This window comes from Duganella sp. GW821-FHT07F09 (assembly GCF_059418705.1).
Genome location: NZ_JBWKQJ010000008.1, coordinates 312746 through 405982, shown reverse-complemented (window position 1 = coordinate 405982; position 93237 = coordinate 312746). Strand labels below are relative to the sequence as shown.

Here is a 93237-nt window from a genome sequence, read left to right as displayed (position 1 = left end):
ATCCACAACGGCAAGCCCTTCGACTCCAATTACTTGGTGAAAGGGCTTGCTATTCAAGACGGTATCTGACCCCCGAGGGTTTGATACGCAGCATTTCCTCGATTTGCTCGAAGCTGACCGGCTTGACCAGGTGGGCGTCGAAGCCGGCTTCCCTTGCCAAGTCCCTGTCCTTTTGCTGGCCCCAGCCGGTGACCGCCACCAGCGCCGTATGCCGCAGCGCGGGCACGGCGCGCAGCGCGCGGGCGAGGTCGTAGCCGTTGAGGGACGGCAGGCCGATGTCGAGGAAGGCGAACTCCGGCTCGAACGCGGCCGCGTTGTCGAGCGCGCTCTGGCCGTCGTAGGCGACCGAGACCACATGGCCGCGCGATTCCAGCAACGCCCCCATGCTGTTGACGAAGTCGATGTTGTCGTCGGCCAGCAGGATGCGCCGGCCGCCGGACGCGGTCCGTTCGCCGGCGCCGGCCCGTCCGCCGGCCGGCCCCGGCGGCGCCTCGATGTGCTTGGGCAAGGGCAGCGCCAGCACGAACTCGCTACCGTAGCCCAGGCCCATGCTGTGCACGCTGAGCTCGCCGCCGTGCAGCTCGGCGAGCCGCCGCGCCAGCGACAGGCCCACGCCGAGGCCGGCCGTGGTGCGCTCGAGCGTGGCGTCGGCCTGCACGAACATCTGGAACACGGCGTCGCGCATCTCCGGCGCGATGCCGATGCCGTTGTCGCGCACGTGGATGCGCACGCGCCGCTGCTCCAGTTCGACATCGACCGCGATGCGCCCGCCGCGCCCGGTGTACTTGGCGGCGTTGTTGAGCAGGTTCGACAGGATCTGCGTCAGCCGCGTGGCGTCGCCCTCGATCACCACCGCGCGCGCCAGCGGCGCCGACGTCAGCACATGCCCTTGCTGCTCGACCAGCGGCCGCACGATCTCGAAGGCGTCGTGGATGACTTGCCGCAGGTCGACCAGGTCGCGCTGGATGGCCAGCTTGCCGGTGTTGATGCGCGACACGTCCAGCAGGTCGTCGACCAGCCGCACCATCTGGCGCAGCTGGCGCTCCATGATGCCGCGCGCGCGCTGCCCGGCGCCGAGGTCGGTCGGGTTGATGCGCATGATGTCGAGCCCGGTCCTGATCGGCGCCAGCGGGTTGCGCAGCTCGTGCGCCAGGGTGGCGAGGAATTCGTCCTTGCGGCGGTCGGCCAGCAGCAGCGCGCGCTCGGCCTCCTGGCGCACCGCCATCTCGCGCTCCAGCGTGCGGTTGGTGGCGAGCAGCCCGCTGGCGCTTTTCTCCACCTCGGCCAGCATGGCGTTGAAGGCGTCGACCAGGGTGCCGATCTCGCCCGGCGCCGAGCCCGGCACGCGCAGGCCGAAGTCGCGCCGCTCGATGACCGCGCGCGCCGCCGACGTGACCCCTTCCAGCGGCGCGGTGATGCTGCGTTGCAGGCGCGAGGCGACCAGCGCCGCCAGCAGCAGGCTGCACAGCATGACCACGGCCAGGATCGAGCCGTACGAGGCCACCCGCTCGCCGATGCGGTAGCGCGCCTCCAGGTAGACCGTGCCGATGCGCTCGCCATGTTCGATAACCGGGTGGAACAGGGTCAGGCTGCCGTTGACGATCTGGTGCCCCAGCGGTCCCGGCTTTTCCAGGAACACCGGCGTCTTCAGCGCGGCCTGGGTGTAGGAGGCGAACATCGCGCCGCCGCTGGTATAGATGGCGCCGGCCTGGATCTCCGGCCGCATGCGCAGCATGCCGAGGTTCTTGCGCGCGGCCGGCGCGTCGTTGAAGTTGATCGCCGGGGCGCTGGCCAGCGCGATCAACTCGGCCTGGGTGCGCATATCGTCGATCCATGAACGCTGGAACGTGCCCAGCTCGTAGAACAGCATCGCGCAGGTGCACAGCAGCAGGGCGGCGGCGGTGGTCGCCAGGGCCATCGCGATCAGCCTGGCGCGCACCGTGGCCAGGCGCAAACCCAACCACCCCATCAGCCGCCGCCTTTCTGCACCGCGTACGCCACCGACAACAGGCGCGAGCTCAGTTTGAGCCGGCCCCGGTCGGCCGCCGCCAGCGACACCTCGAAGCGCACGCGCTCGTCGACCAGGCGGAAATTGATGACGCTGCCCGATTCGATGCCGGTGGCCGATTCGGTCACCGTCAGCACGCCGGCCGGCTGCGCGGCCTTGACCAGCGCCGCCTCGTCGGCGCCTTCGGCCGCGCCGATGAACAGCAGGTGCAGGCCGCCGGACGGGTCGACGCCCTGCATTTTGCGCACCACGACGGCGTGGTTGTTGACCAGGCGCCCGGCGGTCAGCCGGGTCAGTTCGGCGGCGATGTCCTCGGCGCCGACCACGCCCACGACGTACGGCGCGCCGGGGTCGAGCGGGCCGGCCGGGAAGTCGACGTAGCCGAGGAATTTATACAGGAAGCCGGCTTTCACGCTGGTCGCCGACGCGCTGTCCGGCTCGTCGTGGACGGCGGCGGTGGCCGCGGCGGCGGCATCGGCCATTTCGGCTAGCTCCGCGCCGTCGACCGTGCGGGGCTGCGCGGCGGCGGACGTTGCCAACGCCAGGGTCAGCGTAAGGGCGGCTGCGCGCGTCGGCATCCAGCTCCCGCCTTTCACTTTGCCAAGCATTTTGTTTCCTTTTAGATCACTTTGGAAAATTATACTGGTGCAAGATGAGCTATGGGTGTTTGTGTTGAATAACAACATCGACGCCGCATGCAGCCACGCCGCCGGGACGGATGGAGTGGCTCCGTGCTTGCAAGTGACTTCTTGTCCTGGACGGACGATTGACAGCCTGCTCAGCAAGGTTTCCCGGCGGCTCATTTAGAATTCGGGGTGAGATTACACGACCGTTTCGTGTCACGAGGATGCCTCATGCAGCAAGAAAAACCGTTGACCACCCAGGCGGTCGAAGCCGAGCGCTTTCGCCATTTCATCGTCAGCGTCACCGATTACGCGATCTACACGCTCTCGCCCGAGGGCGTGGTGATCACCTGGAACGCCGGCGCCGAGCGCTTCAAGGGCTATCGCGAGGACGAGATCGTAGGCCGCCATTTTTCCGTGTTCTACACGGCCGAGGAACAGGCGCGCGGCCGGCCGGCCCATGTGCTGGAACAGGCCAGGACCACCGGCAAGTTCGAGGACGAGGGCTGGCGCGTGCGCAAGGACGGCAGCCGCTTCCTGGCCAGCGTGGTGCTCGATCCGATCTGGGACGAGGCCGGCGAGTTGCTCGGCTTTACCAAGATCACGCGCGACATCACGGCGCAGCGCGCCGCGCAGGACGAACTGCACGCCAGCGAGGAGCGCTTCCGGCTGCTGGTGCAGGGCGTGACCGATTACGCGATCTATATGTTGTCGCCCGAGGGCGTGGTGACCAACTGGAACGAGGGCGCGCGGCGCATCAAGGGCTACGAGGCCGACGAGGTGGTCGGCAAGAGTTTCGCGATGTTCTACACCCCCGAGGACCGGGCCGCCGGGGCGCCGGCCGTGGCGCTGAGCACGGCGCTGACGGAGGGCCGGTTCGAGCGCGAGGGCTGGCGCGTGCGCAAGGACGGCACCAGCTTCTGGGCCAACGTGGTGATCGATCCGATCCGCGACGCCGGCGGCAAGCTGCTCGGCTTTGCCAAGGTGACGCGCGACATCACCGAGCGCCGCCTGGCCGCCGAGCAGCTCGAACGCACGCGCGAATCGCTGCTGCAGGCGCAGAAGCTGGAGGCGATCGGCAAGCTCACCGGCGGCATCGCGCATGACTTCAACAATTTGCTCAATGTCGTCATGAACGGGCTCGACATCCTGCGCACCGTGGCCGACCGCACCACGCAAGGCCGCGCCATGGACGCGATGGAGCGGGCCGCGCAGCGCGGCGCGGCGTTGACCCAGCAGTTGCTGGCGTTCGCGCGGCAACAGCCGCTGCGGCGCGAGGCGCACGACATCGGCCGCGTGATCCGCTCGTTCGACGCCGTGTTGCACCGCGCCGTGCCGAGCCGCACGCGGCTGCGCATGCAGGTGGCGAAGGACCTGCCCAGCGTGCTGATCGATCCGACCCAGTTCGAGGCGGCGCTGCTCAATCTGGTGGTCAACGCGCGCGACGCCATGCCCGACCATGGCGAGGTGACGGTCGCCGTCGACACGGTGCGACTGGCCGACGGCGACGTCGGACGGTTGGCGGCCGGTAGCTACGTCAGGGTGGCCGTCACCGATTCGGGCACCGGCATGCCGCCCGAGACGCTGGCGCGCGCCGTCGAACCGTTCTTCACGACCAAGGCCGTGGGCAAGGGCACCGGGCTGGGGTTGAGCCAGGTTTACGGGCTGGCGCAGCAATGCCAGGGCGATCTGGCGATCACGTCGGTGATGGGCGAGGGCACCACCGTGGCGCTGTATTTCCCGGCCATCGCCGATGCCGGTGGCGCCCACGCCGATAACGGACACAGCAAATCGGAAAAGGTGCTGCTGGTCGACGACCAGCCGGACGTGCTGGAAACGGCGGTGGCGCTGTTCAGCCACCTCGGCTACGAAGTCCTGACGGCCAACAACGGCGTCGAGGCGCTGCGGACGCTGCGCGCCAGCGGCGACATCGCGATCCTGTTCACCGATGTGGTGATGCCGGGGATGGGCGGCATCGAACTGGCCAAGATCACGCGCCGCGAGTTTCCAAATGTCAAGGTGATCCTGGCGTCGGGCTACACCAGGTCCAGCCTGCAAGACCAGAGTCCCGAGCTGGATAGCTTCGACCTGATTCCCAAACCTTACCGGCTCAGCGACCTGATCAAGATCCTGCAGACCGTCCACGCCGGCAAGGCGGGCGGCCCCGGTCAAGCCGTGTAGCAGTGCTGGCTGTGGCGCGGGCGGACCGCGCCGGCCTCGACGGAAACGCGCTCCGGATGTCGCGGCGCTGCCGGGATGTACGAGCGCAGGCCGTCGGCGATCACGACGGACCCGAGCTCGCCGGCCATCAGCGCGGCCGCCGCCGCCAGCGCGTTGGCCAGGCCGTGTCGCGCCCGCCCGTCCAGCGCGGCCGCGACGGCCGTCGCCTCCAGCAGGCGCCGGCGCGCCGCGCCGTCGGCCAGCATCAGGGAGCCATGCTCGAGCCAGGCGGCCCGCCCGCCGCGCGCCAGATGCGCGACCAGCACCGGGTTGGCCGCCTCGCAGCTGAAATAAATCACTTCGACCTCGGGGTCGAGGCTGGCGCCGACGGCCACGCAGCGCTGGTCCTCGGCGTTGAGCACAGCCGCGCACGAGGCCGCCTGCGCCACCACCGCCGGTACCCGCCTCAGGTCGTCGATGGTGTCGCTGCCGTCCGGATCAAGGTGGTGGTCGCCGATGTTGAGCAGCACGGCGACTTCGCAGCGGTCGAACGCCAGGCCGCGCTGGAGGACCCCGCCCGGCGCCGTCTCCAGCACCGCGAACTCGACCTCGGGCGCGGCCAGCACCGAGCGCGCCGACCAGTAGCCGCCGTCGCCGCCCCGGGTGATGGCTTCGCCGTTGATGAACACGCCCTCGCCGTGGGCGCAGCCGGTGCCGATGCCGGCGCGGCGCAGCGTGTGCTCGATCATCAGGGTGGTGGCGGTCTTGCCGTGGGTGCCGGTGACGGCGATCACCGGGATGCGGCCGTCGCCGGCGCCGAACATCGATTCGACGATGGCCGCGCCGGCGTCGCGCGGCGTGCCGGCGCTCGGGTATTCGTGCATGCGCAGGCCGGGCGCGGCGTTGATCTCGATCACCGCGCCGTTCCTGCCGTCGAGCGGCACGCCGATGTCCTCGCACACCAGGTCGATGCCGGCGACGTCCAGCCCGATCTTGCGCACCGCCCGCACGCACATGGCCAGCGTTTGCGGCGGCAACCGGTCCGTCACGTCCTCGGCCGTGCCGCCGCTCGACAGGTTGGCGTTGCCGCGCAACAGTACGCGCCGACCTGCCGCCGCCACGCTGTCGAACGCCAGCCCCTGTTCGGCCAACGTGGTCTCGGCGTGGCCGTCGAGCGGGATGCGGGTCAGGATGTTGCTGTGGCCGGCGCCGCGCGCCGGATTGGCGTTTTCCCGTTCGACCAGCGCGCGCACGGTCGAGATGCCGTCGCCGGTGACGGCGGCCGGGCGCCGCAGCGCGGCCGCCACCACGCGCCCGCCGGCGACCAGCACGCGGTAGTCGTCGCCCCGGATATACCGTTCGACGATGATGGTGCGCCCGTGCTCGCGCGCGCGCTCGAACGCCAGCGCCACTTGCTCCGGCGTGGCGCAGCGTGTGGTGACGCCGCGCCCGTGGTTGCCGTCGAGTGGTTTGATGGTCACCGGTCCGCCCAGCTCCAGCGCCGCGCGCCGGGCCTGCTCGAGCGCGCGCACCGTCGTGCCCTCGGGCACCGGCACGCCGGCTTCGCGCAGTAGCGCCTTGGTCAATTCCTTGTCCGAGGCGATGCCAACGGCGATGCGGCCGCTGTCGCCGGTGATGCTCGCCTGCAGGCGCTTTTGCCGCGCGCCCCAGCCGAGCACGAACAGGTTGGCCTCCGGCGTCAGCCGCGACGACGGGATGCCCTGCCGGGCGGCCGCCCCCAGGATGGCGCCGGTGCTGGTGCCGATCGCCTGCCGCTGCGCCATTTCGCGCAGCGCCGCCAGGCCGGCGGCCAGTTGCGCCTCGGCCGTCCCGCCTTCGGACCGCGCCGCCCCGGCACCGGCGCCACCGCCGGCCAGCGTGCCCACCAGCGCGATGGCCAGTGCAACCGCGCCGACGCCGACCTGTTCGAGCTGGTAGGCGCACACCACCCGGTAGTGCCCCGGCGCGCCGGCCGCATCGGTGCGTCCAAGGTCGACCGGCGTGCCGGCCAGGCATTGCAGCGCGAGCGCGACCTGTTCGACCACGTGCGCGAGATGGGCGCCCTGGTGCGGGGCCAGCACAAAGCCGCCGTGCCGGCCGGGCGCTTGCAGCGACGGCAGCAGGTCAAGCAGGCGCCGATGGAAGCCGGGCATCTCGCTGGTGTGCGCCGGGCCGTCCGGCTCCAGCGCCAGCAGCGTCAGGATGCAGGTCTGGGAGGAATATAAATTGGGACCGCGTAATATGCGTTGCTCGACGATGTTCATGATTCGGAGGTCCGGTCTGTGAGGAAATGCAACAGGTCGGCCAGCGCCCGCGGTGCTGGCGTGGCGGCGTCGGGCAAGCGGCTGTCCACCACCGCGAGCCCCGGTTCGGCGGCGGCGGCAAACGAGGTGCCGGACGGCAGCACATGCAGGCCGACGCCGACCAGCGTCGGCACCGCGCCGGCGCGCAGGTCGGCGATGTTGGTCTGGGCGGCGCGGCAGTCCAGCACCGTGACCGTGCCTTCCCCCATGACTTCGAAGCCGGCGCTGCCGTGGACGATCAGCGCGGTGTCCTCGTCGATGCCGGCGCCCAGCAGGAACGGACTTTGGGCGACCACGCTGAGCAGCCGGTGCAGCCGCTGGCGCTGCGAAAAGTGCTGGTCGATCACCACGCGGTGCACGAAGCCCAGCCCGGCGCCCAGGCGCACCGCGCCTTTTTCGGGCGCCAGCTCGGCCTTGCCCTCGGCCAGCATATGCGTGCACATGGCCGACGCGCCGGCGCTGGTGCCGGCGATGCAGGCGCCGCGCGTGGCTTGCGCCTCGCGCATCGCGCGCTCGACGGCGGTGCCGCCGATGGCGGCCACCAGCCGCTTCTGGTCGCCGCCGGTCATGAAGATGCCGCTGGCCCCGGCCACGAGCGCGGCCGTGGCGGCGTCGTCGGCGTCGGCGCGGCCGTCGATGCGCACGTGGACGACGTCGTGCGCCCCGAGGTCCCGCAGCGCGCCACGGTAGGTTTCCCAGACGTCCCCGGGCACCCTGCTGGCGGCCGTCAACACCACCAGCGTGCGCCCGGGGCCGCCGGCCAAAGCGATGAAACGGGCCAGTATGTCTTTGTTGTCGGTGCGGTCCTCGCCGCCGCCGATGATCATCAGGGCCCCGCTGGGACTGCCCGGAGTATGGAGGGTTTGTGTCATGGTTTTTGTTGTCGGCTGTGAAGTTGGTGGGTCGCGCTCGGTGCTAAGGCAGTGTCGCAGGGAGCCGGTCGCGGCGGTAGGGCGGTTCCGCCCGTGATGCTGTAAGCCGGCGCTTACTTCGGCCCGACCTGCGCGGCCCGACCTGTTTTCTTTTCGGGTTGGCATCACTGTAAAAAGTGGATTACTATCGGTATTCGTCGTGACGGGAGTGCTTTGCCGGTGCGCGCAAGGTCGCGCTGCTGCTGGGCAAAAACCCACCGGCCGGATAAACAGGCGGCGCCGCGTGCGCCGAAAGCGACATGATGAACGCTGTGGTGGTGATCGGCGCTTCCGCCGGAGGCCTGGGGGCGTTGACGACGATATTGGCGGGGATACCGGCAGGCTTTCCGGCGCCGATATTAATCGTGATGCATGTGGGCGACCACCCCAGCGTATTGCCCGCCTTGCTGGCGCCGCGCTGCGCGTTGCCGGTGCGGCACGCCCGCGACGGCGAGGCGCTGATTCCCGGCGTGGTGTTGATCGCGCCGCCGGGCCGGCATATGCTGGTCGAACGCGACGCCGGCGCGCTGCGCGCCGTCCTGAAGCGCGGGCCCAAGGAAAACTATACGCGCCCGGCCATCGACACCTTGTTCCGTTCGGCGGCGATCGCCTGCGCCGAGGCCGTCGTCGGCGTGATCCTGACCGGCTATCTGGACGATGGCGCGGCCGGCCTGGAGGCGATCAAAGCCTGCGGCGGGGCCGCCTTCGTGCAGGACCCGGCAGACGCCAGCGTGCCCGACATGCCCCGTCACGCCATCGCACAGGTGGAGGTCGACCTTTGCATGCCGGCGACCGGCATTGCCGGCGCGCTGGTCGAGTGGGCGGACGCCCGGCCGGGACGCGGAATGGCCGACGGCGGCGAGGCGCCTGAATGGCTGCGGGTGGAGAACCGGTTCGCCTCCGGCATCGGCGAGATGAAGCAGCTTAAACGGATCGCCACGCCGTCGCCATACAGCTGTCCCGAATGCGGTGGCAATCTGTTTTCAGTGAATAACACGCGCTTGTGCCGCTTCCGCTGCCACACCGGCCACAGCTACACCTTGTTGACATTGCTCGGACAGCAGGAAGCGGCGATCGAGGCCGCGCTGTCGTCCGCTTTGCGGGCGGTGCAGGAGAAGGAAAGCCTGGCCGAGCAATTGGCGGCCGAATTCGCCGCGCGCAGTTTGGCGCCGGAACCCGGTTATGCGACGCTGGCGCAACGGGCGCGCGCGCAAGCCGAAACGCTGCGCGCGCTGCTGGCCGACAGCGACCAGCCGCTCGATCAATCGCTCGACTAATCGCTCGACTAGTTGCTGGACTAATCGATCAACTGGCGGAACAGGCGCGTCGCCATCAAGCCGACGGCGCTGTGGTGACGCGCCGGCGTCATCAGCGATTGCAGCAGCCGCATCGCCGCCTGCTTGTTGCCCATGGACGCCACTTGTAATTCCAGTTGGCGCAGTTCGCCGACAGCTTCGTCGTCGTTGGCGCCGGCGTCGGCCACATGGTGGCGGATGATGCCGCGCGCGGCGCCGCTGCGCGGGCTGTGATGCAGGCCCAGCGTGTCGAGCGCGCGCTGGCGGGCGCGGAAGCTCGGCGTGCGGGCGGCCGGCGCGGCCGCTGCGCCGGGCGCCGTGGCGATCCAGTCGCTCAAAATCTGTTGCTCGTAGGCGTTGAACACGCCGAACATCTCGGCGCGCTCGCTTTGAATCAGGCGCCAGAAGCGGCTGTTGTCGGCCGGTTGGCCGCGCTGGATCCAGCCGGCTTTTTCCAGCTCGCCCAGCATGGCGGGAATCTGTCGCGGATCGGACAGCCAGTCGTTGATGCCACGACCGCCGACGCGGCAGTAATCGGAGTGCATGTTCTTGCCGACGACGCTTTTCGCCGCCATGATGTGCACCAGTTCCGCCTCCAGATCGAACTCGGCGATGACCGAGTTGGTGCTGGCGCCCAAATCGTTGAGGCGATAGCCGTCCTGCACGCGGCGCAGGAACGCGGCCGTGTCGCCGCAGCGGGGCAGCAATTGTTGCAGCGCCTGCACGGCCTTGAAGGCGTGGCCGGTGCCGCCGTTGTCGACGGTGATGTGCAAGGTGAAATAGTAGGGATCGATGCCGAGCTCGTTCAACTCGTAGGCGGTGATCAGCAGGTGCAGCGGCAGCTGCTCGTAGCCGAGGTTGTAGCCGATGATCTCCGGCAGGAAGTGTTCGGCGTCGTAGGCCAGCGCGAGCTGGATCGCGCCCTGCACGAAATGGGTTTCCTCGACGTCCTGCCACTGGTCGCAGCCGTGGCTGGCCAGCAGTTTTTTGTACAGCACGACATGGTTCTTGTCCGGCACGCCGTCGCCCAGTTCTTCCAGATAGGTTTGGATCAGCGGGCGGAAGTCGGGGTCGTCCCAGCGCTCGAGCACGCCGTACAGCCAAGCGCCGTCGACCAGCTTGGTCGGGGCGACGTGCTTGAGGAAGAACAGCGCGTGGGCCTTGGTGGTGAAGTAGCGGCGCGGGGCGCCGTCGCGGCGTTGCTTGAGGTAGGCGTTGTATTCGGCGCCGATCGCCTCGGAGCGCTCGCCGATCCAGGATTCCATGTCCGCCGGGTCGCCGGGCAGGTCGGAGCTCAGCAAGCGTGCCTGCTGTAGCTGCTGTTCCAGGAAGGCGCGGGCCATCGCGCGGTCGTTGCCGGCGGGAGCGCCGGGCGACAGGGCGCGGTAGACGGCGCTGGGGGCGGCGCTGTGGATAGGATGGGCGCTGTTGTTGCTGGGGGCTATGCTGTGTGGCAATGCCTGGGCGAATAAGGACATGGTGTTCTTCCGAAAAAGTGAGACGGCATCAAGCTCGTCTGTATTGTCGGTGAATTATCCCAGCAGCAGGGGAGGCGCCCAAGGGGCGTTCCCCTGTGTTTGTGTAAGACAGAGCTTACATGGCTCGCTATCCGGCGGTCTTGGCGCTTTCTCCCCGGTTGGCCTCGACCCGCTCCGCTGCTTTCTTGCCGGCCAGGAAGGCGTGGTCCGAGTTGTAATATTCCCACTCGCTGTAACGTCCGGCCAGCACGATATCGTGCTGTTCCATCCACGCGCGCACCGTCGCCACATTGTCCGCGCGGGCGTGGTCGTACACCACATACGCATACGGCATGTCGACCTGGTTGGCCGTGATCACCCGGTCGTCCTCGCGCATCATGCCGACCTTGATGCAGTCTTCGATGCAGCGCTCGATCAAGGCCTCGCCGTCCAGCGGCAACGGTTTCCACGGCGAATACGAGATTTCGCAGGTGAACCCGAAACCACCGGGCGCATTGCATTCCGGGCTGGCGTTACCCTGCACGAAGATGCGGTGGAAGATGCTGTCCTCCGGATAGTAGATCCAGTGCTTGTCGGTGACGTCGGTGCGGGCGATGCCGATGTTGACGCAGCGAATCGAGATATGCTTCAGTCCCTCCGCCGCCCGCCGGACCTCCGGCGGCGCCGCGTCGCCGATCAGCCGCACCAGTTCCGGCAGCGGCATGGTGCTGATCAACTGCTCGTATTGCAGGCGGCGGCCGTCGGCCAGCACCACCGTGTGCTCGTCCGGCAGGATGCACACCGCGTCCGCGTTGAGCTCGATCTTGCCGCGTATGTGCGGCAGGAAGCCCGACACCAGCGCCTGGAAGCCGCCGCGCTTGGGATAGCCGAAGCGGGCGTTCGGCCCCATCGGCTTGGCGACCGGCTCCAGCGCGCCTTCGATGATCTGGTTCAGGTCCGGCAGCGGCACCCGTCCGCCCAGCCACGACGTTTCCATTTCGTTCAGCGGCACCGTCCACAACTTCTTGTTGTAGGGGATGGCGAAGTGGCGCGCGATGCCGGCGCCCCACACGCGGTAGATGAAGTGCTCGAAGTCCTCGCCCTTGGCGGCGGTCGACAGCGCGCCGGCGCTGCTGTTGGCGACATCGGCGGTGCCGTCGGCGCAGCAATCCTCGACATCGGCCCCGGCGGCGGGGCAGCTCTGCGCCTTGTCGGCCAGGCCGTAACGCGATTCGATGGCGCCGACGATGCATTCCTTGATGACTTCCGGCGGCAGACCGTACAGCGCGCCCTGGAACGGATAGCGGGTGAACACCTGCTTGCTGTAGACCCAGGCTTCGCGCATCTGCCAGTGCTGGTTGTCACCCAGCAGGACGTCGTACAGTTTGAGCACGTACGGGTCGTTGGAAAACATGATGTGGCCGGCGTAGTCGAAGGTGAAGCCCTGGTCCTGGATCGAGCGGCACCAGCCGCCGACCGTGGCGTTACGCTCCAGCAGCACGGTGTCGGCGCCGAGGTGGTAGGCGGCCGACAGGCCGGTCGGCCCGGCGCCGACGATCAGGCAGCCGGTGCGCTGCGTGGCCGACGCGTGACGCATGGGGTTGACGACGGCGCCGCCGCCGGCCACCTCGGCGGTGGCCGCGCGCGTGCCGTCCTGCTGGCCGAGCTTGGCGCCTTTGCCCGACGGCGGCGTGTCGGCCAGCAGCGCGCGCATGGCGTCGGCGGTCGCTTCCCACGAGGTCTTGTCGACGACGGCGCGCATCTTGTCGGCCAGCGCCGCGCGCAACACGGGCGTCATCGCCAGCGCCGCCTCGCAGGACGCGATGAATTCCTCGTGGCTGTGCGCCACCCAGACGATGTCGCCATAGGGATCCTCGACATCCTTGATGGCGGTGCTGACGGCCGGCAGTTCGGCCGCCATGTATTCCAGTACCTTGGTCGGGCTGATGTAACGGGTCGCCTCGTTGAGCGCGAACGGCAGCAGGCACACGTCCCAGCCGGCCAGGAAGTGCGGCAGGGCGTCGTACGACTGCTGGCCGAGGTAGTGGATGTTTTGGCGCTGCGGCAGCGTGGCCGGATCGATCTTGACGACCGGCCCGACCATCACCAATTGCCATTCCGGATGGGCGTCGGCCAGCGCGGCGAGCAGCGGGGCGTCGAAGCGCTCGTCGATGACGCCGTAGTAGCCCAGGCGTGGAGCCGGGATGCCGGCGTGCAGCGGATGGGCATGGCCGCGGTCGAGCGCCTGCTGGAAGTGCGCCGCGTCGACGCTGCTGGGGAAGCAATGGGCGTTGTCATGGCGCCCGCGCTTGGCCTCGTACAGGCTGGGGCCGCCCGTGAAGACCAGGTCGGCGGTCTTGAGCAGCGCCGTCTCGCGCTGCAGCAGCTGCTTGGGCGGGTTCTTGAACGCGGAGAGTTCATCCATGCAATCGTAGACCACCAGGCCGGCGTGCAGCGGCGGCAGCAGCGGCAGCGCCATCGGCGTATAGAACCAGACGATGGGCGCCTCATCGCCACGGATAAGTTCGGCAAGCAGTGGTTGCAACAGCGGAATCTGGTCGTCATGGAAGCCGGGCGCGTGCACCGGCGTGTGCGGGCGGTAGACGGTGACATTGGGCGCGGGCGACGAGCTGTGCAGGAAGCTCTCGCCATCGTGGAAAACCGGCTCCTCGATAAAGGCGATCTTGTAATGTTGTGCCAGGCGCGACAGGAGTTGTTGCGGACGCTGATAGACGAAGTCCCAGCGCAGATGACAAAAGACGATGATGGTTTTCATGAAGTTCTCCCTGTGCCCTTGCGGGTCGTTAGTAGTTAGCTGCGTTACACGCCTGGCACGAAAAAATGAAGCGCGGCCGCGCGGTTCTTATTGTTGGACTCGCTCATGCGGCGTCCCCCATCGGGCCGGAAAGCCTGATTTGACGGGCGTTTTGCTTAGGCATGGCTGACATGGTGGTATCCAAGAGACGTCGGTTTCTGCGCGCACGCTGGGCCAGCGCGGCGGAAAAGATGTCAGCCAATCCTAGCAACGATCGGCTATTTTTTCTTTTCAATTCCGCTAGGAAAAGCAGTTGTAAATCAGCCGCACTTCGCCGTTTTTTTTGCGCCGATTTGCTTGGTTCGGTTGAAATTGAAATGCATTGCGCAGCTAAGATTGCTAGCATTCTTTTTTCGCCGCGCAATCGGCGCGGCCTCGACGAAAAGGATGCGCATGAGCCAGTTTGAATATCCGAGACCGCAACTGGTCCGCGACGCGTGGCAGTCCCTGAACGGCGAATGGGAGTTCGCCTTCGACCACGAGCAGCGCTTCAGCCACCCGGGCGATCCGATCGACTGGAGCGCGCGCATCAACGTTCCCTTCGCGCCGGAATCGAAGGCCAGCGGCATCGGCGACGAATCGTTCCATATGGCGTGCTGGTACCGGCGCACCTTTGACCTCGACCAGCGCGGCGCCCACACGATGCTGCATTTCGGCGCGGTCGACTATCACGCGCGCGTGTGGGTCAACGGCGTGCTGGTGGCCGAGCACGAAGGCGGGCACACGCCGTTCCACGCCGACATCACCGACGCGCTGGCGCAGGGCCCGACCCAGACTGTCACCGTGCATGTCGAGGACGATCCGGGCGACCTGGCCAAGCCGCGCGGCAAGCAGGACTGGCAGCCCGAGCCGCACTCGATCTGGTATCCGCGCACCACCGGCATCTGGCAGACGGTGTGGCTCGAGTCGCTGCCGGCGACCTACATCGGTTCGCTGCGCTGGACGCCGGTGTTCGACGGCTTCGAGATGGGCTGCGAGGTGCTGGCCGGCGGTGATATCCGCAACAACCTGGCGGTGTCGGTGCGGCTACTGCACAACGGCGTGCTGCTGGCGGCCGACCGCTACCTGCTGGTGGGCCGGGCGGCGAACCGCAAGATCGTCCTGTCGGACCCGGGCATCGACGATTCGCGCAACGACCTGCTGTGGAGCCCGGAGCGGCCGACCTTGCTTGACGCGGAGCTGACCCTGTACTGCGGCGACGAGGTGCTCGACACCGTGCGCTCGTACACGGCGCTGCGTTCGGTGGCGATCAACCGCGACCGCTTCATGCTCAACGGCCGGCCGTATCCGCTGCGGCTGGTGCTCGACCAGGGCTACTGGCCCGACACCCTGATGACGGCGCCGTCCGACGACGCGCTGCGCCGCGACGTCGAGCTGGCCAAGGAGATGGGTTTCAACGGCGTGCGCAAGCACCAGAAGATCGAGGACCCGCGCTACCTGCACTGGGCCGACCGGCTGGGGCTGCTGGTGTGGGAGGAGATGCCGTCGGCCTACGCCTTCAGCCCGCGCGCGATGACGCGGCTGATCAAGGAGTGGACCGAGGCGATCGAACGCGATTACAGCCATCCGTGCGTGATCGTGTGGGTGCCGTTCAACGAATCGTGGGGCGTGCCCAACCTGACGTCGACGCAGGCGCACCGCAACGCCGTCGAGGCGCTGTACCACATGACGCGCATGCTCGACGCCACGCGGCCGGTGATCGGCAACGACGGCTGGGAGGCGTCGGCCACCGACATCCTGGGCATCCACGACTACGACGCCGATCCGGAGAAGCTGCGGCAGCGCTACGCCGTCACCGATCCGGTGCGCACCTTGTTCGACCAGCGCCGTCCGGGCGGACGCATCCTGACCCTGGACGGCTTCCCGCACCGGGGCCAGCCGATCGTGCTGACCGAGTTCGGCGGCATCGCCTTCGATCCGAACGCGCCGGCGCACCACACCTGGGGCTATTCGCGCGTGGGCGACGCCGAGACGTATCTGAACCGCTACCGCACCCTGCTCAAGGTGGTCAACGAGACGGTGATGTTCTCCGGTTTTTGCTACACCCAGTTCGCCGACACCTTCCAGGAAACCAACGGCTTGCTGAACGCCGACCGCAGTCCCAAGGTGCCGCTGGCGCAGATTAGCGCCGCCACGCGCAACAGCGACGAGTGACTCCCCGCCCAGCATGCGCTCCAGTCCTACGTCATCAGCAGTCGTGTGCTGACAAGGTGCGGCTGAGCTGGTTGTAGAATTCACTGGTCGCGATAGTTCGACCGCGCGGCGTGGGGTTTAACTACATAGTCTCAGGGAGAAGAAAATGAACTTTTTAGGATGGATTATTGTAGGCGGTCTGCTGGGTTGGATTGCGAGCAAAGTAATGAACACGGATGCCCAACAGGGTATCTTCTTGAATGTCATCGTCGGCATCGTCGGTGCATTCCTTGGCGGCCTGGTGATCGCGCCGTTGCTGGGCACGGGGACCATCAACGATGGCGACTTCAGCCTCGGTTCGCTGGGCGTCTCGTTCCTCGGCGCGGTGGTGCTGCTGGCGATCGCCAACCTGGTGTTCCGCGGACGAGCGCGCTAACGGCGCGGCGCTACCGGCGCATCCTTCAACACCGCCTTCGCAGGCGGTGTTTTTGTTTGTGCGCGCCCCGCGTGGCCGCCTTGCTTTCGGATCGCCAGGCGGATCCGGAGCAGAACATTGATTTTCCTCAATCTGGTGTATCGTGGTTCCGACGCACAAGCCAGCCGAGGTTTATATGAAACTAGCCGCATTTATCACCGCGCACATGGACGAGATTGTGGCGGAATTCATCGCTTTCGCCCGGACCCTCCAGCCCGCTTCGCTGGAACATTCCGTGGTCGAGTTGAAAGATCACGCGCGCGAAATCTTGTTGACGATCGCGGCCGGACTGGACGCCGCCGAAACGCCGAAGCAGAAACGTGACAAGTCGGTCGGGCAGGTTCCGGTGACCACGGGTCCGGAGACGGCGGCGGCCGCGCATGGCGGGGCGCGGCAATCGGGCGGTTTCACGCTGCCGCAACTGACGGCGGCGTATCGGGCGCTGCGCGCGAGCGTGCTGCGGCTTTGGATGCCAACGGTCAGGTCGGTCACCAAGGCCACAGCGGAAGACCTGTCGGCATTCCATGAAGGCATAGACCAGGCCTTGCAGGAATCCGCGGTCCAGTACGCCCAAAAAACCGATCGCGCGCGCGACACCTTTCTGGCCATCCTGGGACACGACCTGCGTACGCCGCTGGCGACGATGTCGATGGCGGGCGTCTTTCTCACGCGGCCAGGCGAGGGCACCGAGCGCACGGCCCAGATCGGCGTGCGGGTCAGGCGCAGCGCGGTGGCGATGACGACGATGGTCAATGATTTGCTTGAATACGCCCGAACCGAGCTCGGCGGCAAGATGCCTGTTTCGCCCAGCCTGGCGGACCTGCAGGACATCTGCCAATTCGCCGTCGAGGAGGCGGGCACGGCCCATCCCGACTGCGAATTCCTGTTGCGGTGCGACGGTGACATGATAGGTGATTTCGACGCGCCCCGACTGTCCCAGGTGTTCTCCAACTTGCTCAACAACGCGGCACAATATCGGAGCGGCAAAAAGCCGGTGACCCTGGCGGCACATGGCGGAAAAAACGAGGTCACCGTGACGGTGACAAACTTCGGGCGCGAAATCGCCAAGGAGTCGTTGCGGGCGATTTTCGATCCATTGGTTCAGCTGTCCGTGTCCAGCGAACAAAAAGGGCCCATGAACGCCAGTCTCGGCCTGGGCCTGTTCATCGCCCGCGAGATCACGACCGCGCATGGCGGCTCGATCAGCGTCGAGTCGGGTCCCTCGTGCGGCACGGTTTTCACGGTGCGCTTGCCCAGGACGCTCGACCTGCGCGGTTCGCGGTCGCGCGCGCGCTAACCGCGCAACATGGCGATGACCTTGTCGATGCTGTAGGGTTTGGTGATGAACGACACCGAATCCCGGCGGGCGGCCAGCAGTGCCGGGTGGGTGTAACCCGAGGTCAGCACGATCTTGATGTGCGGGTAGTTGCTTTCCACGATGCCGGCCAGTTGCAGCCCGGTCATGCCGGGCATGGCGATATCGGAGAAGACGGCGTCGATGGTCGGGTCGGCGCGCAGGATGGCCAACGCCTCCTCGGCCGAATACGCCACCCTGACCTCCATCCCGTGGGCGTTCAACAGCATTTCGGCCATATCGGCCAGGTCGTGCTGGTCGTCCACGACCAGCACCGTGCGTGGGCCGGGCAGCGCCGCGCCGGATGCGCGCGGGCCGGCCGTCCCGGGCGGGAAGGCGCGGCCGGCGGGGCGTTGGCGGGAAAGGTGGTGGTCGCTTGCGGTGTGCATGATGGTTTGTCTCTGTCGCGGTAATTCTGGTGGTGCGGGCGATCGCCTCAGCGGGGAATCGTCACGGTGAAGCGGGTGCCGGCCACCGCGTCGGAGGCGACCGTCACGTCGCCGTGGTGCGCGCGGGCGATCTCCCTTGCGATGAACAGTCCGATACCGAGGCTGGTGCTTTCCGTCGCGTCGCCGTCGGCGCCGATGCGCACCAGGGGATCGAAGATGCTGTTGAAGCGGGCGGCGGGGATGGCCGGGCCTTGATTGGTCACGGAAATGGTCACTTCGCGGTCGTCGCCGTGCAATTCGACGACGATCGGACTGTCGGGCATGCCATGCTGGATGGCGTTGCCGACAAGGTTGGACAACATCTGGCCGATGCGCCCCGCATCGCGCGGGCAGTCCAGCCGGGGCGGGGCGTTGAGCACGATCTGGCGCTCGGAATGATAGGTGGGCAGTTCGCCGATGACCTGGTTGCAAATCCCGACGAGGTCGCCGTTTTTGGCATCGATGGGGATGCCCGGGCCGAGGCGGGTGCGTGTGAAATCGATCAGATCGCTGATCAGGCCGGCCATGCGCTTGGCGCCGTTGAACATGCGGGTCGCCGCCAGAACATACTTCGGCGGTATGTCGGACGCTTGCATGATGAAACTGGAACCGCTGGTCAATACGGAAAGGGGATTGCGCAAATCGTGGCCGAGGATCGCCAGGAACATGTCGCGCGACTGCTTGACCAGGTGTTCGTACCTGGCGACCGATTCGGCCAGCGCCTGGTCGACGGCTTCGTTAAACCGGGTCATGTCGTCCATCATCGCGGACGTGTCGCCGACCGTTTCCTTGCTCCACAACGCCAAGACGCTCGAGCGCAGCGCGCGGTACTCGGAGACCAGTTGGACCACCGTGTACCCCGACAGCAGGCGGGCCTCGGCGTGCGTTTCGGCGGCCGTGTCGCCGGCGCCGCGGTCGCCCCGGCCCTCGGACTTTTCCACGCGCTCGTGCTCGGATTGCATGGTTTCCAGGTCGTGTGCGAAGGCGATCAGCATCTGGTGCGCGTGGTCGCGCAGTTCGACGTCATCCATCGTCAGGGCGGGCGGCTCCACCGTGCGGGCGAAATCCTCCCACGCTTGCAGCAGGGGCTCGATATTGTCGCGGATAAACGACGAGAGAGTGTTTGCGGTCATTTGGTTCGTGCCTCAGGTTGCCCGAGTCCGCGCCAGCCGCATCGAAAGGGAATTTCGATTGTAGCATCGGCGCCAGCGCGGTTGGGTGCGGTAGCTAACCAACGGCGGGCGGGCAGGCCATCCCGACCGCTTGATGCGGTTGAGCGTAAAATGGCGGCCTTGTCGCCGCCGGGCGTGTTTGGAACATTGGATATGCAGGAGATGAAGGCCGTCGCGCCGTTTCGCACCGACCTGGTACGCTGGCGCCAGCTGGTCACGCCCGGTTGGCTGGCGGCGCTGGCCGCCGGCGGGGAGGTGGAGGCGCCGCCCGCACCGGGCTGGCGTCTGTTCGAGGTCGGCTGCGGTTGCGCGGCGCTGTACGAGCACGCGCACATTCCCGGGGCCGCGTACATCGACACCCGCGCGTTCGAAGCGGAACCGTTGTGGAACAAGCGCGCCGACGACGTGGTGCTGGCCCTTTTGCTGTCGCGCGGGATACGCCACGACACCACCGTCATCCTCTATGGGCGTAACAACCTGGCGGCCGCGCGGCTGGCGCATCTGCTGTTGTACGCGGGCGTCGCGGATGTGCGTCTGCTCGACGGCGGTTTCGCGGCGTGGGAGGCCGGCGGCCACGCCTGCGCGCAGGGACCGGTCCGTTTGGGCGCCGGCGACGCGGCCGCGGATTTCGGCGTCCCTTTCCCCGCCCATCCGGAATATCTTATCGGTACGCCCCGGGCGCGGGCGTTGCTGTCGGCGGCCGATGGCGCGCTGGTCAGCATCCGCAGCGAGGCGGAGTTTCTTGGCAAAGTGTCCGGCTACAGTTATATCGCGGCGCGCGGGGATATTCCCGGCGCGCGCTGGGGCCGGGCCGGGGCCGATGGCGACGTCAACAGTATGAGCGCCTACCACCTTGCCGATGGACGCATGAAGCCGGCCGCCGAGATTGTCCTGCAATGGCGGGAGCACGGCATCGTCGAGGGTTTGCGGATCGGGTTTTATTGCGGCACGGGTTGGCGCGCCTCGATGGCGTTTTTTTATGCCTGGTTGATGGGCTGGCCGCGTATCAGCGTGTACGACGGGGGCTGGCTGGAGTGGAGCACGGCGGGCGGGCCGGATATTTGCCCGATTGATCCGGATCAAACTTTGGGCCGGTAGCGAATGCTAACGTGGGGTCTTCCTCCCCAAGTCCTATCATGCATGTTCTCGACATCACCATGTACTACGCCGAAGAAGGCGGCGGCATCAGCAGCTATCTCAACGCCAAGTCCAGCTGGCTTGCGCGCGACGGCCACGCGCGCCATACGATACTCAGCCCGAGCGTACGGCGTTGCGGCCTGGCGCCGTCGGTCATCGCCTTGCCCGGCATCGCGATTCCTGGCATAAACGGTTACCGCCTGCCGCGCTCGTTGCGCACGCCGGCGCGCATCGCCCAGCGCTGCCGGCCCGATCTGCTGGAGGTCGGCGACGCCGGACCGTGCGCGCTGGCCGCGCTGCGGGTGCGGCGCCGGCTGCGCGTGCCGCTGATCGGCTTTTATCATTCCGATTTGCACGCGCTGGTGGGCGAGCGTTTCGGTCCGCGCGCGGCCGCCATCGCCGCCAGGTATCTGCGGCATGTCTATCAGCAGTTCGACCTGGTGCTCGCGCCGAGCCGGCTGATGGTGCATCGGCTGGACCAACTGGGTGTGACGGACGCCGTGCACCAGCCGCTGGGTGTGGACACCGACATATTCAGTCCGGCGCGGCGCGATGCGGGATTGCGCGACCGTCTCGGCCTGTCCGCCGGAGCCCGGCTGCTGGTCTACGCGGGCCGCTTCACACCCCAGAAAAAACTGGGCGTGCTGATCGAGGCGGTGCGGCGACTCGGCCGTCCGTATCACTTGCTGCTGATCGGCGGCGGCGGCGCGTTGCCGGCTTCACCCAACAGCACCATACTGCCGTTCGAGCGCGACCCCGGCCGGCTGGCGCGGCTGTTGGCCGGCTGCGATCTGCTGACCCATCCCGCCGACGGCGAAACCTTCGGCCTGATCGCGCTGGAGGCGATGGCCTGCGGCCTGCCGGTGCTGGGCACGGGCGGCGGCGTGGCCGAGCTGATCGACCCCGGCACGGGCCTGGTGGTGCGGCCCGACTGCGCGAACAGTCTGAGCGACGGCATCGCGGCGCTGTTCGGCTCGGACATGGCGCGGCTGGGCGCCAACGCCCGCCACAAGGCGTGCGCGCATTTCGACTGGAACCGCGTCATGCCGCAACTGATGGAGCGCTACACCGGTTTGCTGGCGTCGCGGCGGCGGGCCGTACCCGATGCGGAGGGCTGTCTTGCCGACTGAGCGCAAGGCGCTGTGCGTCTCGATCCACGACGTGGCGCCGGCCACCTGGCCGGCCTGCCAGCGCTTGCTCGCGGCGATAGGGGAGGTGGCCGATATTCCGCTGACCTTGCTGGTGGTGCCGTGCTATCACGGCCACGACCGCGCGGACCCCGGTTACGAGGCGATGCTGACGGCGTTGCTGGCGCGCGGCCACGAACTGGCGCTGCGCAAGGCGCCGTTTTCCTACACCACCACCTGGACCCATTTCCACCTGCTGTCGCCGCGGCGGCGCATCTGGTCGCCCAGCCTGGTCTACGCGGCGCGCAACCGCAGCGGACGCCAGCTGTCGCCGCGTCTGGCCGTGGCGCAGGCGGCGTGCATGGGGGCGGCCGGGCTGGTGCGCCTGGGCTTGCATCCGGCCGACGCCGCGCATCCGGCGCTGCTGCGCCACGCCCAGCATCTGCTGGGCGCTTTGCTGGAGTCGCGCGCGCCGATGACGAAGTCGGCGTTCGCGCGGCGGAGCCGATCAGTTTGATGATTTTTCCGTTCGGTGCCGTAAGAACGCTCCGGTGCCCTCTACAATGGGAGCGATGAAAACACCACTCAGCGCGCTTCTGTTCCTTTCGTTCGCCGCCGCGCCGGCGTTCGCTACCAACTATTACGTCGCCCCCGGTGGCAGCGACAACGCCGCCGGCACGCAAGCGGCGCCATGGGCCTCGATCGCGCGTGCGCAGACCCAGGCCCAGGCCGGCGACACCGTCTACTTCCGTGGAGGTAAGTATGCGTATACGGCCGGCGTCGAGGTCTGCGCCAGCAGGACGGCGATCGTCAACGCCATTACGCTCAACAAGAGCGGAAACGCCGGCCAGCCGATCCGCTACTGGGCGTATCCGGGCGAGACGCCGGTGTTCGATTTTTCCGCGATGAAGGATGATTGCCGCGTCAAAGGTTTCAATGTCACGGCCAGCTGGGTCCACCTGAAGGGGCTGGAAGTGACCGGCGCGCCGCAGCAACCGGGCAACCGCTTGAACCACGAGTCGTGGGGCGTGTGGAACAGCGGCAGCAACAACGTTTTCGAGCTGCTCAACCTGCACCACAACATGGGGCCGGGCTTGTTCATCCAAAACGGTTCCAACAACCTGGTGCTGAACAGCGATTCGCATCACAACTACGATCCGTACACGTCCAACGGGGCCGGGCAGAGCGCCGACGGCTTCGGCGCGCACGTCAAGGCCAACCAGCCGGGCAATGTGTTCCGGGGTTGCCGCGCGTGGATGAACACCGATGACGGGTTCGACCTGATCAACGCGTTCTCGCCGGTGACGATAGAAAATTCGTGGGCGTGGCAGCATGGTTATTTGCCGGGGACGACCACGCCGCTGGCGGCGGGCAATGGCAACGGCATCAAGGCCGGTGGTTATGGTGGCGCGTATGTCGCCAACGGCGTCAAGCACACGGTGCGGTTTTCGGTGGCGTTCGCCAACAAGGCGGCGGGCTTTTATGCCAACCACCATCCGTTGGCCATTGATTTCTTTAACAATACGTCGTTCGGCAACGGGGTGAACTACAACATGCTGGGGATCGCGCCGGATGGTTCGGCGGTGAACTTCGGCAACCTGCGCAACAACCTGGCGTACAAGGGCACGGCGACGTCGAATACGGCGGGTTTGGATATGACGAATAATTCGTGGACGTTGCCGGTGCAGATCAGCGACGGCGATTTCGAGGATGTGTCGGCCAGCGGCTGGGACGCGCCGCGCCAAGCGGATGGCAGCTTGCCGGTGTTGCGCAGTTATCGTTTGCGCCCGACCAGCGATTTGATCGGCAAGGGCGTCAATGTCGGCTTGCCGTTCAATGGGGCGGCGCCGGATCTGGGGGCGTTCGAGTCGGCGCAGTGATGGCCTTCCTCGGAGACACGTAGGGCGGATTAGCGAAGCGTAATCGGCCCTACGTGTCTCCGGGGTGTTTCTACTTCATTGGGCCGCCGATGACGCCGGGCGGCCCCTCCAACATTAATCGACCAGCTTTGCAGCCAGCTGCTGCACCTTGGCCGGATCGGCTTTCACCGCCACGGCGATCGCGCGGCCGTAGTTGGCGTCGGCCTTCTGGAAGTACGACAGCATCGCGTACTTGACGCCATCATCCTTCACCTGACCCAGATCGCCCGCCAGGTTGCTGACCAGATTGGCCTGCTGCTGCGCGTTCAGCGAACGGTAGAAATCCCCCGCCTGCGCGAAGTTGAGCGTCTTCGTGATACGGGCCTGCTGCGTCGTGCCGCTCAGCGGCAGTTGGCTGGACTTGTATTCGGCGTTGTCGGCCAGCGGCGCGTGCGCGCTGGGCTGGTAGTTGACTTCGCCTTTGCGGGCGCCGCTGTTGGCCGCGCCGTCCTGGTTGTAGTTGGCGGCGGGCGTGCGCGGACGGTTGATCGGCAGTTGCAGGCCGTTGGCGCCGAGGCGGTGCAGCTGCGTGTCGGCGTACGAGAACAAACGGCCCTGCAGCATGCGGTCTTCCGACGCTTCGATGCCCGGCACCAGGTTCGACGGCGCCATCGCCGATTGCTCGGTCTCCAGGAAGACGTTGTCCGGATTGCGGTTCAGGGTCATCGTGCCGATTTTGGTCTCCGGCACGCTGGTCGGCCAGATCTTGGTGGCGTCAAGGCCGTTGAAGTCCAACTTGGCCAGTTGTTCCGGCGTCATCACTTGCACGTACAAATCCCATTTCGGGAAGCGGCCTTCCTTGATGGCGGCGATCAGGTCGCCCGTCATGTGGTTGAAGTCGCGGCCCTGGATCTCCGACGCCTCTTTGGCGGTCAGCGTTTTTTCACCCTGCAGCGATTTCCAGTGGAACTTGACGTAGTTGACCTTGCCCTTGGCGTTGACGAATTTATACGCGTGGACGCTGTTGCCGTCCATTTCGCGGTAGCTGGCGGGGGTGCCCTGGTCCGAGTACACGCGGGTCAGCATGTGGGTCGCTTCCGGCTGGTGCGAGAAGAAGTCGAAGAAGCGGTTCGGGTCCTGCACGTTGGTGTCCGGCGACGGCTTGAGCGAGTGCACCATGTCCGGGAACTTGATGGCGTCGCGGATGAAGAAGATCGGCAGGTTGTTGCCGACCAGGTCCCAGTTGCCTTCCTTGCTGTAGAACTTGGTGGCGAAGCCGCGCGGGTCGCGCAAGGTTTCCGGCGAGTGGTTGCCGTGGATGACGCTGGAGAAGCGCACGAACACCGGCGTTTCCTCGCCCGGCTTGAAGACGGCCGCGCGCGTGATGTCGGAGATGTCCTTGCTGGCGACGAAGACGCCGTGGGCGCCGGTGCCGCGCGCGTGCACCACGCGCTCGGGCTGGCGCTCGCGGTCGAAGCGCTGCAGTTTCTGGATCAACTGGACATCCTGCAGCAGGACCGGGCCGTTGGGGCCGGCCGTCTGGGAGTTCTGGTTGTCGCCGATGGGCGCGCCGTTGTCGCGCGTCATGACGGTGGCGGGGGCGGATGTGGCTTGGGCGGCGGCGTTGCCGATGCCGGCCGCTGCCGTCAAGGCCAGGGCGGCCAGACGACAGGCGAGCTGTGTCGATTTCATGGGTATCTCCCTTTGATGTGTGAAAGCAAACCTTAACGGTTGCGACACAATTATCAAAATCAATTATTTGTATGAAATCGATAGATTTTTCTTATATGAAACCTTTCGGTTACAAAACAGTCTCTGTAGGAAATGTCTCAACGCTTGCGGCCGCTGCTGGCGAATTGTTCGATCTTGCGCGTGGCGCCCGAAACGATCAGCAGGTCGTCCGGCAGCACATGGGTTTCGGGCAGGCCGTGCTGGAAGTCCTCGCCGGGGCGCTTGACGCCGACCACGGTGACGCCGAATTTCTCGCGCACGTGCGACTGCGCCAAGGTCATATTGTGCGTCAGGTTCGGCGCGCGGATCTTGGCGATGGCGAAGCCGTCGTCGAACTCGATGTAGTCCATCATGCGGCCGGTGATCAGGTGCGCCACGCGCGCGCCCATGTCGGCCTCCGGATAGACGATGTGGTGGGCACCCACCCGCCTGGCGATCTGGCCGTGCTCCGGCGTCAGCGCCTTGACCCAGATATCCTTGATACCCAGCTCCGTCAGCACCATCAGCGACATCAGGCTGGCCGCGAGGTCGGTGCCGATGCCGACGATCGCGTGCGAGAACTCGGCCACGCCCAGTTGGCGCATCACGTCCTCGTTGGTGGAATCGGCCTGCACCGCGTGGGTCAGCTTATCGGCCCACAGCTGCACCAGCTCCGTGTCGCGGTCGATGCCCATGACGTCGTGGCCCATGCGCATCAGCGCCTCGGCGACGGCGCCGCCGAAGCGGCCAAGGCCGACGACGACGATGTTGTCGCTGTTCGGGAATGAGATCTGTTCCGTGAAAATTTTACCCAACAATTGGATGCTCCTCGGGATAACGATAGGGCAGGCGGCGCTCGCCCAGTACCAGCGACGCCGCCAGGGTGACGGTGCCGACCCGGCCCAGGAACATCAGCAGGGCCAGGGTCAGTTGGCCGGCCGGCGGCAGGCCGGGGGTGATGCCGGTCGATAGTCCGGCCGTGCCGAACGCCGCCACCACCTCGAAAATAATCCGGTCGGTCGGGAAGTCGGAGACGTGCAGCAGCACCAGGGTGCCCAGGGCCACCATGCCGCAACCCAGCACGACGACCGTGATGGCCTGGCGCTGCGCCGACGCGCCCAGGCGCCGGCCGAAGGCTTCGGTGTCGCGGAAGCCGCGCACCTCGGCGATCACCAGCAGCGCGAGGATGACGATGGTGCCGACCTTGACGCCGCCGGCGGTACTGGCGCTGCCGCCGCCGACGAACATCAGGAAGTAGTGCAGCGCCCACGATTCCGGCGTCAGCGCGGCGATATCGACGGCGTTGAAGCCGGCCGTGCGCGCCGCCACCGACATGAAGGAGGCCGACAGCAGCTTGTCGCCCAGGCCCATGGCGCCGAGCGTGCGCTGATTGTGCCATTCGAACAGCAGCACGCCGAGGAAGCCCAGGGCCAGCAGCACGCCGGTGCCGAGCAAGGTGAGCTTGGTGTGCATCGACCAGTGGCGCGGGTCGCGCAGCTTGAGGCGCAGGTCGTGCAGCACCGGGAAGCCGATGCCGCCGGCGACGATGGCGATCATCAGCGGCGCCAGGATCAGGGCGTCGCCGGCGTAGCGCGTCACGCTGTCGGCATGGATCGAGAAGCCGGCGTTGCTGAACGCCGACACGGCGTGGAAGGCGCCGCTCCACACGGCCTGCGGCCAGGCCAGGTCGTAGGCGAAATGCATGCGCAGGGTGAGCAGGGTGGCGATCAGCAGCTCGGAGGCGAAGGTGACCACCAGCACCAGGCGCGCCACGCTGGTGACGTCGCCCAGGCCCAGCGTGCGGGTCTCCATCTGGCTGATCAACTTGGTGCGCAGTCGCGGCGAGTCGTTGACCAGCAGTCCAAGCAGGGTGGCGGCGGTCATCATGCCGAAGCCGCCGAACTGGAACAGCGCCATGATGACGCCCTGGCCGAAGCCGGACCAGTAGGTGCCGGTGTCGACCACCGTCAGGCCGGTCACGCAGACGGCGGAGACCGACGTGAAGAAGGCCACCAGCCAGGGCGCGCCTTGGCCGCCGGTTTGGGAGAACGGCAGCATCAATAACGCCGTGCCGAAGGCGATCACCATCAGAAAGGCCAGCGCCACGGCGCGCGCGGGATGAAGCACGGATCGCATCGGTGTTTAAGTCGCAGTGTCAGGTTGTTCCGGGTGGGGAAGGCGATGCAAGTCGCATCGGCGTCGGCGCGGCTCGATTATACGTGACGCCGGGCGTGGCCGATCCCATGCTGGACGGATGTGCGCGGCAGTGGCATGCTTGGAGGTCTTCCAGATCGATACGGGGTGGTGATGCGGTATTTCAGCGGCGCGGCTTTTTTTTCAGGGTGGTTGAAGGCGCGCGCGTGGCTGGTTGTTTTTCTGGCATGGTTGGCTTTCGAGGCGCTGTGCGTGCCTGCCGCCGCCGAGCAAATGTCGTTGCGCCATTACGGCCAGGCCGACGGCTTGGCCAACCAGGCCGTCACCGCCATCGCCCAGGACGGCGCCGGTTACCTTTGGGTGGGCACGGAGAACGGCTTGTTCCGCTTCGACGGCGCGCGCTTTTTCCGCTATGGCAAGCGTGACGGCTTGCCGGCGGCGTTCATCACCGCGCTGACCACCGATGCCGCCGGCCGCCTGTGGATCGGTACCGACTCCGGCCTGTGCGAGTGGCGGAGCGACGGCTGCGTCGCGGTCGCGGGCCCGGACGGGGCGCCCATCGTGCTGTGGGCCGGACAGCGCTTCGCCCGTCAGGGCGACGACACGCTGCTGGTGGTGGGCAAGCGCGAGCTGTTGGAGGTGCGGCCGGCCGGCGCCGGAAAATGGCAATCCCGATATTATTTCAGCGAGGCGCAGCGCCGCGCCAACCCGGAGCTGGCGCAGATCTTCAGCATCGCGGCCGGCCGGGATGGCGCCCTATGGATGGGGTGCGGCAAGCAGATATGCCGTTACGCGGCGGACGGCCTGACCCGCTACGGTCCGCAACAGGGCGTGCCGCCGGCGAAGTGGGGCGCGATCTTCGCCGGCAGGGACGGCGAGATGTGGTTGCGCAGCCAGGATCATATGCTGTCGCTGGCGCCGGGGGCCAGGCGCGCGGTGGCGCATGCGCCGCCCGGCGTGGCGCAGGCCACCGTCAGGCAGTATTTTCCGATGGCCCAGGACAGCGACGGCACGCTGGTGTCGAACAACGATTACGGCCTGCTGCGCGGGGTGCCGGGCGAGTGGCGGGAGTACGGCGCCAGGGAGGGGCTCAAGGCCGACGGCGGCATCTCCGCCATCTTCGCCGACAGCGACGGCGAACTGTGGCTCGGCCTCGCGGGGCGGGGCCTGGCCCACTGGCAGGGTTATCGCAGCGTCGCCAGCTGGACCACCGCGCAAGGGCTGCCCAGCGACGACATCTGGTCGTTCCACCGCTCGGACGACGGCGCGCTCTATCTCGGAACGGGGCGCGGCACGGCGGTCCAGCGGCCCGGCGAGGCGCGCTTCAGCCAGCCGGCGGGCGGCTACGAGGGCGCCGACCATCAAATCGGCACGATCGCTACCGACCGCGCGGGCAATGTGTGGAGCGGCACGTTCTCCGGCGCGCTGGTGCGCCGGGACCGGCTTACGGGACGCGGCGTCCACGTGGCGAAGCTGCCGCTGATCTACCGCCTGTTCGTCGATGCCGCCGGCCGGATCTGGATCGCCACCAACAACGGCCTGTACGTGATCCGGGACCCCGAACATTCGTCGACGCCGCAGCCGGTCGAGGGGCTGCGTTCCTTGCTGGGCGAGCAGAAGGAGGATATCGGGGTGACCGCCATTTGCCAGACCGGCGACGGCACCTTGTGGTTCCTCGCCAGCGACAGGGTGTTGCGGCTGGCGGGCACGCGGTGGAGCGCGCCGAAACTGCCGGGGGTCGTCAACATGCTCAGTTGCGATGCCGGCAACCTGTGGCTGGCCGGTCCGCGCGAGGAGATCATCTGGTACGGGCCGGCAGACGACACGGCCGAGGCGCTGGCGTTGCAGCCGTTGCCGCTGACGGCCACCCCGATGGCGGGCCGCTCGGTGATGTCGATGCATGTCGACCGCCGCCACTGGCTGTGGATCGGCAGCGACGACGGCGTGGCCGTCTGGAACGGCAAGTCCTGGCGCATGCTCAATCAGCAGAGCGGCCTGATTTGGAACGACAGCAACCAGTACGCGGTCTTCGAGGATACCGACGGTTCGATGTGGATCGGCACCAGCAGCGGCGCTTCGCATATCGTTCATCCCCAGGACCTGTTCGCGGCCAGGAAGCTGGCGCTGAGGATCGAGTCGGTCGACTACGACGGCAACCCGCTGGGCGTCGCCAAGGCGCAGATGATCGCCTGGAGCGGCGGTGCGCTGCAGGTCAGGCTGGCGGTGCTGTCGTTCCGCAACCACGAGGCGCTGCGCTACCGCTACCGGCTCAAGGGGCTGGAAAACGGCTGGACCGTCACAGACGGCACGGTCCTTCGCTATCCGGCGCTGGCGCCGGGCAGCTATGTGCTGCAGGTGAGCGCCGAGAACACCATGCTGCAGGCGGCGGCCGGGCCGATCGAGCTGCCGCTGACGATCATGCCGCCATGGTGGCAAAGCGGCTGGTTCTACGCCGGCTGCGCGCTGCTGGCGCTGACCCTGGCCTGGCTGCTGTACCGCTGGCGCCTGCGCGGCATCCTGCGCCGCAGCGCCGAGATGGAGCAGCTGGTGCGCGAACGGACCCTCGAGCTGGAGGCCTCGCGCGAGGAGCACCGCATGCGCTCCCTCAAGGACGGCTTGACCAAGGCCTGGAACCGGGTCGCGATCATGGAGATGATCGGCCAGCAAATCGCCGCCACCGCGCGCAGCGGCGGCAGTTTCATGGTGGTGCTGCTGGACCTGGACCACTTCAAGCGCATCAACGACACCTACGGCCACCTGGCCGGCGACGCGGTGCTCAAGGAATTCGTGCGGCGCCTGTCGGACCGCCTGCGCGGTTCCGACACCGTCGGCCGCTATGGAGGCGAGGAGTTCATCGTGCTGCTGCCAGGGCTGTACGCCGGCGGCGGCGAGCAGCGCATCCGCGACCTGCACCGGGAAATCTGCGCCGATCCGGTTCTGGTGGAGGAGGGCGTCGCCATCGACGTCGCCTGCAGCTTCGGCGTGGTGGCCGGACCGCTGGCCGGCTGCACGCCCGAATCGCTGATCAAACTGGCCGACAAGGCGCTGTACCGCGCCAAGGAAAACGGCAGGAACCGCATCGAATACGCCGAGCGCGAATCCTGAAACGGCGCCGTTGTCCAACTTTCCATACAGGCGGCCCGCGACGGGGCCAGCTTTTCGTCCCACTATCACGTTGCAATCATCATTTCCATAAAGAATTATCATTGAAATCAATGGCTTGAGTGGCTGTTTTTCGGTTTGGCGCACTGGCACAGCCATTGCTATCTACCCGTACCTCGCGGCGCCGCCGGGGGATCAATACGGAGATGATAAAAGTGAAAAAAAAGCGCCCACTAACGCTGTACATCCTGATCGCCATGGTGTTGGGCGTAGCCGTCGGCTACGCGTGCCACCAGGCTTTCCCCGATAAAAAGGCCGCCGCCGACATCGCCGGCCATATCTCGATCGTGACGGACGTGTTCCTGCGTCTGATCAAAATGATCATTTCGCTGCTGGTGTTTTCGACCCTGGCGGTCGGCATCGCGCATCTGGGCGACGGCAAGGCCGCCGGCCGCATCGGCATGAAGGCCATGGGCTGGTTCGTGATCGCCTCGCTGGTGTCGCTGACCCTGGGCATGGTGCTGTCGAACCTGATGCAGCTCGGTACCCATCTGGGCCTGCCGCTGCCACCGATCGACGCCGCCACCGGCCTGAAAACCTCGGCCTTCACGCTCAAGGAATTCGTCAGCCACATGGTGCCGAAGTCGCCGATCGAGGCGATGGCCAACAACGAGATCCTGCAAGTGCTGGTGTTCGCGATCTTCTTCGGCAGCGCCCTGGGCGCGCTGGGACAGTCGGCGGCCAAGCTGACCGCCGGCGTCGATCAACTGGCGCAGGTCATGTTGCGCATCACCGGCAGCATAATGAAGATGGCGCCGCTGGCCGTCTTCGCCGCGATGGCGTCGGTGGTCACCACCAACGGCCTGGGCATCCTGGCGACCTTCGCCAAGTTCATGGGCGGCTTCTATCTGGGCCTGGTGTGCCTGTGGGCGCTGTTGATCCTGGGTGGCTTCGCCTTCATCGGCAAGCGCGTATTCCGCCTGCTGGTGCTGATCCGCGAACCGTTCCTGCTGGCGTTTTCGACCGCCAGTTCGGAGGCCGCCTATCCAAAACTGCTGGTGGCGCTGGACCAGTTCGGCGTGCAGCGCAAGATCTCCAGCTTCGTCATGCCGATGGGGTATTCGTTCAACCTGGACGGCTCGATGATGTACTGCACCTTCGCCGTGCTGTTCATCACCCAGGCCTACGGCATCGACCTGTCGATGGGCACCCAGATCACCATGCTGCTGCTGTTGATGGTGACCTCCAAGGGCATCGCCGGCGTGCCGCGCGCGTCGCTGGTGGTCATCGCCGCCACGCTCAATCAGTTCAACATCCCGGAAGCGGGCCTGCTGCTGTTGATGGGCATCGACCAGTTCCTGGACATGGGCCGTTCCGCCACCAACGCCGTCGGCAACGCCGTGGCCACCGCCGTCGTCGCCAAGTGGGAGGGCGCGCTCGATGAGGAGCAGGCGCCGGTCACGGAGCACGGCAAGGACAGTGTCGCCAATATCCGCGCCGCGTGAATCACCTGAAAAAGCAGGACCACGGAAGTAAGACCACAAAAGTAAGACCACAAAAGTAAGACTAAAAAAGTAATCTCAGGAGATGTAACGATGCAGAAAAATATCATCGGCGCCCTGGCGCTGGGTTTATTGTCGTCCGCCGCGCTGGCGCAATCGTCGGTCACCGTCTACGGTGTCGCCGATGCCGGCCTGCTGGTCGAACGGGGCGCCGCCGCCGGCAATACCACCAAGGTCGGTAGCGGCATCGGCTCGGGCTCGCGCCTGGGCATCAAGGGCAAGGAAGATCTGGGCGGCGGCATGTCGCTAGCCTTCGGCCTGGAGAACGGCAACAACCTCGATACCGGCATCCCCGCCCAGGGTGGGCTGCTGTTCGGCCGCCAGGCCTACCTGTGCCTGACCACCCCGGTGGGCGCGTTCAGCATCGGCCGCCAGTACTCGCCGTTCTACAAAACGCTGAACAACATCGCCGACCCGTTCCAGACCGGCTGGGCGGGCAATTCGCAAAACATCTTCGCCAATAACTCGCGGGTCGACAACTCGGTGGAATACATCACGCCGAAGGTGGCCGGCTTCTCGGCCGATGTCCTGTACGGCTATGGCGAAGTGGCCGGCGACACCAGCAAGAACCGCAGCATCGCCGGCAGCGGCACCTACGAGAACGGCCCCCTGACCCTGGTGCTGGCGCACCAGCAGCGCGACAACGCGCTGGCCACCGCCCGCAGCCGCAACACCATGCTGACGGCGCGCTACCAGTTCGCCAAGCTCACGGTCCACGTGGCGCACGCGCGTAACAAGGACTTGCTTGAAAATGAAAGCAAGGATACGCTGCTGGGCTTCACCGTGGCGCTGCCGGTTGGTACGCTGCTGATGTCGTACATCGATCATAATGACGATTCGCCGCTGCGGCAGGATGCGAAGCAGGGCGCGATCGGCTATCTGTATCCGCTGTCGCGCCGCACGGACCTGTACACCGCCTATGGTCATATCAACAACCGCAACGGCGCCGGTTTCAAGGTCGGCACGGCCACCGATACCGGCACCGGCACGACTGGATTCAACCTCGGTGTGCGGCATGTGTTTTAATAGCCGGGGTTCGAGCGCGGCTTGAGGTAATTTACGAGGGGATTATGGCGGCAGTACCATCGCAGACGGTTCCACCATCGCGGCCGGGCCGGCGGCTTTGGAGGCGACTCACGCTGTGGGTGCTGCTGCTGGCCGCCTGTCTGGCGCTGGCGATTTTTTGCTGGCGCTGGGCCGAGAACGCGGCCATCGAACGGCTGCGCCTGTCCGGGGCGCAGCGGCTCGACGGCTATGCCCTCAGCCTGGAGAACCTGCTGGCCAAGTACGACTTCCTGCCCGGCACCCTGGAGCTGAACAAGGACGTCATCGCCTTGTTGCAGCAACCCGGCGACGACGCGCTGCGCGGGGAAGTCAACGAATACCTGGAGAAGGTCAACCGCCTCTCCAAATCCACCACCATCTACATCGTCAATCTGCAGGGCGTGACGCAGGCGTCGAGCAACTGGCGCGAGCGCGATAGCTTCGTCGGCGACGACGTCTCGTTCCGGCCCTACGTGCGCGACGCGCTGCGCCGCGAGCCGGGAGGTTTCTATGGCGTCGGCACCACGCGCGGCGAGCCGGGTTACTTCTTCGCGCACGGGATTTACCACAACGGCCGCATGCTGGGCGTGGCCACGGTCAAGGTCAATATCGAGAAACTGGAAAAGGGCTGGGTGCAGGGCGCCGACAAGGTGTTGCTGGCGGACGCGCACGGCGTGGTCTTCCTGACCTCCGTCCCCGAATGGAAATACCGCACCCTGGCGCCGCTGGCGCCGGCGGTGCGGCAGGAACTGGAGGCGTCGCGCCAGTATTTTTCGCACGCGCTGACGCCACTGGGCATGCGCGAGGTGCGCCGCATCGATGGTGGCGCCAGCATCATCGCGGTGCCCGACGCGGCCTCCGACGCCGGGCCGCGTTCGAACATGGTGAGCCAGGCCCGCTCGCTGGCGCCGCGCAAATGGCAGTTTGTGTACCTGTCCGATCTCGCGCCGGCCCGGGCCAGCGCGCGCAATGTGTTCTTGTTCGCCTTGCTGGTGCAGGCCTTGCTGGTGATGCTGGTGCTGTACGCGCGCCAGCGCCGCCGCCTGGGCCTGCAGCGGTTGCGCGCGCGCGAGGACCTGCAGCGCGCCTACGACAACCTGGAGACGATGGTGGCCGAGCGCACCTCCAGCCTGCAGCAGATGACGCACAACCTGAGCGAGGAGAATATCGTGCGCCGCAAGGCCGAACAAAAGCTGCGCCAGGCCCAGAGCGAACTGGTTCAGGCGGCGAAGATGGCGGTGCTGGGGCAGATGTCGGCCGGGATCACGCATGAACTGAACCAGCCGCTGACGGCCCTGCGCACGATGGCCGACAACGCCAAGGTGCTGATCGAGCGTGACCGGCTGGAGGAGGCCAAGACCAATCTGGCGACGATCTCGCAGCTGGTCGGGCGCATGGGACTGATCACCGGCCAGTTGCGCCAGTTCGCGCGCAAGGCCGACGCCAGCCTGCGGCCGGTGCCGGTGGCGGCCGCCATCACCGCCGCGCTGTTCCTGGTGGAGCGGCGGGTGGAGCGCGAGCGCGTCAACTTCCGCATGTCGATGCGCAGCCAGGATGTGCACGCGCTGTGCGACAGCAACCGCCTGGAGCAAGTGCTGGTCAATCTGTTTAACAACGCGCTCGACGCGATGGCGGACAGCGAGGCGCGCGAGCTGACCGTCAGCGTCGAGCGCACCGACGAACGCGTGATGATCGGCGTGGCCGACACCGGCCCTGGCATTCCGGAAGACATCCGCGCCCATTTATTCGAACCATTTTTCACCACCAAGCCGCAGGGGCAGGGCCTTGGACTTGGGTTGGCCATCTCCGAGCAGATCGTGCGCGAGTTCGGCGGCATGCTGAGGGTCGAGGCCGGAGGTGGCGGCGGGGCCAGCGCCGGTGCAAAATTTATCATTGAATTACCGCTTGCGGAGCAGGAGACTATAGATGTATGAAGCGATGAAAGTACTGTTGGTCGAGGACGACGCCACCGTGCGCGCGGGCAGCGCGCAGGCGCTGGACCTGGCCGGGTTCCAGGTCGAGGCCTTTTATGCGGCCGAACAGGCGCTGGCGAAGGTCACCCCTGGCTTCGCCGGCGTGGTCGTCACCGATGTGCGCCTGCCCGGCATGAGCGGGCTCGATCTGATGGCGGCGGTGAAGGCCATCGACGCCCAGTTGCCGGTGGTGCTGGTGACCGGCCATGGCGATATCACGATGGCGGTCAACGCCATGCGCGACGGCGCCTATGACTTCATCGCCAAGCCGTATTCGTCGGAGCAGCTGTCCGAGGTGGTGCAGCGCGCGCTGGAGACGCGCCGCCTGACGCTGGAGGTGGCCGCGCTGCGCCACCGCATCGAGCATGGCGTCGGCATCGAGGCCACCTTGCTGGGCGACTCGGCGCCGATGCGCGATCTGCGCCGCCTGATCCTGGACCTGGCCGACGAACCGGCCGATGTGCTGATCTACGGCGAGACCGGCACCGGCAAGGAAATGGTGGCGCGATGCCTGCACCAGTACAGCCGCCGCCACAAGCGCAATTTCGTCGCGCTCAATTGCGGCGCCATTCCCGAGAATATCTTCGAGAGCGAGGTATTCGGCCACGAACCGGGCGCCTTCACCGGCGCCGGCAAGCGCCAGGTCGGCAAGATCGAACACGCCGATGGCGGCTCGCTGTTCCTCGACGAGATCGAGAGTTTGCCGATGTCGTTGCAGGTGAAGATGCTGCGCGTGCTGCAGGAGCGCTACGTCGAGCGGCTCGGCTCCAACAGCCAGGTGCCGGTGGACGTGCGCGTGATCGCCGCCGCCAAGGACGATTTGAAGGAACTGTCGGATCAGCAGAAATTCCGCAGCGATTTATACTACCGCCTGAATCTGATCGTGCTCAATCTGCCGCCGCTGCGCGAGCGGCGCGAGGATATTCCGCTGTTGTTCGAGCACTTCCTGCTCGGCGCGGCGGCGCGCTACAAGCGCCCCGCGCCGCCGGTTCCGGGGCCGTTGATGCAATCGCTGATGGCGCACGACTGGCCGGGCAATGTGCGCGAACTGCGCAACATCGCCGAACGTTTTGTGCTGGGATTGTCGAGCGGCGCCGACGGCCTGCTGTCGGCGCGCAGCCTGGCGCCGTTGCCGCTGGCCGAGCAGGTGGGCTGCTTCGAGCGCGCCGTCATCGAGCAGGAGCTGCGCAAGGCCGGCGGTAGCGTCAGCGAGGTCAGCGTGGCGCTGGCGGTGCCGAAGCAGACGCTGTACTACAAGATGCAAAAGTACGGTTTGACCTCGGACGTGTATAAATAAACGCCGGGGACGTCTGCATGATTGTGCGGATTTCGTCATTCTTTGTGATTTGCCGGCGCAAGACGCAGGGCGCCGAGCGGCGTATATTATTGGATAACATCGTCTATTCAGGATAACCATGCGCGCCTCGTCACCGTTCCGTCACCGTCGATTGATCCTGCAGGGTGCCGCCAGTCTCGGGTTGATATCCGGGTGGAGCGCCAAGGCCAATGCCGCCGGCGCGGCGGCACCGGCCACCGGTGCTGGCGCAACCACCGCGCCTTCCACCCCGTCGTCCGCCACCGCGGTGCCCATGTCGGACGTGCGCCTGCTGCCGTCCTTCTACGCCGACGCGCTGCAGGCCAACCAGTCCTACCTGCTACGGCTCAGCGCCGACCGCTTCCTGCACAACTACCACCTGTTCGCCGGACTGCCGGTCAAGGGCAAGATCTATGGCGGCTGGGAGTCGGACACCATCGCCGGCGAGGGCCTGGGCCACTACCTGTCGGCGCTGTCGCTGATGCACGCGCAGAGCGGACTGCCGGCGCTCAAACCGCGCATCGACTACATCGTCGCCGAACTGGCGCGGGTGCAGAAGGCGCAGGGCGACGGCTACGTCGGTGGCTTCATGCGCAAGCGCAAAGACGGCAAGGTGGTCGACGGCAAGGAGATATTCCCCGAGATCATGCGTGGCGAGATACGCTCGGCCGGATTCGACCTGAATGGCTGCTGGGTGCCGTTGTATAACTGGCACAAGGTGTTCGCCGGCCTGTTCGACGCCCAGACCTACGCCGGCAACGCGCAGGCGCTGCAAGTGGCGACGGGACTGGCCGGCTACATGGCCAAGGTCTTCGACGCCTTGAACGACGAACAGCTGCAGCAGGTGCTGGCGTGCGAACATGGCGGCATCAACGAGAGCTTCGCCGAACTGTACGCGCGCACCGACGACGAGCGCTGGCTGAAGGTCGCGCGGCGACTGTACCACCACAAGGCGCTGGCGCCGCTGGCCGAAGGCCGCGACGAACTGGCCAACCTGCACTCGAACACGCAGATTCCCAAGCTGATCGGCCTGGCGCGCCTGTATGAACTCAAGGGCCAACAGAGCGACGCCGACACCGTCAAGTTTTTCTGGAAGACGGTGACGGATCACCACAGCTATGTCATCGGCGGCAACGGCGACCGCGAATATTTTTCCGGTCCCGACACCATCGCCACCCACATCACCGAGCAGACCTGCGAAGCCTGCTGTAGCTACAACATGCTGAAGATGACGCGTCATCTGTACAGCTGGTCGCCGGACGCCGCCTATTTCGACTACTACGAGCGCACGCACCTGAACCACATCATGGCGCACCAGAATCCGCGCACGGGCATGTTCACCTATATGACGCCGCTGATGTCGGGCGTGGCGCGCGAGTATTCCAGTGAGGAGAACGACTTCTGGTGTTGCGTGTTGTCCGGCATCGAGAGCCACTCCAAGCATGGCGACTCGGTGTATTGGGAGAACCGCGATACGCTGTTCGTCAACCTGTACATTCCGTCGCTGGTGAAGTGGCGGCACGCGGCGGCCACGCTGGAGATGACGACGCGCTATCCCTTCGAGGGCGAGATCGACATCAAGGTCAAGCGCCTGGCCGGCCAGCGCTATTACACGCTGGCCCTGCGCATCCCGGCCTGGGCTTCCGGACATACCCTGCTGGTCAACGGCAAGCCGCATGCCGCCACCAAGGACAAGGGCTACTTGTTCGTGCGGCGCCGCTGGCGCGCCGGCGACAGCGTGCGATTGACCTTGCCGCTGGAGCTGCGCCTGGAATCGGCAGCCGGCAACGACAAGGTGGTGGCGCTGTTGCGCGGACCGATGGTGCTGGCCGCCGATTTGGGCGCGGCCGACAAACCCTTCGACGGCCTGGCGCCGGCGCTGGTCGGCGCCAATATCCTGGCCTCGTTCAAGGAGGCCGACAAGGTGAAGGCCGTGTACCGCACGGTCGGCAGCGGGCGGCCCGGCGATATGAAATTCACCCCGTTCTTCGCCCAGTACGACCGTCGCGCGGCGGTGTACTTCAACGCTTACAACGAGCAGGAATGGGCGGCCTCGGAGGCGGCGTTCCGAAAGGAGGAGGCGCGCCTCAAGGATCTGGCCGACCGTTCGATCGACGTCATGCACCTGGGCGAGATGCAGCCGGAGCGCGACCACGACCTGCAATCGGATATCTCGTATCCGGTGTCCTATCGCGGCCGCATGGGCCGCGACGCCCGCACCGGCGGCTATTTCAGCTTCCGTATGAAGTGCGGACCGGGGCAGCTGGTGCTGCAGGCCAGTTACTGGGGCGAGGAGCGCAACCGCGATTTCCACATCAGCATCGACGGCGAGCGGGTGGCGCGCGTCAAGCTCGATGGCAGCCATCCCGGTGAGTTCATCGACCGCGATTACGTGCTGCCGGAGCGTCTGACCAGCGGCAAGAGCAGCATCGTGGTCCGCTTCGATCCGGAGCCGGGCCACACGGCGGGACCGGTGTTCGGCGCGCGCTTGTACGTGCGGCGCTGACCGATTCCATTTAATCCTGCACGATGTGGAAGGGGCAAAAACCTATCCGGAGTATAGGTTTCAAGCCGCGCGATCCCCCCTATAATTGGAGGGATTGCCTATTTCATAATCTACAAGGACAGCATGTTTCGGGTACCGCGCACTCCCTGGTTGTCCGGGCTGTTGATATGCCTGACGTTGTTGATCTTCGCGGTGGATACCTTCACGCCGCTGGACATGGCGGTGGCCGTGATGTACGTGGTGGTGGTGCTGTTGTCGGCCAGCGTGTGGCAGCGGCGTGGCGTGCTGCTGGTCACCGCCATCTGCCTGACATTGACGGTAGCCTCCTACCTGCTGACGCATACGGTGGTGTTTTCCGGCGCCGCCTCCGGCCGCATGATGGTCGGCCTGCTCGCCATCGGCATCACGTCCTTCCTGGCGCTGCGCGGGCAGGGCGCCACCAACGCGCTGCTGGCGCGCGAGGACGCGCTGCGCCGCAGCGAGGCTTTTTTGGCCGGCACCCAGCGCATCAGCAAGACCGGCAGCTTCAGTTTCAAGGCGGGCGGCGGCGAGATGTACTGGTCGGATGAGGCGGCGCGCATTTTCGGCTACCCGCTGGACGCGACGCCGACGATGGAGCGGGTGCTGGAGCGCAGCGCGCCGGACGATCGCCCGCAGGTTCGCGCCGCGCTGGAGCGGGCGCCCGACGCGGAGGGCGTGGTCGATCTGCGTCACCGCCTGCTGCTGCCGGACGGCCGGCTGAAGTATGTGCACGTGCTGGCCGAGCCGCGCTACGACAAGCAAGGCGCCTGCGAGTACCTCGGAGCGGTGACCGACGTCACGGCGGCGGTGCTGGCCGAACAGGCGCTGCACAGCGCCCAGGTGCAGTTGGCGCACGCCACCCGCGTGACGATGCTGGGCGAACTGGCGGCCTCCATCGCGCACGAGGTCAATCAGCCGCTGGCGGCGATTTCCACCAACGGCGAGGCCTGTTTGCGCTGGATGAACCGCCCGCAGCCCGACCTGGCCGAGGCGCGCGCCACGGTCGCCAGCATACTGGAGGCGAGCGGCCGCGCCACCGGCGTGATCAAACGCATACGCGCGCTGGCGCGCCGCAGCGATCCGCAGTACGCGGTGCTGGACCTGAACGCCGTCGCCGAGGAGAGCGTGGACCTGGTGCGGCGCGAACTCGATACCCACCGCGTGGCGCTGACGCTGGACCTGGCGCCACAACTGCCGCCGGTGTGCGGCGACCGGGTGCAGCTGCAGCAAGTGATCATCAATCTGCTGATGAACGCCAGCCAGGCCATGGCCGCCTGCGCGCCGGGACAGGCGGTGCTGATGCTGCAAACCGGCCTGGCCGCCGACGGCGCGCCGCTACTGAGCGTGAGCGACTCCGGCCCCGGCATCGCCGCCGACGCCGCGCCGCGACTGTTCGAGGCGTTCTACAGCACCAAGGAGGACGGCATGGGCATGGGATTGCCGATTTGCCGCTCCATCATCGAGACCCACGGCGGCCGCATCTGGGTGGGCCAGCCCGCGCCGGCCAGCCCTTTGGTTGGCGCCACCATCACCTTTTCCATGCCGGCGTATGAACCAGATTGACCCGCTTGACCCGAACGCCCCGATCGACCATGCCGAAACGCTGGTCTACATCGTCGACGACGAGGCGCCGCTGCGCGAGGCCGTTTCCAGCCTTTTGCGGTCGGTCGGCATGCGGGTCGCCGCCTTCGCGTCGGTGGCCGAATTCCTGGCCGAACCGCGCGCCGACGTCACCAGTTGCCTGCTGCTCGACGTGCGCTTGCAAGGTGTCAGCGGTCTCGATTTCCAGGCCGACCTGCGGCGCGACGGCGTGGCGCTGCCGATCATCTTCATGACCGGCCATGGCGACATACCGATGTCGGTGCGGGCGATGAAGGCCGGCGCGATCGACTTCCTGGCGAAGCCGTTCCGCGACCAGGAGCTGTTCGACGCGATCGACGCCGCGCTGCGGGCCGACCACGCGCGGCGCCGGCGCGACGGTGCGCTGCAGGGACTGACCGCGCGCTACGAGAGCCTGACGCCGCGCGAGCGCGAAATCATGGCGCTGGCCGCGCGCGGCCTGATGAACAAGCAGATCGCGGGCGAAGTGGGGACCAGCGAGATCACCGTCAAAATCCATCGCGGCAACGCGATGCGCAAGATGCAGGCCAAGACCTTCGCCGACCTGGTGCGCATGGCCGAGGCGCTCGGCCTGGCCTAAACCCCGGGGTCAGGTCCGACATTCGGACAAAACGGAAAATTGGGGAACTTTTTAGTGCGCAAAAAGTTCTAAAATGTCCGAATGTCGGACCTGACCCCCGGGGTTTGCTGGGAGGGAAGCATGGCGCTGACTGGTCCCGCCGCATCGACCTATACCCTCGTATGATTTTCCCGCCGTCAGCGAGCCTGTATCGTTCCACCATGCGCAGGACGGCCGCGAGACGCCGTTCGAACATGGGAGTACCCAGTGTCTGATCCGGAACCACAGTTTTGTCATATCGCGATCGTCGACGACGACGACGCCGTGCGCGTCGGCTTGAGCAGCCTGCTGCGCTCCTACGGCTATGCGGCGCAGGCCTTCGATTCGGCGCAGGCGCTGCTGGGCGCGGGCGGCGCCGCGTTCGAGCAGTTTCATTGCGTGATCACCGATCTGCAGATGCCCGGCATGAGCGGCATCGAGTTGCTGGAGGAATTGCGTCGCCGGGGCAATACCTTGCCGCTGATCCTGATGACCGCCTTTCCCGAGGCGGCGCTGCGCAAACGCGCGCTGCAGGGCGGCGCCTGCTGCTTCTTGAGCAAACCGTTCGACGCCAACCAGCTGCTCGCCTGCCTCAGGAACGCCGCAGCTTCCTTGCCGCCATCGGATTGATGTTGTCGGCGCAGTCGCCGCAAAAACCGTACAGCGACAGCGAGTGCTCGTGCAGCACGAAGTTGCGCTCCTTGGCCACCGCCTCCTGCCGCGCTTCGATCTCGGCGTCGAGGAATTCCTCCATCTTGCCGCAGTTGGTGCAGATCAGGTGGTCGTGGTGGCCGCCTTCGTTGAGCTCGAACACCGAGGCCACCGATTCGAAGTGCCGGCGGATCAGGATGCCGGCGTCGGCGAACTGCATCAACACCCGGTACACGGTGGCCAGCCCCATGTCGATGTTTTCGTCGTGCAGCAGCCGGTAGACGTCGTCCGCGTTCAAATGCTTGCTTTTCGATTCCTGGAACAATTGCAGGATGCGCAGACGGGGGAGGGTGGCCTTGAGGCCAAGCTTGCGCAACTCTTGGGGGATATCCATGCGTCTCTCTAATGATAATGATTCTTATTCGCACTATATCCGTATTTTATTTCTTTGGCAATGCAGTATCGATCGCGTGCGCGGCCTTTTTTGTTCAGGACAACCTATAATCTCCGGACAACATTTATTTTCCGGACACTGTGACCCATCCCTTCCTCAATGGCGGCGGCCAAGTCGCGCAGATCATCGCTTCCCACGACTGGAGCAACACCGCGCTTGGCCCCATCGACGCCTGGCCGCAGTCGCTCAAGACGACCGTGGCGCTGATATTGCGCTCGACCGTGCCGATCGTGCTGCTGATGCGCGAGCAGGGGGTGATGATCTATAACGACGGCTATTCGGTGTTCGCCGGCGGCCGCCATCCGATGTCGCTGGGCGCCAACGTGCGCGAGGCTTGGCCGGAGGTGGCCGATTTCAACGACCACGTGATCAAGGTCGGCCTGGCCGGCCGCACGCTGGTCTACACCGACCAAGAATTGACGCTGCACCGCAACGGCGCGCCGGAACAAGTGTGGATGAACCTGGACTACTCGCCGGTGCTCGACGAGGACGGCACGCCGGTCGGCGTGATGGTGCTGGTGATCGAGACCACCGACAAGGTCAAGGCCGAGCGCCGCGTGCGCAACGAGGCCGAGCGCATGCGCATCATGTTCGAGCAGGCCCCCGGCTTCATGGCGATGCTGTCCGGTCCCGAGCATGTCTTCATGTCGGCCAATCCGGCCTACATGGCGCTGGTCGGCCAGCGCGAGGTGATCGGCCTGCCGGTGCGCGCGGCGCTGCCGGAGGCCAACAGCCAGGGCTTCGTCGGCCTGCTCGATAAACTGTACGCGTCCGGCGAGACCTGGTCCGGCACCGCCGTGCCGTTCTTCCTGGCCGCCACCGGCGACCGGCCGGCGCGCGAGCGCTTCCTCGATTTCGTCTACCAGCCGCTGCGCGACGCCGCCGGCGCCGTGTGGGGCATCTTCGTGCAGGGCGCCGACGTGACCGACCGCGTGATGGCCGAGAACCTGCTGCGCGCCAGCGAGAACACCTTCCGCACCTTGTCGCAGACGATACCGAGCCAGGTCTGGCAGGCCGACGCCGACGGGCGGCTGGACTGGTTCAACGACCAGGTCTACCGCTACTCCGGCACCCAGCCCGGCGAGTTGAACGACAGCCGCTGGGCGGAAATCGTCCATCCGCAGGACCTGCCGGCGGCCAGCCAGGCGTGGATCGTCGCGGTGGCCACCGGCCAGACCTTCGAGACCGAGTACCGCATCCGCCGCGCCGACGGCATCTACCGCTGGCACATCGTGCGCGCCCTTCCGATCGTCGACGACCACGGCGTGGTGCAGCGCTGGGTCGGCACCAGCACCGATATCGAGGACCAGAAGTCGACCGCCTACAAGCTGCAGCAGCAGGTGACCGAGCGCACCGCGGAGCGCGACCGCATGTGGCGCTATTCGACCGACGTGATGCTGGTGGTGACGCTGGACGGCTGGGTGGTGGCCGTCAACCCGGCCTTCACCCGCCTGCTGGGATGGGAGGAAGCGGAGGTGATCGGCACCTCGCTCTACAAACTGGTGCATCCCGACGACATGGCCGCATCGCAGGCGGAGATGGCCTCGCTGGCCGAGGGCCGGCATACCTTCAAGTTCGAGAACCGCACCTTGCGCAAGGCAGGCGGCCACGCGATCCTGTCGTGGACGGCGGTGCCGGACGAGCGCTACGTGCACGCGGTGGGCCGCGACATGACGGCCGAGCGGGCGGCGGCCGACGAGATGCGCCGCACGGCGGCGGCGCTGCAGCAGTCGCAGAAGATGGAGGCGATCGGCAAGCTGACCGGCGGCGTGGCGCACGATTTCAACAATCTGCTGCAGGTCATCTCCGGCAACCTGCAACTGCTAGGCGGCGACGTCAAGGGCAACGCCCGCGCCGAGAAGCGCCTCGAGCACGCGCTGGCCGGCGTCACGCGCGGCGCCAAGCTGGCCAGCTATCTGCTGGCGTTCGGCCGGCGCCAGGCGCTCGATCCGCGGGTGGTCAAGATCGGCCGCTTCATCGCCGGCATGGAGGACATGCTGCGCCGCACGCTGGGCGAGGAGATCGAGGTCGAGACGGTGATCTCGGGCGGCTTGTGGAACACCCTGGTCGACACCGCGCAGGTGGAGAACGCGGTGCTCAATCTGTGCATCAACGCGCGCGACGCCATGAACGGCGTGGGCAGGCTGACCATCGAGGTCGGCAACGCCATGCTCGACGACCAGTACGCGGCCACCCATCCCGAGCTGGCGGCGGGCCAGTACGTGATGATCGCCATCAGCGACACCGGCAGCGGCATGAGCCCCGAGGTGCTGGCGCAGGCGTTCGATCCGTTCTTCTCGACCAAGCCGGAAGGCAAGGGCAGCGGCCTGGGATTGTCGATGGTGTACGGCTTCGCGCGCCAGTCGGGCGGCCACGTGAAGATCTACAGCGAGCCCGGAAGCGGCACCACCGTCAAGCTGTACCTGCCCCGTTCGACCGATGTCGAGGACGCGCCGGCGCCGCCGGAAATGCGCGCGGTGGTCGGCGGCCAGGAAACCATCCTGGTGGCCGAGGACGACGACGGCGTGCGCGCCACCGTGGTCGAAATGCTCAGCGAGCTCGGTTACCGCGTGGTCAAGGCGAACGACGCGGCCAGCGCGCTGAGCATCATCGACAGCGGCCTGCCGATAGACCTGCTGTTCACCGACGTGGTGATGCCGGGCGCGCTGCGCAGCCCCGAGCTGGCGCGCAAGGCGCGCGAGCGGCTGCCGGGCATCGCGGTGCTGTTCACGTCCGGGTACACGGAAAACGCCATCGTGCACGGCGGCCGGCTCGATGCCGGCGTCGATTTGCTGGGCAAGCCCTACACCCGCGAGGCGCTTGCGCGCAAGGTGCGCCACGTGCTGGCCAACCGCCAGCATCAGGCGCAGCTTGCCGCGCAGCCGCCGGCGCCAGCGGCCTCCAGCGACGCGGCCGGGGCGCAGGAAGGGAGCGCACCGGCGGCCGGCTTGCGCATCGTGCTGGTGGAGGACGAGCGCGAACTGCGCGAGACCACCACCGAGCTGCTGGAACTGCTGGGCCATACGGTGTTGCCGGCCGGCGACGCGGCCGCCGCGCTGGGCTTGCTCGACGGCGAGGCGGTGGACGTGATGATCACCGATATCTCGCTGCCGGATCTCTCCGGCGAGGTGCTGGCGGCGCGCGCCCGCGCGTTGCGGCCCGATCTGCGGATCATCTTCGCCAGCGGCCAGCATCCACGCTTCCCGCTCGAGGGCGCGCAATTGCTGCTCAAACCGTTCAGTGTCGATAAGCTAATGCAGATGCTGGCGTCCGTGGTGTAAAGCATATTATTGATGTAATTCTATTAAAATTAAAGTGGTTTTTGGATAGAATTTTTGGTATATTGCTTTACTTCATCTAAAGTTGCTTTGAGGCAGTTTGCCATTTGCGGCCCCGGCCGCGAAGCGGCGTTGCCACCTTTCCCATTCTGAAGAACAGACGCCCGTCTGCGGTCCCTGGCGCGTTACGCCCGAACCCTGTGTACTGGCGACCGCGCCGTATATGTACCACCGGGAACACAGACAGGAATTCCGCATGACCGATTTATTCTTGCCCTTGCCCGCGATGCGTTTGTTGACCAGACGTTTACTCACGATATTTTTATTGACGGTGCCGGCCGCGTTGCCGGCGTTCGCCGTCGAGGCCGGCCCGCACGATCCGGTGATCGTGGTGTCGCCCAGGAATCCGCTGTCCGCGCTGCGCTATGAGCAAGTGGCGGCCATCTTCATGGCGCAAACCGACCGCTTTCCCGGCGGCGCCGAGGCGGTGGCGCTCGACCTGCCGCCCGGCAGCGCGCTGCGCGACGCGTTCTACCGGCGCGTCGCGGACCGCTCGCCGGCGCTGATGAAGGCTTACTGGAGCAAGATGGTGTTCACCGGACGGGGCCAGCCCCCGCGCGAGCTGCACAACAGCGCCGCCGTGCGCCGCATGGTGGCCGACAACCCGGCCATGATCGGCTACATCGACCGCGCCGCGCTCGACGCCAGCGTCAAGGTGCTGGAGCTGCGGCCATGACGGCGTCCAAGGCCGGCGACAGCCTGCGCGCGCGCTGGTTGCGGCGCGGGCTCGACACGCATATCTCGCTGCCGCTGTTCGCGCTGCTGCTGCTGGTGGCGATCTGGCTGCTGTCGCTGCACGAGATCGACGTCGAACGGGTGCGGGCACGCGAGGCGGCCGCCGATTCGCTGCGCGAGGTGCTGGGCACCTACGAGGCGCAGGTGGCGCGCGGGCTGGATGGCATCGATCAAACGCTGCGCGTGCTCAAGTACGCGGTCGAGCGGCGCGGCACGCTGGGCGCGCTGCCGGAACTGGCCCGCGAGGGTTTGCTGCCGTCGGGCCTGGTGTTTTCCGTCAGCATCGTCGACCGCGACGGCATGACGGTCGCCAGCAGTCCGCAGGCGACGCCGATCTCGGTCGCCGACCAGCGCTACTTCAACTTCCACCAGGAGCGCGACAGCGGCGCGATCTTTGTCGGCGAGCCCATGCGCGATGCCGCCAAGACCGAGTGGCATCTGCATTTCACGCGCCGGCTCGACGACGCGAAGGGCAACTTCGCCGGCGTCGTCATGGTCGAAACCGATCCCGCGTATTTCACCAGCGGCTATGAGCGCAGCCGCATGGGCGAGCGCGGCATGCTGGGGCTGATCGGCACGGACGGCGTGGTGCGCGCCCTGCGCATCGGCGACAAGGTGTCGTTCGGGCAGCGCCTGGCGGCGCCAGCGACGCCGCCCCATCTGCAGTCGGTCGCCCGTCCGCATCCGCAGGACGGGGTGAGCCGCTCCAGCGGCGTCAGCGAACTGCACGGCGTGGCGCTGAAGGTCGTCGCCGGCCTCGACGAGCAGGAGCAGATGGCTGCGTTCGAGCGCAAGCGGCGCGAGATCCTGTGGCGGGCCGGCGCGGCCAGCCTGGCGCTGGCGATCGCCACCGGCCTGCTGTGGCTGTGGTCGTGGCAGGGCGCGCGCCACCGCGCCGGCGTGCGGCGCGCGCAGGAGACCTACGCGGCGGCGTCGGCGGCCAGCCTGGACGCCTTCTTCGTCATGCGCGAGGTGCGCGACGGCGCCGGCGCGATCGTCGATTTCAACATCGTCGACGCCAATTCCCGCGCCGAACAGTTCACCGGCGTGAGCCGCGAGCGCCTGTGCCGCACCACGTTGCTGCGGCTGGTGCCGACGGCGCGCGAGAGCGGCATGTTCGCCGACCTGGTGCGCGTGACGCAGGCCGGCGGCGTGCACGAGCAGGAATGGGAGAACACGATACCCGAGTTGAGCGCGCGCTGGCTGCACCAGCAGGTGGTGCCGGTCGAAGGCGGCGTGGTGGCCATCGTGCGCGATATCACCGAGCGCAAGCTGGCCGAGGAGCGCATGCAGCACCTGGCCCACCACGACACCCTGACCGGCCTGCCGAACCGCATCCTGATCACCGAGCGGCTGGAGCTGACGGTGGCCGAGGCGCGCCGCGATGGTGGCGACGGCGACGCCACCTTGCTGGTGGCGTTCATCGATCTCGATGGTTTCAAACTGGTCAACGACGGCCTCGGTCACAACGCCGGCGACGCGCTGCTCAAGGTGGTGGCCGGGCGCATGGCCGCCTGCCTGCGCCCGGGCGACAGCGTGGGCCGCTTCGGCGGCGACGAATTCGTGCTGATGCTGCGGGAGGCGGCCGCCGTGGACGGCGGGGACACCGGGGCGGCGGCGGTGCTGGAACGGGTGCGCGAGGCGGTGCTGCAGCCGATCAGCGTGGGCGGGCAGCAGGTGCAGGTCAGCTGCAGCATCGGCGTGGCGGTCCATCCCAACGATGGCGCCGACGCCGAAACGCTGCTGATGCACGCCGACGCGGCGATGTACCGCGCCAAGGAGCTGGGCAAGAACAACTGCCAGTTCTACGCGCACGAAATGAACGCCGAGATCGAACAAAAGCTGGTGCTGCTCGAGGGCATGCGCCAGGCGCTGGAGCATCGCCAGTTCCGCCTGGTGTACCAGCCCAAGGTGGATCTGCGCACCGGCCGCATTTTCGGCGCCGAGGCGCTGGTGCGCTGGGAGCATCCGGAGCACGGCGTGATCGGGCCGGACCGTTTCATTCCGCTGGCCGAGGAGAGCGGCATGATCGTGGCGCTGGGCGAGTGGGTGCTGCGCGAGGCGTGCCACCAGAACCGCGCCTGGCAGGACGCCGGCCTGCCGCCGCTGTGCATCTCGGTCAATGTGTCGCCGCGCCAGTTCGAGGAGGGGCGGCTGGTCGAGCGGGTGGCGCTGGCGCTGGCCGACAGCGACATGGCGCCGCGCTGGCTGGAGCTGGAGGTGACCGAGGGCGTGATCATGCGCGACCTGACGCGCGCGCTCGGCAAGATGGAGCAGCTGCGGACGATGGGCGTGGCGCTGTCGATCGACGACTTCGGTACCGGTTATTCGAGCCTGTCGGCGCTCAAGTCGTTCCCGATCAGCACCCTCAAGATCGACAAGTCCTTCGTGCGCGACCTGGCGCACAGCGCCGGCGACCAGGCCATCGCCAGTTCCATCATCGGCCTGGCGCACCGCCTCAAGCTGCGCGTGATCGCCGAGGGCGTGGAAACGGAGCAGCAGCGTGGCTTCCTGCGCGCCAACGGCTGCGACGAGATGCAGGGTTATCTGTTCAGCGAGCCGCTGCCGCCGGAGCAACTGGCGGCGCTGCTGAAGCGCGCGACCGGCGCCGCGCCGCCGCTTGCGCGGCGCAGCGAGGTCGTCGCATAGGCCCCGTTACCAGGTCCACGTCAACGTGGCGCTGCCGTTGCGCGGCGCGCCGTACAGGCTTTGCGTCCAATACAGGCTGGTCAGGTATTTCTTGTCGGTCAGGTTGTTGAGGTTGACCGACAGGCTCAGATGTTTGTCGATGTCGTAGCGGGCCATCAGCCCCAGCAGCGCATAGCTGGCCTGCGTGGTCTTGATGCCGCCGCCCTGGTCGGTGTCGATGGCGCTTTGCCACGCCACGGTGCCGCCGACCTTGAGCGCCGGCAGCGCCGGCACGCGGTAGGTGGTGTGGAGCTTGACCGTGGTGCGCGGGATGTAGGTCTTGACGATTTGCCCCTCATCGCCGTGGATCGACAGCCGCGTGACGCCGGCGCTGGCCTGCCAGCCCTTGGCCAGCTCGCCGGCCAGATCGAACTCGACGCCCTGCGATTCGGCGTTCAGGCCGCGATACACGGTCTTGCCGCCGACAAAGTCCGCCTGCTCGGCGGTGTTGTCCTGTTTGGTCTTGAAGACCGCCCCCGACAGATTCAGCTTGCCGTTGTAGAACGCGCTTTTCAGGCCGGCCTCGGTGGTCTTGCCTTCGACCGGCGCCAGCGTGTTGCCGCTGGCGTCGGTTTCGCTTTGCGGGTTGAAAATCTCCGTGTGGCTGGCGTAGGCCGACCAGTTGCGGTTTATGTCGTAGACCAGGCCGACGTAAGGCGTGCTCTTGCTGGCCGAGCGGGCCTTGCTGGTGCCGTAGGACACGCCGCTGCTCCTGGCGCGCGTGCTGTTGATGCCGGTCAGCAGTTTCCAGTCGTCGGCCAGGTTGAAGCGGGCGGCGGCGTAGACGGTGTTGCGGCGGTCTTCGTAGCTGCTGCCGTCGTAGGCGGCGTCGAACAGCGGCTGCGGCAGGCTGCCGTCGAAGGCGCTGTTGCCGGGCAGCGGGTCGCCGATGCCGCGCCCGTACAGCGATTCGTCGCGTAAGGTCGACTTGGACCAGCTGTAGCCGAAGCTCAGGTCGTGCTGGCGTCCGCCGAGGCCGAATTTGCCGTCGACCGAGACGTCCAGCAAGGTCTGGCGCTGGCGGGCGCCGTAGCGCGACGGATAGGCGAACAGGCCGTCGCCGGTGAGCTTGTCAGGCGTGCCGTAGACATATTCCAGCGCCGAATCGGAGCGGTAGGTGATGTGGTTGAGCGTCGATTGCACGCGCCAGCCGCCGCCCAGATCGTGGCCCAGTTCGGCGAAGCTGCTGTTGGTGACGGTGTCCCAGCGCGACCAGTCGGCCGAGGTGCTGGCCGAGACCGGATAGTCGGTCGGGCTGCCGTCGCTGTAGAACAGCGGCAGGGCGCCCCACATGACGCCCTTGCCGCGGTTGGTTTCGTAGGTGTGGCCGATGGTCAGCAAGGTGCTGTCGCCCAGGTGGGCGTCGATGACCGCGTAGCCGACGGTCTTGCGCGGCTCGTAGCGGTCCAGGTAGGAGTCGCTTTCCTGGCGGATCACGACGGCGCGGCCGGTGACGCTGCCGCTTTCGTTGAGCTTGGTGCTGACGTCGCCCTCGACGCGGCGCTGGTTCCATGAGCCCAGGGTGACGCTGGCGCTGGCCGCCGTCTGCGCCGTCGGCCGCTTGCGGATGAAGTTGACGGTGGCCGACGGGTTGCCCGTCGAACTCATCAAACCGTTGGCGCCGCGCACGATGTCGATGCGCTCGTACAGGCCGGTGTCGAGGTTGCCCGCGATGTTGCCGAACACCAGCGGCGTGCCGACCCCGTCGTACTGGAAGTTGATGATGTCGAAGCCGCGCGCCGTGTAATAGGTGCGGCTGGTCTCCACGCGCTCGACGGTGACGCCGGTGGTCGTGGCCAGCACGTCGTTGATGTTGTTGAGCTTGAAGTCGTCCATCAGCGCGCGCGTGACCACCGACACCGATTGCGGCGTCTCGCGCAGCGACAGGTCGAGCTTGCCAGCCGAGCGGGTGCGGGAGGCCGTGTAGCCGTCGTCCCCGGCGGCGCCGGTCACCGTGACCACCGCCATCGTCGGCTCGGCGGCGGACGAGTCGGCGACGCCCGCATCGGTGGCGGCCGCCACGGTGGCCGCGCTGGCGGCGACATCGCGCTCGGCGGCCAGGGCGGTGGCGGAATGGGCCAGCGACAGCGCCAGCAACAGCGGGCGCAGGGGAAGGTGACGGGGCATGCGGAACTCCTTGGGTGAGATCGTGTCACTGGCTGGGGAATCGCGTTGCCTGGCTGGGACGGTGAATTGGGGGAAATGAGCGCGCGGAGCGATCAAATCTTAATAAGAATCATTACCAATTATAGTTGATTGATGACATGTATGCAAAGGTGGCGCGCTCATCGTGGCGATTTGCGCGCAGGCGCCCGTTTGATGTGAAACAAGGCTGCCTTGCGGGACGCGATCTACTCTGGTCGAGCTATCGGAGGCCGCCATGCACACCGCCACACCATCCACCACCGTCACAACGATCAGGTCCCGCCTGGCGCCCTTGCTGTCCGGCCTGGCGCTGCTGGGCGGCTGCGCCACCGGCATGCACAGCGCGCCGGCGCCGGACGACGCCGAGGTCATTCCCATCACCGAGCAATGGCTGGACGCCGAGCAGCGCAGTAACGCCGGCGCGCCGGCCGCCGGCCAGGACCTGGGCAGCCTGGCGGCCGCCGAGCCCGGCGCGTATACCTATATCCTGGGTGTCGGCGACGTGCTGGCGATCACCTTGTGGGACCATCCGGAACTGACCGGCGCGGTCGCGCGCGACCAGGGCGTTGACGGCGCCGGGCTGGGGCCGCCGGCGGCCAGCTTTGTCATCGACCAGCAGGGCAAGCTGCACTTCCCGTTCGCCGGCACGATGGACTTCGCCGGGCTGACGCGCGAGCAGGCCGGCGCCTTGCTGACCAAGCGGCTGGCGCGCTACTTCCGCGACCCGCGCGTCACGCTCAGCGTGCAGGCCTACCGCAGCCAGCGGGTCTACATCGACGGCGAGGTGCGCACGCCGGGCCTGCAGACCGTCAACGATATTCCGATGACCTTGCTCGAGGCGATCAACCGCGCCGGCGGCCTGACGCCCAACGCCGACCAGAGCCGCATCAGCGTCGAGCGCGCGGGCCGGCGCCACAAGATCGACCTGGTCCGCGCGCTGCGCGACGGCCGCCACGCCGCCGCCGTGATGCTGGTCAACGGCGACATCGTGCGGGTGCCGCCGCGCGACGAGAGCAAGGTGTTCGTCGCCGGCGAGGTGCTGCAACCGCGCTCGCTGACCATGCACGACGGCCGGCTGACCTTGAACGAGGCGCTCGGCGAGGTCGGCGGCATCAATCCGCAAAGCGGCGACGCCGGCCAGGTGTACGTGGTGCGGCAGACGGCGCAGGGGCCGCGCGTGTACCGGCTCGACGCCCGGCCGTCGCGGGCGCTGGCGCTGGCCGAGCGCTTCGAGCTGCGCGCCAAGGACGTCGTGTACGTGGCCGCCTCGCCGCTGGCCAACTGGCACCGCGCGATCAGCCAGCTGTTCCCGGGCGAGCTGTCGTCCGCCGTCGGCGCCACCACCAGACCATAGGCCCCCCATGAACGACGCTTACGACAACCCGCCGCAACTGCGCTCGCTGCGCGGCATCGCCGCGCCGACCCAACTGATCGAGCGGGTCGAACCGCTGCCCGGGCCGGATCCCGGCGCGCTGGCGTGGCGCTCTTACTTCCAGACGCTGTTCGCGCGGCGCTGGCTGATCCTCGGCGTGGCCGCGCTGTGCACCCTGGCGGCGCTGGCCTACGCGCTGGCCGCGCGCCCGGTGTACGAGGCCAACATGCTGCTGCACGTGGAGGAGGACACGCCGAACACGTCGAAGAACATCCTCAACGACGTGTCGTCGCTGTTCGAAACCAAGAAGGCGGCGATCGCCGAGATGGAGCTGCTGCACTCGCGGCTGGTGGTGGCGCGCGCGGTCGACACGCTGCGCCTGTACATCGACGCGCGGCCGCGCTATTTCCCGCTGGGCGGCGAGTGGATCGCGGCGCGCCGCGGCAGCGAGCTGTCCGAGCCCGGCCTGTTCGGCCGTGGCGGCTATGTGTGGGGCGGCGAGAAAATCGAGGTCGCCAGCTTCGACGTGCCCGACGCCATGTACAACCATGACTTCACCATCACCGCGCTCGGCGGCGGGCGCTACCGGCTCGGCGACGGCAAAGGGCGCCCGGTGCTGGAGGGCGAGACGGGACTGGCGGCGCACGCCGCCGGCGCCGACGGCGCCATCGACCTGGTGGTGACGCGGCTGCGCGCCAACCCCGGCGCCCGCTTCACCTTGCGCCGCAGCTCGCGCCTGGCCGCGCTCGAGCAGGTGCAGCGCTCGCTGCAGATCGCCGAGCAGGGCAAGCAGTCTGGGGTGATCGCGGTCAAGCTGCACGGCGCCAACCCGCAGCAGGTGTATGCCACGCTGACCGAGATCGGCAGCGAATACATGCGGCAAAACCTGGCGCGGCGCACCGAGGAGGCGCAAAAGACGCTGGCCTTCCTCGACCGCCAGTTGCCGGTGCTGCGCCACCAGCTCGAAAGCGCCGAGGCCAGCTACAACGGCTACCGCAGCAGCCACGCCACCGTCAACCTGGAGCAGGAAGTGCGCATCGCGCTCGACACCCTGGCGGCGGCGCAGGCGCGCCGCAGCACGCTGACGCAAAAGCGCGCCGAGCTGCTGGGGCGCTATACCGACGAGCATCCGCTGCTGCAGGCGCTGAACCAGCAGAGCCGCGAGACGGTGCGCGAGATCGACGAGCTCGAGGCGCGCATCAAGCGCCTGCCGCTGGTCGAGCAGCAACAGGCGCGCCTGGCGCGCGACGTCAAGGTCAGCACCGACCTGTACACCGAGCTGCTGAACACGGCGCAGCAGTTGCGCCTGGTGGCGGTGGGGCGGGTCGGCAACGTGCGCATGGTCGACATGCCGGTGGCGCCGGAGCGCCCGCTCAAGCCGAACCGCTCGCTGATCGTGGTGCTGGGCATGGTCACCGGCCTGTTCCTGGGCGCCTTGCTGGCCTTCGCCAGCAAGGCCGTGGGCGGCGGCATCGACGACCCCGAGCGGATCGAGGCGATGCTGGGCGCGCGCACGGTGCACGCGACCATCCCGCACAGCCGCAGCCAGGACCGCCTGCGGCGGCAGGCGCGCAAGCGGGCGCCGCTGCTGCTGGCGCAGGCGGCGCCGGACGACGCGGCCGCCGAGAGCCTGCGGGCGTTCCGCGCCGCGCTGGAATTCGTGTTGCCGCACAGCCGCAACAACGTGGTCAGCTGCCTGGGGCCGACGCGGCGGGTGGGCGCCTCGTTCGTGTCGGTCAACCTGGCGCTGCTGATGGCCTCGGGCGGCAAGCGCACCTTGCTGATCGACGCCGACCTGCGCGACGGCCGGCTGCACGAGTATTTCGGCATCGAGCGTTGCGGCGGGCTGGCCGAGTGCCTGGCCGGCGCGCTGCAGCCGCACATGGCGGTGCGCCACGGGGTTGCCGACCATCTTGATTTCATTCCTTGCGGCAGCGTGCTGCCGCAGCAGACCGAGCTGCTGCAGCACCGCCATCTGGCCAGCCTGCTCGAGTCGCTCAGCGCCCGCTACGACGTGGTGCTGATGACGGCGCCGCCGGTGATGGAGGCGGCCGACGCGTTGGTCGTCGGCGCCCACGCCGGCGCCGTCTTCCTCGTCACCCGCGCCGGCGTGACCACCGAGGGCCAGCTCAACGCGGCCGTCAAACGGCTCAACCAGGCCGGCATCGCGCCGCACGGCGTGGTGTTCAACGACGCCTGAGCAAGCATGCCCCGTTGAACACCACGGCGCGCGGGCGCGGTTTTTTGCGCTGTTTCTTGCACTTATTCGGGCCTGTTTTTTTGTTGTAATAATGTCTTGTCAGAATTTTTTTCTAAAAGCATTGAACTATAGAATTTGATTCAGATCAAACCTTCCTCATTCACTTCATGAACGAGGAAAGTCTGATGAACAATTCTGTCAACTACCTGTCCCAGGGGAGCGCCACGACCATCGGTCTGGGCGCCTGCGCAATGCTGCTGGCCGCTTGCGGCGGCGGCAGCGGCGGCGATGAAGGAAAGCAAGCCGCCGCGGCGCAAGCGCCCGTGCTGGCCGCCAGCGTCACGTACAACGGCGCGGCGGCGGCCAGCGAGCTCTATGTTTCAACCACAGGTTCAGACAGTAACCCCGGCACCCAGGCGGCGCCGTTCTTGACGATACGCAGGGCATCGCAAGCGGCCACGCCGGGCACCATCGTGCACGTGGCGCCCGGCGCCTACGCCGGCGGCTTCGTCACCAACAGCAGCGGCACGGCCACCGCGCGGATCAAGTATGTGTCGGACCGGAAGTGGGGGGCGAAGATCGTGCCGCCGGCCACGTCCACCACGTCGGCGGCGTGGGACAACCGCGGCAACTACGTCGACATCGTCGGCTTCGAGGTCGACGGCAGCGCGGCGCGCGCCGGCACGGCGTGGACCACCGGCATCTACACCGGCGGCTCGTTCGGCGGCGTGACCGGCAACAGGGTGCACCACATCGGACGCGCCGCCTGCGCGTCGGGCGGCGGCATCGGCGCCGACAGCTATTTCAAGGGCAGCGCGCATGACGTCCGCGACAATATGGTGCACGACATCGGCGCCAACGGTTGCCGCACCATGTACGGTGTCTATGTCAACAGCGTGGGCACGGATGTCAAGAATAATATCATTTACGGTGTCTCGAACGCGGCGGTGCGCTTGTGGCACGACGCCTCCGGCGTCGACGTCGTCAACAACACCATCTTCGCGTCCCACACCGGCGTGGTGGTGGGCAGCGGCGATTACTATCACGCGACGACGGCCGGCGACAATTCGCGCGTGACGAACAACATCGTGTACGACACCGTCTACGGCGTGGTCGAACAGGGCAACATCGGCTCACACAACACCTATGCGAACAACCTGATGTTCCAGCAGTCATCCCAAGGCTATCTGCTCCTGAAGGGCGTGGCGGTGGCGACCATCGCGGCCGCGCCGCAGTTCGTCAACTACGTGCGCACCGGCGGCGGCGACTATCATCTGCGCTCGACTTCGCCGGCGATCGACAAGGGCCTGGCCGTCGACGCGCCGCCGCGCGACTTCGATGGCAGGGAGCGCCCGGTCGGCGCCGCCGACGATCTCGGCGCCTACGAGTACGCCGGCACCACGCCGACGCCGACGCCCACACCCACGCCGACCCCGACCCCCACGCCGACCCCGACACCGACCCCGACCCCCACCCCAACCCCGACGCCAACCACCGCCAACCACCTGTACGTGTCGACCGGCGGCTCGGACAGCAATTCCGGCGCCCAGGGTTCGCCGTTGAAGACGATCGCGCGCGCCGCCGCGCTGGCCGCGCCGAACACCACCGTGCACGTGGCGCCGGGCAACTACGCGGGCGGCTTCAGGACCAACGCCAGCGGCACCGCGAACGGCCGCATCTACTATGTCTCGACCACCAAGTGGGGCGCGAAGATCGTCCCGGCGGCAAACTCCAGCAGCAGCGTGGCCTGGGACAACCGCGGCAACTATGTCGAGATCAACGGCTTCGAGATCGACGGCAGCGCCTACCAGAGCGGCACCAAGTGGCGCAACGGTTTCTACAACGGCGGCTCCTACGATGTCATCCGCAACAACCGCGTGCACCACATCGCCCAGAACATCGCTTGCGACGGCACCGGCGGCGCGGCCATCGGCGTCGACTCCTACTACAACGGCGTCCAGGGCGATGTCGTGAATAACTTCGTCTACGATATCGGTCCCGCCGGGTGCAGCCATGTGCACGGCATCTACGTGAGCACGACGGGCAGCGTGGTCGGCAACGTCGTCTACCGCGTCGCGCAGGGGGCGATCCATTTGTGGCACGACGCCACCAACGTCATCATCGCCAACAACACGGTGGCCAACTCGGGCATGGGCATCATCGTCGGCGGCGGCGACTTCTACCACAGCAGCGCCGGCGCCGACTACACCCACGTGGTCAACAACATCGTCTACGACAACCGCTACGGCATCTCTGAACAGGGCAAGACTGGTACGCACAACACCTACCGCAACAACCTGGTGTACCAGAACACCAACTACAACCTCAGTTTGCGTAACGGCCTGGTGGCCACCGGCACGGTCAGCGCCGATCCGCAGTTCGTCTCGTACACCCGTACGGCAACGCCCGACCTGCACCTGCGCAGCACCTCGCCGGCCAAGGGCGCCGGCACCACCACCTACGCGCCGGCATACGATATCGAGGGCACGCCGATGCAGCCGGTCAGCATCGGCGCGTACAAGTAAGGCGGGGCGGGCGGCGAACGGCGGCAAACAGCGCCGCCGCCGGCGGGGCCGGCCACTAGCCGGCTTCGCCCGCCGCCGGCGCACCCAGTTTCCTGCCGGCCCGGCCCGGCAGGAATTGCTTGATGAACCGCCGCAGCCTGGCCGTCTGCGCCTCGAACGGCAGATGGATCAGGTAGGAGAGCGAGACGACGATGGCCAGCATGGCGGCATACACCGCCATGCTGGCCGGATCGTCGGTCGACAGCGGTTCGCCGCCACGGTAGGCCCACAGCACCCGCAGCAGCGGCACATGCAGCACATACAGCGTAAACGAGAAACCCGCCAGGAAGGCGCCGAGCGCCACCAGCGGCCGCATCGCCGCCGGATCGCGCCGTCCCGCGCCGCACAGGCACAACAGGAAGAACGCGCTGTACAGCACGTCGCGCCCCAGCGAATGGGCGTCCATGTCGCCGTCCTGCCCCTGCAGGCGCATGCCCACGGCCAGCGCGCCGAACAGCAGCCAGCCCGCGTAGCGCTGGACCCGGCCGACATCGAGCCGCACGCGCGAGGCCGCCGCCCCCATCAACCACACCAGGAAGTACAGCACGATGCCGGAACTGAGGCAGAACGCCAGCGCCACCGCGGCGACGGCGGCGGCCAGCCGCCACTGCGTGTCGCCGGGCCGGATGGCAAGCATCAGCAGCGGGAACAGCGCGTAGTACCACGTCTCGTAGGCCAGGCTCCACAAGGGGAAGTTGCCGCCGAAGGCGGGCACCGCCATCGTTTGCACGCCGGCCAGGTTGCCCAGCAAGGTCGTCAGCGACCATGGGCTGATATCGGCCAGCCTGGGTTGCCCGGCGTCCAGCTCACCGGTGCCGAGCCCCAGCAACAGCATCAAGACGAAGGCCGGCAGCAGCACGATCCACAGGCGCGTCAGACGGTCGATCGCGTAGTCGCGGATGGCGTGCGGCTTGCCGATGCGGTCGAGCAGGCTGCCGCCGACCAGCCAGCCGCTGAGCACGAAGAACACCACCACCGCCTGGTGGGCGAAGCCGGAGAAGAACGACAGGCCGACATACCACAGCGACGGGTCCTGCAAGGTGCTCAGGCCGGGGAAGACCTGCGCCCGCAGATGCGCGGCCGCCACCTGCAACGCCGCCAGGCCGCGCAGCAGCGAGATCAGCGGCGACTGCCAGTCGTGCGGCCCCAGCCGGCTCTCCTTGAGCAGTCGCAGCCGTGGCCGGCCGGGCGCCCGCGCAACGGCCGGCGCGCCCGCCGGCATGCCGGCGTGGATGCCGGCCTGGACGCCGGCCATGGGCGGGGCGCCGTGCAAGCCCGCCGGGGCGGGCCGCCCCGACAGCAGCGCGCCGACCGTGTGCAACAGGATGCGCAGGTCGGTGAGCAGGCTGCGTTGCTGGACATAGCGCACGTAATACTCCAGCTTGACGGGCAGCACCTGCAGCACGTACGTCCGCTCCGGGTCGGCCGCGCGGCGCAGGATCTCGCCCTCGTCGCGGAAATGGATGGCTGCCCAGTCGGTGATGCCGGGCCGCACCGACAGCACGAGGTCGCGCACCGTCGGCGGATAGTGCTCGACATAGCGCGGCACCTCGGGACGCGGCCCCACCAGGCTCATCTCGCCGCGCAGCACATTGAGCAGTTGCGGCAGCTCGTCGAGCTTGTGCCGGCGCAGCAGCCGGCCGGCGCGGGTGGCGCGGGCGTCGTCGGCCAGCGACAGCTGGCCGATCTCCTCCGCCGACGCGTGCATCGTGCGGAACTTGACGATGCGGAACGGCACGCCGTTGCGCCCGACCCGGCGCTGGCGGTACAGCGCCGGCCCGGCCGAGTCGAGCTTGATCCACGCCGCCAGCACCAGCATCAGCGGCGCCAGCAGCAACAGGCCGGCCAGCGCGGCCACGATATCGAAGCAGCGTTTGCTTAACATAGCAGCTCCGTCAGGCTGGCGATGACGCGCGCCTGGTCGGCGTCGCTCATGCGGGTGTACAGGGGCAGCGTCAGCAGGGCTTGATAGCTGGCTTCGGCGCGCGGGAAGCGCTCGGGCGGCAAGGCGTAGCGGTCGCGCCAGTAGGGCTGGCGGTGCAGGGGGATGTAGTGCACGCTGGTGCCGATGCCGCGCTCGGCGAGCAGTTCGATCAGCCGGTCGCGCGCCAGCGGCGCGTCCGCCGTCAGCCGCACCGGGTACAGGTGCCAGGCGTGCCGGCCGCCCGCCCGGGCATCTGCGTCCTGCGGCAGGCGCAGCGGCAACCCGCGCAGGCCCTCGGCGTAGCGCGCCGCCAGGGCCTGGCGCCGGGCCAGGAAGCGCTCGACCTTGCGCAGCTGCTGGCAGCCGATGGCCGCCGCGATGTCGGTCATATTGTATTTGTAGCCGGGCGCGACGACCTGGTAGAACCACGCCGGGCGGCGCGAGGTGTAGCGGTCGAAGGCGTCCTCGCTGATGCCGTGCAGGCGCATGACGCGCACGCGCCGCAGCAGCGCCGGGTCGCGGCACACCACCATGCCGCCCTCGCCGGTGGTGATGGTCTTGTTGGCGTAGAAGCTGAACACGGTGGCGTCGCTGTCGAGCGTGCCGACGGCGCGGCCCCGGTGCAGCGTGGGGAAGGCGTGCGCGGCGTCCTCGACCACGCGCAGGCCGTGGCGCCGGGCCAGCGTCACGATGGCGTCCATGTCGCAGGACAGGCCGGCGTAGTGGACCGGCACGATGGCGCGCGTGCGCGCGGTGATGGCGGCGGCGATGGCGTCCGGGCAGATGCACAGGGTGGCGTCGTCGACGTCGACCAGCACCGGATCGGCGCCGAGATAGCGCACCACCTCGGCGGTGGCGGTGAAGGTCATCGTCGGCACGATCACCTCGTCGCCGGGGCCGATGCCCAGCGCCTCGAGCGCCAGGTGCAGGCCGGCGGTGGCCGAATTGACGGCCACGCCGGTGACGCCGCCGCCGAGGAAGTCGGCGAACTCCCGTTCGAAGCGGCGGCTGACGGCGCCGGTGGTGATCCAGCCCGAGCGCAGGCACTCGAGCACGGCGGCGGCCTCCTCGTCGCCCAGGTCGGGCAGGGCGAAGGGCAGGAATTCGGTGGCGGGCCCGGGTGCGGGCGCCGCTACGATCGCCGATGGCGGCACGGCCATCGGACGGGGCGCCGCGTCCAGCGGCAGGCGTGATGAGGGCATGATGTCTCCTTGGTGGGGTGTCAGTGCGGCGGCGCCGCGCAGGCGGCCAGGAAGCGCTCGGCCAGCAGCGCGTAGTTGAGGTGGGCGCGGGCGTAGCCGGCGCCGCGCCGGCCCAGTTCGTGGCGGCGCGCCGCCGGCATGGCGGCCAGGCGCGCGATGGCGGCGGCCAGCGCGGCCGGGTCGTCCGGCGCCAGGCTCAGGCCGCAACCGGCCTCGGCCACCGGGTCGTTGGCCGCCTCGACCGCGTGGATGATGGGCCGCGCCGCCATCATGTAGTCACCCAGCTTGTTGGGGGAGATGCCGTAGCGGTACAGCGGCTGGCGCCGCCAGCCGAGGTAGGCGATGTCGAAGCCGCGCAGCAGCGCCGGCATGTGGCGCTTGGCCAGCGGGTCGAGGAAGTGGACGTCGCGCAGGCCGGCGTCGGCGGCCTTGCGCCGCAGCGTCGGCTTGTCGGGGCCGGCGCCGGCCAGCACGAACGCCAGCGGCCGCCCCCGCAGCAGCGCGGCGGCGTCGATCAGGGTGTCGAGCGCGTTGGCCAGGCCGTGGCTGCCGGCGTAGCCGACCACGGTGCGGCCCTGCCGGCGCACATCGGCCAGCAGCGCCGCCGCCGGCGCCGGCAGCGGCAGCGGCGGCAGGTCCCACTCGTCGAGGTCGACGCCGTTGGGCACCACGTGCAGCTTGTGCGGCGCCATGCCGCGCGCGGCCATGTGGGCGCCGGCCTTGGGCAGGATGGAGATGACGGTGTCGGCGTGGCGGTAGGCGTAGTCCTCGGCCGCCTGCATCAGCACGATGAACGGATGCCAGGCCGGCATGCCGCCCAGCGCCATCGGCGACAGCGGCCACAGGTCGTGCACCTCGAACGCCAGGCGCGCGCCGGCCAGCGCGGCGATGCGGCGCGCCGGCCAGATGTCGGCCGGATAGGTGCTCGAGGCGATCACCAGGTCGGGCTGGAAGTTGCGCGCCAGGCGGTGCGCGCCCCGGTATAGCGCGGCGACGAAGGCGGCCATGTTGGCGGCCCGGCCCAGGCCGTTGCCTCGGTAGGCCGGCGTCGCGTGCCAGCGGTAGTCGATGCCGTCGATGGTCTCGTCGAACACGCGGCGCCCGTTCAGTTCGGGCGGACGGGCGCGCAGGTGCGAGCTGGACGCGGCCACGATGCGCACCCGGTGGCCGGCGCGCACCCATTCGCGCGCCAGGTAGTACGGCCGGTACTCCATGCCGTGCAGCACCGAGCCGGCGTAGTGGTTAATCAGCAGTATGTTCATCGGTGTCGCCCTCGTGTTTTGCCTGGTTGCGCGATGGATGGTGCGTGCCGCGGCCTTCACCAGCGCCAGGCCTCGACCACGCGCCGCAGGTTGTGGGCGCTGCTGTCGACCCAGTTGGTGCGCCACTGGGCCGGATGGGTCAGCAGGCAGATGCGGCGGTAGGCCCCCAGCGCCTGCTGCGGCGGCATCGGGTGGAAATACTGCGGATGCGGGCGGTCGCTGATGTACAGGTCAAAGCTCGACAGCAGTTCGCGGTCGTAGCTTTCGCAGGCGATGCCGCAGCGCGCGCGCAGCGCGGCGTCGTCGAGCAGCTCGTGGTTGATCATGCCCAGGCGCCGGTTGGCGAAGTCGCCGTGGCTGGCGACCGTGTGCAGCTTGCTGCCCAGCTGTTCCTCGATGCGGCGGAAGTTGCGTTCGAACTGGGCGCGGATGTCGTCCATGCGCGCGCGCACCCGCACCGGGTCCTTCAGGTGCGCTTGCTTGGCGTAGGTGGCGATCTCCTCGTAGTGGTAGCTGGCCTCGCTGCCATAGCGTTCGATGTCGCGCATCAGGCCGAAGTCCAGGGTCGAGAGGCGGAAATAGTAGCTGGCGCGCACGCCGTGCTTTTGTTCCAGCGCGAACATGCGGCGCGCGGTCGGCAGGTCGGTGTCGATGTCGTGGCGGTGCACCAGCACCCGGGCGTCGCCGGCGCGGCCGCCGCGCAACGACGCCAGCCAGGCGCGCACCGACGTCTGTCGGTAGCCTTGCTGGCGCGCCTGTTGCAGCAGCGCGTCGTAGTGGCGCAGGCGCGACGGCATCAGGTAGTCGCTGTAGAGGCGATTGAGGACGGTACCCATGATGTTCATCGCAGGCTGTACCGGACGCGGTAGGGGGTAAAGCCGAGCATGGTCTTGAACTGCCGCAGGCCGGGCTGGGCGCCGAAGAAGGTGTCGTACATCAGGAACTCCGGGCCGTCGCCGGCCTGCAGCTCCATCAGCAGCAGGCTGACGATGTCGGTCACCAGCAGGTGCATGACGCCGTCGTTGTTGCGGTAGCCGAGCAGCTGCGAAAACGCGGCGAAGTTGCCGTAGCGCCCGACGTTGCAGTAGGCCATCAGCTTGCCCTGTTTGCTGAACACGCCGAAGTAGCGGTAGTGGCTTTGCGTTTCGTAATGGGACTTCTTTTCCCGGTAGCTGGCGTCCATCGGCCGGCCTTGCCGGCTGGCCATGCTGGTGTTGATCTCGTGGATGGCGTCGACGTGGTCGTTGCGGTCGATCTGCGCCAGCGCGTAGCCGCGCCGGCGCGCCTTGCTGACGTAGGTGGCGGCGCCGCTTTGGCCGGTGACGCTGTCGAGGCAGGCGACCGGTCCGGCCAGGCGGCGCAGGTCGATCAGGGCCACGCCCAGCTGCTTGTAGCCGAACACCTTGTATTTCGGATGGGGGCTGGTGAAACGGCGGTGCGTTTCCCTGACATCGTCCGGGTTGAAACGGGTGTCGAAGCACAGCTTGGCGACGGGCAGCCTGACCACATCGAGCACCAGTTTGCATTGATTGGCGAGCTTGTTGATCATGTGAACCTCAGCAGATGGAGTAACGAATACGGTAGGGTTGGAAGCCCAGCTTTTTCTTGAAGTTGCGCAAGCCCGGCAAGGCGCCCAGATAGGTGTCGTACATGAAGTAGTTCAGGCGGCCGTCGTCGATCAGGCGGCAGGCGATGTCGGCCAGCAGCAGGTACATGACGCCGTCGCCGTTCTTGTAGCCCAGCAGGCGGTCGGTGGCGGCGAAGTCGCCATAGATGCCGACGTCGCCGTAGGCGACTAGCCGGCCATCCTTGTCGAGCACACCGTAGTGGCGCAGGCCGTCGACCGGGTCGTAGCGCTCGGTCCTGGTGGCGTAGGCGGGGTCCATCGGCCGGCCCTGGCGCTCGCCGGCCGAGGTGTTGATGCTGTGGATCTCGTCGATGTAATCGTTGCGGTCGATCTCGACGACCGTGTAGCCGCGTTCGCGGGCGCGCCGGCTGTGGTAGCCGGCGTAGTCGCGCCGCCGCAGCGACCGCAGATAGGCGCCGCCGCTGTCGTAGGCGCGCAGGTCGATCAGCGCGATGCCGAGCGACTTGTTGCGCACCAGCCGGCAGCGCGGATGCGGCTGCGTGAAGAGGCGGTAGGTGCGCCGCACCAGCTCGGGGTTGAGGGCGGTGTGGAAGCGCAGCCGCGCCCGCGGCAGGCGGACGATGTCGCCGATCAGCCGCAGTATTTTCCGCAGGCGCGCGATGTGGTTAGAGATGTTCATAGAAGTGGATCAGTTTGGCCGCTTCGCGCGGCCAGTTGTAGCGCGCGCACACCGCCTTGCGGCCGTTCTCGCCCATGCGGCGGGCGATGTCGGGGTGGCTGGCGAGGTAGTCGATGGCGGCGGCGATGGCCGGCGGATCGCGCGGGTCGACGCACAGGCCGCAGGCGTGCGCCTCGACGACGGCGCGCCACAGCGGAAAGTCGGAGGTGATCACCGGGATGCCGGCCGCCATGTACTCGAACATCGTCGCCGGCGGCGCGTCCAGGTGGCCCGGCGTGGCGTGCGGGGTGATCAGGCCGGCGCGCGAGGAGGCCCGCAGGTCGCCGATGCCGGGCCGGCCCAGCCGGCCGAGCGCGTCGATGCGGCGCCAGCCCGGCCGCGCCAGCATGCGCGTGGCCAGCGCGGCCTCGGAAAAATCGCCTGCCAGGCTCAGGCGCACCGGCGATTGCAGCAGTTCGCAGGCGCGCACCAGCTCGACGATGCCGCGGATGGCGCTCAGCGCGCCCTCGTGGCAGACCCGCAGCGGCTTGTCGGCCCAGGCCGGTCCGGCGCCGACGTCGTCCGGCACGGGAAAGTCGCCGACGTCGATCGTCGCGCTGTTGACGGCCAGGAATTTGTCGCGGACCAGCGGCGTGGCGGCGATGACGCCGTCGAGGCGGCGGCAGGCCCGCCGTTCGAGGCGGCGCCAGAGCGCCGCCGGCGCGCAACGCGACCAGGCCTCGGCGGCCACGGACGCCGAGCCGGAGTCGCGCGCGCCGCGCGGCGGCACGGGCAGCTCATGGCCGGCGTCGAACACGACCTTGCAGCCATGCCTGCGTAGTGGTGGCCCGAGCGGCAGCAGCGCGGCGTGGTGCAGCTGGACGATGTCCGGACGCAAGGCCAGCGCGCGCAGGTACATGCGACGGGCGGCCGCCACCAGACCGTTCAGGCCATCCGCGCGCGCGCCGGCGTCGACGATGGCGACGCCGGCGCGGCTGGTGTCGCCCAGGCCGTCGGCGACGACCAGCGTGACGCGGTGGCCGCGCGCGGCCAGGGCGCGGCACTGCTTGTCGAAAATGCGGGCGTCGTCGCGCGCATGGACCGCGCTCAGGTGGACGATCTCAAGCATCACGGCCTCCGGAACGGTAGCGGGCGTAGGCGCCGAGCGCGGCGCCGATCATCATGTCGCTGAAATAGTGCGACATGCACAGCAACAGCAAGGTCACCGCGAGCAGGGACCACGCCAGCACGAAGCGCTGGCCGCGGCTGGCTCGACCGCCCAGCAGGTAACCGTGCACGGCCATCTGGACCAGCGGGTATGTCAACAACGTCAGCAGCCCGAGAAAGCCGAACAGGCCCAGGTCGACCCAGGCCGACAGGATGTTGTGCGCGTAGTTGCCCGGCGGGTAGCTGGCGTAGTCGCCCAGGATGGGATGCAGGTCGATGGTGTGCAGCGCCTGCTCGGTCAGATGGTTGCGCGCGCTCACCGACGACGAATGCGACAGGTCGAGCAGCTCCAGGGTGCGGTTGCTGGGCACGGCGGCGATGATCGCGTCCAGATTGAACTTGAGCAGCAGGAACAACAGCAGCAAGGCCGCCACCATGGCCATGCGGTGGCGCGAGGCGTGGAATTCGATCAGCGGGATCAGGAACAGCAGCGCGCCGAACTCGCTGCGGGCGGTGTTGATGTACAGGGTCGGCAGCCCGAGCGCGTAGAGCGCCCAGCGCATCCCCCGCTGGCCGGTGCAGGCCAGCATGACCACCAGCGGCACCAGGTAGGAGCGCGAGAAGCCCTGGTAGGTGGCGACGCTGTCGGGGTCGCGCGCGGCGCCCAGCGCGGCCAGGTAGAACGCGCCGTCGACGGAAAAGATGAACACCACGGCCGACATCGCGGCCAGGCTGGTCAATTGTGTCAGCCGGAAGCGCCGGCCCTGGAAGTCCAGCGTCTTGAAGATGATGAACAGGCTGAGCATATACACCATGCCCAGCGCGTGGTAGCCGATGATGCCGGGGTTGGCGCTGCCCGCGTTGCAGGCGATCACCGCCGCGAAATAGGCCAGGAAGCCGAGGAAGGCGGCGTCGACGCCGTGCAGGCGGTAAGCCTGGGCGTGCAGGCGGCGCAGATAGGACAGCAACAGCATCGGAAACATCAGCAACGCGACGATGGCGAAGTAGCCGCCCAGGTAGGCGCGGATCACGCCCAGCCCCAGCAAGGTCTGATAGGCGAAAAAGCCGGGGAACAGCAGGAAGAAGGCCAGCTCCGCGCAGGCCGGGCCGAGCAGGCCGGTGGGCGCCGCGTCGGCGCGCGCCGCCGCCCCGGTCGCTCCGCGCGGCAGCGTGATGCGCGGCGGCGCCGGCACCGTCGGCGCGCCGGCGGACGCCGCCCCGGGCATGGCGCCGGCCGTCTCGCCGTCGAGGCGGTCAACGGGCGGCATGCAGGCCCCCGGTCGGGTTGCGGTTGACGCTGTAGCGGTAGGACATGCGCAGATACAGCAGGTACAGCAGCGAGTAGCCGATGGTGTAGGCCAGCACGTTTTGCTTGAGCGTGAGCGGGGCGGCGAACACGCCGACGGTCATGATGAACAGGGCGATTTGCCAGACCAGTTCGATCTTCTGCCGCCCGGCGACGAAGAACACATAGCTCAGCGGGCTGGCCAGGAAGTTGAGGAAGTACAGCGGCGCCAGGATCTGGGCCAGCTCGCCGGCGCCGCGCCAGGCCTCGCCGAAGGCGAAGGCGAACAGCGCCGGCGAGGCCACCAGCAGGATCAGCGACGGCGCGCAGCCCAGCAGCAGCAACACGCGCAGCGCGTGCATATAGGCGGGACGGCAATTGCCGGTGTCCTGGAACTGGCGCACCGATTCGCGCTTGAACACCTCGTGCACCGACGCGGCCAGCAGCGAGATCGGCGCGGCCAGCACGCGCTGCGTCAGCGCGAACAGCCCGGCGGCCATCACGCCGTGGCGGGCGCCGATGATCAGCAGCGGCAACTGGCCCACGCCGGTGTTGAGCAGATTGGCCGGCAGGGTGAAGTTCCACAGCGCGCGGTGGGTGCGCAGGAAGGCGCGCTGCGTTTTGGACGGCAACAGCGCCGACAGGCCGTGGCGCGACAGCCGGTGCGACAGCGCCAGCGCCTTGGCGCGCAGGCCATCGCGCCAGGCCCGCCAGTCCGGGCGCCGGCGCCACGACGGCGAGCCGCCTTGCCGGCGTCCCAGCGGCGGCTTGAGCAGGATGCGCGCGGCCACCAGGCCCAGCGCCAGGCCGATCAGATGGCCGGCCATCAGCGCGCCGGAGCCGACGCCCAGGCTGAGGATGCCCAGCTGCGCCAGCGCGATGCCGCCCGCGGCGACGATCCTGGCCTTGGCGGCCGGGGCGAAGGCGTTGTGCGAGGCGGCGTAGGCGAGCGTGGTCTGCATCGTCGCCGTCAGCCAGGCCGCCATGCCCAGGGTCAGCGCGCCCGGCCAGGACATGCCGCCCAGGCAGCACATCTTGATCAGGGCGGCGGCCACCGTCAGCAACAGCGCCAGCCAGGTGGCCGACCAGGCCACGACGCCGAAGCACAGGTGCTGGCGCTGGCGGCGCTGGTCGAAGATCATCGCGTTTTCCATGCGCAGGGTGGCGATCACCGCCGCGATGGCGACCACGCCGAACCAGACGCTGAAAGCCCCCATCTCCGCCGGCGTGCACAGGCGCGTGATCAGCGGCGCGGCCAGGATGGGCAGCGCCTGCGCGGCCACCGAGCCGCTCATCACGGTGAGCAGGTGTTTCCAGAATGTGGGCAGCTTGGGCAGCGTAGGCATACACATGGCGGGGTCCTAGCGTCCGGCGGCGGCCAGCACCACGCCGGCCACTTTTTCGGCGTCGGCGCTGGCCAGGTAGGGGCCCATCGGCAGGCTCAGCACCTGCTCGGCCAGCAGTTCGGCCACCGGACAGGCGGCGTCGTCGAAGCGCGCGTAGGCCGGCTGCAGGTGGATCGGCAGCGGATAGTGGACGGCGCTGGGGATGCCGGCCTGCTCCAGCGCGCCGTGCACGGCGGCGCGCCGCGGCAGGACCACCGTGTACTGGGCGTAGGCGCTGTCGCGGTCCGGCGCCGGCGCGGCCGTCTCGACGCGGCCGGCGAACAGCCGGTCGTAGACGGCGGCCACGCGCCGGCGGCGTTCCAGCTCATCGTCGAACACGCCCAGCTTGGCCAGCACGATGGCGCACTGCAAGGTGTCCATGCGGCCGCCGACGCCGATGCGGGTGTGGCGGTAGCGCTGCGACTGGCCGTGGACGCGGATTTCCCGCATCGCCCGCGCCAGCTCGTCGTCGCTGGTGAAGATGGCGCCGCCGTCGCCGTAGCATCCCAGCGGCTTGCTGGGGAAGAAGCTGGTGCAGCCGATGGCCGACAGGTTGCAGCTGCGCAGGCCGCGGTAGGTGGCGCCGAAGCTTTGCGCCGCGTCCTCGATGACGGCCAGGCCGTGTTCGCGCGCGATGTCGTTGATGGCGTCCATGTCGGCCGGCTGGCCGTACAGCGACACCGGCATGATGGCGCGCGTGCGCGGGCCGATGCGCGCGGCGATCAGCGCCGGATCGAGGTTGCCGCTGGCGCGCTCGACGTCGACGAACACGGGCCGCGCGCCCAGCAGCACGATGGCCTCGGCGGTGGCGATGAAGGAGAACGGCGTGGTGATGACCTCGTCGCCGGGCTGGATGCCCAGCGCCATCAGCGAGATCACCAGCGCCTCCGTGCCCGAGGACACCGTGACGCAGTGGCGCGCGCCGCTGAACGCGGCCAGCTTCTGTTCCAGCCGCGCCACCTCCGGCCCCATGATGTACTGGCCGTGGTCGAGCACGCGCTGGATGCCGCCGTTGATGTCTTCGCGCAGCAGTTGATACTGGGTTTTCAGATCGATGAATTCCATTTGGGGGGCTCCGTGGCCAGGTTGTGGCAAAAGGTGGGTTCAGGCGGCCGGTATCAGCGCGCAGACGCCGTCCTGGAGCACATAGAGGTCGTCGCTGTGCGGGCAGGCGGTGCTGCCGCCGCCAACCAGCGGCAGGTCGAGCCGTTCGCCGTGGCGGCTGATCCAGCCGATCTGGCGCGCCGGCACGCCCGCCATCAGCGCGAAATCGGGCACGTCGCGGTTGGCGACGGCGCCGGCGGCGAGGAAGGCGTGCGCGCCTATCGTCACGCCGCACACCACGGTGGCGTTGGCGCCGATGGTGGCGCCACGGCGCACCAGGGTGGCGCGGTACTCGCCCTTGCGGGCGACGGCCGAGCGCGGGTTGTAGACGTTGGTGAACACCATGCTGGGGCCGCAGAAGACGTCGTCCTCGATGGTGACGGCGTCGTAGACGGAGACGTTGTTCTGGATCTTGACGTTGTCGCCGATTACCACGTCGTTGCCGATGTAGACGTTCTGGCCCAGCGAGCAGCGGGCGCCGATGCGGGCGCCGCCGCACACGTGGCTGAAGTGCCAGACGCGGGTGCCGGCGCCGATGACGGCGCCTTCATCGACGATGGCGCTGGGGTGTACCGTCAAATCCATGTCGTTCTCCCTCGGTGTGTCCATATCCGTGTCCATGTCCATATCAATAATCCAGCGGCAGCGCCACGCGGCGGCCGTCGCGCGCCGAGCGGTAGGCGGCGATCAGCACCTCGAGCGACTTCAAGCCTTCGCGGCCGTCGGTCTCCGGCTCGGCCTCGCCGCGCAGCACCTTGATGACGTTGTCGTAGTACAGCGGGTGGCCGAAGCCGTAAACCGATGTGGTGGCGTAGCTCGCTTCGCGCACGCGCGCGTCGTCCTCGTCCGGCTCGGCGAAGTCCCACTGCTGCACCTCGTTGACGGCGACGCCGCCGATGCGCGCCGTGCCTTTCTCGCCGAGGATGGTGATGCTGCCCTCGAGGTTGTGCGGATAGGCCAGCATCGTCACGTTCATCGAGCCGAGCGCGCCGTTGCGCCAGCGCAGGCTGATGACGCCGGTGTCCTCGACCTCGATGTCGCGCGCCAGGGTGGCGGTGTAGGCCTGCAGGCTTTCGACCGGGCCGACGATCCAGTCGATCAGGTCGACGTAGTGGCTGGCCTGGTTCATGAACGCGCCGCCGTCGAACTCCCAGGTGCCGCGCCAGCCGGCGCTGTTGTAGTAGCTTTGCGGGCGGGTCCAGAACACGTTCAGGTTGACCATGTAGATGCGGCCGAAGCGCTTCTTGTCGACCGCGCTTTTCAGCAGCTGCAGGGTGGCGTTGCGGCGGTTCTGCTTGACGACGAACATGCGCACGCCGGCCGCGTCGCAGGCGCACACCATGCGCTTGGCGTCCTCCCAGCGCGTGGCCATCGGCTTTTCGGTGATCACGTGGCGCCCGGCGGCGGCGATTTGCACCGCCTGCTCGGGGTGCAGGCCGGACGGCGTGGTGATGATGACGGCGTCGACCTCGCTCTTGGCCAGCATCTGGTCGAGCCGCGAGAACGGCGTCGCGCCCGTCTGCGCGGCGGCGCGCGACAGCGCGGCCGGATCGACGTCGCACACGGCGACCAGCTGGCAGCGGTCGGCGTGCCGGGCCAGCGCGGCGAAGTGGTTTTGTGCGATGCGGCCGCAGCCGACCAGCGCGAAGCGCATTTTGCGGCCGGTGACGGCGGGGGCGAATTGGCGCATATGAGGTGCTCCTTGCAAGGGATGGGAGGGACGCGGCCCGGCATGGCGCCGTCAGGACGCCTGGGCCTGGGCCGGCGCCGGCGGCGCCATGCTTAGCTGCGCGATCGCGCGCAGCGCGGCCTCGCCGTCGCCGTCGCCGGTGCGGGCGCCGGTCTGCGGCGTGAACTCGTTCATGATGGTCTTGAGCATGGCCTCGATCAGCCAGCGGTCGTTGGTGTCGCAGGTGATCAACAGCAGCTCGATGTACTGGTCCAGCACCGCCGGCGGCAGCGCCTGCTCCTTCATGCGCAGGATGCGCGGGTGGCGGCTCGGCTCCGCGCCGTCGGCGGTCAGCAGTTCCTCCTGCAGTTTTTCGCCGGGGAACAGGCCGACGTAGCTGATCTCGATATCGCCCTGCGGATGCTCGGCCGTCTTCTCGGTCAGCCCGGCCAGCGCGATCATGCTGCGCGCCAGGTCGACGATGCGGATCGGCTGGCCCATGTCGAGCACGAACACCTCGCCGCCCTCGGCCATCGCGCCGGCCTGGATCACCAGCTGCGCCGCCTCCGGGATCAGCATGAAGTAGCGTTCCATGGCGGCGTCGGTGATGGTCAGCGGGCCGCCTTGCTGCAGCTGGCGGCGGAACAGCGGCACCACCGAGCCGGACGAACCCAGCACGTTGCCGAAGCGGACCATGCTGAAGGTGGTGCGGCTGTCGGCGCGCGCGGCGGACGCCTGCGCGGCGGCCTGGAACACCAGCTCGGACAAGCGCTTGCTGGCGCCCATGATGGTGCTGGGCCGCACCGCCTTGTCGCTCGACACCAGCACGCAGGTCTCGATCAGGTACTTGGCGGCGATGTTGGCGACGGCGCGCGCGCCGACGACGTTGTTGCGCAAGCCTTCGACCAGGTTGGTTTCGACCATCGTCACGTGCTTGTAGGCGGCCGCGTGGTAAATGGTGTCGATGCTGTCCTCCTGCATGATGCGTTCGAGCAGCTGTTCGTTGCACACCGAGCCCAGATGGGCGCGCACCGACACCTGCGGCCAGGTGGCCTGCAATTCCTGGCGTATCGTATACAGCGCGTATTCGGAATGGTCGAGCAGGTGCAGGCGGCGCGGCGCCAGGCCGGCGACCTGGCGGCACAATTCGCTGCCGATGGAGCCGCCGGCGCCCGTCACCAGCACGCTCTTGCCGCGCACGCAGCGGTTGAACAGCGCGCTGTCGGGCTGCACCGGCGCGCGGCCCAGCAACTGCTCGAGCGGAATGTCGGGTAGATGAGCGGGTAAATGAGCGGGGACGTGACCGCCATTGGGGCCGGACAGCGGGCCGCGCGGCAGGCCTTGCCGGCGCAGCGCGTGGTCGGCCAGGTCGAGCAGGCCGTGCAGGAACTTGATGCTGACGCCGGAGGTGCGCAGCATGCGCAGCACGGCGCCGAGCCGCTCGCCGGAGGTGGCCGGCAGCGCGACGACGATCAGCCGGATCGACGAGGCGGCGACGATCTCGCCCAGCCGCTCGGGCGGGAACACGCGCAGGCCGCCGACGGTGCGCTGCTCGCCGCCGCACTTCTCGTCGATGAAACACACCGGGCAGTAGCGGCTGTCGCCGCGCATGGCCTGCGCCAGCCGCGCGCCGGTCTCGCCGGCGCCGTAGATGGCCACCGGTTCGCGCGCCTGCGCCGGCGCGCGGGTATGGCGCCGCAGGAAGGCGCGCACGGCGACGCGCGAGGCCACCAGATAAGACATGGCGATCAGCCAGTAGTTCACCAGCGCGCCGGACGGCATCGGCTGGTCGTCGCGGTCCATGGTCAATGCGGACACCGCCAGCACCGCGCCGCCCAGGCCGAGGCCGGCGATGGCCAGCATGCGCTGGTCCAGATAGCGCACCACCGCCGAATACAGGTCGCTCATGGCCAGCGCGGCGATCGACATGGCCGTCAGCAACAGCATGAGCGCCGGCGGCGCACTGATATAGGCGCCGGCACTGGCCAGCAGCGCCAACTGCAGGCACAGCGGCAGCGCCAGGCAGTCGGCGCCGAACATCAACAGGCTCTTGCCGGCGCGGCTGATGGCGATCAATTTCTCGCTGAGGAGGCGGGCAAGCGGGGCGGGGCTGCAGGTGAAATAGAGCATGGTGCACCTTCAACGAAGCAATCGGTGTGGTTGCCAGCGCGATGGGTGCGTGGCATGCAGTGATTGTCTTCTGACCAGCGTATTGCGGCTTGACTGCGATCAAACGGCCGAGCGTACCCCGGCCGTCGTGCTTGACTTCTAAATTTCCTATTCCACTTAATTTTCTTTGGAAATGATTTAGGCCTTATGGCATAAGGATTTCTTCGAAAGGTGACATCTTAAAATGAATTCCGAAACACGTAGGGCGGATTAGCGCAGCGTAATCCGCCAGTGCATGCGCCGTTGGCGGCTCATAGATGGCGGATTACGGCGTTCCGCCTAATCCGCCCTACGTGGTTTAGATTTTTTTGGGGCCGACGACGGTCTCTTTCGCGTCGGGACGGTCCGTCCCGGTCGTGGCGGACAATGTTCCGCGTCAAATCGGCTTGATCACATACACGCAGCGGCGCGCGCCGTTGAGCATGTGTTCGACCCGGCCGACCGAGCAATCGGGACCGAGCACGCGCTGGAACAGGTCCAGCTCCGAGCGGCAGAACTGCTGGCATTGGCGCGCGGCCGCGCAGATCGGACAGTGGTTTTCGACCAGCAGCAGGCTGCCGTCGTCGCGCGTTTCGACTTCGGCCATATAGCCCTCGCTGCTGCGCGCCTGCACCAGCGCGGCGACCCGCTCGGGCAGGGCGTTGGCGTTTTGCAGATGCTGCCGGTACTGCTGTTCGCTGACGGCCTCGCGCGCGGCGATCAGTTTGTCGAGGCCGGCGTCGCCGAACAGGCCGCGCACCTGGTCGATCAGTTGCACCGTCAGGTCGGCGTGACGGTCGGGAAAACGCGCGTGGCCGGCCTCGGTCAATAACCAGCGGCGCGAAGGGCGGCCGCGCTTGTCGGCCACCTCCTCGTACGTCAGCATGCCTTTTTCCTGCCAGGCTTCGAGCTGCCGGCGCGCGCCCATCGACGTCAGGTCCAGCAACGCCGCCAGCTGCTGCGCCGTTTGCGGGCCGCGCGTCTTGATCAGGAAGAGCGTCTGTTCGGCGGTGTTCATGGCAGCGCTCCCTTGAGGCCATCGTGGTCGTTGTCCTGGTTTTTATCCTTACTGCGCATGCTGGCGTGCCAGCCGCCCATGCGCCACGCCGACCACGTGGTCAGCGCCGCGCCCAGCAGCAGGATCAGGCGCGTGTCGATCAGGGTCAGCACCGCGCCGATCAGCGCCATCAGGATGTTCGCCAGGCAGAACGTGGTCGAGATCAATCCCATCACCGCGCCCTGGCCGTGGACGCCGAAGCGTTCCGCGCACCAGGTGGGCACGATGCCGTTGTAGAACGAGTGCGGGATGCCGAACAGCACGATCGCGGCGATGCCGATGTTGGCGTTGCTGGCCGCGAGCAGGGCGATCAAACCGGCCGTGACGAAGGCGAAGCGGCGTGCCCGCAGCAGCGGTTCGCCTTTGAACGGGCGGCCGGCGAAGATGGTGGTGGCGGTCATGACGGCGCACATCGCGGCCGTGGTCCAGGCGATGCCTTGCGAGCCGTAGCCGGGCACTTCCACCAGCCACAGCGGATAGAACTCGTAGAAGGCCGTGACGCCGCTGGTGTAGGCCAGGGTGACGATGAACAGATTGCGCAGGTCCGGTTCGCGCAACAGGTTGAGCGCGTGGCGGTCGCGCGCCACCTGCCACCACGAGGTGGTGGCGTCCGACGGGGCTTCGGACGGCAGCGCGATGGCCACCAGCACGGCCGTCATCAGCAGCAGCGCGACGGCGATCCAGAACGGCACCGTGATGCCCCATACCAAGGTGAAACCGGCCAGCAGCGGGCCGGCCAGCCAGCCCATATAGAAGGCGCCGTTGAGCCACGACAGCGCCTTGCGGCGCAGGTCGCCCTCGAGGCGGTCGGCCAGCATGGCGCGCGCGACCGAGCCGTTGCCTTCCAGCAGACCGGTGAAGAAGCGCGCGGCGATGAACAGCGGATACGATTCGAACAGCAGCGCCAGGGCGGTGATGGCGTGGCCGAGGGCGGCGCCGTACAGGGTGACCAGCAGCACCGGGCGGCGGCCGTAGCGGTCGGACATCGGGCCGAGCAGGGCGGAGCCGATCAGCAGGCCGAGCGGGTTGATCATCAGCGCCAGGCCGAACAGCAGCTTGGGCGGCAAACCGAGGAAACTGTTTAGATCGTTTGTGACGCCGGCGGCGAACAGCGGCGGCAGGATCGGGTAGGGCAGCGCGGCGCCGATGGTGGAGAGCAGGGCCAGCAGGCAGGCGGCGCTGATGAGCAACGATGTTTTCATGGGGAGGCGGTCGGTTTGCATGAACGATACTGTAAGCGGTCCCGGCAATTAAGTAAACAAAAACGTTTATTAAATCGGTGGTCGGCCCGCCGCGCATGATCCATGGACGCGGAGACACGTAGGGCGGATTAGCGCAGCGTAATCCGCCATTGCATGCGCCTCGTTGACGCGGGCATGGCGGATTACGGCGTTCCGCCTAATCCGCCCTACGTGATCCCTGATTGATTCGCACCCCTCTGGCCGCCGGCTCGTTTCGCACCGACCCATGTATCATGGCGCTCATCGCAACCATCACGACGCATCATGATTAAGTGGTACCAGGACCGCCGAGGCGGCTATTTTTTTCTGCTGCTCGGGATCGGCTTGATGCTGGTCTACGGCGCGCTGGAGTGGCGCTTCCCCACGGCCGAACGCCTTGAATCCGTGACCGGCCGCGTGACCTGGAGCTATACCAGCAGGGGCGCGCTGTACTACACCGTGGCCGGCGACACGCGCCAGTTCGCGCTGCTGGAAAAAGGCGACGGCGACGGCCGCATGCGCGCGGCCGTGCGCGACGCCACCATGCTCTATCCGGTCACGGTCAGGTTCGATCCGCGCCAGAGCACGCGTCCCGGTTTCCTGCCGGGCTTTTTCCATACCACCTTCGGCGTCGCCGTCGGCGGCAAGGACGTCACCGCCTTCGACGACGTGCGCGCCGCCCATCGCCGCGACAACCTGATCTCGCTGGTGCTGGGGCTGGTCTTCACCGCGCTCGGCATCCGCCGCCTGCATGTGCTCAGGGGCGAGGGCGCACCCGCTCCAGCGCAGCCACGTCGCCGCCGGCGATGAGCGCCAGGTGTTCGGTGATGTGCTCGACCGGCCAGTCCCACCATGCGATGGCTTGCAACGCCGCCGCCACGCCGGCCGGAAAGCGCTCCTTGATCACCTTGGCCGGATTGCCGCCGACCACCGTGTAAGGCGGCACGTCGGCCACCACCATCGCTCGCGACGAGACGATGGCGCCATCGCCGATGGTCACGCCCGGCATGATCAGCACGTCGTAGCCGATCCAGACGTCGTTGCCGATCACGGTGTCGCCCTTGTAGGGCAGCTCGCCGTCGGCCGGCATCACCTTCTCCCAGCCGTTGCCGAAGATCTGGAACGGGTAGGTCGAGATGCCAGACAGCTTGTGGTTGGCGCCGTTCATGATGAACTTGACGCCGCGCGCCAGCGCGCAGAACTTGCCGATGACCAGCTTGTCCCCGATGAAGGGGAAGTGGTACAGCACGTTGCGCTCGAAATTGCCGGTGTCCTCGGGGTCGTCGTAGTAGGTGTAGTCGCCGACGACGATGTTGGGATTGGTGACGATGTTCTTCAGATAGCAGACCTGCGGAAAGCCTGCCATCGGATGCGGATTGTCGGGCGACGGACCGTGCATGAATGTCTCCATGGATTGTGCCTCAGCCCATGTCGCGCTGGCGGCGGAAGGCCAGGAAGCCGGCGATGACGGTGAAGGTGGCGACGATCGCCACCACCACCCAGAAGCCGTGCGCGGCGTCGGCCAGCGGGATGCCGCCGACGTTCATGCCGAACAGGCCGGCGATGATGTTGATCGGCAGCGCGAGTACCGTGACGACCGTCAGCACGAACAGACTGTGGTTGTTGCCCTCGTTGACCAGCGCGGCGATCTCTTCCTGGATCAGCTTGATGCGCTCCTGCAGCGAGGCCATGTCGGCCAGCACCATCGAGAATTCCTCGGTCGACTGGCGCAGCTCCTGGGCGTCGATCTCGGCCACCCAGGACGGCGGCCTTTGCAGCAGCCGGAACAGCGCGGCCGGTTCCGGCGCCAGCAGGCGCTGCAGCCGCACCAGCACGCGCCGCAGGTGGCCCAGGCTGGCGCGTTTGGTGTTGAGCTTGCCTGCCAGCAGATTGTCCTCGATACCGTCGACGGTGGCGATGGCGTCGCGCACGATCTTGATCAGGGCGTCGGCCTGGTCGCGCAGCAGGTGGATCAGCAGCTCGACCGACGAACGGATCGGCTCGCCGGTGCGCACCGCGTTGCGCAGCACGTCGACCGCCTTGAGCGGCTTGCGCCGCGCGCTGATGACGACCTGCTTGTCGACGCTCAGCCACAGGGTCGATATGTCGGACGGTTCGAACGTGAAGTCGTGCAGCACGTCGTTGACGACGGCGATCAGGGTGTTGTCGGCCAGTTCGATGCGGGTCGAGCGCGGGCCCTCATGCAGGCTCTCGTAGAATTCCTCGGGCAGCGCGGTGTGCTCGTGCAGCCATTTCTCGCTGGCGGTGTTGGCCAGGTTGTAGTGCAGCCAGATGAATTCGGTAGGATGGTGGGCGCGGTTCTTCAACCATACGCGCGCTTCTTCGGTGTCCAGCGGCCGGCCCGTGCCGTCGGCCTCGCGGCCGAATACGTAGCCGCAGACCAGGCCGGATTGGTCCGACCCGTAGGACAGGGGGGCAGTCTGCATGCATCATCTCCATGGGGAGGGCCGGGCGCGCGACCGCGACACGCCGGCCCGGTTGCGTTCAGACCAGCAGCGCGGCGTTCATTTCGGCGGCGTCGTTGGCCGCTTCCTTCAGCATCTCGGCCAGCTTGTCGGCGTCGATGAACAGGTCGATCGCCGAGTCGGAGTGCGGCGGCAGCTCGCGCTGCGGCTCTTGCAGCGGCGAGCGCACCGGCGTCAGGTGGTTGGCCAGCAGCAGCGTGTCGAGCAGCGAGTCCGGCGGGATCGACATGAAGCTGTCGCGCAGGCCTTCGATGGCGTCGGCCACCGGCTCGGGGATGCACAGCTTGCGCATCACTTCGCGGGTGATGATTTCCTCGCTGGCCGAGTGCCAGTTCTCCGGGTCTTCTTCGAGCAGGCCGGGGAACTCGTCGGCGCGCGACAGCAGGTAGAAGCCGCCCACCTCGTGGACGATGCCGGCGAACAGCGCGGTGTCCTCGTTGACGCCGGTGACGTGGCGCGCGATCAGGCGCGCCAGCGCGGAGACGGCGATGGTGTGGTCCCACAGCGCCTCGGCCTTGGCGCGCAGTTTGGGGTCGGTGATCTTGCTGCCGAACTGGCGCACCACCATGGCGGCGGCCAGCGCGAACAGGTTTTGGTAACCGATCCGCATGATCGCGCCGCGAACGTTGGTAATCACGGGCGCGCCGGAGCGGTTGAACATCGCCGAGTTGGCGATGGCGACGGTGCGCGCCGCCAGCAGCGGTTCGGCCAGTACCAGGCCGATCGCCTTATCGACCGGGCATTCAGGATCGTCCAATGCCAATTGAACGCGGAGCGCCGCGTTTACGCTGGTGGGGAACACCAGTTCGCCACGGATGGCCAGGGCCGCGATATGGCCGAATGCTTCAAGTTTGTTCATGATTAAAATTATACGCACGCTACGGCCCATTCTCAACGCCATGATGACGATGTTGTGGGTTCCGGGTGCGATAGAGGCGGGGATGCGACAGTGGCGAATAGATACGTGGTCCGCGTAACAACGGAATCACGTAGGGCGGATTGGCGCGCAGCGCGTAATCGGCCATGCAAGCGCCGCCGGCGGCGCCTGCAAAGAGGGCAAGGCCCGCGTTAAGCGCTCGCCAACTGCGGCTGGCGCGGGGCCGCGGCGCCGCTGTACCGGGCCACCGACAAATCATCGGCCAGAATCGCCGGACGGCGTGCCGAAATGATATCGGACAGCAGCTGCGCCGATCCGCACGACATGGTCCAGCCCAGTGTGCCGTGGCCGGTGTTGATGAACAGGTTGCGCAGCGCGGTGCGGCCGACGATGGGCGTGCCGTCCGGCGTCATCGGCCGCAAGCCGGTCCAGAAGCTGGCCGAGGCCGTGTCGCCGGCGCCCGGGAACAGGTCGTTGACCACCATCTCCAGGGTCTCGCGGCGGCGCGGATTGAGGCGCGTGTCGAAGCCGGCGATCTCGGCCATGCCACCGACGCGGATGCGGTCGTCGAAGCGCGTCACGGCGATCTTGTAGGTCTCGTCGAGGATGGTCGAGACCGGCGCGGCGGCCGCGTTCACGATCGGCACCGTGATCGAATAGCCCTTGAGCGGATAGACCGGGATGCTGACCAGGTTCTTGAGCAGGCTGGTCGAATACGAACCGAGCGCGACCACGTACGAGTCGGCGGTCACCACTTCGGCGCCGCAGCGCACGCCCTTGATGTCGTCGCCCGAAGTGATCAGCCCGGTGATATCGACGCCGTAGCGGAACTTGACGCCCAGCTTTTCGGCCATCGCCGTCAAGCCGGTGGTGAACAGCTGGCAGTCGCCGGTCTCGTCGTTGGGCAGGCGCAGGCCGCCGACCAGCTTGTTCTGGTCCAGGCCCGGCTCGGCGCCGGCCAGTTGTTCGCGGCTCAGCAGTTCATAGGCCACGCCGGTGTCCTCGAGCACGGCGATGTCCTTGGCGGCGTCGTCGAGCTGCTTCTGGGTGCGGAACAGCTGCGTCGTGCCTTGCTGGCGGCCTTCGTATTCGATGCCGGTGGCCGCGCGCAGGGTCTTGAAGCAGTCGCGGCTGTACTCGGCCAGGCGCACCATGCGTTCCTTGTTGACCGCGTAGCGCTCGGTGGTGCAGTTCTGCAGCATCTGCCACATCCATTGCAGCTGGAACAGGGAGCCGTCGGGCGTGATCGACAGCGGCGCGTGGCGTTGCAGCATCCATTTCATGGCCTTGAGGGGGATGCCGGGGGCGGCCCACGGCGACGCGTAGCCGGGCGAAATCTGGCCGGCGTTGGCGAAACTGGTTTCCAGCGCGGGGCCGGGTTGACGGTCCAGCACGGTCACGTCGTGGCCGGCCTGGGCCAGATAATAGGCGCTCGTGACGCCGATAACACCGCTACCAAGAATGACAACGCGCATGCGAACCCCTATTATTTATAGATAACCAGATATTCCACTATGGTATTCTTGTATCGTCAGCATTTGTTACTGTATAAAACCAATTATTTAGTGGAATATCATGCGAATTCAGAAAGAATCGGTCCGCGCATTGGACAAGCTCGACCGCAAGATCCTGCACATCCTGCAAAGCGACGGCCGCATCTCGATGAAGGACTTGAGCGAGCAGGTGGGCCTGTCGATCACGCCGGCCATCGAGCGCGTCAAGCGCATGGAGCGCGACGGCGTCATCACCGGCTACCACGCGCGCATCGATCCGCCGGCGCTGGGCGCCAAGCTGCTGGTGTTCGTCGAGATCACCCTGAACCAGAAGTCCGGCCCGGTGTTCGAGCAGTTCCGGCGCGAGGTGCTGCGTATCCCGGAGGTGCAGGAGTGCCACCTGGTGTCGGGCGACTTCGATTACCTGATCAAGGCGCGCATCCACGAGATGGCCGAATACCGCAAGCTGCTGGGCGACATGCTGCTCAGCCTGCCCGGCGCGGCGCAGTCGAAGAGCTATGTGGTGATGGAGGAGATCAAGGAAACCCTGTTCCTCGCTACCGGGGCCGCGTAGGACGGATTGGCGGGCCTCGCCCGCTAATCCGCCCTACGTGAACAGCATCCATGCCGCGCTTCAGTTAAAATCGCAGCCAGGTAATTTTATGAATCGGAGCAAGTGTGAATAGTCACCACGGTACTCCACCGACCGCCCACGTCGTGACCGTCCGCTCGCTGGACGAGCATCTGTCGTCGGACCAAAGCTTCAGCTCGGCATACGCGCGCGCGGTCGGCGCCATCGCCGGCAACGAAGGCAGCCTTACCCTGGCGCAGTTCGCCGCCGTCACCGACATCGCCGGCGACGGCAAATCCTCGGCCGTGTTCACCGCGCTGGTGCTCAACGCCATCGAATCGGGCATCGACGTCGACTGGGCCCTCAACGCGCTGGCGCGCAGCTGCGCCGGCATCGACCAGGCCGCGCGCGAGAACGCGCTCGGCATGACCATCCCGCTGCTGGCCCTGCACGGCGGCGACGCCCGCCTGCTGGCGCAGCGGCTGGCCAAGGCGCTGTCGGTGCGCCTGTCGCCGGACGACCTGCAAAAGTTGCCGGCCACCGAGCAGCGCGGCATCCTCGCCAACCTCGGCGAGCAGGCGCGGCGCCTGGTGCGCGGCCGTTCGCTGGCCGACACCGTCGCCGAGTTCGGCCGCAACGCCGGCCAGCCGGAACTGGTCGAGCACGCGCGCAATTTCCAGTCCGGCGACATCGACCACGGACAGTTGAGGCAATTGGTGAGCAGCACCACCGCGTCGATCACCAGCGACATCAGCGCCTACCTGGACCAGGCCCGCCTGCTGTCGATGGGCGAGGCCACGGCCGCCACCCTGGTGAGCGCCGCCAACGACCTGAAGAACCAGGTGCTGCAACGGCTGACCCTGGTCGACCAGCGCATCGCCCATGAGCGCCGCCTGCTGGCCGAGGAGATCGACGACGCCGTGCACGACGCCGGCAACGCCATCGAGCTGGCGATCGGCGACCGCCTCAACACGGATCAGTGGAAAGAGGAGGAGGTCTGGGCCAGCATCGGGCGCCAGCAGTTCGGGCAGGAGATGGAGCGGCGCCTGGACCGCATCGTGCGCCGCAAGGAGCAGTCGCTGCACTTGATGCAGGAGGATTTGCGCCTGTTCCAGTCGGCGATGCGGCTCAACCAGTCGTCGGTGTTCCAGCGGCAGCACCATTCGACCCTGGCCAAGCTGATGCCGCGCCTGCGCATCGGTACGCGCCTGGTCAACAAGGTCGACACGGCGGCCAACGTCACCTTGATGAGCGGGGCGGTGGTCGCGGCCGGCACCGGCACGGCCGCCTATCTGATCGGCGCGGCGGTGGTGCTGCCGGTGGTGGCGCCGGCGGCGCCGTTCGTCGGCGGCGCGGTGCTGCTGGCGGGCGCCTTCAAATGGTTCACCGATGGCGGCAAGCGCAAGCGCACCGAGATCCGCGACAAGCGCGCCGCGTTCGAGCAGGAGTTGCGCAAGCAGTTGCAGGCGGCCGAACAATCGTTCAACGACCAGCTGAACCTGGTCGCGCAGGGTTTCCACGAGTCGGCGCTGCAATTGCTGACGCCGCTGTTGCTGGAGGCGGAGGCCGCCGCGCGCGTGCCCGGCATGCGCCAGCGCATCGCCGACCGCGTCATCACGCAGGCGCAGACGGCGATCCGCCAGCTGGACGCCGAGCTGCGCTGACCCGGCGCCGGTCGCGGTCGTTGCCTCTACGGCAAACTTGCAAAAGAGTATGTACGCTGGCGAACGGAAGTAGTGCTCCAGACTTGTTATTATGTTCCCTGAGCAACTTCGCTCAACAATAAACAACAATATGGGGCACATCATGAAAGCCAAACTCATTGCGGCCAGCTTGCTGGCTTTGTCCGCCGCGAGCGCCTTCGCCGGCAGCACCAACGTCTCGGTCAGCATCGGCCAGCCGGGATTTTACGGCCGCATCGACATCGGTGACTATCCGCAGCCGCAAGTCATTTACCGCGAACCGCTGATTATTCAGCGTCCGACGCACTATGTCGAGCGCGCGCCGATCTACCTGCGCGTACCGCCGGGCCACGCCAAGAAGTGGTCCAAGCACTGCCGCGCGTACAACGCCTGCGGCCAGCCTGTGTATTTTGTTCAAGATAGCTGGTATAACAATCAATATGCGCCGGTGTACCGCAGCCGCCATGGTGGTGACCGCCACGACGACCGCCGGGACGACCGGCGTGATGACCGCCGCGACGACGATCACGGCAAGAACAAGCACAAGGACAAAGACCACAAGGGCCATGGCAATGGCCATGGCAACGGAAACGGTCGCGACCGTTAAAACATAACGCGGTGCGGGCCGCCGCCACAGGAGAAGCATTTGCACAGCAAAATAGTCATTGTAGGCGGCGGCGCGGGCGGGCTTGAACTCGCCTGCAAACTGGGGCGCAAGCTGGGCCCGGAAGCGGTGATGCTGGTCGATAGCCGGCTCTACCATATCTGGAAGCCGTCGCTGCACGAGGTGGCGGCCGGCACCCTGGACGTGCATCAGGAAGGCTTGTCCTACCAGATGCTGGCGCACGACAATGGCTTTACGTTTGCCTATGGTCCGATGGTGGCGCTCGACGCCGCGCAGCGGCTGGTGACGGTCGGCGAGATACGCGGCGCCGAGCCGTCGAACGAGTTGATCCTGCCCGAGCGGCAGATCCGCTTCGACTCGCTGGTGCTGGCGGTCGGCAGCACCTCCAACTATTTCGGCGTGCCGGGCGCCGCCGAACATACCATTTCCCTCAACGCGACGGAGGACGCCGAGCGTTTCCGCCTCACGCTGCTCAAGCTATTGACCCTGGCGTCGCTGAAAAAGAGCGCGCAGCCCGATGCCGGCATCGATGTCGTCATCATCGGCGGCGGCGCCACCGGCGTCGAGCTGGCGGCGGAATTGCGCGAGGCCAGCGGCGTGTACGCGGCCTACGGCTTCCGCCAATTGCAGGCCGAGCGCGACGTGCGCATCACCTTGATCGAGGGCGCGCCGCGCATCCTGGCGCCGCTGCCGGAGAAGGTGTCGACGGCCGCGCTGGAACTGCTGCATCAGCGCGCGGTCACCGTGGTCACCAATACCCGGGTGACGGCGATTTCGGCCACGCAGGTCAGCGCCGGGGATGTTTGCTATCCGGCGCAGATCGTGGTGTGGGCGGCCGGTATCAAGGCGCCCGATTTCCTCAGGGAGCTGGGGTTGCCGACGGTGAAATCGGGGCAGATCGATGTCGGTCCTGATTTGGCCGTCAAGGGCTTCGATTATATTTACGCGCTGGGCGATTGCGCCGCGTGCGCCGGGCCGGACGGCAAGCTGGTGCCGCCGCGCGCGCAGGCCGCGCACCAGCAGGCGGATTATCTGCTGACCGCCTTCCTGCGCCAGCAGAAGGGCAAGCCGCCGCAGGGCAAGCCGTATGTGTACCGCGACTACGGGTCGCTGGTGTCGTTCGGGCAGACCACGTCGGTGGGGAGCTTGATGGGATCGCTGAAGGGACTGAGCTGGTTTGTCGACGGCTTTGTCGCGCGGTTGATGTACACCAGTTTGCATCTGATGCACCACCAGGCGGTGCTGGGGACGATACGCACCGGGGTGCTGGCGCTGGCGCGCTTCCTGATCAAGCGCAGCACGCCGCTGGTCAAGTTGCATTGAGCCGGGATCGGCTGGCGGACCTCGCCGGTGATGGCATACCGGCCGCGCCGGGGGATGGCATCGTTCATGTCACCCCGCAGACACGTAGGGCGGATTAGGCGGAACGCCGTAATCCGCCATCCACGGGCCGCCGACGGCGCATGCATGGCGGATTACGCTACGCTAATCCGCCCTACGTGGTTTAGACGTTGGTTGGTTTACTGGCCGCCGCACATGCGCCGGCCCACGCCTTACAGCGCGTTGACGGGCTTGGGCAAAATCATCGTCAACGCGACGCCGCCGTCGGCGCCTCCCGCCAGGGTCAAGGTGCCGCCCAGGTAGGCGGCGCGCTCGCGCGCCATGCGCAGGCCGTACTTGCCGCCGACCTGGCCCGGCGCGGTCGACGTCGGACCGCCCAGGCCCACGCCGTTGTCCTTGACAGTCAACATCACCTCGTCCTCGTTGTCGTCGACAATCACGTCCACCTCGGTCGCCTTGGCGTGGGTGGCGATGTTGCGCAGCGCCTCTTCCAGGGTGTGCAGCAGCACGATGCCGTGGCTGCGCGGGCAGTCGAGCTCGTCGTCCGGCAGGCTGCAGCGGGCGGTGATCTTTTGCTGCTCGCCGAACTGCTCGACCAGCTCGCCGAGGGCCACGCGCACGCCGAGGAACTCCAGCTTGTCGTTCCATAGTTTGAGCTGCATCTGGCGGTTGGTCTCGACGATCTGCATCAGCAGCTGCTTCATGTGCGCGGCGCGGTCCTGCAGCGCCGGCTCCTGCGGCATCTTCTGCATCAGCAGGCCCAGATGCATGGTCAGCGCCGTCAGCGACGAGCCCAGGCTGTCGTGCAGCTGGCGCGACAGCGAGCGCCTTTCGTTATCCCAACACGTATGTACGTGGCCGAGCAGTTCGCTCAAATCCGCGCTGCGCAGCGCGTCCTGATGTTCTTGTGGAGCCGGTAAGGACATGGTTTTCTCTGAAGTGATGTTAGCGGACCGGAGTTGCGGTGGGTAACCGCTTTTTTTCCGGCAGACTTATCGTGTTCGGATGATACCCGAGCTTCGCAAAGCATGGCGCACCGTGGCGCGGGCGGCCACGGCGCTTTTTTCGCCGATTATTCGACGGCTTATTTGACCGGCAATTCGGTGCAGCTGCCGATCACTTCCATCAAGTGGTCGATATCGACCGGCTTGACCAGATGGCGGTCGAAGCCGGCGTCGAGCACCCGCCGCAGGTCCTCGGCCAGGCCGTAGCCGGTCAGCGCGATCAGCTTGATGTCGCGCGTGGCCGGGTCGGCGCGCAGCCGGCGCGCCACCTCGTAGCCGTCGATGCCGGGCAGGCCGATGTCGACCAGCGCCAGGTCCGGCCGGAAGCGCGCCGCCGCCTCCAGCCCGCGCAGGCCGTCCTCGGCGTACTGCACCTCGTAGCCGTAGCAGCTGAGCATCATGGCCATCATTTCGCGGCCGTCCTCGTTGTCCTCGATCAGCAGCACGCTTGGCTTGCTTCGCCCGCGTTCCTGCGCGGTCGGCGCCGGGGCCGGCGCGGGGGCGGCCTGGTGCTCGATGCGCGGCATCCTGAGCGTGAAGGTGCTGCCGCCGCCCGGGCCCTTGCTTTCCGCCTCGATGCTGCCGCCGTGCAGTTCGGTCAGGCGGCGCACCAGCGACAGGCCGATGCCCAGGCCGCCCTGCGCGCGGTCCAGGGTGCTCGAGCCCTGGACGAAGACGTCGAACACATGCGGCAACAGGTCGGCCGAGATGCCGACGCCGGTGTCGCGCACGCTGAGCACGACGTCGTCGTTCTCGGTCCAGGTGCGCACTTCGATGCGGCCGCCGGGCGGCGTGTATTTCAGGGCGTTGTCGATCAGGTTGCTGGCGATCTGCTCGAGCCGCGTCGGGTCGCCGTCGATCCAGCCGGGGTCGAGGTCCTGGATCAGCTGGTAGTCGCCGCTGCGGCCGGTGGCGCGGAAGGTTTCGAGCGTGTGCGCGACCAGCGCCGACAGGTCCAGCGGCGCGCGGTTGAGCAGGATCTTGCCGGACATGGCGCGCGACAGGTCGAGCAGATCGTCGACGATGCGGCCCAGGTGCTGGCTCTGGCGCTGGATGATTTTCTTGGCGCGCTGTACGCCGTCGGTGGACACGCCCGGCAGGCCGATCAGCGAGGCGGCGCTGCTGATGGCGCTGAGCGGATTGCGCAGCTCGTGGCCCAGCATCGCCAGGAACTCGTCCTTGGCGTGGTTTTGCCGCTCGGCCACCTGGCGGTCCTCGATCTCGCGCGTCAGCCGTTTATTGGTGGCGGTCAGTTCGGTGGTGCGCTGGCTCAGCTGGCGCGCCTGCTTCTTCAATTCCTCGTTCTTGACCGCCAGCGCGACGAAAACGGCGATCTTGGCGTACAGGATCTGCGGAATCACCGGCGTGAACAGGAAGTCGACGGCGCCGCGCTGGTAGGCCTTCAAACGGTCGAGCTCGTCGGCGAGGAAGGCGGTGATGAAGATGATCGGGATGTCGGCCGAGCGCGCGCGCTGGTGGATCGCCTCGGCCGTCTCGAAGCCGTCCATGCCGGGCATGTTGACGTCGAGCAGAATGACGGCGAAATCGTGCATCAGGACCTGCCGCAGCGCCTCCTGTCCGGAACGCGCGGCCAGCACCTCATAGGATTCCTGCTCGGCCCACTGGGCAAGCAAACTAGTCAACGCGAACAAGCTGTTCGCGTCGTCATTGACGACCAGGATCTTTGGTTTTTCTATTTTAGGCACGGGGTCTCTGCTCATGCTGATACTGCGAAATCTTCGCGGCGTAAAGGCAGCCAGAGAAGCACCTGGGGATCATAGCAATTGCCTATATGAATGTCAAAACCTCAACCGGCAATCGAACCGGTCCTTGCGCGTGGCGACGCCAATGTTTGATTCCGCACAGACCCGTTGTGGCGCGGCTGTCACAGTGCGGTTGTAACCCCCACTAAAGGAAAACATCATGAATATCGATACCATCGTCGACAAGGAATATGTAGGGCTGAGTTTCCGGGCCTTGGCCGAAGCGCCGGTGAGCGCGCTGCGCGGCATCAGCCCCAAGGACGCCAAGGCGCTGGCCCAGGCCTTCGACGTGCACAGCGTGCGCGACCTGTCCAAGCTGGAGTTCGTCAAGTGGGCGCAAGCCATCGCCACCCTGGCCGATCACGAGCAGGAAACGCCGGAAGAGCTGGCCAAGGAAACGCTGCTCGATGGCGGCATCGAGATGACGTTCCCGGCCAGCGATCCGGTGTCGGTCGATTCGGGCATCACGCGCATCGAGGTCGCTCCGGACATGGTCAACGCCAAAGCCGACCATCAGAACGCCGGCAAGGTCGAAGAGAGCAACAAAGGCGCCAAGCAAAAGGCTGCCGCGCATTAAACGGCGCCGAACCCGCGCGGGTTTGTCCTGTGCAAAGAAGAAGGGCGGGTATATCACCCGCCCTTTTTTTTCCCGCGCGGCTTTCAGGCCGGCGCCGGCGACCTGACGTGTTGCCGCGTGGGCTGGTTGCGCAGGGTCTGCGCGGTGCAGCTGCGGTTCTTGCCCGAGCGCTTGGCCTCGTACAGCGCGGCGTCGGCCATGGCGATCACCGAGGCGACCGCGTCGGCGTCGTCCGGGAAGATGCCGATGCCGATGCTGGTCGACAGCTGCAGGGTCAGGCCGTTGATGAGGTAGGGTTCGGAGACCGCCTCGATCAGCTTGCTCGCCGGCTCTTGGGTGTCGCCCAGGTGCGCGATATTGCCCATTACGATGACGAACTCGTCGCCGCCGACGCGGGCCACGGTGTCTTCCTTGCGGGCGCAGCCGACCAGGCGCTGCGCCACCATCTTGAGGATGTCGTCGCCGGTGGCGTGGCCGTGGGTGTCGTTGATGGCCTTGAAACCGTCGAGGTCCAGATACATGACGGCCGCCTTGTTCTGCTGGCGCGTCGCGTGTTGCAGCACGGTGGCGATGCGGTCCTCGAGCAGGCGGCGGTTCGGCAGCCCGGTCAGCGGATCGTGCAGCGCCAGCTCCTGCTGCTGGCGGCTGTATTGCGCCAGTTCCTTGTAGAGCAGGCGCACCTCCAGCATGTTATGGATGCGCTTGTGCACCTCGAGCAGGTCGAACGGTTTGCTGATGAAGTCGCGCGCGCCCGCTTCCAGCGCGGCGATCTTGAAACTCGGTTGGGCGGTCAGGGCCAGCACCGGCAGGTAGCCGCCTTGTTCGATTTCCTTGAGGCCCTTCATGACCTGGAAACCATTGAGTCCCGGCATTTGCAGATCGAGCAAAATCAAGTCGTAGCACTGCTGGCGGTGCATCGGGCACACCTGTTCTGGCAGCATCGTCGACGCGACATTGGTATAACCGGCTTCGCGCAGGATCTCCAGCATCAGGTCGACGTTGTCGGCACTGTCATCCACCACCAGGATCTTGGCGTGCAGAATTTCGTCTCGGCTCGGCATATTTGTCTCTGTCTGTCTCTTAAAACGGCCGGAATGGCCGGGAAAACGCCCATAATAAATCGATAATATAGCAAACCGCTGTGCTGCGGCGCACACATCTGTAACTTATTGCCGCATGGAAATAATTGTACCCTTTTCCCGCGAATTTTTGTAGTGTAACAAGCCTCCAGCGAATTGCTTGTAGGACAGTGCCGCGTCTCAAAGTAGGAGGGGATATGTACTGTGTGGCAATAATGATTACGTGTGTTTATCGCAGGCCATCGCCGCTGTTCCCCTGTTGACCAGAGGATATCACGCGTGGCGGTGCGCGGCGCCCATGGCCGCCACTTTTGAGATCAGCTCACTTGGTTCGACGGGCTTGGAGATGTGGGCCATGAAGCCGCTCGACAGGGCGCGCACCCGGTCCTCCGAGCGCGCGAACGCGGTCAGCGCGATGGCCGGCAGGTCGCCGCCGTGCGCCGGGCCGAGCGCGCGGATGCGGTCGAGCAGGCCGTAGCCGTCGACCTCCGGCATGCCCAGGTCGCTGACCATCAGGTCGGGCCGCGCGTGCTGCAGCAAACTGAGCGCCTCGGTGGCGGTGGCGGCGGTCAGCACGTCGGCGTTGCAGTCATTAAGTATGCGTTTGATCAACTCCCGTGCGTCGTCTTCGTCGTCAACAACCAACACTTGCAAACCGGATAAATCATGCGTTGCAGCAGAAGGCAGGCCGTCGGCGCCGGCCACCGCCTCGTTTTGGCCGGTGCGGCGCGGCAGCCGTACCGTGAAGCAGGCGCCCAGGCCCTCGCCGGCGCTCTCGGCGCTGACGGTGCCGCCATGCTGTTCGACCAGATGCTTGACGATCGACAGCCCCAGCCCCAGTCCGCCGTGCTGGCGGGTGGTGGTGGCGTCGGCCTGGCGGAAGCGCTCGAACACATGGGCGATGAAGCCCGGCGCGATGCCGATGCCGGTGTCGCGCACGAAAATGGCGACCTGGTCGCCCTCGCGCCGCACGCCGACCGTCACCATGCCGCCGTGCGGGGTGAACTTGATGGCGTTGGTGAGCAGGTTCCAGATGATTTGCTGCAAGCGGTTGGCGTCGCCGGCGACCGTGCCGGCCAGCGCCTCGAACTCGGTGTGCAGGCGGATGTGCTTGGCCTGGGCGGCCGGGCGCACCGTCTCGATGGCGGCGGCGGCGATGGCCGACGGCGACAGCGACAGCATTTCGAGCTGCACCTTGCCCGAGGCGATGCTGCTCATGTCGAGCAAATCCTCGATCAGCTGCGCCTGCGCGCGCGCGTTGCGCTCGATGGTCTGCAGGCCGCGGTGCAGGTCGGCCTGGTCGCGGCTGCCCCGCCGCAACACCTGGGCCCAGCCCAGGATGGCCGTCAGCGGCGTGCGCAGCTCGTGCGACAGGGTGGCCAGGAATTCATCCTTCATCTGGCTGGTGCGCTCGGCCTCGGCGCGCGCCTGGCGCTCGCTGTCGAGCAGCACCTTGCGTTCCTCGGCCGCCTGCTGGGTGGCCTGGTAGAGGCGGGCGTTGTCGATCGCGATGGCGGCCTGGGCGGCGACGCCGCCGATGATGCGCTCGGTGCGTTCGGAAAACATGTCCGGCTCCGGGTGGCCGAAACACAGGCAGCCGATCACCGTGCCCGAGCTCAGCGCCACCGGCACGGCCAGGTAGCTGCGCACCGGCGGCTGGCCGGGCGCCGTCTGGCGCGCCGCCGCTGGCAGGTCGTCGCAGCGCACCGGGGCCTTGCCGCCCGCGTTCGGCCCCAGCAGGGCGGCGGCGCGCGGTTCGCCGAAGCTGGCGAAGCCGGCCGGCGCGCCGCGCGACAGCGTGTGCAGCAGGGCCGCCGCGCCGTCGCCGTCCAGGCCTTGATGGAAGAAGGCGCCGAAGCGCGCGCCGCTGATGCTGGTGGCGGCGTCGGTCAGTTCCTGCAGCAGCGGATGGAGGTCGCGGGTGGAGGCCAGCGCGGTGCCGGTGCGGTTGACCAGTTCGAGCACGGCGGTTTCATCGCGCAGCGCTTCCTGCGCGCGCTTGACCTGGTCGACGTCGGTGCAGGTGCCGAACCAGCGCAGGATCAGGCCATTGCTGCCGCGCACCGGGTTGGCGCGCGTGAGGAACCAGCGGAACTCGCCGTCGGCGCTGCGGATGGGCACTTCGAGCTCGAACGGCGCGCCGCTGGCGCGGCACTGCTCCCACAGCTGGGCCATCGGGTCCAGGCACTCGGGGGCGTAGACGTCGCGCCAGGCGCCTGCGGCCATCTGCTCGGGCGAGGTGCCGGTGTAGTCGTACCAGCGTTGGTTGTACCAGATCATGGTGCCGTCCTGCTCGGCGATCCAGGCCAGCTGCGGCATGGAATTGGCCAGCGCGCGCAACTCGAGCTGGCTTTGGCGCAGCGCCTCCCGCGCGCTCAGTAACTCCTCGTGGGCGCTGGGGGCGGTGGCGAGCATGGCGTCGTCCGCCAGCGAGGCGGAGGGTAGGACGTCGTTGGGCTCGTTGGGAAGAATCATGTGTCGCTTCAGGCTGCCGCGATGCCTGTGCCGCCGGATGGCGGCCGCAGGGTCGCCAGGCTAACGCTTGACGGTTTACGGTGTCTTCATTGTAACGCTTTGCTAACGCCGGCACCGCACGGTTGACGCTATCGCCCCCGGGCGGGGGGCCGTTGTGGCGCTATCACGGGGCGGTTCCGCGCAGGCGCCTGGCGATTTGGTCGAGTGCGCTCTGCAGTTGTTCGATGTCGTATGGTTTCTGCAACGATCTTGCCGGAAACTCCAGATGGCGGGTCAGCTCGTCGCCGTAGCCGGAGGCGAACATCAGTTCCAGGCCGGGCGCCAGCTGCAGCGCCCGGCGCGCCAGGTCGACCCCGGACATGCCGGGCAGGCTGACGTCGGTGAACAGGATGTCGAACGATTGACGCGACAATTCCGGCAGCGCCTCCTCGCCGGAGGCGGCCGGATGGACCTCGTGGCCGAGCGCGCGCAGCGTCTCGCACACCAGGTAGCGGGCGTCGGCGTTGTCCTCGACCACCAGCAGGCGCAGCGGGCGGGTGTCGGCGACGGCGGCCGTTCCCTGCATCGCCTGCGACGGCGACAGCGCGCACAGGATGCCGGCCACGTTGTCGCCGTCGTCGCGGATCGGGGTGTAATACAGGTCCAGCGCGAGCTGGACGACGCCGCCGTTGCGCCACACCGGCAGTTTGTGGCCGAGGTAGCTGGCGCTGTGGCCGTCCCAGGCCTGGCCGATGGCGGCGCTGTTCCAGCTCCACGCGGCAGGCTGCATCGACGGCACGTTGGCGCCGGGCGCGCGCAGGCTGGCCAGGCCGATCAGCGACGCGTAGGCGTCGTTGTAGACCATGACTTGCTCGCGGCCCCACATCAGCAGCATGGGCAGCGGCGAATTGAGCAGGATATCGACCGTCAAGCGCAGGCAAGGCGGCCAGCCGTCGCGGGCGCCCAGGGCGGTGCGTGACCAGTCGATGGCGGGGGACGGCGCGGAGTCGGTTTGCTTCATACTGTGTGGACGGCCCTGTTAGTGATCTGTTATCTGTTCTTATGAGAAGGCAAAGCTGATCGAATCGTACACGGTAAAAAAAAAGCCCGCTACGGGAGCGGGCTAAATCTATTTCCTTGGAGGAGAATAGAGGAGACAGGTCAATGATGCTGCAACGCGCAATCGAATGCAAATTTTTATTGATGATGATCGAGATCACGGCCGTGAATAAGGCCTGAAGGGTGGATTTTTTGTCTATGTTGCGGTGCATCCGGCGGGGTGCTTGGGATACACTGCGGCACTGTCTACATAGCGGCCGAGGCCGCAAACAGGGAGGTTTGCCATGGTTACCGTCGTGCGTCATCGTAAAGTAAATATTGTTGTACTGGAGCAAAACGAGCAACTTGCCAGTCACTGCAAGGCTGGCGATATCGGCATCGTTTCCGATAACGCGGGCTGGTGGGTCAAGTTTGTCGGGGAGGGCGGGCAGGTCGATTGTTACGGCGTACCGTATCCTTCCTACAACGAGGCGTTGTGGTCGGCCAAGGCGGCGGCCGAATTCGGCGTGGGCTAGACAAGCCGGGAAAGTGTCCCTATAATGCTGCTTCTTTCGAACGGCACGCCGGTTGAAAGAGGTGCAACGGAGTGTGAAATGGCGGTGCGCAAAGAAGTTGATTTGGTGATGTCCATCCCAGGCCAACTAAACGATAGAAAAAATCGAACTTTGCAAAACGAAATTAATGCTCTATAATGTTGCCAACGCGGCTGTAGCTCAGCTGGATAGAGTACTTGGCTACGAACCAAGGGGTCGTGGGTTCGATTCCTGCCAGCCGCACCAAAAATTCGTAAGTGGAAGGGCCTGAAGAGAAATCTTCAGGCCCTTTTGCTTTGCGGGGCAGATGTATGCGATCAGTCTTTATAGATGCCGCAGGCGACGGTCATGTCTTCGTAACGTTCGACGTACATCGATTTTTTCTGTACCGCCTTGGTCACCGGATCGGGCCATTTATAGTCCTGCCACCCCGAGCCCTTGGTTTTAGCGATTTCGATGCGCTCGCGCGTGATCAATTTGCCGTCCAGGTCTTTCAAGTCGATGATGTTCTTGCCGGCCATCTTGGCGTTGTTACCGTTCGCCAGGTTGACGCCTTCCAAAGTGCCCACCGAAACGTAGAGGTCGCGGTCGCGGTATTGCGGGCTCTGCGCCTGTATCTCCTGGATTACCTTTTCCTTGCCCAGCTTCTTCATATCGGCGATGACCTTCTTCACCATCGCCACGGCGTCTTTGGCGCTGGCGCGCTCGGCGTCGGCGGCCCCGGCGCTGCCCACGGCGAAGGCCGTCATCATCACCATGATCTGCAAAAAGCGTTTCATCGTTGTCTCCTCGGGTTAAAAGTGGTCGTTCATCATAGTTGCGACTCGGTTCCAAGGAAAGACAAATAGTTGGTTTGCGGCAAAACTGGAATTTCCTAAAAGGAATGCTTCTCCAATCAGGAAAACGCTGCTATAATCTTGTCTTTCGCGGCTGTAGCTCAGCTGGATAGAGTACTTGGCTACGAACCAAGGGGTCGTGGGTTCGATTCCTGCCAGCCGCACCAAAATTCGTAAGG

General features: G+C 67.1%; 70 protein-coding genes and 2 tRNA genes. 33 read left to right on the top strand and 39 right to left on the bottom strand.

From position 1 onward, the window contains the following. Positions 1–49 precede the first annotated feature (49 nt). Positions 50–1969 (bottom strand): sensor histidine kinase, YfiR-like protein-associated, encoded by a 1920-nt coding sequence (locus AC07P1_RS22505; RefSeq protein ID WP_494697929.1) that lies wholly within the window; start codon positions 1967–1969, stop codon positions 50–52. After that, positions 1969–2616, bottom strand: coding sequence for a TOL_0243 family YfiR-like periplasmic protein (locus AC07P1_RS22500; RefSeq protein ID WP_494697928.1), 648 nt, complete (start codon positions 2614–2616; stop codon positions 1969–1971). The genes AC07P1_RS22505 and AC07P1_RS22500 overlap by 1 nt, the downstream gene beginning before the upstream one ends. 246 nt (positions 2617–2862) lie before the next feature. Between AC07P1_RS22500 and AC07P1_RS22495 the strand changes: the two genes are divergently transcribed. Next, positions 2863–4812, top strand: coding sequence for a hybrid sensor histidine kinase/response regulator (locus AC07P1_RS22495; RefSeq protein ID WP_494697927.1), 1950 nt, complete (start codon positions 2863–2865; stop codon positions 4810–4812). On the opposite strand, the gene AC07P1_RS22490 is transcribed toward AC07P1_RS22495, so the two are convergent. Next, a complete protein-coding gene (locus tag AC07P1_RS22490) occupies positions 4800–7055 on the bottom strand; it encodes a cyanophycin synthetase family protein (protein ID WP_494697926.1) in 2256 nt (751 codons plus the stop codon). The two genes, AC07P1_RS22495 and AC07P1_RS22490, sit on opposite strands and share 13 nt — an antisense overlap. Beyond that, positions 7052–7966 carry a cyanophycinase gene (locus tag AC07P1_RS22485; protein ID WP_494697925.1) on the bottom strand — a complete coding sequence of 305 codons (915 nt, stop codon included), beginning with the start codon at positions 7964–7966 and terminating at the stop codon, positions 7052–7054. Before AC07P1_RS22485 ends, AC07P1_RS22490 begins: the two co-directional genes overlap by 4 nt. A 299-nt stretch (positions 7967–8265) precedes the next feature. On the opposite strand from AC07P1_RS22485, the gene AC07P1_RS22480 reads away from it, so the two are divergent. Continuing rightward, a complete protein-coding gene (locus AC07P1_RS22480; protein WP_494697924.1) occupies positions 8266–9282 on the top strand; it encodes a chemotaxis protein CheB in 1017 nt (338 codons plus the stop codon). A 20-nt stretch (positions 9283–9302) separates the two neighbouring features. Here the strand turns inward: AC07P1_RS22480 and AC07P1_RS22475 are convergent, their stop codons facing one another. The 3 genes from AC07P1_RS22475 to AC07P1_RS22465 form a co-directional block, all read right to left on the bottom strand. After that, the gene (locus AC07P1_RS22475; RefSeq protein ID WP_494697923.1) at positions 9303–10778 is read right to left on the bottom strand and encodes an iron-containing redox enzyme family protein; all 1476 of its coding nucleotides are present in this window, start codon (positions 10776–10778) and stop codon (positions 9303–9305) included. A 127-nt stretch (positions 10779–10905) separates the two neighbouring features. After that, positions 10906–13533 (bottom strand): NAD(P)-binding protein, encoded by a 2628-nt coding sequence (locus AC07P1_RS22470; protein WP_494697922.1) that lies wholly within the window; start codon positions 13531–13533, stop codon positions 10906–10908. 103 nt (positions 13534–13636) lie between these two features. Then, positions 13637–13918 carry a hypothetical protein gene (locus AC07P1_RS22465; protein ID WP_494697921.1) on the bottom strand — a complete coding sequence of 94 codons (282 nt, stop codon included), beginning with the start codon at positions 13916–13918 and terminating at the stop codon, positions 13637–13639. A gap of 47 nt (positions 13919–13965) precedes the next feature. On the opposite strand from AC07P1_RS22465, the gene AC07P1_RS22460 reads away from it, so the two are divergent. From AC07P1_RS22460 to AC07P1_RS22450, 3 genes are all read left to right on the top strand, one after another. Then, positions 13966–15726, top strand: coding sequence for a glycoside hydrolase family 2 protein (locus AC07P1_RS22460; RefSeq protein WP_494697920.1), 1761 nt, complete (start codon positions 13966–13968; stop codon positions 15724–15726). Between the two features lie 205 nt (positions 15727–15931). Continuing rightward, a complete protein-coding gene (locus tag AC07P1_RS22455; protein ID WP_494697919.1) occupies positions 15932–16141 on the top strand; it encodes a GlsB/YeaQ/YmgE family stress response membrane protein in 210 nt (69 codons plus the stop codon). A 175-nt stretch (positions 16142–16316) separates the two neighbouring features. Beyond that, positions 16317–17477: a sensor histidine kinase gene (locus tag AC07P1_RS22450; protein ID WP_494697918.1), complete on the top strand. Its 1161-nt coding sequence runs from the start codon at positions 16317–16319 to the stop codon at positions 17475–17477. Here the strand turns inward: AC07P1_RS22450 and AC07P1_RS22445 are convergent. Together AC07P1_RS22445 and AC07P1_RS22440 are read right to left on the bottom strand one after the other, a co-directional pair. Next, the gene (locus tag AC07P1_RS22445) at positions 17474–17923 is read right to left on the bottom strand and encodes a response regulator (RefSeq protein ID WP_494697917.1); all 450 of its coding nucleotides are present in this window, start codon (positions 17921–17923) and stop codon (positions 17474–17476) included. The two genes, AC07P1_RS22450 and AC07P1_RS22445, sit on opposite strands and share 4 nt — an antisense overlap. Positions 17924–17970: 47 nt before the next feature. Next, positions 17971–19095, bottom strand: a complete 1125-nt coding sequence (locus AC07P1_RS22440; protein WP_494697916.1) for an ATP-binding protein — start codon at positions 19093–19095, stop codon at positions 17971–17973. A 150-nt stretch (positions 19096–19245) separates the two neighbouring features. Here AC07P1_RS22440 and AC07P1_RS22435 point away from each other — a divergent pair, with 150 nt between their 5' ends. From AC07P1_RS22435 to AC07P1_RS22420, 4 genes are read left to right on the top strand one after another with little or no spacing between them, the layout of a single operon-like run. After that, positions 19246–20232 (top strand): sulfurtransferase, encoded by a 987-nt coding sequence (locus AC07P1_RS22435; RefSeq protein WP_494697915.1) that lies wholly within the window; start codon positions 19246–19248, stop codon positions 20230–20232. A gap of 38 nt (positions 20233–20270) precedes the next feature. After that, positions 20271–21401 carry a glycosyltransferase gene (locus tag AC07P1_RS22430; protein WP_494697914.1) on the top strand — a complete coding sequence of 377 codons (1131 nt, stop codon included), beginning with the start codon at positions 20271–20273 and terminating at the stop codon, positions 21399–21401. Beyond that, the gene (locus AC07P1_RS22425) at positions 21391–21915 is read left to right on the top strand and encodes a hypothetical protein (protein ID WP_494697913.1); all 525 of its coding nucleotides are present in this window, start codon (positions 21391–21393) and stop codon (positions 21913–21915) included. Before AC07P1_RS22430 ends, AC07P1_RS22425 begins: the two co-directional genes overlap by 11 nt. A gap of 55 nt (positions 21916–21970) precedes the next feature. Next, positions 21971–23278: a right-handed parallel beta-helix repeat-containing protein gene (locus tag AC07P1_RS22420; RefSeq protein WP_494697912.1), complete on the top strand. Its 1308-nt coding sequence runs from the start codon at positions 21971–21973 to the stop codon at positions 23276–23278. A 114-nt stretch (positions 23279–23392) separates the two neighbouring features. Here the strand turns inward: AC07P1_RS22420 and AC07P1_RS22415 are convergent, their stop codons facing one another. The 3 genes from AC07P1_RS22415 to AC07P1_RS22405 form a co-directional block, all read right to left on the bottom strand. Further along, positions 23393–24844, bottom strand: coding sequence for a catalase (locus tag AC07P1_RS22415; RefSeq protein WP_494697934.1), 1452 nt, complete (start codon positions 24842–24844; stop codon positions 23393–23395). A gap of 242 nt (positions 24845–25086) precedes the next feature. Then, positions 25087–25785, bottom strand: coding sequence for a potassium channel family protein (locus AC07P1_RS22410; RefSeq protein WP_494697911.1), 699 nt, complete (start codon positions 25783–25785; stop codon positions 25087–25089). Next, positions 25775–27103 carry a TrkH family potassium uptake protein gene (locus AC07P1_RS22405; RefSeq protein WP_494697910.1) on the bottom strand — a complete coding sequence of 443 codons (1329 nt, stop codon included), beginning with the start codon at positions 27101–27103 and terminating at the stop codon, positions 25775–25777. Before AC07P1_RS22405 ends, AC07P1_RS22410 begins: the two co-directional genes overlap by 11 nt. 171 nt (positions 27104–27274) lie before the next feature. Between AC07P1_RS22405 and AC07P1_RS22400 the strand changes: the two genes are divergently transcribed. The 9 genes from AC07P1_RS22400 to AC07P1_RS22360 all read left to right on the top strand — a co-directional run bounded on the left by AC07P1_RS22400 (position 27275) and on the right by AC07P1_RS22360 (position 41492). Further along, entirely contained in the window at positions 27275–30226 is a 2952-nt protein-coding gene (locus AC07P1_RS22400) for a ligand-binding sensor domain-containing diguanylate cyclase (RefSeq protein ID WP_494697909.1), read from the top strand. Between the two features lie 212 nt (positions 30227–30438). Then, on the top strand, positions 30439–31728 hold the full coding sequence (locus AC07P1_RS22395) for a dicarboxylate/amino acid:cation symporter (RefSeq protein WP_494697908.1): 1290 nt from the start codon (positions 30439–30441) through the stop codon (positions 31726–31728). A gap of 90 nt (positions 31729–31818) precedes the next feature. Beyond that, entirely contained in the window at positions 31819–32811 is a 993-nt protein-coding gene (locus tag AC07P1_RS22390) for a porin (protein ID WP_494697907.1), read from the top strand. Positions 32812–32855: 44 nt separating this feature from the next. Continuing rightward, positions 32856–34763: a sensor histidine kinase gene (locus tag AC07P1_RS22385; RefSeq protein ID WP_494697906.1), complete on the top strand. Its 1908-nt coding sequence runs from the start codon at positions 32856–32858 to the stop codon at positions 34761–34763. Next, complete coding sequence (locus AC07P1_RS22380) at positions 34756–36099, top strand: sigma-54-dependent transcriptional regulator (protein WP_494697905.1); 1344 nt, start codon at positions 34756–34758, stop codon at positions 36097–36099. Before AC07P1_RS22385 ends, AC07P1_RS22380 begins: the two co-directional genes overlap by 8 nt. A gap of 118 nt (positions 36100–36217) precedes the next feature. Further along, positions 36218–38623 carry a beta-L-arabinofuranosidase domain-containing protein gene (locus tag AC07P1_RS22375; protein ID WP_494697904.1) on the top strand — a complete coding sequence of 802 codons (2406 nt, stop codon included), beginning with the start codon at positions 36218–36220 and terminating at the stop codon, positions 38621–38623. Positions 38624–38746: 123 nt separating this feature from the next. Further along, the gene (locus tag AC07P1_RS22370; RefSeq protein ID WP_494697903.1) at positions 38747–40207 is read left to right on the top strand and encodes a sensor histidine kinase; all 1461 of its coding nucleotides are present in this window, start codon (positions 38747–38749) and stop codon (positions 40205–40207) included. Beyond that, complete coding sequence (locus tag AC07P1_RS22365) at positions 40194–40844, top strand: response regulator transcription factor (protein WP_494697902.1); 651 nt, start codon at positions 40194–40196, stop codon at positions 40842–40844. The genes AC07P1_RS22370 and AC07P1_RS22365 overlap by 14 nt, the downstream gene beginning before the upstream one ends. A 246-nt stretch (positions 40845–41090) precedes the next feature. Further along, the gene (locus tag AC07P1_RS22360; protein ID WP_494697901.1) at positions 41091–41492 is read left to right on the top strand and encodes a response regulator transcription factor; all 402 of its coding nucleotides are present in this window, start codon (positions 41091–41093) and stop codon (positions 41490–41492) included. Here the strand turns inward: AC07P1_RS22360 and fur are convergent. After that, on the bottom strand, positions 41455–41907 hold the full coding sequence (gene fur, locus AC07P1_RS22355) for a ferric iron uptake transcriptional regulator (protein WP_315212550.1): 453 nt from the start codon (positions 41905–41907) through the stop codon (positions 41455–41457). The two genes, AC07P1_RS22360 and fur, sit on opposite strands and share 38 nt — an antisense overlap. 140 nt (positions 41908–42047) lie before the next feature. Here fur and AC07P1_RS22350 point away from each other — a divergent pair, with 140 nt between their 5' ends. The 3 genes from AC07P1_RS22350 (at position 42048) to AC07P1_RS22340 (ending at position 48689) form a co-directional block, all read left to right on the top strand. Continuing rightward, on the top strand, positions 42048–45248 hold the full coding sequence (locus tag AC07P1_RS22350) for a PAS domain S-box protein (RefSeq protein WP_494697900.1): 3201 nt from the start codon (positions 42048–42050) through the stop codon (positions 45246–45248). A 253-nt stretch (positions 45249–45501) separates the two neighbouring features. Continuing rightward, complete coding sequence (locus AC07P1_RS22345) at positions 45502–45981, top strand: type 2 periplasmic-binding domain-containing protein (protein ID WP_494697899.1); 480 nt, start codon at positions 45502–45504, stop codon at positions 45979–45981. Further along, a complete protein-coding gene (locus AC07P1_RS22340) occupies positions 45978–48689 on the top strand; it encodes a bifunctional diguanylate cyclase/phosphodiesterase (protein WP_494697898.1) in 2712 nt (903 codons plus the stop codon). The genes AC07P1_RS22345 and AC07P1_RS22340 overlap by 4 nt, the downstream gene beginning before the upstream one ends. A gap of 6 nt (positions 48690–48695) precedes the next feature. Here the strand turns inward: AC07P1_RS22340 and AC07P1_RS22335 are convergent, their stop codons facing one another. Further along, complete coding sequence (locus AC07P1_RS22335) at positions 48696–50855, bottom strand: TonB-dependent siderophore receptor (protein WP_494697897.1); 2160 nt, start codon at positions 50853–50855, stop codon at positions 48696–48698. A 253-nt stretch (positions 50856–51108) separates the two neighbouring features. Between AC07P1_RS22335 and AC07P1_RS22330 the strand changes: the two genes are divergently transcribed. The 3 genes from AC07P1_RS22330 (at position 51109) to AC07P1_RS22320 (ending at position 56970) form a co-directional block, all read left to right on the top strand. Next, on the top strand, positions 51109–52227 hold the full coding sequence (locus AC07P1_RS22330; RefSeq protein ID WP_494697896.1) for a polysaccharide biosynthesis/export family protein: 1119 nt from the start codon (positions 51109–51111) through the stop codon (positions 52225–52227). A gap of 7 nt (positions 52228–52234) precedes the next feature. Beyond that, on the top strand, positions 52235–54445 hold the full coding sequence (locus AC07P1_RS22325) for a GNVR domain-containing protein (protein ID WP_494697895.1): 2211 nt from the start codon (positions 52235–52237) through the stop codon (positions 54443–54445). A 185-nt stretch (positions 54446–54630) separates the two neighbouring features. Further along, complete coding sequence (locus AC07P1_RS22320; protein ID WP_494697894.1) at positions 54631–56970, top strand: DUF1565 domain-containing protein; 2340 nt, start codon at positions 54631–54633, stop codon at positions 56968–56970. A gap of 55 nt (positions 56971–57025) precedes the next feature. On the opposite strand, the gene AC07P1_RS22315 is transcribed toward AC07P1_RS22320, so the two are convergent. From AC07P1_RS22315 to AC07P1_RS22245, 15 genes are all read right to left on the bottom strand, one after another. After that, on the bottom strand, positions 57026–58894 hold the full coding sequence (locus tag AC07P1_RS22315; protein WP_494697893.1) for a sugar transferase: 1869 nt from the start codon (positions 58892–58894) through the stop codon (positions 57026–57028). Then, complete coding sequence (locus AC07P1_RS22310) at positions 58888–60093, bottom strand: DegT/DnrJ/EryC1/StrS family aminotransferase (RefSeq protein ID WP_494697933.1); 1206 nt, start codon at positions 60091–60093, stop codon at positions 58888–58890. Before AC07P1_RS22310 ends, AC07P1_RS22315 begins: the two co-directional genes overlap by 7 nt. A 62-nt stretch (positions 60094–60155) precedes the next feature. Then, positions 60156–61397, bottom strand: coding sequence for a glycosyltransferase family 4 protein (locus AC07P1_RS22305; RefSeq protein WP_494697892.1), 1242 nt, complete (start codon positions 61395–61397; stop codon positions 60156–60158). 56 nt (positions 61398–61453) lie between these two features. Further along, entirely contained in the window at positions 61454–62242 is a 789-nt protein-coding gene (locus tag AC07P1_RS22300; RefSeq protein WP_494697891.1) for a hypothetical protein, read from the bottom strand. Beyond that, positions 62239–62946, bottom strand: coding sequence for a hypothetical protein (locus AC07P1_RS22295; protein WP_494697890.1), 708 nt, complete (start codon positions 62944–62946; stop codon positions 62239–62241). Before AC07P1_RS22295 ends, AC07P1_RS22300 begins: the two co-directional genes overlap by 4 nt. Positions 62947–62953: 7 nt before the next feature. After that, positions 62954–63664 carry a hypothetical protein gene (locus AC07P1_RS22290; protein WP_494697889.1) on the bottom strand — a complete coding sequence of 237 codons (711 nt, stop codon included), beginning with the start codon at positions 63662–63664 and terminating at the stop codon, positions 62954–62956. Further along, positions 63651–64772, bottom strand: a complete 1122-nt coding sequence (locus AC07P1_RS22285; RefSeq protein WP_494697888.1) for a glycosyltransferase — start codon at positions 64770–64772, stop codon at positions 63651–63653. Before AC07P1_RS22285 ends, AC07P1_RS22290 begins: the two co-directional genes overlap by 14 nt. Then, positions 64765–66078 (bottom strand): hypothetical protein, encoded by a 1314-nt coding sequence (locus AC07P1_RS22280; protein ID WP_494697887.1) that lies wholly within the window; start codon positions 66076–66078, stop codon positions 64765–64767. Before AC07P1_RS22280 ends, AC07P1_RS22285 begins: the two co-directional genes overlap by 8 nt. Then, positions 66065–67447, bottom strand: a complete 1383-nt coding sequence (locus tag AC07P1_RS22275) for a lipopolysaccharide biosynthesis protein (RefSeq protein WP_494697886.1) — start codon at positions 67445–67447, stop codon at positions 66065–66067. Before AC07P1_RS22275 ends, AC07P1_RS22280 begins: the two co-directional genes overlap by 14 nt. A gap of 9 nt (positions 67448–67456) precedes the next feature. Continuing rightward, positions 67457–68545 carry a DegT/DnrJ/EryC1/StrS family aminotransferase gene (locus AC07P1_RS22270; RefSeq protein ID WP_494697885.1) on the bottom strand — a complete coding sequence of 363 codons (1089 nt, stop codon included), beginning with the start codon at positions 68543–68545 and terminating at the stop codon, positions 67457–67459. A gap of 39 nt (positions 68546–68584) precedes the next feature. Continuing rightward, positions 68585–69169 (bottom strand): acyltransferase, encoded by a 585-nt coding sequence (locus AC07P1_RS22265; RefSeq protein ID WP_494697932.1) that lies wholly within the window; start codon positions 69167–69169, stop codon positions 68585–68587. Positions 69170–69212: 43 nt separating this feature from the next. Further along, a complete protein-coding gene (locus AC07P1_RS22260) occupies positions 69213–70274 on the bottom strand; it encodes a Gfo/Idh/MocA family protein (protein WP_494697884.1) in 1062 nt (353 codons plus the stop codon). Positions 70275–70325: 51 nt separating this feature from the next. Continuing rightward, entirely contained in the window at positions 70326–72383 is a 2058-nt protein-coding gene (locus tag AC07P1_RS22255; protein WP_494697883.1) for a polysaccharide biosynthesis protein, read from the bottom strand. A 415-nt stretch (positions 72384–72798) separates the two neighbouring features. Next, entirely contained in the window at positions 72799–73419 is a 621-nt protein-coding gene (locus AC07P1_RS22250) for a helix-turn-helix transcriptional regulator (protein WP_494697882.1), read from the bottom strand. Next, on the bottom strand, positions 73416–74660 hold the full coding sequence (locus tag AC07P1_RS22245) for an MFS transporter (protein WP_494697881.1): 1245 nt from the start codon (positions 74658–74660) through the stop codon (positions 73416–73418). The genes AC07P1_RS22250 and AC07P1_RS22245 overlap by 4 nt, the downstream gene beginning before the upstream one ends. A gap of 303 nt (positions 74661–74963) precedes the next feature. Between AC07P1_RS22245 and AC07P1_RS22240 the strand changes: the two genes are divergently transcribed. Continuing rightward, positions 74964–75488 carry a hypothetical protein gene (locus AC07P1_RS22240; protein ID WP_494697880.1) on the top strand — a complete coding sequence of 175 codons (525 nt, stop codon included), beginning with the start codon at positions 74964–74966 and terminating at the stop codon, positions 75486–75488. On the opposite strand, the gene AC07P1_RS22235 is transcribed toward AC07P1_RS22240, so the two are convergent. The 4 genes from AC07P1_RS22235 to AC07P1_RS22220 all read right to left on the bottom strand — a co-directional run bounded on the left by AC07P1_RS22235 (position 75436) and on the right by AC07P1_RS22220 (position 79516). Beyond that, positions 75436–76089, bottom strand: coding sequence for a Vat family streptogramin A O-acetyltransferase (locus AC07P1_RS22235; RefSeq protein ID WP_494697879.1), 654 nt, complete (start codon positions 76087–76089; stop codon positions 75436–75438). The genes AC07P1_RS22240 and AC07P1_RS22235 overlap by 53 nt on opposite strands. A 10-nt stretch (positions 76090–76099) precedes the next feature. Further along, positions 76100–77125, bottom strand: a complete 1026-nt coding sequence (locus tag AC07P1_RS22230) for a transporter (protein ID WP_494697878.1) — start codon at positions 77123–77125, stop codon at positions 76100–76102. 58 nt (positions 77126–77183) lie between these two features. After that, positions 77184–78023, bottom strand: a complete 840-nt coding sequence (locus AC07P1_RS22225) for an HDOD domain-containing protein (RefSeq protein ID WP_494697877.1) — start codon at positions 78021–78023, stop codon at positions 77184–77186. A gap of 209 nt (positions 78024–78232) precedes the next feature. Continuing rightward, on the bottom strand, positions 78233–79516 hold the full coding sequence (locus AC07P1_RS22220; RefSeq protein WP_494697876.1) for a D-amino acid dehydrogenase: 1284 nt from the start codon (positions 79514–79516) through the stop codon (positions 78233–78235). Positions 79517–79616: 100 nt separating this feature from the next. Here AC07P1_RS22220 and AC07P1_RS22215 point away from each other — a divergent pair, with 100 nt between their 5' ends. The 4 genes from AC07P1_RS22215 (at position 79617) to AC07P1_RS22200 (ending at position 83735) form a co-directional block, all read left to right on the top strand. Then, on the top strand, positions 79617–80108 hold the full coding sequence (locus tag AC07P1_RS22215; RefSeq protein ID WP_315212578.1) for an Lrp/AsnC ligand binding domain-containing protein: 492 nt from the start codon (positions 79617–79619) through the stop codon (positions 80106–80108). Between the two features lie 104 nt (positions 80109–80212). Then, entirely contained in the window at positions 80213–81769 is a 1557-nt protein-coding gene (locus AC07P1_RS22210; protein ID WP_494697875.1) for a hypothetical protein, read from the top strand. Positions 81770–81911: 142 nt separating this feature from the next. Further along, the gene (locus AC07P1_RS22205) at positions 81912–82394 is read left to right on the top strand and encodes a hypothetical protein (RefSeq protein ID WP_494697874.1); all 483 of its coding nucleotides are present in this window, start codon (positions 81912–81914) and stop codon (positions 82392–82394) included. Between the two features lie 39 nt (positions 82395–82433). Further along, positions 82434–83735: an NAD(P)/FAD-dependent oxidoreductase gene (locus AC07P1_RS22200; RefSeq protein ID WP_494697873.1), complete on the top strand. Its 1302-nt coding sequence runs from the start codon at positions 82434–82436 to the stop codon at positions 83733–83735. 230 nt (positions 83736–83965) lie between these two features. Here the strand turns inward: AC07P1_RS22200 and AC07P1_RS22195 are convergent, their stop codons facing one another. After that, complete coding sequence (locus AC07P1_RS22195; RefSeq protein ID WP_494697872.1) at positions 83966–84679, bottom strand: sensor histidine kinase; 714 nt, start codon at positions 84677–84679, stop codon at positions 83966–83968. A 158-nt stretch (positions 84680–84837) separates the two neighbouring features. Then, complete coding sequence (locus AC07P1_RS22190; protein WP_494697871.1) at positions 84838–86478, bottom strand: response regulator; 1641 nt, start codon at positions 86476–86478, stop codon at positions 84838–84840. Positions 86479–86680: 202 nt separating this feature from the next. Between AC07P1_RS22190 and AC07P1_RS22185 the strand changes: the two genes are divergently transcribed. Further along, positions 86681–87097, top strand: coding sequence for a hypothetical protein (locus AC07P1_RS22185; RefSeq protein ID WP_494697870.1), 417 nt, complete (start codon positions 86681–86683; stop codon positions 87095–87097). A gap of 83 nt (positions 87098–87180) precedes the next feature. Here AC07P1_RS22185 and AC07P1_RS22180 read toward each other — a convergent pair whose 3' ends face one another. The 3 genes from AC07P1_RS22180 to AC07P1_RS22170 all read right to left on the bottom strand — a co-directional run bounded on the left by AC07P1_RS22180 (position 87181) and on the right by AC07P1_RS22170 (position 91651). After that, positions 87181–88158 carry a diguanylate cyclase domain-containing protein gene (locus AC07P1_RS22180; protein ID WP_090321331.1) on the bottom strand — a complete coding sequence of 326 codons (978 nt, stop codon included), beginning with the start codon at positions 88156–88158 and terminating at the stop codon, positions 87181–87183. A 291-nt stretch (positions 88159–88449) separates the two neighbouring features. After that, entirely contained in the window at positions 88450–90651 is a 2202-nt protein-coding gene (locus AC07P1_RS22175; protein WP_494697869.1) for a PAS domain-containing hybrid sensor histidine kinase/response regulator, read from the bottom strand. 163 nt (positions 90652–90814) lie between these two features. Further along, complete coding sequence (locus AC07P1_RS22170; protein WP_494697868.1) at positions 90815–91651, bottom strand: response regulator; 837 nt, start codon at positions 91649–91651, stop codon at positions 90815–90817. Positions 91652–91973: 322 nt separating this feature from the next. On the opposite strand from AC07P1_RS22170, the gene AC07P1_RS22165 reads away from it, so the two are divergent. Beyond that, positions 91974–92204: a hypothetical protein gene (locus AC07P1_RS22165; RefSeq protein WP_494697867.1), complete on the top strand. Its 231-nt coding sequence runs from the start codon at positions 91974–91976 to the stop codon at positions 92202–92204. A 187-nt stretch (positions 92205–92391) separates the two neighbouring features. Then, positions 92392–92468, top strand: a tRNA-Arg gene (locus AC07P1_RS22160). A gap of 71 nt (positions 92469–92539) precedes the next feature. Here AC07P1_RS22160 and AC07P1_RS22155 read toward each other — a convergent pair. Then, entirely contained in the window at positions 92540–93001 is a 462-nt protein-coding gene (locus AC07P1_RS22155; RefSeq protein ID WP_494697866.1) for a cache domain-containing protein, read from the bottom strand. A 147-nt stretch (positions 93002–93148) separates the two neighbouring features. Between AC07P1_RS22155 and AC07P1_RS22150 the strand changes: the two genes are divergently transcribed. Then, positions 93149–93225, top strand: a tRNA-Arg gene (locus AC07P1_RS22150). Positions 93226–93237: the final 12 nt, after the last annotated feature.

Coding starts and splice junctions, on each gene's coding strand:
- AC07P1_RS22505 (WP_494697929.1), bottom strand. CDS start 1,969: ATGGGGTGGTTGGGTTTGCGCCTGGCCACGGTGCGCGCCAGGCTGATC.
- AC07P1_RS22500 (WP_494697928.1), bottom strand. CDS start 2,616: ATGCTTGGCAAAGTGAAAGGCGGGAGCTGGATGCCGACGCGCGCAGCC.
- AC07P1_RS22495 (WP_494697927.1), top strand. CDS start 2,863: ATGCAGCAAGAAAAACCGTTGACCACCCAGGCGGTCGAAGCCGAGCGC.
- AC07P1_RS22490 (WP_494697926.1), bottom strand. CDS start 7,055: ATGAACATCGTCGAGCAACGCATATTACGCGGTCCCAATTTATATTCC.
- AC07P1_RS22485 (WP_494697925.1), bottom strand. CDS start 7,966: ATGACACAAACCCTCCATACTCCGGGCAGTCCCAGCGGGGCCCTGATG.
- AC07P1_RS22480 (WP_494697924.1), top strand. CDS start 8,266: ATGATGAACGCTGTGGTGGTGATCGGCGCTTCCGCCGGAGGCCTGGGG.
- AC07P1_RS22475 (WP_494697923.1), bottom strand. CDS start 10,778: ATGTCCTTATTCGCCCAGGCATTGCCACACAGCATAGCCCCCAGCAAC.
- AC07P1_RS22470 (WP_494697922.1), bottom strand. CDS start 13,533: ATGAAAACCATCATCGTCTTTTGTCATCTGCGCTGGGACTTCGTCTAT.
- AC07P1_RS22465 (WP_494697921.1), bottom strand. CDS start 13,918: ATGCTAGCAATCTTAGCTGCGCAATGCATTTCAATTTCAACCGAACCA.
- AC07P1_RS22460 (WP_494697920.1), top strand. CDS start 13,966: ATGAGCCAGTTTGAATATCCGAGACCGCAACTGGTCCGCGACGCGTGG.
- AC07P1_RS22455 (WP_494697919.1), top strand. CDS start 15,932: ATGAACACGGATGCCCAACAGGGTATCTTCTTGAATGTCATCGTCGGC.
- AC07P1_RS22450 (WP_494697918.1), top strand. CDS start 16,317: ATGAAACTAGCCGCATTTATCACCGCGCACATGGACGAGATTGTGGCG.
- AC07P1_RS22445 (WP_494697917.1), bottom strand. CDS start 17,923: ATGCACACCGCAAGCGACCACCACCTTTCCCGCCAACGCCCCGCCGGC.
- AC07P1_RS22440 (WP_494697916.1), bottom strand. CDS start 19,095: ATGACCGCAAACACTCTCTCGTCGTTTATCCGCGACAATATCGAGCCC.
- AC07P1_RS22435 (WP_494697915.1), top strand. CDS start 19,246: ATGGCGGCCTTGTCGCCGCCGGGCGTGTTTGGAACATTGGATATGCAG.
- AC07P1_RS22430 (WP_494697914.1), top strand. CDS start 20,271: ATGCATGTTCTCGACATCACCATGTACTACGCCGAAGAAGGCGGCGGC.
- AC07P1_RS22420 (WP_494697912.1), top strand. CDS start 21,971: ATGAAAACACCACTCAGCGCGCTTCTGTTCCTTTCGTTCGCCGCCGCG.
- AC07P1_RS22415 (WP_494697934.1), bottom strand. CDS start 24,844: ATGACGCGCGACAACGGCGCGCCCATCGGCGACAACCAGAACTCCCAG.
- AC07P1_RS22405 (WP_494697910.1), bottom strand. CDS start 27,103: ATGCGATCCGTGCTTCATCCCGCGCGCGCCGTGGCGCTGGCCTTTCTG.
- AC07P1_RS22400 (WP_494697909.1), top strand. CDS start 27,275: ATGCGGTATTTCAGCGGCGCGGCTTTTTTTTCAGGGTGGTTGAAGGCG.
- AC07P1_RS22390 (WP_494697907.1), top strand. CDS start 31,819: ATGCAGAAAAATATCATCGGCGCCCTGGCGCTGGGTTTATTGTCGTCC.
- AC07P1_RS22385 (WP_494697906.1), top strand. CDS start 32,856: ATGGCGGCAGTACCATCGCAGACGGTTCCACCATCGCGGCCGGGCCGG.
- AC07P1_RS22380 (WP_494697905.1), top strand. CDS start 34,756: ATGTATGAAGCGATGAAAGTACTGTTGGTCGAGGACGACGCCACCGTG.
- AC07P1_RS22375 (WP_494697904.1), top strand. CDS start 36,218: ATGCGCGCCTCGTCACCGTTCCGTCACCGTCGATTGATCCTGCAGGGT.
- AC07P1_RS22370 (WP_494697903.1), top strand. CDS start 38,747: ATGTTTCGGGTACCGCGCACTCCCTGGTTGTCCGGGCTGTTGATATGC.
- AC07P1_RS22365 (WP_494697902.1), top strand. CDS start 40,194: ATGAACCAGATTGACCCGCTTGACCCGAACGCCCCGATCGACCATGCC.
- fur (WP_315212550.1), bottom strand. CDS start 41,907: ATGGATATCCCCCAAGAGTTGCGCAAGCTTGGCCTCAAGGCCACCCTC.
- AC07P1_RS22345 (WP_494697899.1), top strand. CDS start 45,502: ATGACCGATTTATTCTTGCCCTTGCCCGCGATGCGTTTGTTGACCAGA.
- AC07P1_RS22340 (WP_494697898.1), top strand. CDS start 45,978: ATGACGGCGTCCAAGGCCGGCGACAGCCTGCGCGCGCGCTGGTTGCGG.
- AC07P1_RS22335 (WP_494697897.1), bottom strand. CDS start 50,855: ATGCCCCGTCACCTTCCCCTGCGCCCGCTGTTGCTGGCGCTGTCGCTG.
- AC07P1_RS22330 (WP_494697896.1), top strand. CDS start 51,109: ATGCACACCGCCACACCATCCACCACCGTCACAACGATCAGGTCCCGC.
- AC07P1_RS22325 (WP_494697895.1), top strand. CDS start 52,235: ATGAACGACGCTTACGACAACCCGCCGCAACTGCGCTCGCTGCGCGGC.
- AC07P1_RS22320 (WP_494697894.1), top strand. CDS start 54,631: ATGAACAATTCTGTCAACTACCTGTCCCAGGGGAGCGCCACGACCATC.
- AC07P1_RS22315 (WP_494697893.1), bottom strand. CDS start 58,894: ATGTTAAGCAAACGCTGCTTCGATATCGTGGCCGCGCTGGCCGGCCTG.
- AC07P1_RS22310 (WP_494697933.1), bottom strand. CDS start 60,093: ATGGCCGTGCCGCCATCGGCGATCGTAGCGGCGCCCGCACCCGGGCCC.
- AC07P1_RS22305 (WP_494697892.1), bottom strand. CDS start 61,397: ATGAACATACTGCTGATTAACCACTACGCCGGCTCGGTGCTGCACGGC.
- AC07P1_RS22300 (WP_494697891.1), bottom strand. CDS start 62,242: ATGAACATCATGGGTACCGTCCTCAATCGCCTCTACAGCGACTACCTG.
- AC07P1_RS22295 (WP_494697890.1), bottom strand. CDS start 62,946: ATGATCAACAAGCTCGCCAATCAATGCAAACTGGTGCTCGATGTGGTC.
- AC07P1_RS22290 (WP_494697889.1), bottom strand. CDS start 63,664: ATGAACATCTCTAACCACATCGCGCGCCTGCGGAAAATACTGCGGCTG.
- AC07P1_RS22285 (WP_494697888.1), bottom strand. CDS start 64,772: ATGCTTGAGATCGTCCACCTGAGCGCGGTCCATGCGCGCGACGACGCC.
- AC07P1_RS22280 (WP_494697887.1), bottom strand. CDS start 66,078: ATGCCGCCCGTTGACCGCCTCGACGGCGAGACGGCCGGCGCCATGCCC.
- AC07P1_RS22275 (WP_494697886.1), bottom strand. CDS start 67,447: ATGTGTATGCCTACGCTGCCCAAGCTGCCCACATTCTGGAAACACCTG.
- AC07P1_RS22270 (WP_494697885.1), bottom strand. CDS start 68,545: ATGGAATTCATCGATCTGAAAACCCAGTATCAACTGCTGCGCGAAGAC.
- AC07P1_RS22265 (WP_494697932.1), bottom strand. CDS start 69,169: ATGGATTTGACGGTACACCCCAGCGCCATCGTCGATGAAGGCGCCGTC.
- AC07P1_RS22260 (WP_494697884.1), bottom strand. CDS start 70,274: ATGCGCCAATTCGCCCCCGCCGTCACCGGCCGCAAAATGCGCTTCGCG.
- AC07P1_RS22255 (WP_494697883.1), bottom strand. CDS start 72,383: ATGCTCTATTTCACCTGCAGCCCCGCCCCGCTTGCCCGCCTCCTCAGC.
- AC07P1_RS22250 (WP_494697882.1), bottom strand. CDS start 73,419: ATGAACACCGCCGAACAGACGCTCTTCCTGATCAAGACGCGCGGCCCG.
- AC07P1_RS22245 (WP_494697881.1), bottom strand. CDS start 74,660: ATGAAAACATCGTTGCTCATCAGCGCCGCCTGCCTGCTGGCCCTGCTC.
- AC07P1_RS22240 (WP_494697880.1), top strand. CDS start 74,964: ATGATTAAGTGGTACCAGGACCGCCGAGGCGGCTATTTTTTTCTGCTG.
- AC07P1_RS22235 (WP_494697879.1), bottom strand. CDS start 76,089: ATGGAGACATTCATGCACGGTCCGTCGCCCGACAATCCGCATCCGATG.
- AC07P1_RS22230 (WP_494697878.1), bottom strand. CDS start 77,125: ATGCAGACTGCCCCCCTGTCCTACGGGTCGGACCAATCCGGCCTGGTC.
- AC07P1_RS22225 (WP_494697877.1), bottom strand. CDS start 78,023: ATGAACAAACTTGAAGCATTCGGCCATATCGCGGCCCTGGCCATCCGT.
- AC07P1_RS22220 (WP_494697876.1), bottom strand. CDS start 79,516: ATGCGCGTTGTCATTCTTGGTAGCGGTGTTATCGGCGTCACGAGCGCC.
- AC07P1_RS22215 (WP_315212578.1), top strand. CDS start 79,617: ATGCGAATTCAGAAAGAATCGGTCCGCGCATTGGACAAGCTCGACCGC.
- AC07P1_RS22205 (WP_494697874.1), top strand. CDS start 81,912: ATGAAAGCCAAACTCATTGCGGCCAGCTTGCTGGCTTTGTCCGCCGCG.
- AC07P1_RS22195 (WP_494697872.1), bottom strand. CDS start 84,679: ATGTCCTTACCGGCTCCACAAGAACATCAGGACGCGCTGCGCAGCGCG.
- AC07P1_RS22190 (WP_494697871.1), bottom strand. CDS start 86,478: ATGAGCAGAGACCCCGTGCCTAAAATAGAAAAACCAAAGATCCTGGTC.
- AC07P1_RS22185 (WP_494697870.1), top strand. CDS start 86,681: ATGAATATCGATACCATCGTCGACAAGGAATATGTAGGGCTGAGTTTC.
- AC07P1_RS22180 (WP_090321331.1), bottom strand. CDS start 88,158: ATGCCGAGCCGAGACGAAATTCTGCACGCCAAGATCCTGGTGGTGGAT.
- AC07P1_RS22175 (WP_494697869.1), bottom strand. CDS start 90,651: ATGATTCTTCCCAACGAGCCCAACGACGTCCTACCCTCCGCCTCGCTG.
- AC07P1_RS22170 (WP_494697868.1), bottom strand. CDS start 91,651: ATGAAGCAAACCGACTCCGCGCCGTCCCCCGCCATCGACTGGTCACGC.
- AC07P1_RS22165 (WP_494697867.1), top strand. CDS start 91,974: ATGGTTACCGTCGTGCGTCATCGTAAAGTAAATATTGTTGTACTGGAG.
- AC07P1_RS22155 (WP_494697866.1), bottom strand. CDS start 93,001: ATGAAACGCTTTTTGCAGATCATGGTGATGATGACGGCCTTCGCCGTG.